104 protein-coding genes (2 of these 104 cut by a window edge) are annotated in these 113,505 nt (G+C 69.9%); 45 read left to right on the forward strand and 59 right to left on the reverse strand.

Going from position 1 to position 113,505, the window contains the following annotated elements; translation table 11 throughout:
* The 3 genes in view from ACIBG8_RS40980 to ACIBG8_RS40990 are tightly spaced (each overlapping or abutting the next) and all read left to right on the forward strand, a layout consistent with a single transcriptional unit that may run on beyond the window.
* A protein-coding gene (locus ACIBG8_RS40980; RefSeq protein ID WP_397348612.1) for a Bug family tripartite tricarboxylate transporter substrate binding protein crosses the window boundary here: on the forward strand, positions 1–182 show its end. The gene continues 784 nt to the left of window position 1, outside the view; the window shows 182 of its 966 coding nt (coding positions 785–966); its start codon lies off the left edge, out of view; its stop codon occupies positions 180–182.
* Positions 182–652, forward strand: a complete 471-nt coding sequence (locus tag ACIBG8_RS40985; RefSeq protein WP_397348613.1) for a tripartite tricarboxylate transporter TctB family protein — start codon at positions 182–184, stop codon at positions 650–652. Before ACIBG8_RS40980 ends, ACIBG8_RS40985 begins: the two co-directional genes overlap by 1 nt.
* Positions 649–2,136 (forward strand): tripartite tricarboxylate transporter permease, encoded by a 1,488-nt coding sequence (locus ACIBG8_RS40990; protein WP_397348614.1) that lies wholly within the window; start codon positions 649–651, stop codon positions 2,134–2,136. The genes ACIBG8_RS40985 and ACIBG8_RS40990 overlap by 4 nt, the downstream gene beginning before the upstream one ends.
* Before the next feature lie 108 nt (positions 2,137–2,244).
* Here ACIBG8_RS40990 and gatB read toward each other — a convergent pair whose 3' ends face one another.
* Genes gatB through gatC form a run of 3 tightly spaced genes read right to left on the reverse strand, consistent with a single transcriptional unit; the run spans position 2,245 to position 5,524 of the window.
* On the reverse strand, positions 2,245–3,732 hold the full coding sequence (gene gatB / locus ACIBG8_RS40995) for an Asp-tRNA(Asn)/Glu-tRNA(Gln) amidotransferase subunit GatB (RefSeq protein ID WP_397348877.1): 1,488 nt from the start codon (positions 3,730–3,732) through the stop codon (positions 2,245–2,247).
* A gap of 5 nt (positions 3,733–3,737) precedes the next feature.
* Entirely contained in the window at positions 3,738–5,228 is a 1,491-nt protein-coding gene (gatA, locus tag ACIBG8_RS41000; RefSeq protein WP_397348615.1) for an Asp-tRNA(Asn)/Glu-tRNA(Gln) amidotransferase subunit GatA, read from the reverse strand.
* On the reverse strand, positions 5,225–5,524 hold the full coding sequence (gatC, locus tag ACIBG8_RS41005; protein ID WP_397348616.1) for an Asp-tRNA(Asn)/Glu-tRNA(Gln) amidotransferase subunit GatC: 300 nt from the start codon (positions 5,522–5,524) through the stop codon (positions 5,225–5,227). The genes gatA and gatC overlap by 4 nt, the downstream gene beginning before the upstream one ends.
* Before the next feature lie 81 nt (positions 5,525–5,605).
* Here gatC and ACIBG8_RS41010 point away from each other — a divergent pair, with 81 nt between their 5' ends.
* The gene (locus ACIBG8_RS41010) at positions 5,606–6,079 is read left to right on the forward strand and encodes a GNAT family N-acetyltransferase (protein ID WP_397348617.1); all 474 of its coding nucleotides are present in this window, start codon (positions 5,606–5,608) and stop codon (positions 6,077–6,079) included.
* Between the two features lie 250 nt (positions 6,080–6,329).
* Here ACIBG8_RS41010 and ACIBG8_RS41015 read toward each other — a convergent pair whose 3' ends face one another.
* Positions 6,330–9,155 (reverse strand): BTAD domain-containing putative transcriptional regulator, encoded by a 2,826-nt coding sequence (locus ACIBG8_RS41015; RefSeq protein ID WP_397348618.1) that lies wholly within the window; start codon positions 9,153–9,155, stop codon positions 6,330–6,332.
* A gap of 74 nt (positions 9,156–9,229) precedes the next feature.
* Here ACIBG8_RS41015 and ACIBG8_RS41020 point away from each other — a divergent pair, with 74 nt between their 5' ends.
* Together ACIBG8_RS41020 and ACIBG8_RS41025 are read left to right on the forward strand one after the other, a co-directional pair.
* Positions 9,230–9,772, forward strand: a complete 543-nt coding sequence (locus tag ACIBG8_RS41020; protein WP_397348619.1) for a carboxymuconolactone decarboxylase family protein — start codon at positions 9,230–9,232, stop codon at positions 9,770–9,772.
* A complete protein-coding gene (locus tag ACIBG8_RS41025) occupies positions 9,769–10,530 on the forward strand; it encodes a helix-turn-helix domain-containing protein (RefSeq protein ID WP_397348620.1) in 762 nt (253 codons plus the stop codon). The genes ACIBG8_RS41020 and ACIBG8_RS41025 overlap by 4 nt, the downstream gene beginning before the upstream one ends.
* On the opposite strand, the gene ACIBG8_RS41030 is transcribed toward ACIBG8_RS41025, so the two are convergent.
* From ACIBG8_RS41030 to ACIBG8_RS41040, 3 genes are all read right to left on the reverse strand, one after another.
* Entirely contained in the window at positions 10,514–11,434 is a 921-nt protein-coding gene (locus ACIBG8_RS41030) for a carbohydrate binding domain-containing protein (RefSeq protein ID WP_397348621.1), read from the reverse strand. The two genes, ACIBG8_RS41025 and ACIBG8_RS41030, sit on opposite strands and share 17 nt — an antisense overlap.
* 66 nt (positions 11,435–11,500) lie before the next feature.
* Entirely contained in the window at positions 11,501–12,769 is a 1,269-nt protein-coding gene (locus ACIBG8_RS41035) for a S8 family peptidase (RefSeq protein ID WP_397348622.1), read from the reverse strand.
* 244 nt (positions 12,770–13,013) lie between these two features.
* The gene (locus tag ACIBG8_RS41040; protein ID WP_397348623.1) at positions 13,014–13,415 is read right to left on the reverse strand and encodes a hypothetical protein; all 402 of its coding nucleotides are present in this window, start codon (positions 13,413–13,415) and stop codon (positions 13,014–13,016) included.
* Positions 13,416–13,513: 98 nt separating this feature from the next.
* On the opposite strand from ACIBG8_RS41040, the gene ACIBG8_RS41045 reads away from it, so the two are divergent.
* Positions 13,514–14,500: a GlxA family transcriptional regulator gene (locus ACIBG8_RS41045; protein WP_397348624.1), complete on the forward strand. Its 987-nt coding sequence runs from the start codon at positions 13,514–13,516 to the stop codon at positions 14,498–14,500.
* Between the two features lie 203 nt (positions 14,501–14,703).
* Here the strand turns inward: ACIBG8_RS41045 and ACIBG8_RS41050 are convergent, their stop codons facing one another.
* Together ACIBG8_RS41050 and ACIBG8_RS41055 are read right to left on the reverse strand one after the other, a co-directional pair.
* On the reverse strand, positions 14,704–15,345 hold the full coding sequence (locus ACIBG8_RS41050) for a response regulator (protein WP_397348625.1): 642 nt from the start codon (positions 15,343–15,345) through the stop codon (positions 14,704–14,706).
* A complete protein-coding gene (locus tag ACIBG8_RS41055) occupies positions 15,345–16,640 on the reverse strand; it encodes a sensor histidine kinase (RefSeq protein ID WP_397348626.1) in 1,296 nt (431 codons plus the stop codon). Before ACIBG8_RS41055 ends, ACIBG8_RS41050 begins: the two co-directional genes overlap by 1 nt.
* A gap of 155 nt (positions 16,641–16,795) precedes the next feature.
* Between ACIBG8_RS41055 and ACIBG8_RS41060 the strand changes: the two genes are divergently transcribed.
* Positions 16,796–17,203: a DUF6326 family protein gene (locus tag ACIBG8_RS41060; RefSeq protein WP_397348627.1), complete on the forward strand. Its 408-nt coding sequence runs from the start codon at positions 16,796–16,798 to the stop codon at positions 17,201–17,203.
* A gap of 346 nt (positions 17,204–17,549) precedes the next feature.
* Here the strand turns inward: ACIBG8_RS41060 and ACIBG8_RS41065 are convergent, their stop codons facing one another.
* From ACIBG8_RS41065 to ACIBG8_RS41085, 5 genes are all read right to left on the reverse strand, one after another.
* On the reverse strand, positions 17,550–19,622 hold the full coding sequence (locus ACIBG8_RS41065; protein WP_397348878.1) for a putative bifunctional diguanylate cyclase/phosphodiesterase: 2,073 nt from the start codon (positions 19,620–19,622) through the stop codon (positions 17,550–17,552).
* A 244-nt stretch (positions 19,623–19,866) separates the two neighbouring features.
* Positions 19,867–22,029: an NAD-dependent DNA ligase LigA gene (gene ligA / locus ACIBG8_RS41070; RefSeq protein ID WP_397348628.1), complete on the reverse strand. Its 2,163-nt coding sequence runs from the start codon at positions 22,027–22,029 to the stop codon at positions 19,867–19,869.
* A 60-nt stretch (positions 22,030–22,089) separates the two neighbouring features.
* Positions 22,090–22,497 carry a hypothetical protein gene (locus ACIBG8_RS41075; protein WP_397348629.1) on the reverse strand — a complete coding sequence of 136 codons (408 nt, stop codon included), beginning with the start codon at positions 22,495–22,497 and terminating at the stop codon, positions 22,090–22,092.
* 14 nt (positions 22,498–22,511) lie between these two features.
* Entirely contained in the window at positions 22,512–23,522 is a 1,011-nt protein-coding gene (locus ACIBG8_RS41080) for a methionine synthase (protein ID WP_397348630.1), read from the reverse strand.
* 9 nt (positions 23,523–23,531) lie between these two features.
* Positions 23,532–26,273, reverse strand: a complete 2,742-nt coding sequence (locus ACIBG8_RS41085) for a histidine kinase (RefSeq protein ID WP_397348631.1) — start codon at positions 26,271–26,273, stop codon at positions 23,532–23,534.
* Positions 26,274–26,311: 38 nt separating this feature from the next.
* Here ACIBG8_RS41085 and ACIBG8_RS41090 point away from each other — a divergent pair, with 38 nt between their 5' ends.
* The 4 genes from ACIBG8_RS41090 (at position 26,312) to ACIBG8_RS41105 (ending at position 29,233) form a co-directional block, all read left to right on the forward strand.
* The gene (locus ACIBG8_RS41090) at positions 26,312–26,941 is read left to right on the forward strand and encodes an MBL fold metallo-hydrolase (RefSeq protein ID WP_397348632.1); all 630 of its coding nucleotides are present in this window, start codon (positions 26,312–26,314) and stop codon (positions 26,939–26,941) included.
* A gap of 69 nt (positions 26,942–27,010) precedes the next feature.
* Entirely contained in the window at positions 27,011–27,412 is a 402-nt protein-coding gene (locus ACIBG8_RS41095; protein WP_397348633.1) for a PadR family transcriptional regulator, read from the forward strand.
* Between the two features lie 28 nt (positions 27,413–27,440).
* Positions 27,441–28,058 (forward strand): alpha/beta fold hydrolase, encoded by a 618-nt coding sequence (locus ACIBG8_RS41100; protein ID WP_397348634.1) that lies wholly within the window; start codon positions 27,441–27,443, stop codon positions 28,056–28,058.
* Positions 28,059–28,099: 41 nt separating this feature from the next.
* A complete protein-coding gene (locus tag ACIBG8_RS41105) occupies positions 28,100–29,233 on the forward strand; it encodes a serine hydrolase domain-containing protein (RefSeq protein WP_397348635.1) in 1,134 nt (377 codons plus the stop codon).
* On the opposite strand, the gene ACIBG8_RS41110 is transcribed toward ACIBG8_RS41105, so the two are convergent.
* Both ACIBG8_RS41110 and mnmA read right to left on the reverse strand, forming a co-directional pair.
* Positions 29,212–30,363 (reverse strand): hypothetical protein, encoded by a 1,152-nt coding sequence (locus tag ACIBG8_RS41110; RefSeq protein WP_397348636.1) that lies wholly within the window; start codon positions 30,361–30,363, stop codon positions 29,212–29,214. The genes ACIBG8_RS41105 and ACIBG8_RS41110 overlap by 22 nt on opposite strands.
* Positions 30,364–30,437: 74 nt before the next feature.
* Positions 30,438–31,490 carry a tRNA 2-thiouridine(34) synthase MnmA gene (mnmA, locus tag ACIBG8_RS41115; RefSeq protein ID WP_397348879.1) on the reverse strand — a complete coding sequence of 351 codons (1,053 nt, stop codon included), beginning with the start codon at positions 31,488–31,490 and terminating at the stop codon, positions 30,438–30,440.
* 550 nt (positions 31,491–32,040) lie between these two features.
* Here mnmA and ACIBG8_RS41120 point away from each other — a divergent pair.
* Positions 32,041–33,093, forward strand: coding sequence for a DUF695 domain-containing protein (locus ACIBG8_RS41120; protein WP_397348637.1), 1,053 nt, complete (start codon positions 32,041–32,043; stop codon positions 33,091–33,093).
* Here the strand turns inward: ACIBG8_RS41120 and ACIBG8_RS41125 are convergent.
* On the reverse strand, positions 33,086–34,240 hold the full coding sequence (locus ACIBG8_RS41125; RefSeq protein WP_397348638.1) for a cysteine desulfurase family protein: 1,155 nt from the start codon (positions 34,238–34,240) through the stop codon (positions 33,086–33,088). The genes ACIBG8_RS41120 and ACIBG8_RS41125 overlap by 8 nt on opposite strands.
* A gap of 54 nt (positions 34,241–34,294) precedes the next feature.
* Between ACIBG8_RS41125 and ACIBG8_RS41130 the strand changes: the two genes are divergently transcribed.
* Positions 34,295–34,795: a TetR/AcrR family transcriptional regulator gene (locus ACIBG8_RS41130; protein ID WP_397348639.1), complete on the forward strand. Its 501-nt coding sequence runs from the start codon at positions 34,295–34,297 to the stop codon at positions 34,793–34,795.
* A gap of 98 nt (positions 34,796–34,893) precedes the next feature.
* The gene (locus tag ACIBG8_RS41135) at positions 34,894–35,994 is read left to right on the forward strand and encodes an MFS transporter (protein ID WP_397348640.1); all 1,101 of its coding nucleotides are present in this window, start codon (positions 34,894–34,896) and stop codon (positions 35,992–35,994) included.
* Here ACIBG8_RS41135 and ACIBG8_RS41140 read toward each other — a convergent pair.
* Entirely contained in the window at positions 35,991–36,479 is a 489-nt protein-coding gene (locus ACIBG8_RS41140) for a hypothetical protein (protein ID WP_397348641.1), read from the reverse strand. The two genes, ACIBG8_RS41135 and ACIBG8_RS41140, sit on opposite strands and share 4 nt — an antisense overlap.
* A gap of 79 nt (positions 36,480–36,558) precedes the next feature.
* Between ACIBG8_RS41140 and ACIBG8_RS41145 the strand changes: the two genes are divergently transcribed.
* The gene (locus tag ACIBG8_RS41145; RefSeq protein WP_397348642.1) at positions 36,559–37,206 is read left to right on the forward strand and encodes a response regulator transcription factor; all 648 of its coding nucleotides are present in this window, start codon (positions 36,559–36,561) and stop codon (positions 37,204–37,206) included.
* Positions 37,196–38,884: a sensor histidine kinase gene (locus tag ACIBG8_RS41150; RefSeq protein WP_397348643.1), complete on the forward strand. Its 1,689-nt coding sequence runs from the start codon at positions 37,196–37,198 to the stop codon at positions 38,882–38,884. The genes ACIBG8_RS41145 and ACIBG8_RS41150 overlap by 11 nt, the downstream gene beginning before the upstream one ends.
* On the opposite strand, the gene ACIBG8_RS41155 is transcribed toward ACIBG8_RS41150, so the two are convergent.
* Entirely contained in the window at positions 38,865–39,215 is a 351-nt protein-coding gene (locus ACIBG8_RS41155; RefSeq protein ID WP_397348644.1) for a MerR family transcriptional regulator, read from the reverse strand. The genes ACIBG8_RS41150 and ACIBG8_RS41155 overlap by 20 nt on opposite strands.
* Positions 39,216–39,244: 29 nt before the next feature.
* Here ACIBG8_RS41155 and ACIBG8_RS41160 point away from each other — a divergent pair, with 29 nt between their 5' ends.
* From ACIBG8_RS41160 to ACIBG8_RS41175, 4 genes are all read left to right on the forward strand, one after another.
* Positions 39,245–40,126, forward strand: coding sequence for an NAD(P)-dependent oxidoreductase (locus ACIBG8_RS41160; protein WP_397348645.1), 882 nt, complete (start codon positions 39,245–39,247; stop codon positions 40,124–40,126).
* 70 nt (positions 40,127–40,196) lie between these two features.
* Positions 40,197–40,835: a rhomboid family intramembrane serine protease gene (locus tag ACIBG8_RS41165; RefSeq protein WP_397348646.1), complete on the forward strand. Its 639-nt coding sequence runs from the start codon at positions 40,197–40,199 to the stop codon at positions 40,833–40,835.
* A gap of 34 nt (positions 40,836–40,869) precedes the next feature.
* Positions 40,870–41,826: an ATP-binding protein gene (locus ACIBG8_RS41170; protein ID WP_397348647.1), complete on the forward strand. Its 957-nt coding sequence runs from the start codon at positions 40,870–40,872 to the stop codon at positions 41,824–41,826.
* On the forward strand, positions 41,799–42,125 hold the full coding sequence (locus tag ACIBG8_RS41175; RefSeq protein ID WP_397348648.1) for a DUF4143 domain-containing protein: 327 nt from the start codon (positions 41,799–41,801) through the stop codon (positions 42,123–42,125). Before ACIBG8_RS41170 ends, ACIBG8_RS41175 begins: the two co-directional genes overlap by 28 nt.
* A 198-nt stretch (positions 42,126–42,323) precedes the next feature.
* Here the strand turns inward: ACIBG8_RS41175 and ACIBG8_RS41180 are convergent, their stop codons facing one another.
* The 10 genes from ACIBG8_RS41180 to ACIBG8_RS41225 all read right to left on the reverse strand — a co-directional run bounded on the left by ACIBG8_RS41180 (position 42,324) and on the right by ACIBG8_RS41225 (position 53,606).
* Positions 42,324–43,277 carry an electron transfer flavoprotein subunit alpha/FixB family protein gene (locus ACIBG8_RS41180; protein ID WP_397348649.1) on the reverse strand — a complete coding sequence of 318 codons (954 nt, stop codon included), beginning with the start codon at positions 43,275–43,277 and terminating at the stop codon, positions 42,324–42,326.
* Between the two features lie 19 nt (positions 43,278–43,296).
* Positions 43,297–44,076, reverse strand: a complete 780-nt coding sequence (locus ACIBG8_RS41185; protein WP_397348650.1) for an electron transfer flavoprotein subunit beta/FixA family protein — start codon at positions 44,074–44,076, stop codon at positions 43,297–43,299.
* 184 nt (positions 44,077–44,260) lie between these two features.
* Positions 44,261–45,439 carry a serine/threonine-protein kinase gene (locus tag ACIBG8_RS41190; protein WP_397348651.1) on the reverse strand — a complete coding sequence of 393 codons (1,179 nt, stop codon included), beginning with the start codon at positions 45,437–45,439 and terminating at the stop codon, positions 44,261–44,263.
* Positions 45,440–45,474: 35 nt separating this feature from the next.
* Entirely contained in the window at positions 45,475–47,190 is a 1,716-nt protein-coding gene (locus ACIBG8_RS41195; RefSeq protein WP_397348652.1) for a serine/threonine-protein kinase, read from the reverse strand.
* A gap of 21 nt (positions 47,191–47,211) precedes the next feature.
* Complete coding sequence (locus ACIBG8_RS41200; RefSeq protein ID WP_397348653.1) at positions 47,212–49,077, reverse strand: serine/threonine-protein kinase; 1,866 nt, start codon at positions 49,075–49,077, stop codon at positions 47,212–47,214.
* 131 nt (positions 49,078–49,208) lie between these two features.
* Entirely contained in the window at positions 49,209–49,724 is a 516-nt protein-coding gene (locus tag ACIBG8_RS41205; protein WP_397348654.1) for a YbaK/EbsC family protein, read from the reverse strand.
* Between the two features lie 15 nt (positions 49,725–49,739).
* Entirely contained in the window at positions 49,740–51,284 is a 1,545-nt protein-coding gene (locus ACIBG8_RS41210; RefSeq protein WP_397348655.1) for a flavin monoamine oxidase family protein, read from the reverse strand.
* Positions 51,281–52,123: a M55 family metallopeptidase gene (locus ACIBG8_RS41215; protein ID WP_397348656.1), complete on the reverse strand. Its 843-nt coding sequence runs from the start codon at positions 52,121–52,123 to the stop codon at positions 51,281–51,283. Before ACIBG8_RS41215 ends, ACIBG8_RS41210 begins: the two co-directional genes overlap by 4 nt.
* Positions 52,120–53,322: a DUF6395 domain-containing protein gene (locus tag ACIBG8_RS41220; protein WP_397348657.1), complete on the reverse strand. Its 1,203-nt coding sequence runs from the start codon at positions 53,320–53,322 to the stop codon at positions 52,120–52,122. The genes ACIBG8_RS41215 and ACIBG8_RS41220 overlap by 4 nt, the downstream gene beginning before the upstream one ends.
* Positions 53,319–53,606 carry a hypothetical protein gene (locus ACIBG8_RS41225; RefSeq protein WP_397348658.1) on the reverse strand — a complete coding sequence of 96 codons (288 nt, stop codon included), beginning with the start codon at positions 53,604–53,606 and terminating at the stop codon, positions 53,319–53,321. The genes ACIBG8_RS41220 and ACIBG8_RS41225 overlap by 4 nt, the downstream gene beginning before the upstream one ends.
* A gap of 105 nt (positions 53,607–53,711) precedes the next feature.
* Between ACIBG8_RS41225 and ACIBG8_RS41230 the strand changes: the two genes are divergently transcribed.
* Positions 53,712–54,437 (forward strand): SIMPL domain-containing protein, encoded by a 726-nt coding sequence (locus ACIBG8_RS41230; RefSeq protein ID WP_397348659.1) that lies wholly within the window; start codon positions 53,712–53,714, stop codon positions 54,435–54,437.
* 34 nt (positions 54,438–54,471) lie between these two features.
* On the opposite strand, the gene ACIBG8_RS41235 is transcribed toward ACIBG8_RS41230, so the two are convergent.
* From ACIBG8_RS41235 to ACIBG8_RS41250, 4 genes are all read right to left on the reverse strand, one after another.
* Positions 54,472–55,245 (reverse strand): enoyl-CoA hydratase/isomerase family protein, encoded by a 774-nt coding sequence (locus ACIBG8_RS41235; RefSeq protein ID WP_397348660.1) that lies wholly within the window; start codon positions 55,243–55,245, stop codon positions 54,472–54,474.
* Positions 55,246–55,578: 333 nt separating this feature from the next.
* Positions 55,579–56,037 carry a hypothetical protein gene (locus ACIBG8_RS41240; RefSeq protein ID WP_397348661.1) on the reverse strand — a complete coding sequence of 153 codons (459 nt, stop codon included), beginning with the start codon at positions 56,035–56,037 and terminating at the stop codon, positions 55,579–55,581.
* A 137-nt stretch (positions 56,038–56,174) separates the two neighbouring features.
* Positions 56,175–56,945 carry an alpha/beta fold hydrolase gene (locus ACIBG8_RS41245; RefSeq protein ID WP_397348662.1) on the reverse strand — a complete coding sequence of 257 codons (771 nt, stop codon included), beginning with the start codon at positions 56,943–56,945 and terminating at the stop codon, positions 56,175–56,177.
* Between the two features lie 64 nt (positions 56,946–57,009).
* Positions 57,010–57,933 (reverse strand): class I SAM-dependent methyltransferase, encoded by a 924-nt coding sequence (locus tag ACIBG8_RS41250; protein WP_397348663.1) that lies wholly within the window; start codon positions 57,931–57,933, stop codon positions 57,010–57,012.
* A 214-nt stretch (positions 57,934–58,147) separates the two neighbouring features.
* On the opposite strand from ACIBG8_RS41250, the gene ACIBG8_RS41255 reads away from it, so the two are divergent.
* The 3 genes from ACIBG8_RS41255 to ACIBG8_RS41265 all read left to right on the forward strand — a co-directional run bounded on the left by ACIBG8_RS41255 (position 58,148) and on the right by ACIBG8_RS41265 (position 61,194).
* Entirely contained in the window at positions 58,148–60,004 is a 1,857-nt protein-coding gene (locus tag ACIBG8_RS41255) for an N-acetylmuramoyl-L-alanine amidase (RefSeq protein WP_397348664.1), read from the forward strand.
* 58 nt (positions 60,005–60,062) lie between these two features.
* Entirely contained in the window at positions 60,063–60,296 is a 234-nt protein-coding gene (locus tag ACIBG8_RS41260) for a hypothetical protein (protein WP_397348665.1), read from the forward strand.
* 70 nt (positions 60,297–60,366) lie between these two features.
* The gene (locus ACIBG8_RS41265; protein ID WP_397348666.1) at positions 60,367–61,194 is read left to right on the forward strand and encodes a MerR family transcriptional regulator; all 828 of its coding nucleotides are present in this window, start codon (positions 60,367–60,369) and stop codon (positions 61,192–61,194) included.
* On the opposite strand, the gene ACIBG8_RS41270 is transcribed toward ACIBG8_RS41265, so the two are convergent.
* On the reverse strand, positions 61,178–62,053 hold the full coding sequence (locus ACIBG8_RS41270; RefSeq protein ID WP_397348667.1) for a MurR/RpiR family transcriptional regulator: 876 nt from the start codon (positions 62,051–62,053) through the stop codon (positions 61,178–61,180). The genes ACIBG8_RS41265 and ACIBG8_RS41270 overlap by 17 nt on opposite strands.
* 33 nt (positions 62,054–62,086) lie before the next feature.
* Entirely contained in the window at positions 62,087–64,669 is a 2,583-nt protein-coding gene (gene glgP / locus ACIBG8_RS41275; protein ID WP_397348668.1) for an alpha-glucan family phosphorylase, read from the reverse strand.
* Positions 64,670–64,859: 190 nt separating this feature from the next.
* On the opposite strand from glgP, the gene ACIBG8_RS41280 reads away from it, so the two are divergent.
* From ACIBG8_RS41280 to ACIBG8_RS41290, 3 genes are all read left to right on the forward strand, one after another.
* Positions 64,860–66,905, forward strand: coding sequence for an alpha-1,4-glucan--maltose-1-phosphate maltosyltransferase (locus tag ACIBG8_RS41280; protein WP_397348669.1), 2,046 nt, complete (start codon positions 64,860–64,862; stop codon positions 66,903–66,905).
* Between the two features lie 78 nt (positions 66,906–66,983).
* Complete coding sequence (gene treS / locus ACIBG8_RS41285; RefSeq protein ID WP_397348670.1) at positions 66,984–68,684, forward strand: maltose alpha-D-glucosyltransferase; 1,701 nt, start codon at positions 66,984–66,986, stop codon at positions 68,682–68,684.
* Positions 68,685–68,687: 3 nt separating this feature from the next.
* Entirely contained in the window at positions 68,688–70,007 is a 1,320-nt protein-coding gene (locus tag ACIBG8_RS41290; protein ID WP_397348671.1) for a phosphotransferase, read from the forward strand.
* Here the strand turns inward: ACIBG8_RS41290 and ACIBG8_RS41295 are convergent.
* Both ACIBG8_RS41295 and ACIBG8_RS41300 read right to left on the reverse strand, forming a co-directional pair.
* The gene (locus tag ACIBG8_RS41295) at positions 69,991–70,449 is read right to left on the reverse strand and encodes a hypothetical protein (RefSeq protein ID WP_397348672.1); all 459 of its coding nucleotides are present in this window, start codon (positions 70,447–70,449) and stop codon (positions 69,991–69,993) included. The genes ACIBG8_RS41290 and ACIBG8_RS41295 overlap by 17 nt on opposite strands.
* Positions 70,446–70,901 (reverse strand): hypothetical protein, encoded by a 456-nt coding sequence (locus tag ACIBG8_RS41300; protein WP_397348673.1) that lies wholly within the window; start codon positions 70,899–70,901, stop codon positions 70,446–70,448. The genes ACIBG8_RS41295 and ACIBG8_RS41300 overlap by 4 nt, the downstream gene beginning before the upstream one ends.
* Before the next feature lie 149 nt (positions 70,902–71,050).
* Between ACIBG8_RS41300 and ACIBG8_RS41305 the strand changes: the two genes are divergently transcribed.
* Positions 71,051–71,707 (forward strand): hypothetical protein, encoded by a 657-nt coding sequence (locus tag ACIBG8_RS41305; protein WP_397348674.1) that lies wholly within the window; start codon positions 71,051–71,053, stop codon positions 71,705–71,707.
* 1 nt (position 71,708) lies between these two features.
* Complete coding sequence (locus ACIBG8_RS41310; protein WP_397348675.1) at positions 71,709–72,857, forward strand: copper amine oxidase; 1,149 nt, start codon at positions 71,709–71,711, stop codon at positions 72,855–72,857.
* A gap of 108 nt (positions 72,858–72,965) precedes the next feature.
* Here the strand turns inward: ACIBG8_RS41310 and ACIBG8_RS41315 are convergent, their stop codons facing one another.
* Together ACIBG8_RS41315 and ACIBG8_RS41320 are read right to left on the reverse strand one after the other, a co-directional pair.
* Positions 72,966–74,465, reverse strand: coding sequence for an alpha/beta hydrolase (locus ACIBG8_RS41315; protein WP_397348676.1), 1,500 nt, complete (start codon positions 74,463–74,465; stop codon positions 72,966–72,968).
* Between the two features lie 80 nt (positions 74,466–74,545).
* Positions 74,546–75,223 (reverse strand): DUF4328 domain-containing protein, encoded by a 678-nt coding sequence (locus tag ACIBG8_RS41320; RefSeq protein WP_397348677.1) that lies wholly within the window; start codon positions 75,221–75,223, stop codon positions 74,546–74,548.
* 129 nt (positions 75,224–75,352) lie between these two features.
* On the opposite strand from ACIBG8_RS41320, the gene glgB reads away from it, so the two are divergent.
* The 4 genes from glgB (at position 75,353) to ACIBG8_RS41340 (ending at position 81,660) form a co-directional block, all read left to right on the forward strand.
* Positions 75,353–77,497 carry a 1,4-alpha-glucan branching protein GlgB gene (glgB, locus tag ACIBG8_RS41325; RefSeq protein WP_397348678.1) on the forward strand — a complete coding sequence of 715 codons (2,145 nt, stop codon included), beginning with the start codon at positions 75,353–75,355 and terminating at the stop codon, positions 77,495–77,497.
* Between the two features lie 71 nt (positions 77,498–77,568).
* Positions 77,569–78,888 (forward strand): hypothetical protein, encoded by a 1,320-nt coding sequence (locus tag ACIBG8_RS41330; protein WP_397348679.1) that lies wholly within the window; start codon positions 77,569–77,571, stop codon positions 78,886–78,888.
* Between the two features lie 63 nt (positions 78,889–78,951).
* Positions 78,952–79,845 carry an FKBP-type peptidyl-prolyl cis-trans isomerase gene (locus ACIBG8_RS41335; RefSeq protein WP_397348680.1) on the forward strand — a complete coding sequence of 298 codons (894 nt, stop codon included), beginning with the start codon at positions 78,952–78,954 and terminating at the stop codon, positions 79,843–79,845.
* A gap of 54 nt (positions 79,846–79,899) precedes the next feature.
* Positions 79,900–81,660 (forward strand): S8 family peptidase, encoded by a 1,761-nt coding sequence (locus tag ACIBG8_RS41340; RefSeq protein ID WP_397348681.1) that lies wholly within the window; start codon positions 79,900–79,902, stop codon positions 81,658–81,660.
* On the opposite strand, the gene ACIBG8_RS41345 is transcribed toward ACIBG8_RS41340, so the two are convergent.
* On the reverse strand, positions 81,650–82,246 hold the full coding sequence (locus tag ACIBG8_RS41345; protein WP_397348682.1) for a hypothetical protein: 597 nt from the start codon (positions 82,244–82,246) through the stop codon (positions 81,650–81,652). The genes ACIBG8_RS41340 and ACIBG8_RS41345 overlap by 11 nt on opposite strands.
* Before the next feature lie 279 nt (positions 82,247–82,525).
* Between ACIBG8_RS41345 and ACIBG8_RS41350 the strand changes: the two genes are divergently transcribed.
* From ACIBG8_RS41350 to ACIBG8_RS41365, 4 genes are all read left to right on the forward strand, one after another.
* Positions 82,526–84,445 carry a S8 family peptidase gene (locus tag ACIBG8_RS41350; RefSeq protein WP_397348683.1) on the forward strand — a complete coding sequence of 640 codons (1,920 nt, stop codon included), beginning with the start codon at positions 82,526–82,528 and terminating at the stop codon, positions 84,443–84,445.
* Positions 84,446–84,657: 212 nt separating this feature from the next.
* Positions 84,658–86,589, forward strand: coding sequence for a S8 family peptidase (locus tag ACIBG8_RS41355; protein WP_397348684.1), 1,932 nt, complete (start codon positions 84,658–84,660; stop codon positions 86,587–86,589).
* Positions 86,590–86,651: 62 nt separating this feature from the next.
* A complete protein-coding gene (gene sppA, locus ACIBG8_RS41360; RefSeq protein ID WP_397348685.1) occupies positions 86,652–88,337 on the forward strand; it encodes a signal peptide peptidase SppA in 1,686 nt (561 codons plus the stop codon).
* A 50-nt stretch (positions 88,338–88,387) separates the two neighbouring features.
* A complete protein-coding gene (locus ACIBG8_RS41365; RefSeq protein WP_397348686.1) occupies positions 88,388–89,266 on the forward strand; it encodes a sigma-70 family RNA polymerase sigma factor in 879 nt (292 codons plus the stop codon).
* A gap of 102 nt (positions 89,267–89,368) precedes the next feature.
* Here the strand turns inward: ACIBG8_RS41365 and ACIBG8_RS41370 are convergent, their stop codons facing one another.
* Genes ACIBG8_RS41370 through ACIBG8_RS41395 form a run of 6 tightly spaced genes read right to left on the reverse strand, consistent with a single transcriptional unit; the run spans position 89,369 to position 93,754 of the window.
* Complete coding sequence (locus ACIBG8_RS41370) at positions 89,369–89,923, reverse strand: flavodoxin family protein (protein WP_397348687.1); 555 nt, start codon at positions 89,921–89,923, stop codon at positions 89,369–89,371.
* A 7-nt stretch (positions 89,924–89,930) separates the two neighbouring features.
* Positions 89,931–90,386: a flavin reductase family protein gene (locus ACIBG8_RS41375; RefSeq protein ID WP_397348688.1), complete on the reverse strand. Its 456-nt coding sequence runs from the start codon at positions 90,384–90,386 to the stop codon at positions 89,931–89,933.
* 17 nt (positions 90,387–90,403) lie between these two features.
* Positions 90,404–91,315 (reverse strand): ABC transporter substrate-binding protein, encoded by a 912-nt coding sequence (locus ACIBG8_RS41380; protein ID WP_397348689.1) that lies wholly within the window; start codon positions 91,313–91,315, stop codon positions 90,404–90,406.
* A 45-nt stretch (positions 91,316–91,360) separates the two neighbouring features.
* On the reverse strand, positions 91,361–92,032 hold the full coding sequence (locus ACIBG8_RS41385; protein ID WP_397348690.1) for an ABC transporter permease: 672 nt from the start codon (positions 92,030–92,032) through the stop codon (positions 91,361–91,363).
* Entirely contained in the window at positions 92,029–92,706 is a 678-nt protein-coding gene (locus ACIBG8_RS41390; RefSeq protein WP_397348691.1) for an ABC transporter permease, read from the reverse strand. Before ACIBG8_RS41390 ends, ACIBG8_RS41385 begins: the two co-directional genes overlap by 4 nt.
* On the reverse strand, positions 92,699–93,754 hold the full coding sequence (locus tag ACIBG8_RS41395) for an ABC transporter ATP-binding protein (RefSeq protein WP_397348692.1): 1,056 nt from the start codon (positions 93,752–93,754) through the stop codon (positions 92,699–92,701). Before ACIBG8_RS41395 ends, ACIBG8_RS41390 begins: the two co-directional genes overlap by 8 nt.
* A 216-nt stretch (positions 93,755–93,970) precedes the next feature.
* Here ACIBG8_RS41395 and ACIBG8_RS41400 point away from each other — a divergent pair, with 216 nt between their 5' ends.
* Positions 93,971–95,302: a sigma factor-like helix-turn-helix DNA-binding protein gene (locus ACIBG8_RS41400; protein WP_397348693.1), complete on the forward strand. Its 1,332-nt coding sequence runs from the start codon at positions 93,971–93,973 to the stop codon at positions 95,300–95,302.
* Here ACIBG8_RS41400 and ACIBG8_RS41405 read toward each other — a convergent pair.
* The 12 genes from ACIBG8_RS41405 to ACIBG8_RS41460 all read right to left on the reverse strand — a co-directional run bounded on the left by ACIBG8_RS41405 (position 95,241) and on the right by ACIBG8_RS41460 (position 107,405).
* Positions 95,241–96,530, reverse strand: a complete 1,290-nt coding sequence (locus ACIBG8_RS41405; protein WP_397348694.1) for an RNA polymerase sigma factor — start codon at positions 96,528–96,530, stop codon at positions 95,241–95,243. The genes ACIBG8_RS41400 and ACIBG8_RS41405 overlap by 62 nt on opposite strands.
* Positions 96,531–96,535: 5 nt before the next feature.
* On the reverse strand, positions 96,536–96,886 hold the full coding sequence (locus tag ACIBG8_RS41410) for a YciI family protein (RefSeq protein ID WP_397348695.1): 351 nt from the start codon (positions 96,884–96,886) through the stop codon (positions 96,536–96,538).
* Positions 96,887–96,968: 82 nt separating this feature from the next.
* Positions 96,969–97,886, reverse strand: a complete 918-nt coding sequence (locus tag ACIBG8_RS41415) for a hypothetical protein (RefSeq protein WP_397348696.1) — start codon at positions 97,884–97,886, stop codon at positions 96,969–96,971.
* Positions 97,871–98,917: a hypothetical protein gene (locus ACIBG8_RS41420; RefSeq protein ID WP_397348697.1), complete on the reverse strand. Its 1,047-nt coding sequence runs from the start codon at positions 98,915–98,917 to the stop codon at positions 97,871–97,873. The genes ACIBG8_RS41415 and ACIBG8_RS41420 overlap by 16 nt, the downstream gene beginning before the upstream one ends.
* Positions 98,917–99,816 (reverse strand): hypothetical protein, encoded by a 900-nt coding sequence (locus tag ACIBG8_RS41425; RefSeq protein ID WP_397348698.1) that lies wholly within the window; start codon positions 99,814–99,816, stop codon positions 98,917–98,919. The genes ACIBG8_RS41420 and ACIBG8_RS41425 overlap by 1 nt, the downstream gene beginning before the upstream one ends.
* 11 nt (positions 99,817–99,827) lie before the next feature.
* Positions 99,828–101,147 (reverse strand): hypothetical protein, encoded by a 1,320-nt coding sequence (locus ACIBG8_RS41430; protein ID WP_397348699.1) that lies wholly within the window; start codon positions 101,145–101,147, stop codon positions 99,828–99,830.
* Between the two features lie 180 nt (positions 101,148–101,327).
* Positions 101,328–102,482 carry a lipid-transfer protein gene (locus tag ACIBG8_RS41435; protein ID WP_397348700.1) on the reverse strand — a complete coding sequence of 385 codons (1,155 nt, stop codon included), beginning with the start codon at positions 102,480–102,482 and terminating at the stop codon, positions 101,328–101,330.
* A 37-nt stretch (positions 102,483–102,519) separates the two neighbouring features.
* Positions 102,520–102,909 (reverse strand): MaoC/PaaZ C-terminal domain-containing protein, encoded by a 390-nt coding sequence (locus ACIBG8_RS41440; protein WP_397348880.1) that lies wholly within the window; start codon positions 102,907–102,909, stop codon positions 102,520–102,522.
* Entirely contained in the window at positions 102,909–103,787 is an 879-nt protein-coding gene (locus tag ACIBG8_RS41445) for a bifunctional MaoC family dehydratase N-terminal/OB-fold nucleic acid binding domain-containing protein (protein WP_397348701.1), read from the reverse strand. The genes ACIBG8_RS41440 and ACIBG8_RS41445 overlap by 1 nt, the downstream gene beginning before the upstream one ends.
* Complete coding sequence (locus ACIBG8_RS41450) at positions 103,784–104,938, reverse strand: acyl-CoA dehydrogenase family protein (protein WP_397348702.1); 1,155 nt, start codon at positions 104,936–104,938, stop codon at positions 103,784–103,786. The genes ACIBG8_RS41445 and ACIBG8_RS41450 overlap by 4 nt, the downstream gene beginning before the upstream one ends.
* The gene (locus ACIBG8_RS41455) at positions 104,932–105,822 is read right to left on the reverse strand and encodes an acyl-CoA dehydrogenase family protein (RefSeq protein ID WP_397348703.1); all 891 of its coding nucleotides are present in this window, start codon (positions 105,820–105,822) and stop codon (positions 104,932–104,934) included. Before ACIBG8_RS41455 ends, ACIBG8_RS41450 begins: the two co-directional genes overlap by 7 nt.
* Positions 105,822–107,405 carry an AMP-binding protein gene (locus tag ACIBG8_RS41460; protein ID WP_397348704.1) on the reverse strand — a complete coding sequence of 528 codons (1,584 nt, stop codon included), beginning with the start codon at positions 107,403–107,405 and terminating at the stop codon, positions 105,822–105,824. The genes ACIBG8_RS41455 and ACIBG8_RS41460 overlap by 1 nt, the downstream gene beginning before the upstream one ends.
* 259 nt (positions 107,406–107,664) lie before the next feature.
* Here ACIBG8_RS41460 and ACIBG8_RS41465 point away from each other — a divergent pair, with 259 nt between their 5' ends.
* Positions 107,665–108,249 (forward strand): TetR family transcriptional regulator, encoded by a 585-nt coding sequence (locus ACIBG8_RS41465; protein ID WP_397348881.1) that lies wholly within the window; start codon positions 107,665–107,667, stop codon positions 108,247–108,249.
* Here the strand turns inward: ACIBG8_RS41465 and ACIBG8_RS41470 are convergent.
* Entirely contained in the window at positions 108,238–109,191 is a 954-nt protein-coding gene (locus ACIBG8_RS41470) for a GlxA family transcriptional regulator (protein ID WP_397348705.1), read from the reverse strand. The two genes, ACIBG8_RS41465 and ACIBG8_RS41470, sit on opposite strands and share 12 nt — an antisense overlap.
* Positions 109,192–109,268: 77 nt before the next feature.
* Here ACIBG8_RS41470 and ACIBG8_RS41475 point away from each other — a divergent pair, with 77 nt between their 5' ends.
* The 5 genes from ACIBG8_RS41475 to ACIBG8_RS41495 form a co-directional block, all read left to right on the forward strand.
* Positions 109,269–110,210, forward strand: coding sequence for an NADP-dependent oxidoreductase (locus ACIBG8_RS41475; RefSeq protein ID WP_397348882.1), 942 nt, complete (start codon positions 109,269–109,271; stop codon positions 110,208–110,210).
* A 114-nt stretch (positions 110,211–110,324) separates the two neighbouring features.
* The gene (locus ACIBG8_RS41480; RefSeq protein ID WP_397348883.1) at positions 110,325–111,443 is read left to right on the forward strand and encodes a steroid 3-ketoacyl-CoA thiolase; all 1,119 of its coding nucleotides are present in this window, start codon (positions 110,325–110,327) and stop codon (positions 111,441–111,443) included.
* Positions 111,440–112,435 (forward strand): MBL fold metallo-hydrolase, encoded by a 996-nt coding sequence (locus ACIBG8_RS41485; protein ID WP_397348706.1) that lies wholly within the window; start codon positions 111,440–111,442, stop codon positions 112,433–112,435. The genes ACIBG8_RS41480 and ACIBG8_RS41485 overlap by 4 nt, the downstream gene beginning before the upstream one ends.
* Positions 112,436–112,460: 25 nt before the next feature.
* On the forward strand, positions 112,461–113,135 hold the full coding sequence (locus ACIBG8_RS41490) for a FadR/GntR family transcriptional regulator (protein ID WP_397348707.1): 675 nt from the start codon (positions 112,461–112,463) through the stop codon (positions 113,133–113,135).
* A gap of 17 nt (positions 113,136–113,152) precedes the next feature.
* Positions 113,153–113,505, forward strand: partial view of a DNA polymerase ligase N-terminal domain-containing protein gene (locus tag ACIBG8_RS41495; RefSeq protein ID WP_397348708.1) — the 5' end (the start) only. It continues 586 nt past the right edge of the window; only the first 353 of its 939 coding nucleotides appear in the window; its start codon is at positions 113,153–113,155; the stop codon falls past the right edge of the window.

The following is a 113,505-nucleotide window of genomic DNA, read 5'->3' on the forward strand; positions in this document are numbered from 1 at the left end:
CAGACAAGAAGGCCCTGACCGACACCGTGACCAGGATGCACGACTCGCAGGCCTGGAAGGACGCGCTGGCCAAGAACGGCTGGATCGACTCCTTCAAGTCCGGCCAGGAGTTCGCCGACTACCTCAACGCCGAGCAGACCCGGGTCAAGGGGATCATCTCCGAGATGGGGCTCGTCTCCTGATGTCCTCGCGTTCCGAACTGGGGCTCGCCCTGGTCGTCCTGGCGGTGGGGGTGTTCGTCATCGTCGGCACGCTCGGCGTGACGGCCGCCACCTCCGCCCTCGGGGTGGGACCCCGCTTCTTCCCCATGCTGGTGGGCGGCGCCGCCGTCGTCGTCGGCGCCCTCTACGTGGTCGACGTGCTGCGCGGCGGGCACGGCGACCCTGAGGAGAGCGAGGACATCGACGTCGCCGCCGCCACCGACTGGCGCAGCGTGCTCAAGGTCGCCGGGATCTTCCTCGCCTTCGTCGGGGTGGTCGACTTCCTGGGCTGGATCATCGCCTCAAGCCTGCTGTTCTTCGGCATCGCCTGGGCCTTCGGGGCCTCCTCCACGATCAGGGCGGCGGTCATCGGGATCGTCGTGGGGGTGGGCACCTACCTGGCGTTCGTCAAGGGGCTCGGCGTCACGCTGCCGGGAGGGCTGCTCGGATGAGCTCCTTCCAGCTCCTCATGGACGGCTTCGCCTCGGCGCTGACCCCGGTCAACCTCATGTACGCCCTGATCGGCGTCACGCTCGGCACCCTCGTCGGCGTCCTGCCCGGCATCGGCCCGGCCATGACGGTCGCGCTGCTGCTGCCGATCACGTTCTCGGTGGAACCGGCGAGCGCCTTCATCATGTTCGCCGGGATCTACTACGGCGGCATGTACGGCGGGTCGACCACGTCGATCCTGCTCAACACGCCGGGCGAGTCCTCCTCGATGATCACCGCGCTCGAGGGCAACAAGATGGCCAGGCGCGGCAGGGCGGCCCAGGCGCTGGCCACGGCGGCGATCGGCTCGTTCGTCGCCGGCACGCTGGCCACCGGCGCGCTGGTGCTCGCCGCCCCGGCGATCGTCAGCTTCGCCATCGCGTTCGGGCCCGAGGACTACTTCGCGCTGGCGATCCTGGCGTTCACCGCCGTGTCGTCCGTACTGTCCCGCTCGATCGTGCGCGGCCTGGCCTCGCTCGTGCTCGGTCTCGCGATCGGGCTGGTCGGCATCGACCAGCAGACCGGTCAGGCCAGGCTCACGCTGGGCATCCCGCAGCTGCAGAGCGGCATCGGCGTGGTGATCGTCGCCGTGGGGCTGTTCGCCCTCGGCGAGGCGCTCTACGTCGCCTCCCGGCTGCGGCACACCGCCCCCGAGGTGGTCCCGGTCGGCCGCGCCTGGATGGGCAGGAACGACTGGGCGCGGTCGTGGAAACCCTGGCTGCGCGGCACCGCGCTCGGCTTCCCGTTCGGCGCGCTGCCCGGCGGCGGCGCCGAGATCCCCACGTTCCTGTCGTACGCCGTGGAGAAGAAGCTCGCCAGGAGCGAGGAGTTCGGCAAGGGCGCCATCGAGGGCGTCGCCGGGCCCGAGGCGGCCAACAACGCGTCGGCCGCCGGGACGCTGGTGCCGCTGCTGACGCTCGGCCTGCCCACCTCGGCGACCGCCGCGATCCTCCTGGCCGCCTTCCAGCAGTACGGCCTGCAGCCGGGACCCCAGCTCTTCGACCACAATCCGGCGCTGGTGTGGGGCATGATCGCGTCGCTGTTCATCGGGAACACGATGCTGCTGGTGCTGAACCTGCCGCTGGCCCCGCTGTGGGCGCGCATCCTCCACATCCCCCGGGCCTACCTGTACGCGGGGATCGTGGTGTTCGCCGCCCTGGGCGTGTACTCGCTGCACGGGTCCGTGGTGGACCTCGTGGTGCTGTTCCTGCTCGGGGTGCTCGGCTACGCGATGCGCCGCTTCGGCCTGCCGGTGGCGCCGGCGGTGATCGGTCTCATCCTGGGCCCGATGGCCGAGGTCCAGCTCCGCAGGGCCCTGGCGCTGGGCGCGGGCGACGTGACCGTCCTGGTCAGGAGCCCGGTGGCGGCGGTCCTGCTCGTGGTGGCCGCGCTGGCCCTGCTCATGCCGGTGTTCAGGAAGCTCTGGACACGAAGGGATCACACCTGAGTCTCGGGCGGCGTAAACGACCCGCCCCCGGGCATCACCTAGGTGGTTCTTGGGATACGACCTTCGCGAAGGCCCCGCCGGCCTTGTCCAGCCGGCGGGGCTTCTCGTTTATTCGGACACGCCGAGCTTCTCCAGGAGGAGCTCGCGGGCGCGACCGGCGTCCGCCTTGCCGCGCGACGCCTTCATGACGCCGCCGACCAGCGCGCCCACCGCGGCGATCTTGCCGGAGCGCACCTTCTCCGCCGCGTCGGCGTTGTCGGCGAGCACCTGGTCGATGATCGCCGAGAGCTCGCCCTCGTCGTTCACGATCTGCAGGCCGCGCGCCGCGACGACCTCGTCGGGCGTACCCTCGCCGGCGAGCACGCCCTCCAGGACCTGCCTGGCCAGCTTGTCGTTCAGCGATCCGCTCGCCACCAGCACCGTCACGCGGGCGATGTCGGCGGGCGTGATGGCCAGGTCGGCGAGAGCCGTACCCGACTCGTTGGCCCGCCTGGCCAGCTCGCCCATCCACCACTTGCGCGCGTCGGCCGCCGGAGCGCCGGCCGCGACGGTGGCCTCCACCAGGTCGATGGCGTCGGCGTTGTGCATGGCCTGCATGTCGAGGTCGGACACGCCCCACTCGTCCTGCAGCCGCTTGCGCTTGACCGACGGCAGCTCGGGCAGCGCCGCCTTCAGCTCGGCCACCCACGCCACGTCCGGCGCGATGGGCACCAGGTCGGGCTCGGGGAAGTAGCGGTAGTCCTGCGCCTCCTCCTTGGACCTTCCGCCGGTGGTGACGCCGGTGTCCTCGTGAAAGTGGCGGGTCTCCTGCACGATCCTGCCGCCGTCGGCCAGGATCCGCGCCTGCCGCTCGATCTCGCTGCGCACCGAGCGCTCGACCGACCTCAGCGAGTTGACGTTCTTGGTCTCGGTGCGGGTGCCCCACTCGGTGGCGCCGCGCGGCATGAGCGAGACGTTCACGTCGCAGCGCATGGAGCCCTCCTCCATGCGCACGTCGGAGACGCCCAGCGACCGCATGACCTCACGCAGCTCGGTCGCGTACGCCCTGGCCACCTCGGGCGCCATCCGGTCGGTGCCGGGGATCGGCTTGGTGACGATCTCCACCAGCGGGATGCCCGCGCGGTTGTAGTCGACGATCGAGTAGTCGGCGCCCTGGATGCGGCCGGTCGCGCCGCCCACGTGGGTGGACTTGCCGGTGTCCTCCTCCAGGTGCACGCGCTCGATCTCGATGCGCACGGTCTCGCCGTCCACCAGCACGTCGAGGTAGCCGTCGAAGCACAGCGGCTCGTCGTACTGCGAGATCTGGTAGTTCTTCGGCATGTCCGGATAGAAGTAGTTCTTCCGGGCCATGCGGCACCACTCGGCGATCGAGCAGTTCAGCGCGAGGCCGATGCGGATCGTCGACTCGATGGCCGCCACGTTGGCCACCGGCAGCGCGCCGGGGAAGGCCAGGCAGGTCGGGCACACCTGGGTGTTGGGTGGCGCGCCGAACGTGGTCGAGCAGCCGCAGAACATCTTCGACTGGGTGCCGAGCTCGACGTGGGTCTCCAGGCCGAGCACCGGCTCGAAGCGCTCCAGCGCCTCGTCATAGGGCATGACGGTCATAGTGCCGGTGCCTCCTTCAGCAGCGGGCCGCCCCAGCGGCTCTCGAGGGCCTTCTCCACGGCGGCGCCGACCCGGTAGCAGCGGTCGTCGCCGAGCACCGGGGCCATGATCTGCAGGCCGACCGGCAGGCCGTCCTCGTCGGCCAGGCCGCACGGCACCGACAGCGCCGCGTTGCCCGACAGGTTGGACGGGATCGTGCACAGGTCGGCGAGGTACATCGCCATCGGGTCGCCGGTGCGCTCGCCGAGTTTGAACGCCGTGGTCGGCGTGGTGGGCGAGATGAGCACGTCGACGTGGCCGAAGGCGTTCTCGAAGTCGCGCGAGATGAGCGTGCGCACCTTCTGGGCCTGGCCGTAGTAGGCGTCGTAGTAGCCGGACGACAGCGCGTAGGTGCCGAGCATGATGCGCCGCTTGACCTCGGGGCCGAACCCGGCCGCCCTGGTCAGCGCCATGACCTCTTCGGCGCTGCGGGTGCCGTCGTCGCCGACGCGCAGGCCGTACCGCATGGCGTCGAAGCGGGCCAGGTTGGAGCTGGCCTCGGACGGCGCGATCAGGTAGTAGGCCGGGAGCGCGGTCGTGAACGACGGGCAGGAGACCTCGACGACCTTGGCGCCGAGCGACTCGAGCAGCTCGACGGTGTCGTGGAACCGGTTGAGCACGCCCTGCTGGTAGCCGTCGCCGGCGAACTCCTTGACGACGCCGATCCGCATGCCCTCGATGTTGCCGTTGCGCGCGGCCTCGACCACAGCGGGCACCGGGGCGTCGATGGAGGTGGAGTCCATCGGGTCGTGGCCGGAGAACACCTCGTGCAGCAGCGCCGTGTCGAGCACGTTGCGCGCGAACGGGCCTGGCGTGTCCAGCGAGCTGGCGAACGCGATCACGCCGTAACGGGAGGATCCTCCGTACGTCGGCTTCATGCCCACGATGCCGGTCACGGCGGCCGGCTGGCGGATCGAGCCGCCCGTGTCCGTGCCGGTCGACAGCGGCGCCTCGTAGGCGGCCACGGCGGCGGACGAGCCGCCGGACGAGCCGCCGGGGGTGCGGGTCAGGTCCCACGGGTTGTGCGAGTCGCCGTAGGCGGAGTTCTCCGTGGAGGAGCCCATCGCGAACTCGTCGAGGTTGGTCTTGCCGAGGATGACCAGCCCGGCGGCGCGCAGCCGCGCGGTGACCGTGGCGTCGAACGGCGGGCGCCAGCCTTCGAGGATCTTGGAGGCGGCCGTGGTCGGCATGTCGTGGGTGGAGAAGATGTCCTTGTGCGCGATCGGCACACCGGCCAGCGGGCCGAGCTTCTCCCCCGCCCTCAGCCGCTCGTCGACGGCGCGGGCCTGCTCCAGGGTGACCTCGCGGTCGACGTGGAGGAACGCCTTGACCTTGCCGTCGACCTCGCCGATCCGGTCGAGGTGGGCGGTGGCGACCTCGACGGCCGACGTCTCGCCCGCGGCGATCAGTTGCCCGAGCTCGGCGGCGGTCTTGTGGATCAGACTCATGCTTCCTCCCCCAGGATGCGCGGGACGCGGAAGCGGTCGTCCTCGACGGCCGGGGCGCCGGCGAGCGCCTGCTGCGGCGTCAGGGACTGTCGCACCTCGTCGGCACGGAAGACATTGGTCAGCGGAAGCGCGTGCGACGAAGGCGGCACGTCGTCGGCGGCTACCTCGGCCACCTTCGCGACAGCCCCGATGATCACATCGAGCTGCGTGGCGAAGTGGTCGAGTTCGTCGTCGGACAGCGCCAGCCTGGACAACCTGGCCAGGTGTGCGACCTCGTCGCGGGTTATGGCGGACATGAGTCGTTGAACCCGTTTCGTGGATGGAATTTGGTCAGTGTCATCCTAGAGGCCATGACGGAGAGTGGCCGAACCATTAACGTGCCCGTAATCAGGGACGAGCGCCCGACCGACCGCGCGGGAGTCTACGAGGTCGAGGCCGCCGCCTTCGGCCGCCCGGACGAAGCGGACCTGGTCGACGCGCTGCGCGACCACGACGCCTTCGCGTACTCCCTCGTCGCCGAGGAGGACGGGGAGATCGTCGGGCACATCATGTTCACCTGGCTGCCGGTGGGTTCGGTCCGCGCGCTCGCGCTGGCACCGCTGGCCGTACGGCCGGGCAACCAGGGCGCGGGGCTCGGACGGGCGCTGATCGCGGCGGGCATGAAGCGCGCCGAGGAGATGGGGGTGCCCGGCGTCGTGGTCGTCGGCGACCCTGCCTACTACAGCGGGTCGGGCTTCACCACGGAACACAAGATCACCCAGACGTACGGCTGGCCCGACGAGGTCTTCCAGGCCATCGTCTTCACGGAACTGGAGGGCGAGGCCGTCTACCCGACCCCGTTCGGCAGCTGAAGCCGCAGCGCAGAACCCACCTCGGTGAGTCCACGGCGCCCACGCGCTCCAGCGCCTCGTCGGGCACCTTCTCCGACCGCTCGTACTCCTGACCTGCCCAGGTCGGACAGGGGTGACGGCCTCGCCGAGGCGATCGCCGACCGAGCGGAAGGCACGCAACGCCTCCGGGTATTCGGGGTGGACCGGCGCTGCGTCGCCGCGCAACCTGTCGATGAGCGCCGAGGGGAAGAGCGCGGGTGCTCGTTGCTGATTAGAGGGCCGCGAGGAGGAGGCGCACGCCGTTCGCCTCCGGGCTGCGCAGCTCGGTGAGCAGGTGCAGGGCCTGGGCGGCGTGCGCCCTGGCCAGGTCGGAGCGGCCGAGGTCGCGGTGCGCGTGGGCCAGCCCCGCGTGCGCCTGCGCCTGCGCCCACCGGTCGTACATGCTGGAGGCCAGGTCGAGCGCGAGCGTGTGGTCCTCCACGGCCCGCGCCGGGTCGTGGGCCGAGCGGAAGGCCTCTCCGAGCGAGTTGAGCACCTCCATCTCCCCCGCCTTCATCCTCAGCTCGCGGTAGATGGCCAGCGCCTGGAGATGGTGGTCGATCGCCTCGGCGTTGTGGCCCTGCCGGTGGTTCACGAGCCCGATCGAGTGCAGCACGTGGGCCTCGCCCGAGGTGTGCCCGTGGGAACGGAACACCGCACGCGCCCGGTCGAGCACGGCGAGCGCCTCCTCGTAGCGTCCCTGCTCCCGGTAGGCGGCCGCGTAACCGCACTCCGCCGCCGCCCGGTTGATCGGCTCGCCCACCTCGTCGAACGCCTCGGCCGCCCGGCGGCTGAACGTGTACGCCTCGTCGTAGGCGCCCTGTTCCAGGCGGAACCGGCCGAGCGCCAGCAACGAGCGCGCCTCGCCGAACCGGTCGCCCAGCTCCTCGTGCCGGGACACGGCCAGCCTGGCGTACTCGACGGCCGGCCCGGTCAGGCCCAGCCTCTTCTGGGTGACGGCGAGGTCGATCAGCGCGCGTGCCTCCCCCGCGAGGTCGCCGTCGTTCTCGGCGGCCCGCAGCGCCGCCTTGGCCAGCGCGGAGGCGTCGAGGAAATGGGCGTGGTTGTTCAGGTACCTGAACAACGTGATGGACATGGCGCTGGAGTAGCCGGGCCGTCCCAGGTCAGCGGCGTGTACGGCGACCTTCACGAGGTTGACCCGCTCGGCGTCGAGCCAGGCGGCGGCCCCGTCCCGGTCGGCGAGCTCCAGGCGCGGCGTGCCCGGTCGCAGGACGCGCGGCCTGCGTGCCGTGCCGTCGGGGAAGAGCAGGTCGATGGCCTGGCTGGCGGTGTAGAGGTAGTGGTCGAACATCCGGGCCAGCGCGTCCTCCTCCGGCCCGTGCTCCAGCGCCGTGGCTCCCGCGTGCTCGCGCAGCAGGTCGTGGAAGGTGAACCGGCCTGGTTCGTGCTGCATCAGCAGGTGGGCGTCGAGCAGGTCGCCCAGGACCTCGTCGGCCCGCCACAGCGGCAGGTCGGCCAGCGAGGCGGCCGCGTAGGCGTCCACGTCCGCGCCGGGATGCAGGCCGAGCAGGCGGAACATGCGTTGCTGGTCCTCGTCGAGCTGCCGGTAGGACAGGGTGAACGCGGCGGCCACCCCACGCTCTGCCGTCGACAGCTCGGGCAGCCTGCGCCCCTGCTCCCCCAGCCGTTCGGCCAGGTAGGCCACGCTCCACGTGCTCCTGTGCCGCAGCCTCGCCGCCGCTATGCGTACGGCCAGCGGCAGGAACCCGCACAGCCGCAGCACCGTCATGACGGCGTCCTGATCCGCCACGGCCCGGTCGCCGACGATCGTGGTGAACAGCTCGACCGCCTCGTCCGCCGGGAGCACGTCCAGCGACAGGGTGAACGCCCCGTCGAGGTCCACGAGGCGGCGCCGGCTGGTGATGAGCACGAAGCTGTTGGACGCGCCCGGCATCAGCGAGCGCACCTGGTCGGCGTCCAGCGCGTTGTCCAGCACCACCAGGACGCGCCGGTTGACCAGCTCGGACCGCCACAGCGCCGCCCGGTCTGCCAGGGTGACCGGCAGCCGGTCCGGCGTCACGCCGAGCTGGAGCAGCAGCATCTCCAGCGCGGTGCTGGCCTGGCACACCACCTGGCCAGGGGTGTGGCCGTGCAGGTCCACGAAGAGATGGCCGTCGGGGAAGTGCTCGGCCAGCCGGTGCGCCACGTGCACCGCCAGCGCGGTCTTGCCGATCCCTGCCATGCCGTCGATCGCGGAGATCGTCACCACCCTGCGGTTGCGCGTCGGCGACTCGACCAGCCGCGCCAGCTCGGGGGCCCGTCCGGTGAAGTCGGGCAGGTCGTAGGGCAGGTGGGACTGGCGCGTGGTGGGCTGCGCCGGAGCCGGCTCGTCGTCGTGCAGGACGGAACGCTCCAGGGCGAGGAAGGTCTTGCTGGGGTCGAGCCCCTGGTCCTCGGCCAGCGCGGCGCGGAAGGCGCGGGCGACGGCCAGCGCGTCCGCCTGCCGTCCCGCGCGGTGCAGGGCGAGCATGAGGTGGCCGCTCAGCCGTTCGCGCAGCGGGTGGGCGGCGACCTGGGCGGCCAGCTCGTCGATGAGGCTCGCGTGGTTGCCCGCCTCCAGCTCCAGCTCGGCCAGGCGCTCGACGGCGCCCAACCGGCGGTCCTCCAGCCGGGTCCTGGCCTCCTCGACGAAGTCGGCGTGCACGTCGGCCAGCGCCTGCCCCTGCCACAGGCCGAGCGCCGCGCGGACCTCACCGGCCGTCCGCGCCCCGGCGAGCGCGCCGGTGAACTCCTCCAGGTCGAGCTGTCCCGGCTCGGTCTGGAGGACGTAGCCCGCGCTCCTGGTGACCAGCAGCTCGGGCGCTCCTGCCTCGCGCAGCACCCGCCTGATCACCGCGACGGACGCCTGGACCTGCGCGCGGGCCGTGTCCGGCGGGGTGAGCCCCCACATCGCGCCGACCAGCCGGTCGGCGCTGATCGCCGTCCTGGCGTGCAGCAGCAGGTACGCCAGCACCGCCCGGTGGCGCGGCGCCACCGGAGGGACCTCGCGGCCGTCGAACGACGCACCGACCGGGCCGAGCACCGTGAACCGCAGCACACCCCACCCCCCGATGGTCCATCCATGGCGAACGCATAAGGAATGTAGCAAGACCCTCACTGATGATTGGCGACATGTTCGGGCTTCCACCCATCCAGCCGGAAACCGCGACGGACCAGGCGGCCGAGCTGCTCGCCGACGTCCACCGGTTTCTGGGCGTCACACCCAACCTGGCCCTGGCGATGGCCAACAGCCCAGCCGTGCTCAAGGCGTACCTCGACAGCGCCGGAGCACTCAGGGGCGGCGAGCTGCCCGAGTCGATCAGGGCGCGGATCGCCGTGCTCGTCGCGCAGGAGAACCGGTGCGACTACGGCCTGTCCGCCCACATCCACATCGGCACCAAGGTGACCGGACTGACGCGGGAGGAGATGGCCGACGCGCGCGAAGGGCGAGCCTCCGACGCCAGGGCGTCGGCGGCGCTCGCGCTGGCCACGGCCCTCCTGCGCGGCAGGGGCGCGGTCACCGACGCCGACCTCGCCGTCGCGGGAGCGCACCTGACGCACGGCGAGATCGCGGAAGTGGTCGCCAACGTCGCGCTCAACATCTTCACCACCTACCTCGGCAAGGCCGGCCGCGTCGCCGTCGACTGGCCCCTGGTCCGCCACGACGCGCCATGAGCGGGGAGACGTTCGGCGCGGAGCTGCGCCGCTGGCGGCTGCGGCGCGACCTGAGCCAGATGGAGCTGGCCGACCGCACGGGCACCACGCAGCGCCACGTGAGCTACCTGGAGCGCGGGCTGGCCCAACCGCGGCGCGCGCTGGTCCTGCGGCTTGCCGCGACGCTCGCGCTGACCGAGAGCGAGCGCGACGACCTGCTCCTCACGGTCGGGCTGGCGCCCGAGCAGCCGGACCTGGCCGGTCCGCTGGGCGAACCTGTGCGCCGGATGCTGGAGATGGTCGTCAGGGGTCACCTGCCGGCGCCCGCACTGATCGCCGGGCCGCACGGGCAGGTCGTGGCGGCCAACGACGCCGTCGCGGTGCTCACCGAGGGGGCGGCGCCCGACCTGCTGCGCGAGCCCGCCTCGCTGCGCCGCCTCATGCTGCATCCGCGCGGCATGGCGCCGCGGGTGATCAACCTGGACAGCTGGGGGCACCACGTGCTGGAGGGGCTGCGCGACCTGGCCAGGTGCGGTGGGCGCAGCCCGCAGTTGCACGAGCTCATCACGGAGCTGGCCAGGTACGTGCCCGCCGCCCGGCCGGACGCCGGGCAGCCGGGCTTCGCCGTACCGCTGAGGTTGCGCAGCGCGCGCGGCGAGCTGAGGTTGATCTCGACGGTCACCTCGCTCGCCACGCCGGCGCTGGCGGGCTACCGGCTGGAGGTCTTCCTGCCCGCCGACGCCGAGACCTCGCGGCTGCTGGCTACTCGCCGCCGGTGAAGGAGACATCGTCCAGGCACAGCGTGTACGGCTCGGCCGCGCCGCCCACCTGGAAGAGCACCTGGCCCTCGGCGTCCGTCGCCTTGGCTACGCCGTTGTAGACGTAGGTGCGCTGGCCGGCGCCCAGCTCCGGCCAGCCGTCCACCATGCCCGTGTGCGGCTCGGCGCCGAGCTGGGCCACCGACCTGATCTTGACGTTCTTGCTCGCCGACGCCTTGAAGCTCAGCCGGTACGGCTGGCCCGCCTTGAACGGGATCCGGCTCTGCCCCACGATCGAGGTCCACGGCTTGTCGCCACCGGCGGGCACCTCGGCGCACAGCCGTCCGCCGTCCACCTTGATCGGCGTGTTCTTCGAACTCCACCACCCCTTCGTCCCAGCGTCGAACGACCCGTTGACCACGTGCTCGACCACCGGGACGACCGACACGTTGTCCAGGCACAGCGTGTACGCCTCAGCCGCGCCGCCCACCTGGAACAGCAGCTGCCCCTCAGGGTCGCCCGCCTTCGGCCTGCCCACGAAGCTGAACTTCTTCGACGCGGGTCCGACCTCGGGCCAGCCGTCCACGACAGCGGTGTACGGCTCGCTGCCGCGCTGGATCACCGACCTGATCCTGGCGGTCTTCGTGGCGGTCGCCTCGAAGCTCACCTTGTACGACTGGCCCGCCTCGAACGCGACGCGGCTCTGGCCGAGCTGCGCCGACCACGACTTCTCGCCACCGGCGGGCACCTCGGCGCACAGCCGTCCGCCGTCAACCTTGATCGGCGTGTTCTTCGAACTCCACCACCCCTTGGTACCGCTGTCGAACGAGCCGTTGACCACCAGGTCGCCGGCGGACGGGGCGGCGGCGTGGGCCGGCGTCGCCACGACCATCGCCGCGAACGTGCCTGCGGCAAGCATGCGCATGGGATTCACGATTGGCGATCTTGGATCACCCCGCTCACGCGGGCAATACCGTCCTGGGAATGACGATCACGAGCACTGCTGCGCCGTGGTGGTCGCCAGGGCGTTGCAGAGGTTGACGCGGCCGAAGCCGAAGTTGTTGTCCCGGCCGGGCAGCCCCAGGTCGTCCGCCGTGGCCCCCAGGCGGGTGCGGGTCCCGGACGCCGACAGCGCCGGGAAGCGGGCGCGGATCGCGGCGGCGACACCGGCCGCGATGGGCGCGGCCATGGAGGTGCCGTCGAAGCTCGCGTACTGGTTGCCGGGGATCGTGCTCAGCACCTCGTCCCCCGCCGCCGCGACCTCCACGAACGGCCCGGTGTTGGAGACCGCGCCGCTGTCGAAGGTGGCGAGCTGGTCCAGCGCGTTGGTCGCGGACACCGCGGCCACCTCGTCGTAGGCGGCGGGGAAGAACTCGGTCCCGCGCTGGGCCTGGGTGACGTTGCCCGCCGAGGCGATCAGGGTGGCGCCCTGGACCAGCCCGAGCTGCCAGGCGTTGCGTATCGCCTGGTGCAGGGTGGCGGAGTCGGCGGCGAAGCCGAAGCTCATGTTGATCACCTTGGCGCCCTGCTGCCACGTCCAGACGATGCAGTCGGAGACGTCGGCCACGTTGCTGTCGCCGTTGTTGTCGAACGCCTTGCACATGATGATCCGGGCGTTGAACGCCACTCCTGCCCCGCCCTTGCCGTTCCCCGCCCTGGCGGCGATGAGCCCGGCGACGTGGGTGCCGTGGCCCAGGCCGTCCTTGCAGCTGCCCTCGACGATTCCGTCGTTGAACAGGCCGGTGGAGCGGGCGCAGCCGATCACGTTCGCGGCCAGGTCCTCGTGCTCCTTGTCGATGCCGGAGTCCACGATGCCGACCTTGACCGGCGCGCCGGGGACGCCCGCCTGGGCGAGGGTGAAGTAGCCCTCGGGGGCGTCGATGTCGGCGTCGTTGCTCTGGTGCAGGTGGTACTGGTCGTCGAAGCGCGGGTCGCCGGGGAAGAGCGGCGGCGGGGAGTCGAGCGTGACCAGGTAGTTCGGCTCCGCGTACTCCACGGACGGGTCCTTGGCGAGCTTGGCCACGACCCGCGCCGGGTCCTCGGCGGTCTCCACCAGGTCGGCGCCCACGCGCAGGGTGCGCAGCAGCCGGACGCCGCCGGAGCGGCGCTCGAGGTCGCGGCGCGCCTGGGGCGCGGTGTCGGTGCGGTATTTGACGATGACCGACCTGCTCTCGTACGGCGGAGCCGCCGCTGCCTGCGCCGGTGGGATGCTGACGAGTAACGCCGCGCCCATCGTGACCAGGGCAAAGGTGACGCGCATGTGCTTTCCCTTCTCGAAAGCGTGGGAGATGGCGAGGCGGCTGCCCGTACTCTGCGGGCAACCGCCTCACTCCGCCATGCACAAATGCACATTCACGCTTCCTCAGGCGGACCTCCCACCCGATCTCCAGGCGCTCCAAGGGCCACCAACAGAAAGACCCCCCATGACCTCTTCTCTCGCGAAGAGAGGCCGTGTGGGGGAAAGCCCTTTCTGGGGGTTTTGGGCGATCCTAAGGTGAGGCGCTCTAGGCCGCTTCGGTCGCTTTGGTGGCGCAGCCCGTGTACTCCGAGCGGCGCAGGAGCATCGCGCCGAGCATCAGCGGGAACATCGCCACGTGCGCGAGGACCATCAGCCCGCCGCCGTCGATGACCCCCAGCCAGAACAGCGGGAAGAGCGGAACGATCGGGACGAACATCGCCAGGCACATCTCCAGCGTCGGCCGCCAGCCGTGCCCGCGGAACCGCATCCACGCGGCCATCCCGACCGACATGTTGAACGCCATGACCAGGTAGCCCAGCTCGGGCTGCGCGTGGTGGGAGAAGCTCAGCCCGACGGCCTCCTGCAGGAACCCGAGGGCGAACATCCCGACGAACATCGCGATGACCATCTCGATGTAGTGGAGGGCGAACCTTCGTGTCTGTGTCATGTCTCGACCATCCGGCACCCCTCCGGCGTACCCAAGAAAGCTGAGAAGGCCGGTCCGTAATCTTGGGTGTCGGGTCTTTCCTGCCTAGAGTCGGACCCATGAGCGAGCGGCATTTCGTGGTGGTCGGTTACGACGCCGCCGAGCTACTGGACATCGCCTGCGTGGTCTCGGCGCTGGAATGCGCCAACTGGTACGGCGCCGAGCCGTACTACAAGGTCCGCCTGGCCACGCCGGGCGGCCGTTCCATCGAGTGCAACCCCACCGTGGCGCTCCAGCCAGGCGAGACGCTCGAACGGATCACCGGGCCGATCGACACCCTGCTCGTGTCCGGCGGCATCGGCAGCCAGGACGCGGCGGCCAACCGGTTCGTCCTCGCCCACGTGCGGCGGCTGGCGCGGGAGAGCCGGCGGGTGGCCTCGGTGTGCACCGGGGCGTGGATCCTGGCCGCCGCCGGGCTCCTGGACGGCCGGCGCGTCACCACCCACTGGCGGTGGGCGGACGAGCTCGCCGCCAGGCACCCCAAGGTGCGCGTCGACGCCGACCCCATCTTCGTCAGGGACGGCAACGTCTACACCTCGGCGGGCGTGACCAGCGCCCTCGACCTGACGCTGGCGCTCGTCGAGGAGGACAACGGCGCGGAACTGGCGAGGGTGGTGGCGAGGCAGCTGGTGACCTATTTGCAGCGGCCGGGTAACCAGTCGCAGATGAGCATGTTCACCGCCGCGCCCCCGGCGTCCAGCAGCCTGGTCAAGCGGGTGGTGGACTACGTGGTCGGCCACCCGGACGCCGACCTGACCGCGGCCACGCTGGCGGCCGAGGCGGGGGTGAGCGAGCGCCACCTGACCCGCCTGTTCCTCAAGCACCTGGGCCAGACCCCGGGCAAGTTCGTACGGCAGGCCAGAACGGAGGCGGCGGCGCAGTTATTGGTCTCCACCTCGTTGCCGATGGCCGCCGTGGCGTCGAGATGCGGTTTCGGCTCCGCCGAGACGCTCCGCCAGGCGTTCGTCGACTGCTACGGCATCCCACCGTCCCACTACCGCCTCACCCAGTCGCGCACCCCCCAGCGATCTCGCCGCTCCTCATGACCCCACCCACGTCCAGGTATTTGGTCCGGAACGGATGGCTGGGTACAGCGCCATCACCCGCCTGCTCCCCGTAGAGCTGATCCGGCGAGTCCTTGACGACCTGCAGCGACAGCGTCCGAAAGGTCTCCGCGAGCGCCAGCCCCAGCGGCCGATGGCCTTCTAGATGGTCAGCGGAGCAGCGTGATCGGGCGGGCCCGTGGGGGTCAGGGTGAGCCGGGGATGACGAATCCCGTTTCGTAGGCGGCGATCACGGCCTGGGTGCGGTCGCGGACGCCGAGCTTCATGAGGACCGCCGCCACGTGGGACTTGACGGTCTGCATGGCCACGGAAAGCTCGTCGGCGATCTCGGAGTTCGACAGTCCGCGCGCGAGAAGCCGCAGAACGTCCTGCTCGCGCTGGGACAGCTCGGGCAGCACCCTGCTGGACCGCGCGGCGAACCGTTCGATCAGCCTGCGCGTGGACGCGGGGAACAGCAGCGACTCACCCGACGCCACCAGCCGCACGGCCTCGATGAGCTCCTTGGGCGGTATGCGCTTGAGCACGAACCCGCTGGCCCCCGCCCGCATGGCCTCGAAGACGTACTCGTCCACCTCGAAGGTGGTGAGCACCAGGACCCGGGGAGCCCCCTCACGCGCCGTGATGCGCCGGGTGGCCTCCAGACCGTCCATCCCCGGCATCCGGATGTCCATCAGGATCAGGTCCGGCGCATCGAAGCCACGCGCCGTCACCACCGCGCCGTGACCGTCACCGGCCTCGCCGACCACCTCCCAGCCGTCCTCTGAGGACAGGATCGCGCGCAACCCCACCCGCACGAGCGGGTCGTCGTCGACGATGGCGATCCTCATCACAGCGCCCCGCGCCGGGTCGCGCACCCCAGGCACGCACACCCCCGGCTCAGGTCACACCGGGTCGTCGTCCCCTCGGGAAGGTGCGTGGACAGAGGCAGTACGGCACGCACCGCGAACTCGTCCTCCTCCGTGATGCCCACGGTGGCCTCACCGCCCAGCAGTGCCGCCCGGTCCTTGATGGACGCCAGCCCCCGGCCCGTGCCGGGCAACGCGTTCGTGACGGACACGGTCACCGCCTCGCCCTCCGCGGCGATGTCGACCCTGACGGCCCCTCCAGGCGCGTGCTTGGCGGCGTTCGTCAACGACTCCTGAACGATGCGATAGACGCCACGGCCGAGCGCGGCGGACAGCTCGCCGACCGCGATCCGCGACTCGATCTCCATGCCCGCCTCCCGCGCGTCGGCGATCAGGGCGGGCACGCGCTCGCCGCCGGGCGGCGGCGTGTATCCCCCGTCGGCCGCGTGGTCGCCGCGCAGGTCTGCGAGGATGCGGTCGAGCTCGCCGAGGGCGGCGCGCCCGCGCTGCTCGATGACGCCGAGCGCGCGTCGGGCGAAGTCGGGGTCCTTGTCGAACACGTGCGTGCCGGCACCCGCCTGCACGACGATCATCGACAGCATGTGCCCGATGCTGTCATGCAGCTCCTGGTCGATGCGAACCTGCTCCTCCGCCCTCGCGGCGCGGGCGAGCGCCGCCGCCACGATCTCGTCGCGTCCTGGACCGAGCGCCCACACCGCGAGCCTCCCGTGCCAGGCGGCTAATGCCCACGTCGCCCTGCGGAGGGCGGGGAACAGGGCGAGACCGACCGGGCACAACAGCAGCAGCCAGCGCTCACCGGCGAAGTCGATCGGCACCCCGTCGACCATCGCGGCCAGCGGCACCAGCACGAGCAGCGCGGGAAGCGCCACGAGGAGGAAACCGAGCGGCCCGGTGACGGAACGGACCATGATCCAGGCCAGCACCCGCCAGCTGGGCCCGTCCTGGAAGACCGCGAAGCATCGCCGTACCACGTTGACCACGACCGACGCCGAGCGCTTGTAGCGGACCGGCTCCGGGGCCGTCACGTCCTGGCCCAGGAGCGAGGCCAGCAGGTGCCGCTCCCAGCGCCCGATCGGCCGCAGCAGGAGCTGGGCCCACAACACGTTGGGGACGCTGATCAGCACCATCTGCCCGGCGAGCCCGGCGACGTACATCCCGCCGACGACCGTGAACCACAGGGCGCCGAAAACGAGCCCGAGCAGGAGGTAGGCGGCCGGGAGGTCGCGACGGGAGGTCGAATCCCGGAGGAGAGCCACACCTCGCATTGTGTCCCGGGGGCGACGGCGGCGTCATCGCCCCAACGGGGGAGCACTCCCCCGGGAGAGCTACCGACGAACCACTCCTGGGCGGGTGCCGTCTCCCTCACGTCCACGCCTACCTTCGAGGCACGCCGACGACCACAGGAGGAACCATGGGGGCAAGGCTCTCGACGTTATGGGTTTTCGCGCTCTTCAACTATCTGTACTGCGACATCGTGGGCCTGATGGACTCGGGGCTGCTGAAGCAGTACCTGACCGGACATGTCGGGGGGTTGGACATCAGTTCCGGGTTCCTGCTGGGCGCGGCGGTCCTCATGGAGATCCCCATCGCCATGATCGTCGTCTCCAGGCTGGCCGGGCCGCGCACCGCCCGGCTGCTCAACCTGGCCGCGGGAGTCCTCATGACCGTCGTGCAGTCGGCGACCCTCTTCATGGGGACCCCGACGACGTATTACGTGTTCTTCAGCGTGATCGAGATCGCCTGCACGGCGTACATCACGTGGTGCGCATGGAAGTGGCACATCACCGAAGCCCAGAACGCCCCGCTGGTGGCGCACTAGAGGCCACCGCCAGGAGAGCGACGGGTGGGGAAGCCTGGGGTCCACCCTCGGTGGGGAGTCGCCCGCGCTAGGGGGCACCCCGCCTGAGGGGCCATGCCCGATGGGGAGTCGCCCCGCTGGGAGCTAACCCCGAATAGGGGCCACCCCCGGATGAGGGCCACCCCCCGCAGGCGCGGGCCACCCCCGCAGAGGCGGGGGCACCCCCGCAGGCGCGGGCCACCGCCGCAAGGCGGGGCACCCCCCGGATGGGGGTCACCCCCGCTTGTGGTGAGTCCCCGCTTGTGGGGAGTCCTGGAGGGGAGTCCCGGAGGGCCTGGCCAACCGATGAAGGGAGTCCGAAGCGTGGTCAGGCGGTGGAGGCTTCGGCTGGGCGGTAGCCCCGCTCTATCTCCGGAGTGCCCTCGAGCCGCTCGCGCAACCACACCGTCGCATCAGCCGGTGACATGGGCAGGCAGAAGAGCCACCCCTGCCCCATGTCGCACCCCATCTCCGCCAACCGGATCGCGACCTCGTCCGACTCCACCCCCTCCGCCACAGACCGCATCCCCAACGACCTGACCAGCTCCACGATCGACCGGACAATACGGTCGTCGTCCGGCGACGAGGCGATCCGCGACACGAACGAGGCGTCGATCTTCACCTCGGAGACGGCCAGCCGCTGCAGGCGGATGAGCGAGGAGTACCCCGTGCCGAAGTCGTCCAGCGCCAACGGCACCCCCAGCGCCGCCAGCGCCTTGATGGTCTCGTGGGTGTAAGCCTGGTCGCCGGTCAGGATGCGCTCCGTGACCTCCAGCTGGATCGCCTCAGGAGGCAGCCTGAACCGGGCCAGCCCCGCCTCCAGCTGGTCGGGCAGCGCCGTGTCCAGCAGGTCGCGCGCCGACACGTTGACCGAGATCTGCACCCGCAACCCCGTGTGCCACCACCGGGCCGCCTGTTCGAGCGCGCTGTCGATGACGTACTCGGTCAGCTGCCGCATCAGATAGGACTGCTCCGCCAGCGGGATGAAGTCGTCCGGCGGGATCGGCCCGTGCACCGGGTGCCGCCACCGCAGCAGCGCCTCCATGCCGTGCACGTGCCCGTCGGCCAGCCCCACCTTCGGCTGGTAGTGCAGCCGCAGCTCGCGGTTGTCCAGCGCCCTGCGCAGGTCGCCGAAGAGGCCGAGGCGCTCTGGCGAGTTGCGGTCCTTGTCGGCCTGGTAGAGCTCGACGCCGGTGCGTTGCTGCTTGGCGAGGTACATGGCGACGTCGGCCCGCTGCAGGAGCAGCTCGAAGTCGGGCGCGTGGTCGGGGTAGAGCGCGATGCCGACGGCCCCGTCGAGGTCGAACGACATGCCTTCGAGGCGCACGGACTCGGTCAGGGCGACGCGGAGGCGCGCGGCGACCTCGCGGGCCGCGGCGGTGTCCCTGATCTTGGGGAGGAGCACGGCGAACTCGTCGCCGCCGAGCCGTGCGACGACGTCGCCCGGCCGTACGGAATGAGTGAGTCTGTGGGCCATCAGCTGCAGCAGGCGGTCGCCGACGGGGTGTCCCAGGGTGTCGTTGACCTGCTTGAGCCCGTGCAGGTCGAGCAGGAAGAAGCCGACCCGCTCGCCGTCGCGCGCCTCGGCGAGCGCCTCCTCGGTGCTGACCGCGAGGAGCTTGCGGTTGGGCAGGCCGGTGAGCTCGTCGTGCATGGCCTGGTGGTCGTGGCGCATGGACAGAGTCGCGGTGAAGTAGACGGCGGCCAGCGGCGCGACGAACAGCGGCACGAGGCCGGGCGAGTCGTCCATGACGACCACGACGAGCGGCGCCAGGCCCAGCAGCCCGGCGTAGACGAGGCCCTGCGGCCCGACGGTGGAGCGCAGGACACGCAGGATGGACCGGCGCTCGTGCAGGGCGACGGCGCTGCACACCAGCGTGGCCCTGACCAGGAAGTAGGCCACCCCGGACAGCGCGATCGCGACGAGGTCGGCGCCGCCGGGCGTCCAGGGCGCGGTCGGGCTGGGCACGATGCCGAAGACGCCGAGGACGACGGCGGCCGCGGTCAGCGCCAGCGTCGACTGGCCGACGTTGAACGTCACCCGGTGCCAGGACTTGCGGGTCACCACCCCGTTGATCGCCACGCCGACGGCCTGCATGAGGATCGCGATCGGCAGGCCGTAGTGGAGCAGGACGGCGAAGGTGAACATGGTCGACGGGTAGGTGCCGCCGACGGGGGCGGCCGAGGAGACCATGACGGGGCGCAGCTCGCCGAGCACCACGAGCACGCAAAGCGCCCAGAACAGGGGCGTGCGGGCCAGGCCGGCCAGCCCGGTCACGTCCAGTCTGAGCAGGGACACGAGGAGCGCGGTCGCGCCGATCGCGGTGATCAGGGCAAGAAAGCCCCACAACGGCGTGCCGACGCGTGGTCCAGTGTCACGGGTGTCATTCGGGTCGGTCATCGGTAACAGCGCCCCCATCAGGTCACTATGGGAGGGTACGACCTTTACCCCACTTCGCGAAACCATCCGCGCACGTTCCGTCACCCCGAGTCGCCTTTATGACGAAATAACTGATCTTGTACGGCTGCCGCCCAAAGGAGGGCTGGGACGGACGCCCGCCCGCCGCAGCAGGCGAGCGGAACCACTACGTCGCAGATCAACGCCCCGAGACGATCAGCCGCACCAGCGAGCGCGCGCGCCGTACTCACGCCTCCGGAGTCACCGCCGCACCCGCGGCCGCCTCCGGCCCCTGCTCCAGAAGAACCTGGAACCCCGCCTCGTCCAGGATCGGCACGCCGAGCGAAACCGCCTTGTCGTACTTCGACCCGGCGTTCTCCCCCACCACCACGAAGGCCGTCTTCTTCGACACCGAGCTGGCCACCTTGCCGCCGCGGCTCGTGAGCGCCTCGGCGGCCGAGTCGCGGGTGAAGTGCTCCAGCGTGCCGGTGACCACGAAGGTCAGGCCGTCGAGGATCTGCGGGCCCTTCTCTGGCGCCGGTTCGTCCTCCATGCGCACCCCGGCGGCCCGCCACCGCTCGACGATCTCCCGGTGCCAGTCGACGGCGAACCACTCCTTGATCGTGATCGCCGTCTGCCCGCCGATGCCCTCCACGGCGGCCAACTCCTCCTCCGAGGCGTTCATGACCGCGTCGATCGAGCGCAGCGCGGCGGCCAGCGTGCGGGCGGTGGGTGGGCCGATGTGCCTGATGGACAGCGCCACCAGCACCCGCCACAGCTCCTTGTCCTTGGCCTTCTCCAGCTCGTCGAGGAGCAGCAGCGCCGCCTGGGACGGCTCGCCGTTGGCGTTGGAGTAGAGGGAGACGACCTTGGGCTCGCCTGTCTTCTCGTCGAGCTTGGGCACCCCGGTCTCCTGGTCGCGGACGACGGACCTGATCGGGGTGAGCTTGTCGAGCGTGAGGTCGAACAGGTCGGCCTCGGTCTTCAGCACGGGCTCCTGGCCTTCCACCGGCTGGGTGAGCGCGGTGGCCGCCACGTAGCCCAGACCGGCGATGTCGAGCGCGTTGCGCCTGGCGGCGAAGTAGACGCGCTCGCGCAGCTGCGCCGGGCAGGTCTTGGCGTTGGGGCAACGCAGGTCGGCGTCGCCCTCCCGCTCGAAGGCCAGCTCGGTGCCGCAGGCGGGGCAGTGGGTCGGCATCACGAACTCGCGCTCGGAGCCGTCGCGCAGCGCGACCACAGGGCCGACGATCTCGGGGATGACGTCGCCCGCCTTGCGCAGCACGACCGTGTCGCCGATGAGCACGCCCTTGCGCTTGACGGTGTCGCCGTTGTGCAGCGTGGCACGCTCGACCTCGGACCCGGCCACGATGATCGGGGCCATCACGGCGAACGGGGTGACCCGCCCGGTGCGGCCCACGCCGACCTGGATGTCGACGAGCTTGGTGTTGACCTCTTCCGGCGGGTACTTGAACGCGATCGCCCAGCGCGGGGCGCGCGAGGTGGAGCCCAGCTCGCGCTGCGTGCGGATGTCGTCGACCTTGACCACGACGCCGTCGATCTCGTAGGCGGGGTCGTGCCTGTGCACCTCGTAGTGGGCGATGAAGGAGTTGATGCCGTCGAGGTCGGGCACCACCTGGTAGAGGTCGCTGACCGGCAGCCCGAACTCGCGCAGGCGGTCGTAGACCTGCGACTGCGCCTTGGGCTCCGGCGCGCCCTCCCACACGCCCACACCGTGCACGAGCATGCGCAGCGGCCGCTGGGCGGTGATCCGCGGATCCTTCTGCCGCAGCGTGCCCGCCGCAGCGTTGCGCGGGTTGGCGAAGGGCGGCTTGCCCTCCTCGACGAGCTGCTCGTTGAGCTTCTTGAAGTCCTCGACCGGGATGTAGACCTCGCCGCGCACCTCGACGAGCGAGGGGATGTCGTCGCCGGACAGCCGGTGCGGGATGCCCTTGATCGTGCGCACGTTGGGCGTCACGTCGTCGCCCGTGCGCCCGTCGCCGCGGGTGGCGCCGCGCTCCAGCTTGCCGTCGCGGTAGACCAGGGCGATCGCCAGCCCGTCGATCTTCAGCTCGCACAGGTAGGGGCCCGGGTTGCCCTCGGCCAGCCGCTCTGCCCTGGCCTGCCAGCTCGCCATGTCCTCCGCGTTGAAGGCGTTGTCGAGGCTCTCCAGCTTCTGCAGGTGCTGCACCTTGGCGAAGTCACCCGAGACGGGCGCCCCGACCTTCTGCGTCGGCGAGTCCGGCGTGCGCAGCTCGGGGAAGGACTCCTCCAGCGCCAGCAGTTCGTTGAACCACTTGTCGAACTCCCCGTCGCTGACGGTCGGCTCGTCGAGCACGTAGTAGCGCCAGCGCGCCTCCTCGACCCGCTCGCTCAGCTCGGCGTGCCGCCCCCGGGCAACGTCAGCGTCCATCCTGGTCTCCTCCCACGACAACAGCCTGGGAGAACGTTATCGCCGGAGACCGACAGAAGGTCAGCCTCCTTGCGCCCAGACACCTTCCCAGATCGAGCACTTCCCGGTGATCTTGACGGACGTACCGCGGCAGACCATCGCTTCGATGGACAGCATGCGCCCCGGATCGAAGGAGAACGCCAGGGGCTTGGTGCCCGAGCAGTTCCTGTAGGTCTTCTTGCCGTGCCCGCCGCCGTCCTTCACCCAGCGGAACTTCAGCCACGAGCACCCCGCCTTGCCCGGGAAGTCGTAGAGCTTGCCCGAGACCACGAATCCGGGCCGGTCGAGCACGACCTTGCCCTTGGCCTTGCCCGCCCGGTCGGCCGAGTAGACCGACCCCCAGCTCCACGTCTCCGGGTTGGACGCCAAGGCGGGCGCGGCCATCAGCGCGAGGGCCACTCCAGCGGCCCCTAACGTACGAATTATCATGAGAAAAAGCGTAGTCAGCCGGTTTGCAGCCCACTTGCAGGATCGTCCCTGAGCACCTCAGCCGCCTTGGCACACGCACGAAGAGCCGCGCGAGCGTACGAAGGAGAGGCCCCGGCCAGACCGCACGCGGGCGTCATCACCACCTGCGACGCCAGCCGGTCGGGCGCGAACCCCAGCCGCCGCCACAGGTCGATCACCGGCTGAGCGATCACCCCGATATCAGGCAATGTCGCGGAAACGCCGGGCACGACGCCCATGAAGAACGCGACCCCCGCATCAATGGCCTCCCCGATGGCGTCGTCGTCGCGCCTGCGCAGCAGCGAGGCGTCCATCGAGATCCCCCGGATCCCCGAACGGCGCAGCAAAGCGATGGGCAGCGCGGGCGCGCAGCAGTGCACGATCGGGTAGACCCCGTCGAGGAACAGCTTCAGCGACTCCTCCACCCGCCACGGCTCGACGGCGGCCAGCCGCCCGAACCCCGAGGCGGTCGGCACGGTGCCGGTCAGCACCCCGGGCAGCCCTGGCTCGTCGAGCTGCAGCACTACCTCGGTGATCCCCGGCACGCGCCTGCGCACCTCGGCGACGTGGTCGGCCACCCCCTGGGCCAGCGAGGCCGTCAGGTCACGCACGGCACCCTGGTCAGCCAGGATCTTGTCCCCGTAGTGGAGCTCGATCGCCCCCGCCAGCGTCCACGGCCCGCACACCTGGAGCTTGAGCGGCCCCGCGTAGTCGTGCCCGACCTCTTCCAGCCCGTCCAGGTCGCGGGCGAGATGGTCGGCCGCGCGCCGGTGGTCGCGTCCGGGACGCCCGGCCAGCCGCCAGCCGGACGGCTGCACCTCCACCGGCAGGTCCACGAGCAGGGCTGCCGTCCTGCCGATCATGTCGGCCCCGACCCCTCTGGCCGGCAGCTCTGGCAGGTACGGCAGAGCCGCGGCCTCGCCGAAGACGACGCGGAGCGCCTCGAGATGGTCCTCACCGGGATGCGAACCGACACCGGTGGACGAAGCCTCTTGCCACGGGAACATACGCCCAGCCTAGAGCGGCAGCCGAGCCAGAACCTCCGTCCCCCCGCCCGCCCCCCTGCGCACCTCGAACCGGCCCCCGACCTCGGCCGCGCGCTCGCGCATGGACGTCAGCCCCACCCCGTGATCCGGTACGGCAGGCAGCCCGACCCCGTCGTCCGACACGGTGACCAGCAGCTCGCCCTGCGACAGCGCCAGCCTGACGAGAGCCGAGCGCGCTCCCGCGTGCTTGCGCACGTTCGTCAGCGCCTCCTGAACGATCCGGTAGGCGGCCAGCTCGACGTCCGCCGGGATCTCGCCGAGCCCGGAGGCCATGACCTCGACCGCCGGTCCAGGCGCCTGGGCGAAGACCTTGAGCGAACCGGCCAGCCCCAGGTCGTCGAGCGACGGCGGGCGCAACCCGTCGACCAGCTCGCGCACGGAGACGATGGTCGAACTCATGCCCTCGCGCACCTGCCCCAGAAGTTCCGCGGTGACCTGCGGGTCCGTCGATCGGCGTGCCGCGTCGAGCGTCATGGTGACGCTGGTCAGCGCGGGTCCGAGCCCGTCGTGCAGCTCCCTGCCCAGCCGCCTGCGCTCCTCCTCGCGCGCCGCCCCGATCCGCTCGCGGGAACGGCGCAGGTCGGCTGCCAGCCGTACGGCGTGGGCCAGTTCCGCCAGGTGTTTCGCCATGACGGCGAGCGGCTCGCGCCTGGATCCCGCGAGCAGGAGGCGGCCGACGGGTTCACCGTGCCAGGCCAGCTCGACGGACCTGGGGCGGTGCCCGAGCTCGCCCTCGGCGAACAGCTCGCCCTCGACCTCCACGCCCGCGCCCTTGGCGCCGATCGCCCAGCGCAGCATCGAGGTGGCGGTGCCCAGCGCCTCCGCCGGGTCCTCCGCCTCCTGGACGCTGCGGCTGAGCCGGTCGGCCGCCTTGTACGGGTCGCGCTCGACGCCGAACAGCCGGTCGACGGAGCTCTGCAGGCGCAGCCGTACGGGATGGAAGATCGCGCCGACCGACAGCGCGGCCACGAGCCCGGCCGTCGGTCCCAGGTCGCCCGCGACGAGGTCGCCGGCCCAGATGAGCGGCGCGTAGACGAGGGCGAGCAGCCCGGCGAGCGTGCCGTACACCAGGGTGCGGTTCAGGATGACCCGGATGCCGTAGATGCGGTGGCGCAGCACGGCCGCGATCACCGCGATCGGCACCCCTGCCGAGATCAGCAGGTGGATGGCGACGAGCACGTCGGCCGTGCCCGTGACCCCCTGCTGGATCACCTGCCTGCCCAGCCAGAACCCCATGTAGACGACCATCGTCGCGGTGTACCAGGCGATCTGCTGCTTGGTGACCCGGTCGGCGCCCCAGTAGCGCACGGTCAGCGCGACCACGGAGGCGAAGCAGAGCGGGATCATCGCGAAGCCGATGTTCGTCTCCAGGAACCACGGCAGCCCGCCGAGCGCCTCGACGCCGAACGGGTTCTGGATGTCGAGGTAGATCTCCTTCTCCGGGTTCGGCATGAGCGACATCAGCACGGAGTGCGTGACGGTGAGGATCAGCACGCCGTACAGGACCGGACGCCACCACTTGGACGGCAGCCGCCCGTCGGGGAAGACCAGCGGCAGCACCCCGCCGAAGGCCATGACGGGCCACACCCACGTCCAGATCGCCGCCCACGCGATGTACGGCAGCAGCGGATGGCCCGGGTCGACCATGTGCAGATAGTGCGCGAGGCAGAAGACCAGCTCGTAGAACGCCCACGCCACGCCGATGCTCCACAGCAGCCACGGCACCAGCAGCCTGGGCCGGTAGGTGATGAGGAACGCTCCAGCGGCGGGGAACAGCGTGCCCAGCGGGTCGATCGGCTGCAGGCCGCCGGACCAGTCGGTCCTCCAGGCCATCCAGGTGGCGGCGAGGACGGCGAGCGGCGACAGCACGCCACCCGCCCAGGCGATCACGGTGACGGGGCTCAGCCGCGCCGCGGGCGGCTGGGGCGGGGGCGCAGGCTTGGGCGGGCGGGCGCGCGTGGGCTCGTCGAGCACCGGGTGCAGGCCGTACACGAGGTCGCGGACGCTGGTGATCGCCTCGGTGAGCTGCTCGCGCACCCGCGACAGCACCGGGTCAGGGTCCTTCGCCCGCCCCGCGCCCTCGACCTCGCCGACCAGAACGGCCAGCGTGGAGCCCAGCCCGTCGTCCAGGACGCGCAGCAGCCTGGCGCGCTCCTCCTCGCGCGCGGCCAGCAACCGCTCGCGCGACGCCTTCAGGTCCTCTGTCAGGCGTACGGAGTGCGCGACCTCGGCCACGTGCCTGGCCAGCATGTCGAGCAGCGCCGGGTCCGGCCGCCTGCCCGCGACCAGCAGCCGGCCTACCGGGCGTCCGTGCCAGACGAGCGGCGTCTCGTGCACCTCGCCGTCCAGCGCGCCGTCGGCGATCGGATCGACGCCGTCCACCTCTACGGCGACGCCGTCGGCGCGCAGAGCCTGCCTGATCGCCACGGCGCCGGAGGCCAGGGCCTGCGCCGAGCCGCCCGCCGCCTGGACGGTCTCGCCGACGCGGTCGGCCAGCTTGTACGGGTCGCGCTCGACCTTGAACAGGCGGTCGACCAGGTGCTGGAGGCGCAGCCGTACGGGATGGAAGAGCGCGCCGGCGACGAGCGCGGCCACCAGGCCCCTCGCCGAGCCCAGCGGGCCGCCGACGGCGATCAGTCCGAAGTAGACGGCCCCGATGACCACCACGAGCACCGTGTGCGCCGCGACACCGGGCAGGTATTTTCGCCCCATATGAGGCTGGATCCTAGAGCTTCTCTAAGGTGATGGATATGGAGCTCACCAAATACGGACATGCCTGCGTACGCCTGGAGAAAGACGGCAAGGTTCTGGTCATCGACCCGGGCGTCTTCAGCGAGCCCGAGGCCGTGAACGGCGCGGACGCCGTGCTCATCACGCACGCCCACTTCGACCACGTCGAGGCGGACCGGCTGCGCGCCCTCGGCCCCGACCTGGAGATCTACACCTGCGAGGGCGTCCTGGAGGAGCTGGAGGGCGTCCCCGCCAAGATCCAGGCGGTACGGCACGGCGACACGTTCACGGCGGCGGGCTTCGGCGTCAAGGCGTTCGGCGAGTGGCACGCGGCCAACCACCCGGACATGCCGGTCGTCGAGAACGTCGGCTTCCTGGTCGAGGACGAGGTGTTCTACCCGGGCGACTCCTTCACCGTGCCGGACGCGCGGGTCGGGACGCTGCTGGTGCCGACGGGCGCGCCGTGGCTGAGGCTGGCCGAGACGATCGCCTACCTGCGCGAGATCAAGCCCGCCAGGGCCTTCTCCACCCACGACGGCCTGTACAACGAGTCCGGGCTGGGGCTGATCGACAACTGGCTGAGGATGGAGTCGGAGAAGCAGGGCACCGACATCAGGCGCCTCAAGTCCGGCGAATCCTACGCCTGGTAGAGCTCGGCGCCCTTCCTGAGCACGGAAGGTAACCCTTGCCGGCTGATCGAGCAGTACGGCAAGGCCCGTGTGGTCAACGTCCGTTCGCGGTTCAGCCTCTACCAGGCGGTCGAGCGCCTGGAACGCCTCGGCCTCGTCGAGGCGCGCGAGACGGAGAGCTCGCCGAGCCACCCCGACCGGGTCGTCTACGCCATCACCGGGAAAGGGCGCGAGACGGCCACCCAGTGGCTGGGCGAGATGCTCAGGAGCACCGGCGACGACTACCCCGAGTTCGTCGCCGCGATCTCCGTGCTGGTCGCCCTCTCCCCCTCGGACGCCCTCGCGCACCTTTCCGCGCGGGCCGCCGTCCTGGCCGCCGAGCTCGCCTGGGTCGAAGGCGTGGTCGAGGACCTGCGCACCGGCAACCTGACCTGGAACGAGCAGTGGCGGCGCGCGGTCGCCGCCGCCTACGACGAGGAGAGCGGGACATGAGCGAGCTGGGAGTGGACGGCGCAGCCGGGTGGACGATCCGTCGCTCGACTTGCCGATCGAGACGCACGCGGACGACGCGCACCGGCTGCTCCAGGCCGTCGGCGGCACCCCGGCAGCGGTGTTCGGCAGCAGCAGCGGCGGCCAGATCGCGCTCGCCCTGGCCGCCGCGCATCCCGACGCCGTGACCACCGTGGTCGCGCACGAGCCGCCGGCCGTCCTGCTCCTGCCCGAGTCCGACCCGCGCCGCGCGCTGCCCGACCAGGTGGACGAGGCCTACCGGCAGGGCGGCGTGGGCGCGGCGATGGGCGTCTTCGCGCAGGGGGCGGGCATGGCGGGCGGCCCTGCTCCGGAGAGCCCCGAGGCGAACGCGCGGATGGCGGAAAAGTTCGCGCGCATGGGCGCCAACGTGGAGTTCTTCTTCACCCACATCGCCAGACCCGCCGCCACCTATGTGCCCGACCTCGACATGTCCGCACGGATCGTGGTGGCGGTCGGGGACGGCTCCGCCGGGCAACTGGCCCACGACACCGGGCTGGAGCTGGCCGCCCGCCTCGGCGTCAAAGCCGAACTCGTCCCCGGTGGACATTCCGGCCATGTCACCCACCCAACGGCTTTCGCCGCGAAACTTCGCGAACTCCTGCGATGACTTTTCGCCCGCCGTACGGTCTTGAGTTCATGAGCCTACGGATGCGCGAAGTTCTGGAACGGCACGTGACCAGTGGCGAGGTGCCCGGCCTCGTCGCCCTCGTGTCGCGGCACGGCGAGACGGACGTCGAGGTGCTCGGCACGCACGAGGCGGGCGGCGGCAGGCCGATGCGGCGCGACTCGATCTTCCGCATCGCCTCGATCACCAAGCAGCTCGCGGCCGCCGTCGCGATGACGCTCGTCGAGGAGTGCCGACTCCGGCTGGACGACCCGGTCGACGACCTGCTGCCCGAGCTGGCCGACCGCAAGGTGCTGCGGCATCCGGACGCAGACCTCGACGACACCGTCCCGGCCGAGCGGCCGATCTCGGTGCGCGACCTGCTCACCTTCCGCCTGGGGATCGGCGCGGTCATGACGCCGTCGCCGCTGCGGGAGGCCATGGCGGAGGCGCGGCTGTCCGAGGGGCCCAGCGGGACGCCGTGGGGGCCGGACGAGTGGATGAAGCGGCTCGGCGCCCTGCCCCTGGCCCACCAGCCGGGCGCTGGCTGGCGCTACCACACCGGCTCCGACGTGCTGGGCGTGCTGATGTCCCGGCTGACCGGGCAGTCGCTGGACGACCTGATGCGCGAGCGGCTGTTCGACCCGCTCGGGATGCGCGACACCGGCTTCCAGGTGCCCGCCGACCAGCTCCACCGGCTGCCCACGGCGTACTCGGGAGACGGCGTGGTCGACGACGCGCGCGACTCGCTCTGGGCGCGGCCGCGGCCCATGCAGTCGGCCGGGGGCGGGCTCGTGTCCACGGCCGACGACCTGCTGGCGTTCTGCACGATGATGCTCGACAAGGGCCGGTACGGCGGAGCCCGCATCCTGTCGCGGCCCACCGTGGAGCTGATGACCACCGACCTGCTCACCGAGGAGCAGAAGGCGGGCAACGAGGTGTTCTTCGGCGAGGGCAGCGGGTGGGGCCTCGGGTTCAACGTCGTCACCAGGCGCACGGAGATCTACGACACGCCCGGCCGGTTCGGGTGGACGGGCGGCACGGGCACCACCGCCTACACCGACCCGGCCGAGGGGCTCATCGGCATCCTGCTGACCCAGCGCTACATGGACTCGCCGATGCCGCCCAAGGTGTTCCAGGACTTCTGGACCGTCGCCTACCAGGAGATCGACGGCTGATCCACGCAGCCGCGGCAGGCGTTGCCCGGCGGGCGGTGGTGGTGGTGCTTGTGCTTGTGACGCTTGGGCTTCTCTACGGTTACCGCCACGGCGCACCCCTCGCCCTTGCCGTCCTGGCAGGTCATGCGCGGGCCGTTGCCGATGATCGCGTTGAGGATGCTCCTGTTGCCCTTGGGCGGGTCGTTGACGGTCGCCGAGTAGGTGACGGTGACCGTCTCCCCCGCCTTCACCGGGCCCTCCCAGGTGAGCATGGGCTTGGAGTAGGTGCCGCCCGCGCTGACGTCGTTGTTGTAGCGGGCGTCGTCGATCACGTCGCTGAGGTCGTCGGAGAACTCGGCGTGATCCTCGTCGGCGTCCCCCTGGTTGGCGACCTTGACGGTGTAGGTGACCGTACCGCCGGGCTTCACGTCGTGGGGTGAGGCGGACTTGGTGATGACGATGTCCGGCTTCTTCTCCGACCACTTCGCCGCGATCCAGAGCTGGCCGACCGGGATGCCGGACTGGACGGTGAAGACGAGCTCCAGCGACTTGACCGGGACGGTGGGCTTGAACCAGCCTGACGCGCCGCTCGTGTCGACCACGTTGCCGCGCAGGGTGCTGGTCGCCGCGTCCCAGGTCGGCATGTCGGTGCCGGGGGTGCGGCCGCAGCTGCTCGGCTTCGGGCTGCCGGTGCAGTAGTTGAACGCGCCCTGCCAGCCGAGCTGTTCGGCCGTGAGCACCTTGCCGTCGGCGCCCCTGGCAACGATCTTCACGCTGTCGGCGTCGATGTCGCCCAGCGCGAAACCCCAGTCGCCCGGGGTGGTGGGGGCGTCGAAGGTGACCGTCGTGGTGGACGGCTTGCCGCCGGACGCGGTGCCGAACTTGAGGTACCCGTGATCCTTGGAGCTGCCGAACTCGGCGCCGAAGGGGGTCTCGGCGTTGAGGAACGTCGACGCCCCGCTCGGAACCTGGAGGCCGCCCGCGTCGGTCACGAAGGTGGCTGCCGGGAATCCGACCGCAGGCACCTCGACCGTGCCGGACTTACCCGACAGCTCCCACTCGGCGTATTCCGCCGCTGCAGCGGCGGCCACGCCAACACTGCTCATCACGCAGGCCAGCGCCGTCAAGGCGACCGCCATGTCCCTGATCATGCGATTCAGCCTGCATGAGGTGCCTTGTGAGGTCGGGTAGGCCTCAGGGCTTATTGCGGAGACTTCGCTCGTTGTTAACGCGCGCTGGAGATAGTCGCCGAGCCGACGACCGTCTCGCCCGAGTAGAGGACCGCGGCCTGACCCGCGGCTACGCCCGTGGCGGCGCGGTCGAGGGCGAGCTGGAGGCCGTCGGGGGTCTCCTCGACGCGGCAGCCGTACACCTCGCCGTGCGCGCGCAGCTGCACCGTGAGCGGGCCCCGCACCTCGGGGCCGTTCCAGAGCGGTCGCACGCAGTCGATCGCGGTGACCTCCAGCGACGAGCGGGGGCCGACCGTGACGGTGTTGGCGACCGGCTCGATCGACAGCACGTAGCGGGGGCGGCCGTCGGCGGACGGGCGGTCGATGTGCAGGCCCTTGCGCTGGCCGACGGTGAAGGCGTAGGCGCCGTCGTGGCTGCCGAGCACCGTGCCGTCCTCGTCGCGGATCTCGCCGGGGGTGGTGCCCAGGCGCTTGGCGAGGAAGCCGCGGGTGTCGCCGTCGGCGATGAAGCAGATGTCGTGGCTGTCGGGCTTGTTGGCGACGGTCAGGCCGCGCCTGGCGGCCTCCTCGCGCACCTCGGTCTTGGTGGAGTCGCCGAGGGGGAAGATCGCGTGGCTGAGCTGGTCGCGGGTGAGGACGCCGAGGACGTAGGACTGGTCCTTGGCGACGTCGGCGCTCCTGGAGAGCACGCCGTCGGTCAGCCTGGCGTGGTGTCCGGTCGCGACCGCGTCGAACCCGAGCGCCAGCGCCCGGTCGAGGACGGCCTCGAACTTGATCTTCTCGTTGCAGCGGAGGCAGGGGTTGGGGGTACGGCCGGCGGCGTACTCGGCCACGAAGTCGTCGACGACGTCGCGCTGGAAGCGCTCGGCCATGTCCCAGATGTAGAAGGGGATCCCGATCACGTCGGCGGCTCGTCTGGCGTCGCGCGAGTCCTCGACGGTGCAGCAGCCCCTTGCGCCGGTGCGGTGGGATTGGGGGTTGGCCGACAGGGCCAGATGCACCCCGGTGACATCATGGCCCGCCTCGGCCACCCTCGCTGCGGCGACAGCCGAGTCGACGCCGCCCGACATGGCGGCAAGCACGCGCATTCCCACCCATCGAGACTACCCTCCTCCCCCATCCCCTCCGCCCACTCGCTTCCCCAACCCACGAACCCCCGCGCCCACCACCCCGCACACACGGGTCCACCACCCCACGACCCACCCCGCACACACGGGTCCACCACCCCACGACCCACCCCGCACACACGGGTCCACCACCCCACGACCCACCCCGCACACACGGGTCCACCGCCTCACTGCCCACCCCGCACACACGCCGCGAGCCCTCACCACCACACCTCTCACCCCATAGGAGGGAGATCCGCAGGCGCACGAGGGGGCGGCGCCCGGGGTGTTAGGGCCCCCAGGGGCTCCGGCATCTCCGGGGGGCGGATCCCGGGGGTCCGAGGATGTGGGGTCCCGCGAGGCCGGGGTGTGGGGGCCGGGGGCCGGGGTGTGGGGGCCCAGGGGTTGTGGGGTCGGGGGTTGCGGGGGTCGTGGGAGTGCGGGGGTCGTGGGAGTGCGGGGCGGAGGGTCTGGGGGGTTGTGGGAAGTGTCGGGGGCGCGGGTGGGGGTGGAGTCTGGGAGGATTTGGCCTATGCGACTGTTCGGACGCAAAGACGACGAGAACCTGCCCGACCAGCCCAGCGACGGCATCGCCGAGTTCTGGGCGTGGTGGGACCAAACCCGCCCCCAGATCGACGCCGCCGTAGCAGCCGGTGAGCCGGAAAAGCTGTCCGACCTGATCGCCCCCGCCGTCGAAGCCGTGGACGAGGACCTGGTCTGGGAGGTCGCCCCCGGCAAGAACGCCATGCAGGCCCTCGTCCTCACCGCCGCAGGCGACCCCGAGCTCCGCTCACTGGCCCACCGCCTGGTGAAGGCGGCCCCGGAACCAGACCTGCTCTGGGAGTTCTACCCCTCGCGCCAGGTGAACGCCCAGGCCCTGGAGCTCACCGTGGACGTCGGCGGCCACGAGTTCGCCCTCGACCAGCTCATGTTCGGCCTCCGCGTCCCCAGGGGCACCTCCCGCATGGACGTCTCAGCGTTCCACCCCATCTTCGAGGAGCTCGACGAGGACAGCAGGATGGAGGCGACCCTGCTCGCCCTCGACTGGCTGCTCGGCGAGGACGACGTGGCCAGGTGGGTCGGCGAGATCACCCCCGCCACCTTCCCCCCGATCGACGCGGTCGCCGCCGTCCATCTGCCCGCCGTACTCGCCGACCTTGCCGGTGAGTTCGCCGAGGAGCAGTGGGCGCTCCTGGAGGGCCAGACCGCGAGCGGCGCCCCGCTGGTCGCCACCACCAGGTACCCGCTGCGCCCGGTCGACTACCCCCTGCTCGACCAGCACATCCAGATCACCCTCCCTTACGCGCACCGCGACGAGAACGGCCTGCCGGTGGGCGACTCGCTGGCCTCGTTGCGCGACTTCGAGGAGCGCCTCGCCGCCAGGATCGCCAAGCTCCAGGGCGACGCCGTACTCGCCGCGCACGTCAGCGCCGAGAGCCACCGGGTGATCCACGTCTACGCCGACCCGACCAGCGACGCCGCGCTCACCGCCAAGGAGCTGATCGTGAGCTGGGAAGAGGGCGAGCCGACCGTGGACGTCATCACCGATCCCGGCTGGATCGCGGTGGCGCACTTCCTCAGCTGATGCCGGCCCTGCGGGCACGTTCCACCACGGCGGGCAGGACGGCGACGAGCCGGTCGACGTCCTCGCTGGTCGAGGTGTGCCCGAGGGAGAACCGCAGCGACCCGCGGGCGCGCAGCGGGTCGGCGCCCATGGCGAGCAGCACGTGGGACGGCTGCGCCACCCCCGCGGAGCACGCGGACCCGGTGGAGCACTCGACGCCCTTGGCGTCGAGGAGCATGAGCAGCGCGTCGCCCTCGCAGCCGGGGAAGGAGAAGTGCGCGTTGCCCGGCAACCGGTTGTCCGGGTCACCGTTCAGCACGACGTCGGGTACGGCCAGCCGTACCCGGGAGATCAGGTCGTCGCGCAGAGCCGTCAGCCGCGCGGCCTCGGAGGCCTGGTCCGCCACGGCGGCCGAGACGGCGGCGGCGAGCCCCGCGATGGCCGGGGCGTCGAGCGTGCCGGAGCGCACGTCGCGCTCCTGACCGCCGCCGTGCAGCACGGAGACCGGCGTCAGCCCCCTGGCCAGCAGCAGCGCGCCCACCCCCATGGGCCCGCCGACCTTGTGCCCGGTCAGCGTCAGCGCGTCGGCGCCCGAGCCGGAGAACGACACGGGGAGCTGCCCGATCGCCTGCACGGCGTCGGTGTGGAACGGTATGCCGTGGTCGTGGGCGATCGCGGCGAGCACGCGGACGGGCTGGACGGTGCCGACCTCGTTGTTGGCCCACATGACGCTGACCATCGCCACGCTGTCGGGGTCGCGCTCGATCGCGGCGCGCAGCGTGTCCGGGTGCAGCCTGCCGTACTCGTCGACGTCGAGCAGCTCGACCTCGGCGCCCTGCCGGTCGGACAGCCAGCGGGCAGGATCGAGGGCGGCGTGGTGCTCGACCGAGCTGACGAGGATGCGCCTGCGCGGCTCGCGCGCCCAGTAGAGGCCCTTGATGGCGAGGTTGTCCGCCTCGGTGCCGCCCGAGGTGAAGACGACCTCGCTGGGCCTAGCCCCCAGGGCGTCGGCGATGCTCTCGCGTGACTCCTCGACCACCCTGCGTACCCGCCTGCCCGCGGCGTGCAGGGACGAGGCGTTGCCGACGTGGCCGAGCTGCGCCGTCATGGCCTCGATCGCCTGGGGCAGCATGGGTGTCGTCGCCGCGTGATCAAGATAGGCGCTCACAGGGCAAGGGTATCTCGTTTGCCACTGTACCGTCCGGACGGTACAGTAAACGGTATGAGACGGGACGAGTTGCTGGATGCGGCAGAGAGCGTGCTCTGCGACCAGGGCTCGGACTCCCTGACCCTGGCCGCGGTGGCCGACCGCGCCGGCGTGAGCAAGGGCGGCTTGCTGTATCACTTCAACAGCAAGGAAGCCCTGATCAAAGGCATGGTCGAGCGCCTGATCCATGACTTCGACGACCTGATGGCCGCGCAGCCGTACGACACCTACACCAAACGCTACGTGGCGGCCACGATGGCCGCCATCCGCTCCGGCCGCCTGCGACGGTGGGCCGTGGTGACGGGCGCTTCAGGCAACATGTTCCTGCTCGGGCCGCTTCGCGAGGCGATGACCCGATGGCACAAGGACGGCCTGGCCGACGAGCTCGACCCGGTGGCCGCCCAGATCGTACGGCTGGCCTGCGAGGGCCTGTGGGATGTGGCGAGCCACGACCCCGGCCTCTACACCGAGGCGGATCTGACCGCCATCGAGGAACGACTTCTCATCCAGCTCTGAAATACCCCTTGAAAGGTTGTGCGATGACGCGCGCCCTGAGGACTGCCCGTTTCGGGGCAATCCTCACTTTTGTCCTGTCCGGTTTGATGGTTGGCACGATGACCGTCCGCATCCCCGCGTTGACCGACAAGCTCGGCCTGGCCGAGTCCACGGTCGGCGTGGTCCTGCTCGCGTGGGGTCTGGGCGCGCTCGTCACGATGCAGTCCATGCGTGGCGTGATGGCCCGCGTGGGCAGCAGGACCGTGTTGCGGATCGGCGGCCCCCTTGTCGCGATCACGCTGCTCGGCATCGCCTACGCCCCCAACCTGCCGCTGCTGATCGCCGCCGCCGCGCTGTTCGGCATGGCGTTCGGCGTGGTCGACATCGCCATGAACGCCCAGGGCTCGACGGTCGAGCAGGCAGCGGGCCGTCCGCTGATGAACGGCATGCACGCCGGCTGGTGCGTCGGCGCGATCTCGGCCGGCCTGATCGGCACCGCGTCGATCGCCCTGGGCCTGTCGCTGGCCGCCAACCTGACGATCGTGGCGCTGATCTCGCTGCCGGCGATGATCTACCTCGGCCGCACGTACCTGCCCGAGAAGGTCTCGGGCGAAATTTCGGCAAAAAGCCGGACGAAGCTTCCGCCGGTCGTCTACCTGCTCGGCGCCATCATGTTCTTCGCCTTCATGGTCGAGGGTACGGTCGCCGACTGGAACGGCCTCTACATGCGCGACGGCCTCGGCGCCACCGAGGCGATCGCCGCGCTCGGCTACCCCGTCTTCGAGGCCGGCATGCTGCTGGCCAGGCTCACCGGCGACCGGCTGCGCTCGCGCTTCGGCGTGAAGGGCATGATGACCGTGTCCGGGCTGGCCACGGCCGCCTTCTTCACCGTCGTGCTGACCGCGGCCACGCCCCTGATGGCCGTATCCGCGATGTTCTTCGTCGGACTGGGCGTGGCCACGATCGCTCCCATGACGGTGTCCCTGGCGGGTGCCGCCACGGACACGCCGGGGCCGGCGATCGCCCAGGCGGGTGCCATGGGTTACGCCGGGCTCCTGCTCGGCCCCGTCGTCATCGGCTTCCTGTCGGACGTCACCTCGCTGCGTACAGCGCTCGGGATCGCGGTGCTGCTCGGCGTCGCGATCGCGGTGGCCGCCCGGTTCCTGCCGCAGGCCCGCTCGGTGGCTCCCTCCCCCAGGGAGCTCGCCAAGGCCGCCTAGTTCGAGAAGGCCTTGATGCGGGTCTCGCGCTCGATGACCCGCTGCTTGGCCTCGGGGAGCGGGTGCTTGGCGTAGGCCTCGGTGTAGGTCCAGCCCCAGGAGACCTGCTCGACGCCGACGCCGGCCTCGTTCAGCAGCTTGACCCACTGCTTGAAGTTGGCCTTGTAGCCGGGCGCGGTTTCCTCCATCTCCGCGGGCATGAGGACCTTCTTGTCCGCGCACAGCTTGATCTTGGCTTCCTGGCCGGGCGCGGGCTCCTTGGTCCCGAGGACGGCGGGCCCGGTCGGGTCGACGAACTTCACGCCCTTCTCGACCAGGCACTTCTTGTAGTCGGCCGCCAGCTTCGCCTCCTGCGCGTCGGTGTAGTCGATCGGGAGCCTGACGCCCTGCTCCTGCGGCGCCGCTGCTGCCATGGCGGCGGTGCCGCCCCCGAGGGACACGGCGGCGAGGATCGTCAGAGCGCTCAGGCGCTTGGTGAATGTCATGCCCCTCACCGTGCCGCGCACTTTTAAGGAACCTGTCAGGACGCGATAGGGATCCGGTTTTGTCACATAACGTGTGGCCATGGCAGCACATGTACTGGTCGCGGAGGACGACGAAGGGCAGGCAGAGCTGGTCCGCCGCTACCTGGAGCGCGAGGGCCACGCGGTCACCGTGGTCCACGACGGGCGGGCGGCGATCGACGAGGCGCGTGCCGTACAGCCCGACGTCGTGGTCCTGGACCTGATGATGCCGCGCGTCGACGGCCTGGACGTGTGCCGGATCCTGCGCGGCGAGTCCGACGTGCCCGTGCTGATGCTCACCGCCCGATCGACGGAGGACGACCTGCTGCTCGGCCTCGACCTGGGCGCGGACGACTACATGACCAAGCCGTTCTCCCCGCGCGAACTGGTGGCGCGGGTGCGCACGCTGCTGCGCCGCGTGCGCGCGGCCGACCAGGCCTTCGTGGTCGGCGACCTCACGGTCGACCCGATCCGTCACGAGGTACGGCGGGGCGGCGCGCTCATCGAGTGCACGCCGGGCGAGTTCCAGCTGCTCGCCACGATGGCGGCAGAGCCGGGCCGGGTCTTCTCCCGCAGCCAGCTCCTCGGGTTCGACCGCTACATCACCGAGCGCACGGTCGACATGCACGTCATGAACCTGCGCAAGAAGATCGGTCCGGGCCTCCTGGCCACCGTCTACGGCGTGGGTTACAAGCTTCATGCGGCGTAGCAGCCTGCTGGTCAAGCTGCTGGCCGGCTCCGTCCTCGTCGCGATCTGCTCCATCACCGCCACCGCCTGGCTGGCCGCCCAGACCACCTCGGGCGCGCTGCGCCAGGAGCGCGGCCGGGCGCTGTCCGACGACGCGCTCATCTACGCCGACCTCGTCGGCTACGCCGCGCGCCACCCCCGCTGGGACGGCATTGAGCCGATCCTGGCCAAGCTGTCGAAGCAGACCGGCCGCGCGATCACGCTGACCACGCAGGACGGCAGACGCATCGCGGGCGGGCAGGCGGCGGGCAAGCCGTCGGCGCTGATCGATCCGCTGGCCGTGGACCCCGCGCTGACGCCGTCGGCCAGGCCTGACCGCATCGACCCCCGAGCCACCGGCCCCTTCACCCTCCCCGCCGCAGAACGCTCCACGCTCACCGCGGCCGCCGAGCGCGCCGTGAGCTGCCTGGCCCGCTACAGCTTCGCCGCCAAGATCGTCACCTCGCCCAGCGGCCGCCCCCGCGTCGACCTGGAGCGCGCCGACCCCGAGCGGGTGGCCACCCGCATGTGCGGCATCGCCGCGCTCAACCGGCCGACCGCCACGGAACGCAAGGCGCTCGCCCGGCTGCAGACGCTGCTCGACAGCTGCCTCGACCGCCGCGACGTCCAGCGCGTCACGCTGAAGCAGAACCTGACGTGGTCCTGGTCCGCCCCGGCCATCATGAGCGGCACCCTCACCAAGGCCGTCAACTCCTGCCTCGACACCAGCAGGCGCGAGCAGCTCGCCGCCACCGTCGCTCCCGCAGCGCTCCTCTACGTCGAGGCGTCAGGGGCGGGCATCGCGCTCCTCCCCCTCGCCGGGGTCGCCGCGCTCGTGCTCGTGCTCACCGTCGCGGTCAGCGTGGTGCTCGCCAGGCGGCTCGTCGGCCCGGTGCGCGCCCTGACCGCCGCGGCGCACCGGATGCGCGACGGCGCGGCCCCCACCCCCGTGGACGTCGCGGCGGGCGGCGAGATCGGCGAGCTGGCCACCGCGTTCAACGCGATGTCCGAGCACAGCAGGCAGGTGAGCGAGCAGCGCAAGGCCATGGTCAGCGACATCGCGCACGAGCTCAGGACGCCGCTCACCAACATCAGGGGCTGGCTGGAGGCGGCAGAGGACGGCGTCGCGCCCATGGACGCCGCGCTGACCTCGCGCCTGCACAAGGAGTCGCTGCTGCTCCAGCACATCGTCGACGACCTTCAGGACCTGGCCGTCGCCGACGCGGGCGGGCTGCGGCTGCACCGCTCGCTCGTGGCCCTCGACGAGCTGCTCGACCAGGCGGTCACCGCGCACCAGGCGCCCGCCGTGGTCGTGTGCCCGCCCATCGTGCTCGACGCTGATCCGGTACGGCTGCGCCAGGCGGTCGGCAACCTCGTGGGCAACGCCGTACGTTTCGGTGGGACCATCACGGTCACCGGCAAGGTCGCGGGCGACCACGTGGAGATCGCGGTCAGGGACACCGGGCCCGGCATCGCGCCCGAGGACCTGCCGCACGTCTTCGACCGGTTCTGGCGCGCCGACAAGTCACGCAGCCGTCAGGGCGGGGGCAGCGGGCTCGGGCTGGCGATCGTGCGGAGCATCGTCACGGCGCACGGCGGCACGGTCACGGCGTCCAGCCCCGGCGGGGCGTGCTTCACGATCAGCCTGCCGTACTGCTGATATATCCCTGCAACGCCTCGCGTGAGCGGGTGAGCGTGCCGATGCGCTCGTCCATGCCGTGCAGGCGGTCGCGCAGGACGTCCAGGAGCTCATCGCAGGACTCGAACGTGGGCTCTGGGCCCATGGCGCAGGGCAGCATGTAGGCGATCACGTCCGTCGGCAGCCCGGCTTCGAGCAGGCGTCTGATCTGCGTCACCTTCAGGACGGCGTCGTCGCCGTAGTCCCGGTAGCCGTTGGCGCCCCTGCGCGGCTCCAGCAGGCCCTGGGCCTCGTAGTAGCGCAGTTGGTGCGGGTTGACTCCGGTCCGCCTGCTCAGCTCGCCGATCAGCATGCACGCTCCCCCTTGACCTTCATACCGGTATGAACGTTGAAGATGCCTTCATGGCTCCCAACACCACCATGAACGAGAAGAATCCTGTGACCGTGATCGGCCTGGGCCTGATGGGCCAGGCGCTGGCCGCCGCCCTCCTGCGCGCCGGGCACCCGACGACCGTGTGGAACCGTACTGCCTCCAAAGCCGACGACCTGGTCGCGGCCGGCGCGACGCTCGCGGCCTCGGTCGCCGAGGCGGTCGCGGCCAGCCCGCTGGTGATCCTCTGCGTGACCGACTACGCCGCCGTGCGCTCGCTGGGCCCTCTCGGTCTTGACGGGCGGGTCGTGGTGAACCTGACCTCGGGCACCTCCGCCGACGCCAGGGCCTTGGGCGCGTCGACCACCTCCTACCTCGACGGCGCGATCATGGCGATCCCCCAGGGCATCGGAACGGCAGAGGCCGTCATCCTCTACAGCGGCCCGCGCGCGGCCTTCGACGCGCATGAGGCGACCCTGGGCGTCCTGGCGGGCGTGACGACGTATCTGGGCGAGGACCACGGGTTGTCGGCCTTGCACGACGTGGCCGTGCTGAGCCTGATGTGGAACGTTCTGAATGGTTTCCTCCAGGGAGCCGCGCTGCTGCGGGCGGCCGGGGTCGACGCGTCCGCCTTCGCCCCGCTCGCCCAGGCGAGCATCGGTACGGTCGCCGGATGGGTGGAGGGTTACGCCAAGCAGATCGACGCGGGCGCCTATCCCGCGCTGGACGCCACGATCGACACCCACGCGGCCACCATGGACCACCTCATCCACGAGAGCGAGGCTTTGGGCGTATCCACCGAGCTCCCCCGCTTCGTGAAGACCCTGGCCGACCGCGCCGTGGCCGCCGGACGCGGTGGAGACGGGTATGCGGCGATGATCGAGCAGTTCTGACGTTTGTCACATCCGTCTCACGACGGATGCCACTGCCGGGGCTCACCCGGGCCGTGGAACGCTGGGTCGCATGCGCCGCTTCCCCATCGTCACCCTGGTGGTCTTCTTGGTCACCGCGGTGCCGAGCACCCTGCAGTTCTTCCTGCCCGGCCTCGAACCCGCCCTGATGCGGGTCCCGGGGTCGGGCGACTGGTGGCGCACGTTCACCTCCCTGGTGGTGCAGGACGGCGGTGTAGGCGGCACCGTCTTCAACCTGGCGTGCCTCGCCGTGATCGGATATTTCACGGAACAGACCTTCGGCCCGTGGCGGTGGCTCCTCCTGTACGCCGGAGGCGCCGCAGCCGGCCAGGCGGCGGGCTACTTGTTCGGAGATCCAGGCGCAGGCAACTCCATAGCCGTCTGCGGCCTGGCGGCAGGCCTCGCGTACGCCTCGGGCAGCCTGGAACGCTCGATCGCCGGTTTCTACGCGGCCGCGATGCTGACGACGGCGCTGTCTTCGGTGGTCATCATGGTGGTGGCGTGCGCGGCGGCGTTCCAGCTGATCGTCCAGCGCAACCGCCTGCCGTACTGGACCGGTGCCGCTTTGGCCGCAGCCTCCGGCATCTTCCTGACCGTGATCGGCAACCTCCACGGCCCCGCCTTGCTGGGCGGCCTGGCAGTGGGCGCAGCCATCAGGCGAAATGGCAGGTTGAGGCGAGGCGAAATGTAAGGTTAGCCCTGGACGAAGTGACAGGAGCTGAGTTGTGAACGCCTTCATTCCGCGCCTTTCCGAGCGGCGGCTCGTCGAACTCATGGAGTCGTTCAGAGTTGTTGTGATCAACGGGCCTCGACAGGCCGGCAAGACCACCCTGATGGAGATCTACCGCGATCACCATGGCGGCGAGCTGATCTCGCTGGACGACCCGATCCAGCTCACCGCGGCGATCGAGGACCCCAGGACGCTGGTGAACGAGTCGGCTCGGCCACTCCTCATCGACGAGGTGCAGCGTGCGGGCGACCCTCTCGTGCTGAGCGTCAAACTCGCGGTCGACAGGAATCGCGACAGGGGACAGTTCGTCCTCTCCGGATCTGCGCAGTTCCTTACAGTGCCGAAGCTGTCCGAGTCTCTGGCGGGGCGCGCGGCGTTCCTGGACCTGTGGCCCTTCTCCATGGTGGAGCGCACGTCAGGTCCAGCCGACTTCTGCGACCTCCTCTTCACCGCGCCCGAGCGGCTACGGCACGGCCGCCCCTCCCCTTGGAGTCGATCGGGCTATCTCGAGCTCGTGACCGGCGGCAGCTACCCAGAGGCGATCGAGATGCCGGTCCACAGCAGGCGGGTGTGGTTCGACTCCTACCTCCGCACCGTGATCTCACGGGACATCCGAGAGTTCGCGCACATCCAGCATGGCGAGTCGATACCTCGGCTCCTGTCCCTCCTGGCTGCCAGGGCCGGGAGCACAGCCGAGGTCGCCGACCTCGCACGCAACACCGAGTTGACCCGCGAAACGATCCGAAACTACCTCGCCTACCTCAACGGCGTCTTCCTCACCGCCACCGCGCAGGCGTGGTCCACCAACCTGTCCACCAAGGCGGCAAAGACAGCAAAGACCTACCTCACGGACTCGGGGCTCGCGGCCCACGTTCTCCAAACCGACCACTGCGGACACCGGGGAACGCTGCGCTCGGAGGGCTGGTGGAGACGTTTGCCTTCACGGAGCTGACCAAGCTCCGCTCGACCGCGTCGGAGCCTTTCAAGATCTACTACTTCCGCGACCGTAACGGGCGGGAGATCGACTTCATCCTTGAGCGCTACGACGGCCGGATCGCCGGTATCGAGGTTAAGGCCACCGCATCCCCTACGTCGAAGGACGCCAGCCATCTCCGCTGGCTCCGGGACGCTCTGGGTGACCGGTTTGTCGCGGGTGTGGTGCTTCATTTGGGTGACCAGAGCGTCTCTTTGGGGGATCGCATCCAGCTTCTCCCCATGTCCGCCCTGTGGGGCCACGCCACGATGCGGTAAACGCCACAGACTTTCGCGCTCACTTACGTTCACGCTGGCCCCACCCCGACGCCGTCAGCAGCGTCAACCCCGCACGGACGGGAACTGCCCGATGTGGCCAGCCACTGCAGGACCAGGGGCGGGTGGGCGGAGGGCGGGCAGGCGGGGATGCGAAAAGGGGCCGGTCCGTTGTGGACCGGCCCCTTTTCTCGTGCCCTGCTACTTGCGCTTCTTGACCTCGTCGGCCAGTTGCGGGACGACCTGGTGGAGGTCGCCGACGACGCCGAAGTCGGCGAGTTCGAAGATCGGCGCCTCCGGGTCCTTGTTGATCGCCACGATGGTCTTCGCGGTCTGCATCCCGGCCCGGTGCTGGATCGCGCCAGAAATACCGGCGGCGATGTACAGCTGCGGGGACACCGTCTTACCCGTCTGACCCACCTGGAACTGGTGCGGGTACCAACCGGCGTCCGTCGCAGCGCGCGAAGCGCCCACGGCGGCGCCCAGCGCGTCGGCGAGGCCCTCGATGACGGAGAAGTTCTCCGCCGACCCCACCCCGCGCCCACCCGAGACCACGATCGCGGCCTCGGTGAGCTCCGGCCTGGCGCCCTTCTCCTGCTTCACCCGCTCCACGACCCGGGCGGCGCGCCCGAGGTCCGAGACGGTGATGGAGACGGACTCCTCCGTACCGGCCCCGGCAGCGGCCACGGGGGCCGTCGAGTTGGGGCGGACGGCGATGATGGGCGTGCCCTTGGTGACCCTGGAGTGCACGTTGACGCCGCCACCGAAGATGGACTGGTCGGCCACGAAGCCCTCGCCCAGCCCGACGGCGTCGGTGATGACGCCGGAGTCGGTCTTGACGGCGAGCCGTCCCGCGATCTCCTTGCCCTCGGCCGTGGCCGCGACGAGCACGGCGGCGGGCGAGGTGGAGGAGACGAGCGAGGCGAGCAGTTCGGCCTTCGGCGCCACGACGTAGTCGACGACGTCGGAGGACGCGTCCACGTAGATCTTCTCGGCGCCGTACTCGGCCAGCTTGGCCTTGGCGTCCGGACCGAACGAAGGACCGGCCCAGACGGCGGACGGGGTGCCGAGGGAGCGGGCCAGCGTCAGCAGTTCGAGCGTGACCTTCTTGACCTCGCCGTCGACGTGCTCAACGAGTACGAGAATTTCCGACATATCAGCAAAACCCCCGTTCTCAGATGAACTTCTTGGACGCGAGGAAGTCGGCGGCCTTGGCGCCACCGTCGCCCTCGTCCTTGACGACGGTGCCCGCCGCGCGCGGCGGAGCGGCGGCGAAGTCGACGACCTCGGACCAGGCGGCGCCGAGGCCCACCTGGGACGCGTCGATGTCGGCGTCGGCGACCGTCAAGGAGGAGACCGGCTTCTTCTTGGCCGCCATGATGCCCTTGAAGGACGGGTACCGCGGGTCGTTGATCTTCTCGACGACGGAGACGACGGCGGGCAGGGACGCCTCGACCTTGTCGTACCCGTAGTCGGTGATCCGCTGGATCGTGATCGAGGAGCCGTCGATGTCGACCTTGTTGGCCAGCGTGAGCTGGGCCACGCCGAGGCGCTCGGCCAGCATCGCGGCCAGCACGCCGGTGCGCGCGTCGGTCGACTCCGACCCGAGGATCACCAGGTCGAACCCGATCTTGCGCAGCGTCTGTGCCATCGCGTAGGAGGTCGACAGCGCGTCGGACCCGTGCAGAGCGTCGTCAGAGACGTGGACCGCCTTGTCGGCGCCCATGGCCAGGGCCTTGCGGATGGTCTCGGTGGCCTTGGCAGGGCCCAGGGTGAGTACGGTGACCTCACCGCCGTGGGCTTCCTTGAGCTTCAGGGCCTCTTCGACCGCGTACTCGTCAAGCTCGTTCACCACGCCGTCGGCGGCGTCGCGGTCGAGCGTCTTGTCATCCGACCGGAGCTTGCGCTCGGTCGCCGTGTCGGGGACCTGCTTCACGCAGACGACGATGTTCATGGCCGGTGGCCGACCTCCCGTTATCGCATGCTCGAAATCGTGCTGTCCAGATTGCCAGGCTCCCCGAGGGGTTGTGACAGCGGGTCGCCTACGGCCATGTTACCCATGAGTAGCTTCCAGACAAACCCGCAGGAAGACACCCTACCGAACTTTATTCGGTTATGACCTCCATCGGAAATCGCGATCACGCGTTGAGCAGGAAGACCACCGCGACCACCAGCGCCGTCCCCGCGAACAGCGCCAGCACCAGCGGGCTGAACGCCGCGCTGAGCCCGAACGCCAGCGCCACCACCCCGCCCGCTCCCGCCAGGTTCGTGATGATGCGCGAGCGGCGGAAAGGACTCCGCGAGAACAGCGCCGCCCCAGAGTCGATGAGCACGACGAGCACGTAGGACGACAGCAGCAACAACGCCGCCTCAGGCATCGGGAACCGCGCGGCGGCCGCCAGCAGCCCCACGAACAGCCCGGAACCGATCACCCACCAGCGCCGCACCTTCTGCCGGTGCCGAGCCCGCGACTCCTCCACGGACTCCCGGTGCGACGAGGGCCGGTCGGGCCGCCACTCCTGGGTCGGCATGTGGTGCACCTCAGCAGGCGGGGCGGGGACGACGACCGCCCCCAGACGCGCGCAGATCTGCTCGGCGGTCGGCCGGGCGGCAGGGTCGGTGCGCAGGCAGTCGCGCAGCAACGGCTCCAGCCACGACGGCACGCCCGTCAGGTCCGGCTCGTGATGGACCACCCGGTAGGCGACCGCCGAGGCAGGACCTTTCCCGTACGGTCCCCGCCCGGTCGCCGCGTACGCCAGCGTCGCGCCGAAGGAGAAAACATCGGCCGCCATACCGGAGGCGACCCCTTCGAGCACCTCGGGCGCGAGATACCCCGGCGTACCGATCACCGCCCCCGAAGCGGTCACCGACAGCGAGTCCAGCGCGCACGCGATCCCGAAGTCGATCACCACCGGCTCGCCCTCGGCCATCATCACGTTCGCCGGTTTCAGGTCGCGGTGCACCACACCGGCCGCGTGCATCGCCGCGAGCGCCTCGGCCAGCCCGACCGCCAACCGGCGCAGGTCGGGCGCCGCCACCTCGCTGAGCGGCCGCCCCTGGACGTAACGCGTCACGAGGTACGGCCTGGCCACGTCGAGCGAGGCGTCGAGCACCTCGGCCACCCGCGGCCCGCGCACCCGCCGCATCGTCTCGACCTCGCGCTCCAGCCGGGCCAGCGCGGTCGAGTCGGCGGCCACGTGCGGGTGCAGGATCTTGACGGCGACCGTACGCCCGTCGGCGTCGAGCGCGAGGTGCACCTCGCCGAACCCGCCGGAGCCGAGTTTGGAGAGCAGACGGTAGGGGCCGAGCTCGCTCATAACCCTCCTTTGCCCCAGCGAGGCCGGGAGGACACTCAGGACCAGGGCGACAGCCAGCCGAGCCCCACGGAGTTCAGCAGGCTGTCGGCCAGCCCGGTGATCTGTCCCATGACGGTGGCCTTCGCGCTCCTGCCGAGCTCCTCCAGCACGTCCTGCGGAGCCCGCCAGGGCGACCAGATCGTGGCCTGGTCGATGGCGAACAGCACCGCGAGCAGCGCAGCCGTACCGACGACGAGAGCCACGACCAAGGCGGCGCCCGGGGTCCTGATGACGCCGTTCAGCGCCCTGGTGACCGCCTTGCGCGGCGCCCCGGCCCCTGGGAGCAGGAACAGGCCCACCACGAACGCGCCTGCGGCGTACGCCGTGGCCTTGTTGGTGGTGATCCCCGCCCCGAAGTTCGCTATGCCGTACGTGCATAGGCCGAACAGGATACTGAGCGGCACATGAACCAGCGTCACCAGCGAAGCCTTGACCAGCGCCCAAGGCGTGCCGACCACGGCCAGCCACGGATCCGCCGAGCTCGCGCCACGCAGCTGGCGCCGCTGTGCCAGGTCGCCCACGAGGTATTCGCCCACCCGGAGTACCAGCACCAGCGCGACAGCGACCACGCTGACCACGACGGGCACCATCACCGCGAGCCCGGCCAGCAGCGCGAGCAGCCCCACTCCGATGAGCTTGTGCCCCGAGCGATAACGCGGGCGCGGCGCTGCGGGAGCGGGCGGCGGCACGTAGGGCGGCGGTGGCGTGTAGGGGCGCACCTGGGAGGGCGGCGGACCGGCGACCCGCTGGTCGGCGACCGGCGGCCGGACCGGCGCGGGCGGCGGGACGTAGGGCGGGGGCTGCCTGCCGTACTCGACAGGGGGCAGCAGGTCCGAGTAGGAGCCGGTCTGGTTGGGCAGCACCTTCGTCCCGTTGCGCGGCGTCTCGTGGAACGCCGTCACCCGGGGGTCGAGCGCCCGCGCCATGCGCAGCAGCTCCTGCGCCGACGGCCGCGAGCGCGCGTCCACCGCGAGCGCCCTGCTCAGCCACCCGCGCAGCCACGGGGGCGCCTTCTCGAGCTGGGCGCGCCCCTCCATGATGTTGAAGCAGACGACCTCGAACGTGCCCGTGCCGAACGGCGGAGCGCCCACCGCGGCGAAGAACACCGTCGAGGCCAGCGCGTGCACGTCGGCCGCCTGGGTGATCTCGGAGTCGCGGATGATCTCGGGGGCGAGGTAGCCGGGGGTGCCGACGAACATGCCCGTCTGGGTCAGCCTGGTCGCGTTGACCAGGTGCGCGATGCCGAAGTCGATGACGAGCGGCTCGCCGTCCACCAGCATGACGTTGGACGGCTTGAAGTCGCGGTGGATCACGTCGGCCGCGTGGATCGCGACCAGCGCCTGGCACAGGCCGACGGCCAGCCTGATGAGCTGGCGCGCCTCGAGTGGGCCTTCGGAGAGTACGGTCTCCTCCAGCGTGCGGCCGGGCGCGAACCTGGTCACGACGTACGGCTGGCCGCCCACGAGTTCGGCGTCGACCACGGCCGCGACGTGCGGGCTGCGCACCCGGCGCATCGTCTCGACCTCGCGCGTCAGGCGGTCGCGCGCCTTCAGGTCGGCTGCGACGTGCGGGTGCAGCACCTTGATGGCGACCTCGCGGCCGGCCTCGTCGAGCCCAAGGTGGACAACCCCCATGCCACCTTCGCCGATCTTCCTGACCACCCGGTAGGGACCGAGCCGTTCAGGTGGTGCCTGGGTATTGCCCTGGCTCATCGCTTTGCCGCCCCCCTGGCGTCACTTCGGTTGGAGATCGTGGAGCTTCGTTGTCACCAGGTCGACGTTGACCGGTGTCCATGTGGCGTCCCGAGCGCCGTTGACGGTTCCGTACGCGAGCAGGAGCGACAGTGCGGCAGCCGCTCCGAAGACCCCGGCCATCACGATGGCCGCTGTTCTAGAGGGTACGAGCGAAGCAAGCGTTCTGCGCATCTGTCGCCCAGGTCCCTCCACACCGGGCCCGGCGCAGATGGTCCACAGGGCCACGGCCGCGCCCCACGCCAGGGCGTTCGACGGGTCCATCTTGACCAGCACGGTGAGCAGCAACGTCACCGGCAGGCCCAGGATGAGCGCGTAGAGCACCAGGGCGAGCGTGATGCCTATCGACTTGGCCAGCGCCTTCGGATAGGCGAAGACCCTGATCACGTCGAACGCGGCGGAGCCGGTCGACCTGCGGCCGCTGAGCTGGTTCTGGGCCAGGTCGGCCGCGCGCAGCAGCACCGCGAACGGGATCACGACGGCGGCCACGACCAGCGGCGCGAGCGCGGCCAGCACGACCATGACGATGAGCAGCATCGCCCCGGCAACGCCGTACGCCTTGGAGCGCTGGAGCACCGCCCCGGGGACGGACGCGGGCACGTACGGCTCGCGCTTGGTCGACGGGTCTGGCGGATACTGGACCGGCGGCGGTACGTAGGGCGGCGGCGTCCTGAGGTACTCCGGGTTGTCCGGCCTGACCCGCCTGGTCGGCACGTCGAGCTCGGGGTGCGAAGGGTGCGAGGCGTGGTTGCCCTGCACGGGCACCTGGTTGCCCTGCGCGGACACCTGCTGCTGCCACGGCCTGCTGGCGGCCTGCGGCTCCTCACGCATGCGAGCCAGCTCCTCCGGGCTCACCCGGCGGGTCGGCCACGGGTCCCCGCCCTGCGGCAGTTGCTCGGGGACGGAAGGAACCGAAGGGCTCGAAGGTTGTCCAGGAAGCAGGGACACGTAAGGGCCTGACGGCGGCGGCGTCGGCAGTTCGGCCGGGGGTGTCGTGTGGCGGTCGCGGTCGCCGCGCGGCACGGTCGAGATCTCCTCGGGCACGCTGCCCGGCGCCTGCGGCAGCAGCCGCGCGGTCTGCTCGGCCAGCTCCGCCGCCTTGGGCCGCTTGGCAGGGCTGCGCTGGAAGGCCGCCTTGAGCAGCGGCTGCAGCGGCGCCGGCATGGCGCTGATGTCGGCCTTGCCAGCGGTGATGTTGTAGAAGATCATCTCCAGCGTGCCCTTGCCGAAGGGCGGCAGGCCGGTGCCGGCGAACAGCAGCGTTCCCGCCCAGGCGTGCACGTCGACCTCGGGCCCGGCCTCCTGCCCCTCGATGATCTCGGGGGCGAGGTAGCCGGGGGTGCCGATGAACATGCCCGTCTGGGTCAGCCTGGTCGCGTCGACCGCCTGCGCGATGCCGAAGTCGATCAGCACCGGGTGACCGTCCATGATGATCACGTTGCCCGGCTTGAGGTCGCGGTGGATCACGCCGACCGCGTGCACGGCGGCCAGCGCGGCGGCCACGCCGTGCGCGAGCCTGGTCAGCGCGGGCAGGTCGAGCGGCCCGTCGTCCTTGACGATCTCGTCGAGGGGACGTCCAGGGACGTATCGGGTGACGATGTAGGGACGATGACCCGTCACGTCGGCGTCGACGACCTCGGCGATGTAGCGGCTGCGCACCCGGCGCATCGTCTCGACCTCGCGCGAAAGCCGCCGCCTGGCGACGTCGTCGCCGGCGACCTCGCTGCGCAGGACCTTGACCGCCACCTGTCGCCCCTGAGGGTCGACAGCGAGGTGGACCACGCCCATTCCGCCCTCGCCAAGCTTCCTGAGCAGCTTGTAAGGACCTAGTCGGTCATCCTGATTCATGGCATGAAGCACCATACCGGCTTAAACCCCGCCCACGAGATGAACCATGAGGCCACATTCCCACTCGTACAACGTCCAGGTTGACCCCATCGGTTTCCCAATCAACGGAATCGATCAATCTCAAATTGGCCTCAGTTCGCTAGGTCGATGACCTCCGCGCCCTTCAGCCCGGTGAGCGCGGCCCCGGAGAGGGCCAGCTTGGAGCGCCGAACCCCGCTTCCGACGACCACTCTCGGGTGTGCGGCCACCGCCGCGTCGACCAGGATCGGCCAGCCGTCGGGAAGGCCGATCGGCGTGATGCCGCCGTACTCCATCCCGGTCAGCTCGACCGCCTCGGCCATCGGCGCGAAGCTCGCCCGGCGCGCGTCCAGATGCCTGCGGACGACTCCGTTGACGTCCACGCGCATCGTGGCGAGCACCATGCAGGCCGCGTAGCGCACCTCGCCGCCGCGCTTGGCGGCGACGACGACACAGTTGGCCGACTCGTCCAGGCTCACGCCGTACATCTCGCAGAAGGCGGCCGTGTCGGCGAGATCGGCGTCGATCTCCGCGACCTCCATGTCAGGCAGGCCGGGTACGGCTCGCGCCACCGGCTCGGTCAGCAGGTCGAGTCGCTCACCCACGGGCACCCAGTTCAACGTCTCCACCTCCAGGACCCTACGTCACGGAGACTGCAACACCCTCTGATGCAGCTGGGTCACCGCACTCCTGGCGGACTCCATCGCGCCCGCCTGCCAGGCGATCAGATGCGTCAGCCAGTCGCCTGTGAAGTACACCCTTCCCGCGGGGCGTTGCAGAAGAGTGAACGAGGAATCAAAGTCCGGCCACCGAACCCAGCCGCCGCCGATGTGGGCCTGGCGTTCCCAGGCGATCGAGACGCTGGACAGGACGTCCTGGCGGTACTTCTCGCCGTGGATCTTCTTGCCCTGGGTGAGGGCTCGGCGCTTGCGGTCCTCCGGGGTGAGTGCTCCGTACAGCTCGGCGTTCTTCTCGCTGGCGTAGTAGCCGACGATCAGGCCGGTCCTGGCGTGGTAGCCGTGGCTGGGGTACCAGATGTGGGTGATGTCGAGGTCGGTCTCGGTGACGCCGCCGTAGATGCGGTCCTCCAGCTCCCACCAGCGCCTGCCGTACTCCAGGCCGATCTTGCCTGCGGCGACGGGCTGCGGGGTCCTGAGCGCGGTGGTGATCTCGGCGCCGAGGTTGTGCGGGATCCTGGCGAGGACGTGGGGCGGGAGGGCGGCGATGCAGTAGTCGGCCTTGAGCGAGCCGCCGTTCCAGGTGACCTCAACGCCGTCCTGGAGGTTGGTGATCCTGTTGATCTGGACGCCGGTCCTGATGCGGTCGGCGCCGACCTTCTCCACGAGGGCGTTGACGATGGCGTCCATGCCACCGACGGGCTGGAACATGGGGGTGGCCTGGTCGTAGCCGAAGTCGTTGGTGATCGACCGGCCGACTCCCGCGGCGAGGACGTCTCTGAGCGTTTGCGGTCCGTCGAGCGGAGTGCCCGTCCCGATATCCGGAAATTTCGTGAAACCGCGCCTGGTCGAGCCCTCGTAGTCGAGTTTGGGTCCCAGGTCGCCGAACCTTCTCAGGAACTCCAGGAGGCGCTCCTGGTCGTCCTTGGTCAGCTTCCTGTCCAGGGCTCCGGCGTGCGTGACCTTGGCGAGGAGCTCGGCGACGTAGCCGTACATGTCGGCGCGGGCCGTACGGGCTCTGACGGTCTGGCCGTTGGTGTGCACGTAGGCGGCCGCGTTGTTGTTGACGAAGGTCTCGATGGGGATGCCCAGCTCGCGGCAGTAGTCCATGGTGACCATCCACGGCGCGATCCGCCCTGGACCGGCGTTGAAGTAGACGCCCTCGCCGAACTTCACGTCCTGTGACGGGCCGTTGGCCTCCTCCAGGCGGTCGCCGCCGCGCAACGTGAGGTTCCTGCCGCCCGCCCTGGCCCGCGCTTCGAGGAGCGTGCAGTCGTAGCCCGCCTTGCCCAGCTCGTACGCCGCGACCAGCCCGCTGACCCCTGCGCCCAGGATGACGACCTTGGCGGACGCCTTGCCCTTGAGGGAGAAGTCCGAGGCCTGCGGCGGGGTGAACGCCTTCTCCTGGCTGTCCGGGGCGAGGCCGAGGGCGCCCATGGCCGCGTACATCGCCCCTGCGCCGCCGGCCGCCCCGATCCCGACCAGCAGTCCGCGCCTGGTGACACCGTTCATCCGTACGGGCCGCTGCCGCAGGAGATCTGGCCGCCGATGGTGGCGAAGAGGCCGAACAGGGCCATGATCTGGCGGAAGTCGTCGGTGGTGAACTCGGTCTCGCGCGCTCCGGTCGCCTTCACGCCGGGAATGAGCGACACGGCGGCGGCGATCGCCGTCGAGTTCCACTCGACGCCCAGCGTGTACGGCGCAGCCAGGCTGTAGGGCGTGAAGTCGGTCAACCGGCCCAGCGCTCGGCACGTCGCTTCAAGGATGCGACCCTGGGCGACGGACGGTGGCAGCAGTTCGGCGGAGAACTTGTCGATCCCCTTCTTCACCGCCACGGTCTCCACGTCGCCGAGCAGTTCACGCGCCTCCTCGCCGACCGCCTCGTCGCCGGTGACCAGCACGACGGGCACGCCGTGGAACCCGGCGCACGCCGCCACCAGCCGCGTCTCGCCGCAGACCTCGCCGTTGAGGTAGACGTTCTGGATCTCCTTGCCCATCCAGGTGTGGTTGAGCACGCCGTGCGGCACCCCGGCGCGGGCGTGGTAGCCGACGAAGCAGGCGGCGCCGAAGGTGCCGTCGAGGCCCTGGGCCATGCGCTGCGACTTGCCCGGGCCGCGGATCAGGGTGGCGCGCGGGTCGAGCAGGTCGATCCTGAGGTTCTTGGTCGACCCGTGCGCGTCGTTGACCAGCACGCTCGTCGCCCCCGCCGCGAACGCGCCCGCGATGGCCGCGTTGGCGTCGGCGGTCATGAGCTCGCAGCCGCGTTCGTAGCCGCGCTTGCCCGCGTGCATCTCCTCCGGGTCGGTGAGGCCGGTGACGCCCTCCATGTCGACGGACAGGTAGACCTTCACGAACCCCACTCCTCGACCTTGCGCGCCTGCTCGTCGCTCATGAACCCGACGTTCTTCTCTATGTATGCATATATGGGCTGACGCCATGGTTCGGGGATCTCGTCGATCGCGGGCCGGTAGCAGCGGTCCAGCCAGGCGGTCGACTCCTCGGTGGCGTCGGGGAAATACTCCTTCGCCCTCCCGAGCGGGCCCAGGTCGGGAATGCGGGCTATGCCGTACTCGATCATCTCCATGCCGCCGAACGGCGGCTTCCTCAGCCACTTCTGGACGACCGGGCGCTTCTCCGTGAGCGGGGTGTCCAGCGGTCTGCGTTCGACCGCGGCCTGGATGATCTCCTTGTAGAGGCACTTCCCGCAGGTACGGCACGGCCCGCCGTCCCCGCGCAGGCACCACCTGAGCTGGTCCCTGAGCGGCGACTCCAGCGCCAGGCGCATCGTGACAGCCTCGCTGACCCCGCCGACGGGGAGCACGATGTGCAGGCCGGCCGCCGCGAACAGGCGGCCCCACGCGCCGTGCGGCGCCCACATCGGGTTGTCCGGGGTGAACCGCAGCAGGTAGCGGTCACCGCCGAGCCAGCGCGAGCCCAGCTCGTAGCCGAACGCCAGCCCGCCCAGGTCCATCCGGTCGGCCAGCAGCAGCGCGCCCACCGCGACCGCGTGGTGCTCGGGGTAGCCGGGGCGCGGCTCGGCCAGCGTGAACTCCAGGTCGCTGGTGACCGTGGTCAGCTCGCGGCCGGTCTGCTCGGCGAGCCTGGCGAGCACGTCGGAGCGGTAGTGCGTCCACCGGTTGGGGACGCGCGGGTGGCTCACCCTCCTGAAGTGGATGAACGGCGCGTCAGGGACCATCGACGCGGCAGCGACCGAGTCCGCGCCGCCGCTGTAGGAGAGCGCGAGCGTCCTCCCTGCCCGGCGTGCGGTTTCTCCGGTCGGTCCTGCCTCGACCCCCCAGCCGTCGTGCAGCGCCTGGGCCAGCTCGCTGGAGATCGCCCGGTCGAAGGTGACCCTTTCGCGCGTCCACGGCGCGATGACCGTCCAGGCGGCGACGGCGAACAGGTCGTTGTGCGCGTCGTCCGGCACGCCGCCGACCCGGCAGGAGTTGGTACGCAGCTTGACCGGGTGGCCGTCGGCCGCCTCACCGGCGATCTCGTCCTCGGGATCGAGCAGGAAGGTCAGCTCCGCGCCCTGCCAGCGCACCCTCATTTCCGCACCCGCAGCTCGTCGATCGCCTGCCAGACGAGGACCTCGTTCTGCAGCAGCCGGTCGAGGGACTCGGCCGTCTCCTGGGCCAGGCGGTCCTGCGGGGGTTTGGCGGTGCGCAGCCGTTCCACCTCGGCCGTGAGGGTCACCACCTCGCGGCGCAACGTCTGGACCTCCCACAAGGCGTCTTTGATGTCCTGCCGGTGGTCAGCCGCGGAGATGTACCGGGAGTCGAACCACGTGCGGACGGCCTTACGCAGCCGCGCCGGGACCAGGACGCGCATCATGAAACGCCACGATAGTGGCATCTATCCGCTTCTCCGACGAAATCCTGGGACGACCTTTAGCGGCACTCGCGGGGAGATGCGGTTCGCGCTTGATGAGATCGGCTCATGTTCAACCGCATCCTCGCCGCTGCCGCCGCGGCCGCCGTCCTCATGACCTCGTCGCCCGCTCTCGCCGACGGGTTCGACGGCAACCAGATCAGCGTCTCGGCCGAGGGCGAGGTGCAGGTGAAACCCGACCGCATGCGGCTGCGCGCCGGGGTCGAGGTGATCAGCGACAACGCCGCCGACGCCTACAGCTCGCTGCGGTCGGCCTCCGCTGCGCTCGTCGAGGCGCTGTCGGCTGCGGGCATCGACCCGTCCGACGTGCGGACCAGCGAGCTGTCGCTGAACCCCCAGTACGTGCCCGACCGGCACCCCGAGATCTCCGGGTACCGGGGGGTGCAGAGCGTCGAGGTGCTGGTCCGCTCGCTGGACTCGGCGGGGGACGTGCTCGGGGCACTACAGGGGGCGGGGTCGGCGCTGCGGGTGCAGTCGATCTCGTTCGAGGTGTCCGACCCTGAGGCGGCGCAGCGCGAGGCCCGTGCCGAGGCGCTGGCGAAGGCTCGGGCGAAGGCGCAGGAGTACGCCGAGGTGGCGGGGCGGGAGTTGGGGGCGCTGATCTCGTTCAACGACAGCGCCCCGACGTACCGGCCACACGTGGTGCCCTTCGCGATGGCCATGGCGGACGGCGCGGCGGGGGCGAAGTCGCTGCCGGTGAGCGCGGGCGAGGAGACCTTGAACGCCCGCGTCAACGTCGTCTACGAGGCCAGAATGCCCATCCCCAACCCCTAGCCTGTGCCACCCACCGCGACCGTCGCGGTGGGTGTCACCGACCGGTGAACTTCGGCTTGGCCTTCTCCGCGAACGCCCTCATACCGATCTTGGCGTCGTCAGTGGCGAACAGCCCGGAGAACTGCAGCCGCTCGATCTCCAGCCCGGTGTCGAGATCGACCTCCAGCCCCTGATCGATCGCCTGCTTGGCAGCACGCAACGCGACCCCGGGCCCGCCCACGAACGTCCTGGCCCACTCCAGCGCAGCCGTATAGACATCTGCATCCGGCACGACCCGATCCACCAGCCCGATCGCCAGCGCCTCAGCAGCCCCGACGTGCCGCCCGCTGAAGATCAGATCCTTGGCTCTGGCCGGTCCCACCAGCCGAGGCAACCGCTGAGTCCCACCGGCGCCGGGGATGATCCCGAGCTGGATCTCCGGCTGCCCCAGCCTGGCCCCCTCCCCCGCGACCCGGAAGTCCGCACAGAGCGCGAGCTCGCACCCGCCGCCCAGCGCATAGCCGGTGATGGCCGCGATGACAGGCTTCCCGATCCGCGTGACGGCCGTGAAACAGTCCTGAAGAACCGCGGAGTGCCCGGCCATGTCCGCATACGACATGTCCGCCATCTCCTTGATGTCGGCCCCAGCGGCGAAGACCCGCTCCCCGCCGTACACCACGACCGCCTCGACAGCCGAGTCCGCGTCCACGGCTCGGGCGGCTTCACCGATCTCACGCTGGACTTGGCCGTTGAGCGCGTTCATCTTGGGACGATCGAGCCTGATCGTCGCGACCCCGTCGGCAACCTCGACACGCACAAACTCACCCATCCCCCGACCCTATCCGCCCACCCCCCGAACACCACTCCCCCACCCACACCCGCCCCACCACCCCAAGCTCCCCCACCCCCCGCCTTCCCGCCCTCCGCCCACCCACCCGCCCGCCCCCGCTCCCGCTGTGGCTAGCCACCTCTGGCAGTGCCCGTCCGCACGGGGCTGTCCCGCCGTGGTCGGCCACCTCTGAAGGCGCCCGTCCACACGGACAACGTCCCCGGACACCCGGCCGGAGAGGGTCAACCCCACATAGCCCGAGCCCATATGCCGCGGAGGGAGGTCCAAGCGGTGCTCTCACGAGCCCGCCGGAAGCCCACGGACCCGGTCGGTCTACAGACGCGGCCTGGCCAAGATGTCCTCACGCATCGCCCGGTTCAATGCCCTCGACAGCCCACGACCGTCAATGTGCGCAGTACGCGCCTCGAGTCTGGCCTCCGTCAGCCCTATGTGCTTGATTCCCGCGTCGAGCACCTCTTGGCCGCAGATCAAGAACATGGCGTCCAATGCCTGCCGCCATGCGATCTCCTCAGCGCGTACTTCTACCTCTGGCTGCAGCAATCCATGCATGAGCGCGTTCCAGGCCGCCCAGTAGCCGGCGTACGTCTCGCGGCGCTCCTGCCGGATCTGACGAGCATGCTCCCAGTCGAGTGTTCGGTCGGTGGCGCTCGCCTGCCAGCGGTGGTTCAGGATCGCTGTAACCAGCGCGATCACGCCAGTGATCAGGACACCGCCGAGAGCTCCACCGAGAGCGAACCAGGCGCTCACCGAACTGCCCGCGTCCAATGTCATCGCACCACCTCACATCGAAGCTGACTTCCACGATGCGTGACGGAAGAGCTTCTTGCCGCCGGAACCGATCGATCCGATGCCAGCCATAGCCCGCGATCTCCTCCAGAGAGGCGCCCTCGTGCGCCACCCACTCGCACCTACACGACCCGGGCCAGGAATGTCGTGATGAGGGTGAGCCATTCGTCGGGGCGTTCGGCGAAGGGGAGGTGGCCGCTGGCGAGCTCGACCAGCTCCGCGCCGGGGATGCCGTTGGCCACCTCATGGTGCAGCTCGGGCGTCACCAGCAGGTCCTCGGTGGTCGAGATCACCAGGGTCGGAACGGCGATGTCCGGGAGGTCGGCGCGGATGTCGACTCGGGTGACGAGGTCCACGTGCTCCGCCGAACCGGCGGGGAGGGTTTGGGCTGTTGCCTCGATCACGCTGTCCAGGGTGTCGCTCGGGAGGGTTTCCAGGGTCGAGGAACCGAGTGCCAAAGGGACCAGGAACTGGGCCAGTGAGGCATGCGCGCCAGACCGGTACAGGTCGCGCCAGTGTTCCCCGTTCAACCGTAGCCGCGCGTTGGGGCGGGCGAAGGGGGCGGTCAGGACCAGCGCCTTCACCCGCCCCGGGTGACGCGTGGCGGCGCGGATGGCGACAGCCGTACCCAAGGAGTAACCCACCGCCGCGAAGGTTTCCAAGCCCTCCGCCACCCCGGCGGCCACCAGTTCGTCGGCCAGGTCGTCCAGGTCCAGCGGGGCCGTTGAGCGTGGGGTCTTGCCGGTGCCCGGGAAGTCGACGCCGACGACCTTGTGCCCGGCGCTGAGGCCACCCAGGATCGGTCCGTAGTTGGCCGCGAAGCCGCCACCTGCTCCATGAGCGAGCACCAACCCGGGGCCCTCCCCGTGGACGCTGCGGGCAAATGCGGGCATGAGGATCTCCAAGATTTTGTAGCGATCGATAACAAACCGACCGTACCACGTTTCTTAGTGATCGCTACAAAACGGTGGCAGTGACGAACCCGGCCATCACCGGGTCCTGGTTGAAGGAGCGCTGCTCCTCCATGCGCAACCCGCACGCCTCCAGGAACCCCGCCACGTCCTCCTGGTCGATGCCGAACACGAACGGCTCCTTGATCCGCGCCGCCGCCCACCGCGCATACGTGGAGTAAGGGTCGTTGCTGCGCAGGATCACGGTCGTGAAGTAGTCGAACGCCACCACGCTGCCCGGCGCCGACACCCTGCGCAGCGTCCGCTCGACGGCCTCCCGGTCCAGGTACATCGTCACCGACTCCCACAGGAAGTAGGTCGGCCTGGCCGGATCGAACCCCGCCTCGACCAGGCGCGCGAACCAGTCCTTCTCCTCGAAGTTCGCCGGGACGAAGGTGACATGCTCCGCAGAAACCCCGGCCCTGGACAGCGCCTCGCGCTTGATCCGCTGCGTCCCCGGGGTGTCGACCTCGAAGCACCGTACGGCGGAGCCCGCGGGCAGCCGGTAGGACCTCGTGTCGAACCCGGCGCCCAGCACCACGAGCTGCTCCACCCCAGGCAGGTGCCGCGCGAGTGCCTCGTCGTGGAAGGTCGTGCGCGCCACCGGCTGGTGCATCATGGGCGGCTGTCCCTGGTACGGATAACGGAAGGGCTTGGGCACGTAACCGGTCACCGCGTGCGCGACGATCGTCGGCACCGTGGCGTACCGCAGGCCGAGCCGTACCGGCCCAGGCAGCACCTTCATCAGCCGCACGCACGGCGCGTCCCACCGCTGGCGCAGGTGATGCATGATCCACCGCGGATAGCACGACGCCAGCACCGTCGCCGAGGACCCCGTCCGCCGCGCCTCCCTGACCAGCGACAACCCCCAGAGCCACGTGCCCACGAACCCCAGCGGCGACAGAAGCGCCTGGACCAGCCGGAAGACCATGCCACACCCTTACCCCGGAGCAGGGAGACACACCGCGAAAAGCCGTTGTCGTGTTAAGAGATGAAAAAATCCTTCGCAAGCCTCTCCCTCAGGAAGGAAAATGTTGAGACGCTGGCTCCACTACGACCCCCCAGTCATAGGGAGCACCTACATGCGAAGAGGTTTGGCCGCCGCAGCCATCGTGGCCGTTGGCTTTTTACCGCTATCGATCCCCATGTCCGCCCACGCCGACGACCCCAATGACCGCCAGCAGGCCTTCGCCCAGGCCGCCGAGCAGTACAAGGTCCCAGAAAGCGTCCTCCTGGGCGTCTCCTACCTGGAGTCCCGCTGGGACGCGCACGCGGGCATGCCGAGCAACGACGCCGGTTTCGGCCCCATGCACCTGACCGACGCCGCAGCCTTCACCGGTGGGAACCACCACGCCGAAGGCGAGGAGGACGCGCGCGGCGACGAGAGCAGGCCGCTCGCCGTACCCACGCAGACGGCGCAGACGCAGGAGATCCCCGCGTCCCTCAGGACCATGGAGAAGGCCGCCGAGCTCACCGGCGAGTCGCACGAGACGCTGCGCACCGACCCCGCCGCCAACATCAGGGGCGGCGCGGCGCTGCTGGCCGACTACCAGAAGGCGCTGGGCGCGCCGCTGAGCGACGACCCAGGCCAGTGGTACGGTGCCGTCGCGAAATACTCGGGCGCCACCGAGGAGAGCGCGGCCAAGTTCTTCGCCGACGAGGTCTACGACACCATCAAGCAGGGCGTGACCAGGAAGACCGATGACGGGCAACAGGTCAGCCTGCGGCCCGTTCCCGGCGTCGAGCGGATCATCAGGTGGCTGGAGGACCTCGGCCTGCTGCACCCGCGCACCGACGGCGTGGAGTGCCCGCCGACGATCTCGTGCGAGTGGATCCCGTCGGGCTACGCGCAGCTGCCCGACGACGACTACGGCCACTACGACCTGGGCAACAGGCCGGTCAGCCAGAAGATCGACTACATCGTCATCCACGACATGGAGGGCTACTTCAAGCCGTCCATCGACCTGAACAAGGACCCCAACTACGGCGCGAGCTGGCAGTACTCCGTACGGTCCACGGACGGTCACATCGCCCAGCACATCAAGGCCAAGGACGTGGCCTGGCAGGCGGGCAACTGGTACATCAACTCCAAGTCCATCGGCATCGAGCACGAGGGCTTCCTGGCCGAGGGCAGCACCTGGTACACCGAGGCGATGTACCGCGCCTCGGCCAAGCTGGTGCGCTACCTGGCGTTCAGGAACGCGATCCCGCTGGACAGGGCGCACATCATCGGTCACGACAACGTGCCAGGCACGCTGCCGACCACGGTCAGGGGCATGCACGAGGACCCGGGCCCGTTCTGGGACTGGGCGCACTACTTCGAGCTGATGGGCGCGCCGTTCCACCCGTTCGGCGGCCCGAACTCCGGCTCGGTCATGATCAAGCCGGACTTCGCCACCAACAAGCCGTACTTCTACGGCTGTGACCGCAAGAACCCGTCCAAGGACTGCCCGCCGACCAGCGCGTCGACCGTGTGGCTGCGCACCGAGCCGCGCGCGGACGCTCCGCTGATCAAGGACATCGGCAAGCACCCGACCGGCGGTTCGCTGTACAGCGTGTACGACCACAGCGCCAGGGCCACCACCGGGCAGCGGTTCGCCGTGGCCGGACGGCAGGGCGACTGGACGGCGATCTGGTACCTCGGCCAGAAGTCGTGGTTCTACAACCCGGCGTCCAACCCGACGGCGATCCCGTCGATGGGCCTGGTCGTGACGCCGAAGCCTGGGCTGGCCACCATTCCGGTGTACGGCAGGGCGTATCCGGAGCAGGAGGCATATCCGGCGAACATCCCGTATCAGCCGGTGACGCCGTTGCAGTACACGTTCTCCGCCGGTGAGAAGTACACCTTGGCGGGGGCCGCTCCGGCCGAGTATTTCCGCGCGGTCACCTTCACCCCGGAGGAGCACACCGTGGTGAAGGGTAAGACGAAGTACTACGAGATCCAGTTCGGCCACCGCGTCATGTTCGTGAAGGCCGACGACGTGCAGGTGAGCTGGTCATAACGCCCGGCGGCCCGCCCGCACGAAGCGGGCGGGCCCCGGGTTATGGTTGCGCATGCCTTTGCCCTGGTTAATCGGACACCTCGTCGCCCTCCTGGTGATGGGCCTGGCGGTCCCCGTGGGCCTTGCCAAAGGCATCGGGGAACCCTTTGAAGAGTTCCTCGACTACGCCACGCGGGTGACCGGCACGCTCATGGCCTCCGTCGCCGTCGTCGAAGAAGCCGCGGTGATCACCTCGGGCAAGTGGCTTCTCAGGCATCCATACGGCTGGCCGCTCGCCGTGTGGGGGTCGTGATGGGGGCGGGTCTGGTTGCCGAGCGGCGGCGGTTGACTCTCCGGTAAGGGGAGACGGGAGGGTGTCGGGCATGGACGGGCTTTACTCGATCGGCGAGCTGGCGCAACGCACCGGGCTCACGGTCAAAGCGATCAGGTTCTACGCCGACGAGGGCATCGTGCCGCCCACCACACGGAGCCCGGCGGGCTACCGGCTGTTCGACATCGACGCCCTCGCCCGGCTCGAGCTGGTGCGTACCCTGCGGGAACTCGGGCTGGACCTGGCGACCGTACGCAAGGTTGTCACGCGTGAGGTCTCACTGCCCGACGTCGCCGCGACCCACGCGGCGGCCCTGGAAGCGCAGATCAGGACGCTGCGGTTGCGGCGGGCGGTGTTGACGGCCGTGGCCAGGCGCGGGTCTGGACCCGAGGAGACCGCACTCATGCACAAACTGGCCGCACTCACAGCAGACGAGCGCAACCGCCTGATCGGCGAGTTCCTCGACGCCGCGCTTCCCGAAACCTGGGAGGGGCCCAGGCGGACGATGACCCCGGAACTGCCGGACGACCCCACGCCCGAGCAGGTGGACGCCTGGGTGGAGCTGGCCGAGCTGGCGATGGACCCCGGTTTCCGGGAGAGCATGCGCCGCATGGCCGACCACTTCACCCCCAGCCTGAAAAAGGACCCGGTGGCCGAGGTCCGCGATCTGGTGGCCCCCGCGATGGCAGCGGGACTGTCCCCGTCGGACGTCGAGTACGGCGAGCAGATCCGCCCCCACGTGGAAAGGCTGCGCGCGGCGAACGACCCGCGCCGCGACCGCTACATGCGCCTGCTGGCGATCGTCAACGGCTGGCCGCCCCCGCAGGACCTCGCCCCGGTCCTCGACTGGGCGCTGGAAAGCGTCAGCGCTTCTTCGTGAACTCGGCGACCGCCTTGCGCGTGCTGGCCAGCGCCTCCTGCGAGGAGTCGAAGGTGCGCTGAGCCACCCCGACGAAGACGCAGTCGACCACCAGCAACTGGCTGATCCTGCTGGCCAGCGCCCCAGGCCGGAACTCGGTCTCCCGACCGGCCGAGATCAGCACGTGCTCGGCCACGTCCGCGATGGTCGAGCGCGGGTTGTTGGTGATCGCGACCGTCGTCGCCCCCGCCTCCCCCGCCCGACGCAGCGGTTCCAGGACGTCGGGGGTCTCCCCCGACGTGCTGATCCCGATGGCCACGTCTCCGGTACGCAGCAGCACTGCGCTGGTCAGCGCCAGGTGGGCGTCCTGGAACGCGTGGCTGGACAGCCCGATGCGCAGAAGCTTCTGCGCCATGTCCTGGGCCACCAGCCCCGACGCCCCCACCCCGTAGGCGTCGATCCGGCGCGCGCCGACGATGGCGTCCACGACGAGGCCGAGCCGCTCCGAGGTGAGCTGCGCGACCGTGTCGTTGATCGCCTCGGACTCGGCCCTGGCCACCTTCTGGATGACCAGCGAGAGCGGGTCGTCCGGGGCCAGGTCGCCGGGCACGAGCCGGTCCGGCTGCGCGGCGGCGGCGGCGAGCGCCAGGCGCAGCTGCGGGTACCCGGCGAACCCGAGCAGCCTCGCGGTGCGCACGATGGTCGCCTCGCTGGTGCCTGAGGCGGCCGACAGCTCGGTGATGGTGCTCCGCGCGACCGTCGCTGGATCCTCGAGAATCAGGCGTGCGACGGTCTGCGCGGCGGGCGTCAGTGAAGGAAGCACGCCGCGGACCGTGGCCACCAGAGTGTCAGCCCGCAGGCCGTTCCGGCTGTCGTCCACGAACTGATTATGCGGCCCCAATGATGTGCTGTGTCACCTAAGTGTGCCGTTGGTCATACCAGCGGGTTCCTCCGGGACTGCGATGAGCCCCAGCTCGGCGTGCGCGGCCATGAGCGGATGCGACGGCACCACCCGGACCGTGTAGCCGAACGCGCCGGTGTGTTCGAGCGGCAGAGTGCCGGTGTAGTAGCCCTTCCCGTCGTCGCCGACCTCGGCCGAGGTGAGATCGAGGTAGCGCGGATGGATCAGCTCGTCGTGCTGCCCCACCTTGCCGTAGGCGGCCTGCACGAGCACGTCGCCAGGGTCGAGGTCGCCGAGCGCGACGGTGGCACGCAGCTCCAGCGCGGCGCCCACCTCGGGCGTGTCACCGATGCCCGTCGCCTCCACGTGCTCCACCCGCACGCCCGGCCAGGCGCTGGTGACCTTGAGCCGCCAGGCGGCGAAGGTCTTGGCCGAGCCGTACGCATCAGCGGACAGGGCACGCGCCGAGGCGGCGGCCGGGGTGTAGAGGTCGACCACGTAGTCGCGCAGCATGCGCCCGGCCAGCACCTTCGGCCCGAGGGTGACCAGGGTGTGCCTGACCATCTCCAGCCACCGCCTGGGCAGCCCGTCGGCCGCGCGGTCGTAGAAGCGGTCGGCCACCTCGTGGTCGATGAGGTCGTAGAGCGCCGACGCCTCGAGCTCGTCGCGCCGGTCGGGGTCGGCGACGCCGTCTGCGGTGGGGATGGCCCAGCCGTTGGTGCCGTCGTACCACTCGTCCCACCAGCCGTCGCGGATGGACAGGTTGAGCCCGCCGTTCAGCGCCGACTTCATGCCGGAGGTGCCGCTGGCCTCCAGGGGGCGCAGCGGGTTGTTGAGCCACACGTCGCAACCCTGGACGAGGAGCTGGCCGAGGGCCATGTCGTAGTCGGGCAGGAAGACGATCCGGTGCCGCACATCGTGCGTGTCGGCAAATTTCACGATCTGCTGGATGAGCTTCTTGCCGCCCTCGTCGGCCGGATGCGCCTTGCCCGCGATGACGATCTGCACGGGCTTGTCCGGGTCGAGGAGCAGCTCGCGCAGCCGGTCGGGGTCGCGCAGCATCAGGGTGAGCCGCTTGTACGACGGCACCCGGCGGGCGAACCCGATGGTCAGCACGGACGGGTCGAGCGCCTCGTCCACCCAGCCCAGCTCGGCGTCCGACGCCCCCCTGTCGCGCCACGCCTTGCGCAGCCGCGTACGGGCGCCCTCCACGAGCCGGGTGCGCAGCCTGCCGCGGATCGCCCAGATGTCGGCGTCGGAGATCTTCTGGATGCCCTCCCAGCCGCGCGCCTTCTCCACCAGCGAGGGCAGCTCGCGCCCGGCCAGCTCCATGATCTCGCGCCCCACCCAGGTGGGCGCGTGCACGCCGTTGGTGATCGAGCCGATCGGCACCTCGTCGAGGTCGAACCCCGGCCAGAGGATCTTGAACATCTCGCGGCTGACCTCGCCGTGCAGCTCGGAGACGCCGTTGACGCGCTGCGCGAGCCGCATGCCCATGATCGCCATGTTGAAGCGGCCGGGCTCCTCCTCGGCGCCGAGCGCCAGGATGCGCTCCACGGGGACGGTCGGCCAGGCGTTGTCGCCGCCGAACTGCCGCTCGATCATGTCGGCGGGGAACCTGTCGATGCCCGCGGGCACCGGGGTGTGCGTGGTGAACACCGTGCCCGCGCGCACTGCCTCGATGGCCTCGTCGAAGGAGAGCCTGGCCTCGGTGAGCTCGCGGATGCGCTCCAGGCCGAGGAACCCGGCGTGGCCCTCGTTGGTGTGGAACACCTCGGGCTCGGCGTGCCCGGTGATGCGGCAGTAGGCGCGGATCGCCCTGACGCCGCCCACGCCGAGCAGGAGCTCCTGCATGAGCCTGTGGTCGGTGCCGCCGCCGTACAGCCGGTCGGTGACGTCGCGGGCTGCGGCGTCGTTGTCGGCCACGTCGGAGTCGAGCAGCAGGAGCGGCACCCGGCCGACCTGGGCGACCCAGATCTGCGCGTGCAGCGTGCGCTGCTCTGGCAGGCCGATGCGGATCTTGACCGGCGCGCCGTCCGCCTCCTTGAGGAGGCTCAGGGGCAGGCCGCCCGGGTCGAGCGAGGGGTAGTGCTCCAGCTGCCAGCCCTCGGGCGACAGCGACTGGGTGAAGTAGCCGTGCCGGTAGAGCAGGCCGACGGCCAGGATGGGGACGCCCAGGTCGCTGGCGGTCTTGAGGTGGTCACCCGCGAGGATGCCGAGGCCGCCGGAGTATTGGGGCAGCGCGGCGGCTATGCCGTACTCCGGGGAGAAGTAGGCGATGGCCTCGGCCGCGCCGGGCAGCGTCTGGTACCAGCGCGGGCCGGTCATGTACTCGCGCAGGTCGTCGGCCGCGTCGGCGAGCCGGCGCAGGAAGCGCCGGTCGGCGGCCAGCTCGCGCAGGCGCGTGGAGTCGACGGCGCCCAGCATGGCGACCGGGTCGTGGCCCGACTGCTCCCACAGCACGGGATCGACCTCGGTGAACAGATCCATGCTCTCTGGATGCCACGACCATCGCAGATTGTGCACGAGCTCGCCGAGGGCGGCCAACTCCGCGGGCAGGACAGTGCGGACGGTGAACCTGCGGATTGCTCTCACGTTTCCGACCCTAGGGGAAGAGGTACTCCGTGTGACCTTCACCGTCTCGAATGCCCTTCAAACCACCTTCCGCGTAGAGGCATGAAGAGGGACGATTGGGGCAACTCCCACATTGTGCCCGGACAGCGCCCCCGATGGAGGTGCAAGGATCGTTCATGCCACGAACTCGAACCCACTAGAACGAGAAGCGATGATCGGACGAATTCCCATCACGGACATCCACCCCGTCGTCGACTGCGGGCAGTGGCCCGCCAAGGCGGTCGCCGGAGAGACCTTCGAGATCTCCGCGACCGTGTTCAGGGAGGGCCACGACGCCGTGGCCGCCGGAGTGGTGCTGATCGCGCCGGATGGGCAGCGCAATCGGCTGAAACCCATGCGTGAGCAGGTACAGGGCACCGATCGCTGGAGCGCGACGGTGTGCCTGGCGGCCGAGGGCGACTGGCAGTTCAGGGTCGAGGCGTGGAGCGACCCGATGGGGACCTGGCTGCACGACGCGGGGATCAAGATCCCGCGCGGCATGGACTCCGACCTCATGTGCGAGGAAGGCGCCCGGCTGTTCGAACGAGCGGCCAAGGCCGTACGGCCGGCAGACTGCTCAGAAGCCGTAAAAAACGGGTCAAAAAACGAGTGCGGGCACCGGGCGGCGCTGCAGGCGATCGCGGCTACGCTCCGTGACGAGGATCTGGACCCGCGGGCCCGCCTGTCCATCGCCCAGCTCCCCGAGACCGCCGCGCTCCTGGAGGCCCACCCGCTGCGCGACCTGGTGACCAAGGCCAAGACCTTCAAGCTCAGGGTCGACAGGCGCAGGGCGCTCTACGGTTCGTGGTATGAGTTCTTCCCCAGGTCAGAGGGGGCGATCGTCGACCCGACCGGCCTGTCCAAGTCCGGAGACTTCCAGACCGCAGCCAAGCGCCTGCCCGCCGTGGCCGCGATGGGCTTCGACGTCGTCTACCTCCCCCCGATCCACCCGATCGGCGCGACGTTCCGCAAAGGCCGCAACAACACCCTGACGCCCGACCCCGACGACCCCGGCTCGCCCTGGGCGATCGGCTCGGAGGACGGCGGGCACGACGCCATCCACCCCGACCTGGGGACGATCGAGGACTTCGACGCCTTCGTCGGGCGCAGCCGCGAGCTGGGCATGGAGGTCGCGCTCGACTTCGCCCTGCAGTGCTCCCCCGACCACCCCTGGGTCAAGGAGCACCCGGAGTGGTTCAACGTGCGGGCCGACGGGTCGATCGCCTACGCGGAGAACCCGCCGAAGAAATATCAGGACATTTACCCGCTCAACTTCGACAAGGACCCCGAGGGGATCTACGCCGAGATCAAGCGGGTGCTGCGGCACTGGATGGACCACGGGGTCCGCATCTTCCGCGTGGACAACCCGCACACCAAGCCGGTGAGCTTCTGGGAGCGGCTGCTGGCCGACGTACGGACCACGGACCCGGACGTGATCTTCCTGGCCGAGGCGTTCACCAGGCCGCCGATGCTGCAGGCGCTGGCCAAGATCGGATACCACCAGTCGTACACGTATTTCACGTGGAAGAACTCCAAGTCCGACGTCGAGAGCTACTTCAGCGAGCTGTCACACGAGACCTCGTACTTCCTGCGGCCCAACTTCTTCGTCAACACACCGGACATTCTTCACGAATACCTTCAGCACGGCGGGGTCCCGGCCTTCAGGATCCGGGCGGTTCTGGCCGCCTTGTGCTCGCCGACCTGGGGTGTCTACTCCGGGTATGAATTGGCGGAGAATGTCGCAGTTCGTCCGGGTAGCGAGGAATACCTCGATAGCGAGAAATATCAGTACAGACCTCGTGATTGGGTCGCAGCAGACAGAGAAGGCCGCACACTGGCGCCCTTCATCACTCAGCTGAATTTGTTCCGAAGAGCCCACCCGGCATTGCAGGAATTGCGTAATCTACGATTCCATAGGGTCGACCAACCGGACATGGTCTGCTTCTCCAAGCGGCTCCCCGGCGCCTATGACACGGCCACACGACGGCACGGGCTTGGCGACGTTGTCCTGGCGGTCGTCAACCTTGATCCACACAACACCCACGAGGCGACGGTAGAGCTCGACCTGCCCGCCCTCGGTCTCGACTGGAATGCCGAGTTCGTCGTGGACGACGAACTGTCGGGCGAGTCGTACCGCTGGCGGCAGAACAACTACGTCCGCCTCGACCCCCACATCCACCCTGCCCACGTCTTCACGGTGCGAGCAGGGCATCGGTAGTCAGCGAAACTCAGTACAGCGGGGAGTCCTGACCGTGTGCGCAAGCATCCCCCTCACGAGCTCCACAAAGGAGGGTCCGTGAGTTCCACTCCGATTCCCAACACCTTTGACGACGAGAAGCCGCGCGATCCCCAGTGGTACAAGACCGCGGTCTTCTACGAGGTGCTCATCAGGGGCTTCGCAGATTCCAACGGCGACGGCACCGGAGACATCAAGGGGCTCATCAGCAGGCTCGACTATCTGCAGTGGCTCGGCGTCGACTGCCTGTGGCTGCTGCCGCTCTACGAGTCGCCCCTGCGGGACGGCGGATACGACATCGCCGACTTCATGAAGATCCTGCCCGAGTTCGGCGACCTCGGTGACTTCGTCAAGCTGGTCGACGAGGCGCACAAGCGTGGCATGCGGGTCATCGCCGACCTGGTCATGAACCACACGAGCGACGCGCACCCCTGGTTCCAGGCCTCGCGCCACGACCCTGAGGGCCCGTTCGGCGACTTCTACGTCTGGAACGACAACGACGAGAAGTACGAGGACGCGCGGATCATCTTCATCGACACCGAGACCTCCAACTGGACCTACGACCCGGTGCGCGGGCAGTACTTCTGGCACCGCTTCTTCCACCACCAGCCGGACCTCAACTACGAGAACCCGCAGGTGCAGGACGCGATGCTGGAGGTGCTGCGGTTCTGGCTGGACCTCGGCATCGACGGGTTCCGCATGGACGCCATCCCCTACCTCTTCGAGGAGGACGGCACCAACTGCGAGAACCTGCCGCGCACCCACGAGTACCTCAAGCGGGTCCGCGCCGAGGTCGACCGCCTCTACCCGGACCGGGTGCTGCTCGCCGAGGCCAACCAGTGGCCCTCGGACGTCGTCGAGTACTTCGGCGACCCGGTCGGCGGCGGCGACGAGTGCCACATGGCGTTCCACTTCCCGCTGATGCCGCGCATCTTCATGGCGGTGCGCAGGGAGTCGCGCTACCCGATCTCGGAGATCATGGCCCAGACGCCGAAGATCCCCGAGAACTGCCAGTGGGGCATCTTCCTGCGCAACCACGACGAGCTGACGCTCGAGATGGTCACCGACGAAGAGCGCGACTACATGTGGTCGGAGTACGCCAAGGATCCGCGCATGCGGGCCAACGTCGGCATCCGCCGCAGGCTGGCCCCGCTGCTGGAGAACGACCGCAACCAGATCGAGCTGTTCACCGCGCTGCTGCTCAGCCTGCCGGGAAGCCCGGTGCTCTACTACGGCGACGAGATCGGCATGGGCGACAACATCTGGCTCGGTGACCGGGACGGCGTGCGCACCCCGATGCAGTGGGACCCGGACCGCAACGCCGGGTTCTCCGACTGCGACCCCGGCCGGCTCTACCTGCCGGTGATCATGGACCCGATCTACGGCTACCAGGCGATCAACGTCGAGGCGCAGCAGAAGAACAACGGCTCGCTGCTGCACTGGACCAAGCGCATGATCGAGATCCGCAAGCGCCACCCGGTGTTCGGCCTGGGCGAGTTCAACGAGCTCAACTCCTCCAACCCGAGCGTGCTCGCCTTCGTCCGCGAGCTCGGCGACGACCGGATCCTGTGCGTCAACAACCTGTCGAGATTCCCCCAGCCGGTGGAGCTCGACCTGCGGAGATTCACCGGCGTCTCACCAGTCGAGACGATGGGCGGGGTGCCTTTTCCACCGATTGGTGAACTTCCGTATCTTTTGACTCTGCCTGGGCATGGGTTCTACTGGTTCACCCTCCCGCCAGTCGCGCCCCAGGAGGAGTAGGTCGTGCTTGAGGAGCTCCTTGCCGCATGGATCGGTCACCAACGATGGTTCGGCGGCAAGGGGCGCCCGATCGACTCCGTGTCGATCGACTCCGACGTCGAGCTCGCCCCCGGGCTCAGGCAGTTGATGCTGAGCGTGTGGCAGGCGGGCTCGCGCGAGCGGTACCAGCTCCTGCTCGGCTCCAGGGACGACCTCCCCGACCGCCTCAAGCACGCCCTGATAGGGATTTATCACGATAAATACGTGTACGACGCGGTCCACGACGCCGACCTGACCCGCCACCTCCTGGACGGCATGTCCTCGGGTCACGACCACGGCCCCGTACGCTTCCGCCACCTGCCCGGCGTCACCATCGACACCAGCCTGCGCAGCCTGGTGCTCGGCGCCGAGCAGTCCAACACCTCCCTGGTGTACGGCGACGCCTACATCTGCAAGCTCTTCAGGCGCCTCATCCCCGGCGTCAACCCGGAGCTCGAGGTCGTCACCGCCCTCGCCAGGCGCGGCGCGCCGCACATCGCGCAGCCGTACGGATGGATCGAGACCGACCTCGACGGCTCGGACACCACGCTCGCGATCATGCAGGAGTTCCTCTCCACCTCCAACGACGGCTGGGACCTCGCGCTCACCAGCGTCCGCGACCTGTACGGCTCGCTGCCCGGCATCGCGGCCGCCGACGCCGGGGGCGACTTCGCCGGCGAGGCGCACCGGCTCGGCGCGGCCACCGCCGAGATCCACCGGGAGCTCGCGCTGGCCTTCCCCACGGACGTCGTCTCGCCGCCCGAGGTCAAGCGGATGGCCGAGGGGTTCAGGCGGAGGCTCGGACGGGCGATCGCCGAGGTGCCCGAGCTGCGTGAGCACGCGGAGGCGGCGGAGCGGGTCTTCCACGAGGTGGAGGCGCTGGAGAGCGACGTCGGCGTGCAGCGCATCCACGGCGACTACCACCTGGGGCAGGTCATGCGCACGACGACCGACTGGGTCGTGCTCGACTTCGAGGGCGAGCCAGGGCAGCCGCTGGCCGAACGGCGGGCGTTGCAGTCGCCGTTGAGGGACGTGGCGGGGATGCTCCGCTCGTTCGACTACGCGGCCAGGCACCTGCTGACCGACCACCAGGACGCCGGGGAGCTGGAACCCCGTGCCGGGGAGTGGTCGTCACGCAACCGGGCGGCGTTCCTGGAGGGGTACCGGGCGGAGCTGACGGAGGAGGAGCGGGTGTTGCTGCGGGCGTTCGAGCTGGCGAAGGCGGTGTACGAGGTCGTCTACGAAGCCCGAAACCGCCCGACCTGGCTCTCCATCCCGATGGCCGCCTTCAGCCGGGGCGCCTGAGCAGGTCGGGGCCGCGCCACGCGCCGATCGCGGCGGCCATGAGGAGCACCGGCAGGGCGATGGCGGGGGTGGGCCAGAGCGGGCCGTCCCTGCCCTCGGTGCCGATGGCGCCCGCCGCGACCACGCAGGCCACGGGCAGCAGGCAGGCGGCGACCCCGGCCACCCTCGCCCGCCAGTCCGCCTGCGCCGACCAGCGGGAGGTGGGCAGGAGGATGAGGAGGGCGGGCATCGACAGGAACATCCCGGCGAAGAGTCCTGCCAGCGAGGACAGGAAAAGGATCCGCAGCGTCCCGGCGATCGCCTCCAGCAGGTGGAACTCGCCGCCGCTCGTCCCCAGCGCGGTGGTGAAGAACACGGCGGCGGTCAGCGCGCCGGTGGCCGCGCCGCCGACGAGCGCGGTGAGGATGGTCCTCGTCACGACGTCCCACAGGGGGCGCCTCATGGGAGCAGCTCCTTGATCCGGGTGCGGTGCCGCCACGCCACGAAACCACCCCAGGCCACGGCCGCCAGGAAGCACCCGAGCGCCCCCACCGTGTAGAAGGTCGCCCGGGAGGACGCGCGGGCCAGGTCGTCGGACGCCGAGTAAAGGACCTGCCCGTTGACGGTCGCCCCGACGACCTTGGCACCCACCGTCTCCAGCCGGACGCGGTCGCCCTTCGCGATGCCACCCGAAGGGGCAGCGCGCAGGGCGTAGGGGTGCTCGGCCATCGTGACCTCGTACACGACCCTGGTCGTCCTCCGGCTGCCCTCCCCCGGAGAGTCGATGTACGTGCGATACGCCTCCGCCACACCCTCGACCACCTGCACGTCCTCCCCCGCGAACGGGGCCGCCGGGGCCTGGCCGTACAGGAAGATCGCCATCCCCAGGAGGATCAGCGGCAGGAGCAGCCTCACAGCCCGAATAATCGCATGATTTCGCGGAATGTCGCTCTTCGTAGCCGCCCCCAACACCCTGACCTGCAAATATGCGCGTTTAGCCGCCAACGCCGACGAAGGCGGTTACTCTTCGTGGGCGTTCCTCAACAATGAGTAAAGGAGTCGGCATGCGTCGAGGTCTTGTGCTCGCGGGCGCGGGGCTGGCGATCATGGTGGTCGGCGGCTCGGCCGTCCTGCTGTCAGGCGGCGACGCGCCCCAGGCGGCGCAGGCCGTACAGGCCTCACCAGCGCCCGGAGACCCGCTCACGGCCGACGAGATCAGGCGGGCCGGCGAGATCGCCACCGCCCCCTCGCGCGCCCACATGGCCGCCGGCCGCGTCGAGCTCCTCTACGTCGAGCGCGACGACGACAAGGCGCAGGACGACGAGCGCCGCGCCGAGGCCTACCTGTACGACTACGCGGAGGACGCGGTGATCGTCAGGACCGTCGACCTCTCCGACGCGAAGATCGTCGAGGAGTCGAAGGGCAAGGGCGTGCAGCCCCCGCCGTCCAAGCGTGAAGAGACCCGCGCGGCCGAGCTGCTGCTCGCCGACCCCAAGCTGGGCAAGGGCGTCAGGAGGTCGTACGCCAAGGCGGCGGGGCGCGAGCTGAAGTCGGCCGCCGACCTGAGCCTGCGCGGCCTGATCTTCACCCAGCCCGCCGGGGCCTGCCACGCGCACAGGTGCGTACGGCTGTTCGTCCGGCTGCCCGACGGCAAGTTCCTGGACACCAGCCGCATCGTCATCGACCTGTCCGCCAAGAAGATCCACACCCTGGAGTGGTGACTTGTTCCTGCGACTCGCCCTGGCGATCTTCGTGGCCGTCGCCGGCTCGGCGACCCCCGTCGCCCTCGTGTCCCCCGTGGCGCGCACGTGCAGCTCGCCGTACCTCGTGGACGAGACCCTGCCCAACGGCGCGCGCTGGCAGATGTGCTGGGAGATGCGCACCATCGAGGGGCTGACGCTCGCCAAGGTCGCCTACACCCCCAAGGGCGGCACGGCGGTCAGCGTGCTGCGCAGCGCCGCGCTCGCGCAGATCCACGTGCCTTATGACAGCGGCGAGCCGCGCTACCACGACATCGGCTCGCTGGGCGGCAGCGTCGTCCCGCTGACCGACGCCGACTGCCCCGGCGGCGAGCGGCGTACGCAGAACGTGTGCGTGCTGACCCGGCCGCGCGGGCTCGCCTACCTCAAGGACGGGTACGGTGACCCGGACCAGCGCAAGTCGATGCAGGGCCGCGAGCTGGCCGTGCTGGCCGCCTACCAGGTCGGCTGGTACACCTACGTCTCCGAGTTCGTGTTCGGCGACGACGGCTCGATCACCCCGCGGGTGGGCGCGACCGGCTCGCTGGCGGGCACCACGACCGCGCCCGAGCACGGCTGGCCGATCGGGGTCGGGCGCACGCACTTCGAGGAGTCGCACAGCCACAACATCTTCTGGCGCATGGACTTCGACATCCAGGGCTCGTCGCGTGACGTCGTGGAGCAGTACGACTTCACCGGAAACCGCACGAAGAAGCGGTCGATGGTGCGCACGGCGTTCACCCGCGAGACCAAGGCGGTCAACCAGCGGATGCGGTGGTGGCGCGTGGTCGATCCCCAGGTGCGCAACGCCGACCGCCACCCGGTGTCGTGGGAGATCAACAACTCCGACAGCGCCGAGTACCGCGGGCCGTCCGATGAAGCGTTCACCCACGCCGACCTGTACGTGACGCAGTATCGCGCCTGCGAGCGCCTGGCCACCCAGAACACGGCGCCCAGATGCAAGGAGTCCGTGGACGCCTACACCGGGAACGAGCGGCTGACCGACCCGGTGGTGTGGGTGAACGTCGGCTTCCACCACGTGCCCCGCGACGAGGACGCCGACCCGATGCCGACCCACTGGCAGGGTTTCCGCATCACCCCGCGCGACGTGTCCGCCAAGAACCCCTACTGAACGGTCCAGTGCCCATCCGCGACTTCACGACCGGCGACGGGCTGGAGTCGGGTGCTGTGACCGCGCCGGAGGAACCCCCAGAGAACTCCGGGGGTTCCCCTCAGCGGGTCAGGAGCGCGGGACGGCTGGGAAGTCGTCCGCCAGTTGCTCGGATCGGGCCATGACCGCGTTCGGGTCGGGGACGGCGCGCGGGGTGCACGTGACGTCGCTCGCGGGCAGGGTGCCCGCGCCCAGGTAGGTGCGGTAGATGGCGTTCACGCAGGGGTTGGCCCTGGTGCCGTGGTCACCGAGACCGGGCTCCAGCACCAGCTTCGAGGTCGGGAAGAGCTTGTGGACCTCCACAGCCCCCGGGTACGGCGTGGCGCCGTCGTTGATGTTCTGCAGGAACAGCACGCCGGGCAGCCCGCGCTTGCCGCGGATGTCGACAGGACCCTGCGCGCGCGTCGGCCAGTAGGCGCACGGCGCGTTGAACCAGGCGTTGCCCCAGGTCAGGAACGGCGACTTGGCGTGCGAGCGCCACATGTCCCGGTGCCAGGTCTGCCAGTCGCGCGGCCATCTGGCGTCGGAGCACTCGGTGGCCAGGTAGATGGAGTAGCTGTTGTCGTTGGGCGCCCCGCCGTACGCCTCGACGAGCGGTCCCGTCTCGTTGTTGACGACGTACTTCGACAGCGCGTCCGTCAGGCCGAGCCAGGTGCTGGTGAAGTAGCCGACGCTGAGCATGGTGTCGTCGAACTCGCTCGGGCCGACCATGTTCTCCGCCGGTGTCGCCTTGAGCTTGGCGCGGGTGGCGTAGTAGGTCGCCTGTACGGCGTCCGCCGTGGCGCCGAGCCCGTAGACGTCGTTGTGGCCGGCCGCCCACTCCGCCCAGCCGCGGAAGTTGGCCTCGAAGGCGTGGTTCTGGTCGATGTTGTCGTCGTACCAGACGCCGCTGGGGCGCACGATGCTGTCCAGGACCATGCGACGCACCCGGTTCGGGAAGAGCGTGGCGTAGTTGGCGCCCAGGTAGGTGCCCCAGGAGATGCCGACGTAGGTGAGCTTGTCCTGGCCGAGGGCCTGCCTGATGGCGTCCATGTCCCTGGCGTTGTTGGCCGAGGTCATGTGCGGCAGCAGCTCGCGGTACTTGGCGCCGCACGCGTTGGCGTAGTCGGCGGCCTTCTTCGTCCAGGCGCGTTCCTCGGCCCGGTTGGCCGGGATGTAGTCGGCGCGTACGGGGCCCTGGTACTTGTGGTCAGGGTCGCAGCTCAGTGCGGGCTCGCTGGTGCTGACGCCGCGGGGGTCGAAGCCGATGATGTCGTAGGTGGACGCGATCGCCGCGCCCATGGAGACGGTGCCGAGCGCGAACCCGATGCCGTCGGCGCCCGGGCCGCCGCGGTTGGCCAGGAGGATGCCTTGGTATTGGTCCTCTGGCGAGGTGTGCAGCTTGCGCACCAGGGAGAGCTTGATCTTCTGCTTCCAGGGCTTGCTGTAGTCGAGGGGGACCTCGAGCTTGGCGCACTGGAGCGCTTCGAAGCCGGGGATGGTGCAGGCGGCCCAGTTCACCGCCTGGTTGGCGCTGGCTGGTCGGGTCAGGAGTTGTACTCCGCCGACCAGCAGCGCTACCGATGCCACGACAGAGATGAGTCTTCGCAACGGACGATCCCTTTCACTGGGGGGATCTCAGTATCTGCGGTGGATCGGCGGTGTAAATCTCAACTGTCTACAGAAATTACAGAAGATGTCTCCCACCTCCTGCCGATTTCCTGGGCGGCAGTGATCTTCAGGATGACGGCCGACGCGAGCACGGCAGCCGCGACGGACAGGGCCAGGCCGGAGATCTCGACCCCCAGGGCGTCCACACCGTAGGCCATGAATCTGGGCGTCATAGCGAGGTAGGTGGCGAGCAGCCAGGTGAGCCACCAGGCCCATATCAGGCCGGATCGGGGTTCGGTGCGAAGGCTGCCGGTTCGCAGTCCGCCGGGTTGCGACGCGCTCCAGATGTCGTCGGCGAACCGCTTGGGAATCCAGAGGTTGACAACGGGGGCCCAGCCGAAGATCCCCCAGGCCTCGGCATGCCGGTGCGGCACAGGCACCAGACTCTCCGCGTTGGATCTGGCCCGCATCAGCCAGACGAGGAAGAGCACGGCCGCCAGGATGTAGGAGTACCTCCGCGCCTTCTCCAGGAGGGCGGCCGCGTTGTTGAAGGTGTCGATCTCCATCTGCGCGACCAGTTCGGGGGCCGTCCGCAGGCGATGGACCAGGGCGATCGCGTAGAGCTCACCCACGATCATCGCGACGGCGACCAGTGAGGTGAGGGTGAGGCCCGCGATGGCGAGGTAGGCGACCGTGCGGATCGGGCGCACGGCGGTAACCGGATACGGGGGGTGCATGAGGGACGAAGCTCCTAAAGGGAACATAAAGGGATGAGAAGCATATATGCCACTAACTTCGCTCAAGCCGCATGGTGAAAGCGGACGCGGGCATGGGCCGTAGGGCCGTTGTAGGGCAGGGTTAGGGGCATGCCGGTGAACACAGAGATGGACCGCCTAGCTGGCGGCGCACACCACGATCCGCACTCGGTGCTGGGAGCGCATCTCGGTGCCGGCGAGGTGACCTTCCGGGTCCTGCGTCCGCTGGCCGAGCGGGTGCGGCTGATGCTCGGGGACGGCGCTGCGCACGACATGAAACACGTCGCGCACGGCGTGTTCGAGGTGACCGTTCCCGGCCTGGACAAGGTCCCCGACTACACCTACGAGATCCGCTACGCCGGCGCCGAGCCGTACACGATGAAGGACCCCTACCGGCACTGGCCGACCCTGGGCGAGGTGGACCTGCACCTCATCGGCGAGGGCCGGCACGAGCGCCTGTGGGAGGTGCTCGGCGCGCGGGTCGTCAGGCACGAGGACGTGGACGGCACGGCCTTCGCCGTCTGGGCGCCCAACGCCCGCGGCGTGCGGGTGATCGGCGGCTTCAACCACTGGGACGGCGCCGGGCACCCCATGCGCTCGCTCGGGCGCTCTGGCGTCTGGGAGCTGTTCGTGCCCGACGTGCGCGAGGGCGAGAAGTACAAGTTCCAGATCCTGGGCGCGGACGGGGTCTGGCGCGACAAGGCCGACCCGATGGCGAGACGTACGGAGATCCCGCCCCTCACGGCGTCGGTCGTCGACAGGTCGGAGTACGTCTGGCGCGACGCGGACTGGCCCACCGAGCGGGTCGCGCAGAAGGAGCCGATGTCCACCTACGAGGTGCATCTGGGCTCATGGCGCCCCGGCCTGTCCTACACGCAGCTCGCCGACGAGCTCGTCGCCTACGTCGCCGACATGGGGTTCACCCACGTGGAGTTCCTGCCCGTGGCCGAGCACCCGTTCGGCGGCTCGTGGGGTTACCAGGTGACCTCCTACTACGCGCCGACCGCCAGGTTCGGCTCCCCGGACGAGTTCCGCCACCTGGTCGACCGGCTGCACCAGGCGGGCATCGGGGTGCTGCTCGACTGGGTGCCCGCCCACTTCCCGATGGACGAGTGGGCGCTTGCCCGCTTCGACGGCACGCCGCTCTACGAGCACGCGGACCCGGCGCGCGGCGAGCACCCTGACTGGGGCACCTACGTCTTCGACTTCGGTCGTAAAGAGGTGCGCAACTTCCTCGTCGCCAACGCCGTCTACTGGCTGAAGGAGTTCCACATCGACGGCCTGCGCGTGGACGCGGTCGCCTCGATGCTCTACCTCGACTACTCGCGCCGCGAGGGCGAGTGGACGCCCAACGAGTACGGCGGCAGGGAGAACCTCGACGCGGTCGAGTTCCTCAAGGAGATGAACGCGGTCGCCTACCGCGAGGCGCCGGGCATCTCCACGATCGCCGAGGAGTCGACGGCCTGGCCGGGCGTCTCGCGCCCGGTATATCTGGGCGGGCTCGGCTTCGGCTTCAAGTGGAACATGGGCTGGATGCACGACACCCTGGCCTACCTGCGCCACGAGCCGGTCTTCCGGCAGTACCACCATCACCAGATGACCTTCTCGCTGATGTACGCCTACAGCGAGAACTTCGTGCTGCCGATCTCCCACGACGAGGTCGTGCACGGCAAGGGCTCGCTGCTGGGCAAGATGCCCGGCGACGAGTGGCAGCGGTTCGCGCAGCTCAGGGCGCTGTTCGCGTTCATGTGGGCGCACCCGGGCAAGCAGCTGATCTTCATGGGCTGCGAGTTCGGCCAGGGCTCCGAATGGTCGGAGGAGCGCGGGCTGGACTGGTGGGTGCTGGAGTTCGACGGGCACAAGGGGGTCCAGCGGCTGGTCCGCGACCTGAACCGCCTCTACCGCGACACCCCGGCGCTCTGGGAGCAGGACTGCGTGCCGGAGGGGTTCCGCTGGATCGACGCGGACGACGCCTCGGGCAACACCTTCTCGTTCGTCCGCTACGCGGCCGACGGGTCCGCCGTGGCGTGCGTGGTCAACTTCAGCGGGGCGCCGCACGAGGAGTACAGACTCGGCCTGCCGTACGGCGGGCAGTGGCGCGAAGCGCTCAACACCGACGCGTTCGACTACGCGGGGAGCGGCGTGGGAAACCTGGGCGGGGTCGAGGCGGTCGAGGAGTCCTGGCACGGCCTGCCGTACTCGACGGTCATGAGAATTCCCCCACTTGGGGCGGTATGGCTACTTAAGGATTCTTAGCCCTACCTAGAGATCTTCGCGGACATAGACGACACGTCCGTCTCGTCTATTCCAAGAGGAGAAACACCTCAATGCGAGGTCTTACATATTTCCGGCGTCCGGTCGTCCTGACCGTCGCCGCGACCGCCGGGCTGCTCTTCGCGGTCGTCCCGTCGGCCAACGCCGAGCAGTCCCGCCGCGTCGACCCCGACCCCGTGCACTGGGGCACGATCATGGACGACCCGAGCTGCGTCCAGGCGCACGCCTGGGTCGCCAGCGTCAAGGGCCTGGCAGGCTCGGTCGACACCACCCTGTTCGAGTCGCACTTCCCTGGGGAGGGCAGCGCGCAGTCGACCGGCGGCCCGGACAAGTTCATCGACCTGGGCTCGTTCGGCCAGGGCTCGGCGCTTTACAGCCGCACGATCGGCAACGCGCTCCCCGGCTCGGACAAGACCAAGCCGGACATCCCGACCGAGTGCGCGACGTACGCGGAGGCGGGCGGCGCCAACGTCGACCTCGGCCTGCCGGGGCTCGACGCGCTGGGCAACATCCCGGGCATCAGCGACCTGGCCAAGGGCTTCGGCGACCTCGGCGGGACCCTGTCCGACGCGGGCAGCACCATCAAGGACGGCCTGTCGAGCGCGGGCAGCACGATCACGGACGGGCTGTCGAGCCTCAACCCGTTCGGGCGGGTGGACAGCTCGCGGATCGACCTGTCGCCGTTCCGCGTGCACGCCGAGGGCATCACGGTCACCGCCAAGTCGATCCCCGGCAAGCCGGTGGAGATGCACGGCATGTTCGGCAAGCTCGAGGTGAGCCTGTTCGGCGTGCCGATCAAGATCCCGGCTGAGTGGCCGAGCAACTTCGGCGCCGACATCCCCAGCCCGATCGGGGGCAACCTGGGGCTGGCCTACACGAACGAGCAGCGCACGGTGAACGCTGACGGTTCCGGCACGGTCGACGCCAAGATGAACTACAAGTTCGACCCGACGGCTGAGAGCGGCTACATCAACGCCGCCCACGCCAGCGTCCTGTCGCCGATCGGCGCCGACGCGACCGTGGGCCACGCGGCCGTCCTCCAGGCCAAGCCGACCGACCCGGGCACGGGCACCGGGACTGGTACCGGAACAGGAACGGGCACGGGCACGGGCACGGGCACGGGCACGGGCACGGGCACCGGCACCGGCACCGGCACCGGCACCGGCACCGGCACCGGCACCGGCACCGGCACCGGCACCGGCACCGGCACGGGTACCGGCACCAGTGGTGGGAAGACCTGGACGTTCACCATCACCGGTCCGGAGGACTGGAACCCCTCCAGCCTCTTCGGCGGCGGCTGCTGCTGCAACGGCGGCGGCGACGACAAGACGCCTCCGTGCGTCGTCGAGCCCGCCCCAGAAGAGACCCCCTGACCCACCCCGGCGGAGGGGCGTGACGACCTCGCGCCCCTCCCCCACTTCTTCCAAGGACTGAACGTGCGAGCCCTTCTCCTGCTCCCGCTCCTCGCCGCCGCAGCGTGCGGCGCGCCGTACGCCATGCCCTCGGTCACGGGCGCGCTCGGCAGCAAGCCCCTCGTGACCGTCCCGACCGCGGCGCCCGACCCGGAGCCGCACGTCGAGGTGCTGCACGAGGGCGACGGGCCGGTGGTCGAGCCCGGCCAGGTCGTCGTCACCCACGTGGAGAGCCGCCTGTGGAAGAGCGGCAAACCCTGGCTCAACACCTGGGACATCCACCACCCCACCACCGCGATCCTCGGCGGCAAGCAGCTCGCCAAGACCTGGGACGACGCGCTCGTCGGCAAGCACGCGGGCAGCCGGGTGATGCTGGTGGCTCCGGCCGCGAAGGCGTTCAGCCCGTCGGGCCTGGCGCCGGTCGGGGCCGAGCCGTCGGACACGATGGTGCTCGTGTTCGACATCATCGGCGGGTACGACCCGAAGGCCATGGTCAAGGTGGCGCCGGGGACCACGGCCGGGCCGGGGATGCCGAAGCTCAACGGGGTGGCGTCGCTGCTGAGCGACTTCCCGGCCAAGCCGCCGTCCTCGCTGACCGTGCGGGTGCTGCGGCGCGGCACCGGGCCGGTGGTGCGGCCCGGGTCGACGATCGTAACGCAGTACGTGACCAGCCAGTGGGGGGTCGTGCGGCCGTTCGACGCCTCCTACATGCGGGGCGGGCCGACCGGGTTCATCATGCGCAAGGACAGCGCGCTGCCGGGATGGCTGGAGGGGCTGAACGGGATCCCGGCGGGGAGCAGGGTGCTGCTGGTGGTGCCGCCCGCTTACGCCAAGGGCTTCAAGGGGACGTCCGGCGGGCTGTTCGCGCCACGCACGGGCACGGCGGCACATGTGATCGACATCCTTGATGTTTCATGAGAATAGGGATCAGCCTCTGGGCGCGCCCGACATATCTCTCTAAACTCCGTGATCGTGCGACTTCGACGCTTGATCGCGTGCGTGGCTCTGCTGGTGATCCTCCCCGCCGCCCCTGCCTTCGCCGACGATCCTCCTCCTTCCGGGGAGAAGCTCGAAGCGGGCTTAGCCGTGACCCCCGGTGTCGTGCGCGCGATCGTCGAGGTCACCGACCCGGCCCAGAACGCCCCTGTGGCCGCGGAGTCCGAGGCAGACGTGGTGCTCCAGCCCGTCGCCCAGCCGTTCATCGTCGTCGAGGGCACCGCTGACGAGCTCGCCGAGCTCGCCGACGACCCCCGCGTGGCCAACGTCCACCGCGACCGCACCTTCCCCCCGGCCGCCGCCAACAACCTCAAGGTCATCGGCGCCGACCGCGCCCACGCCGAGGGCGCCACAGGCACCGGCCAGGTCGTCGCGATCCTCGACACCGGCATCGACCGCGACCACCCCGCCTTCGCCGGGAAGATCGTCGGCGAGGCCTGCTTCTCCGCCGTCGAGCAGGGCGTCGAGTCCCTCTGCCCCAACGGCGCCACCTCCATGACCGGCGCCGGAGCGGCCGACGCCGAGACGGCCAGGTGCCTGCTCGACACCGTCAACCTGTGCGAGCACGGCTCCCACGTCGCGGGCATCGCCTCGGCCGTCGCGCCGGGCGCCGGGATCGTCGCGGTGCAGGTGTTCAGCCGGGTCAACGACGAGGAGACCTGCGGCGAGCCGTCCTGCCTGCTGGCCTACGAGTCGTCGCTGCGCCTGGCGATGGACCACGTCGCGTCGCTGGCCGGGTCCCAGCCGATCGCGGCGCTGAACCTCAGCCTGGGCGGCATGCCGTACGAGACGAGTTGTGACGACGACGTCTTCAAGCCGAAGATCGACGATCTGCTCTCCAAGGGCGTGGCCACCGTGGTCGCGGCGGGCAACGAGTACTTCGAGGGCGCCTCCTTCCCCGGCTGCATCTCCAGCGCCGTGACGGTCGGCGCTTCTGACGACGCGGACGCGATCGCGGACTTCTCCAACCGGGGCCCGCTCGTGGACGTGTTCGCGCCAGGCGTCGACATCGAGTCGGCCGTGCCCGACGATGCGACCGCCGTCCACAGCGGCACCTCCATGGCGACGCCGCACGTGACGGGGGCGCTGGCCGTGCTGAAGTCCCGCTTCCCCGGCACGCCGATCGGTGAGCTGGTGGAGAAGCTCAGGACCACGGGGCGCCCGCTGGTGTACGGCTCGGCGACCACGCCGCGCATCGACCTCTACGCCGCGATCACCGGCGCCGCGGCCTCCCCGCCCATCACCCAGTCCCCTTCCCCGTCGGACGAGCCTCAGCCTTCCAGCGGCCCGTCGCCCTCACCCACGGTCAACACCCCTGCGCCCACCCCGATCCCCCTGCCGACGATCACCGTGACGGTGACCGTCACAGCCACCCCCGCCGCCGCGGTCTGCACGAGGGGTACGGCCGGCGCCGCCCTCACCGCCAGGCAGTGGGCCGTGGAGATCCACCGCAGCTCGGGCACGATGCCGGACACCACGTTGAGCTGCTACCTCCGCCTGGTGCAGAAGGCCAGCAAGGTCTTCCCCGAGCTGACCAAGGCCTCGACGCTGGGCACCGCCTACCGCGTGCTCCGCGCGTCGAAGACCGGCAGGGAGAAGGCCGACAGCGTCCTGCTGACCGGTTGGCTGAACTGGGCGAACGGCGCGGCTCGTACGACGACCACGCTGCGCTCGGCGGAGAGGCTCCGCCTGAGCCCGGCCGCGACGGACGCCCAGTTGCGCAAGCTCAAGCTGTGAGACGGCGCCCCTCGGCGAAGAACGCGTCGAGATCCAAGCCTTCCTCCAGCGGCCGCGCCGCCCCGAACGGCGCGTTCCAGAACGCCCCTTCACGGGCCTTCCACGGCCCGACGTAGGCATAGGGCACACCGCGATACCCGTCTCCCGGCGAAACCCCGTAGTTGACCTCGTCGAGGGTGACTCCGAGGTCGAAGTGCTCCGGCCAGAGCACCGGCGTCCCCCCGAGCGCCCGCAGCGCGGCGTCTCCCTTGGCGTACGCATCCATCAGAGCCGCGACAACCTCATCATCAACAACAAGCGCCTCACCCGGCGTCACACCGGACCCGTCGCCGTAGACCCCCTCAGCAACCCCCACATCCACCCCGACCGCCCGAGCAAGCCCAGAACAGCTATTTTCGGACAGCGGCACCCGCACTTCCCCGCACACCAGATGCCCACCGACCACCCGCAGTTCAGGGTCGGCGACCGTACCGAAACCGCCTGGGACGACCTGTAGCCGAATGGTCCCTGACCTGCGATATTGCGGCCCCGCAAGGACCAGCTCGGCGACCCCGTGCAACGCCCGTCGCGTCGACTCCATTGTCATGATCCGAAGGTAGCCGAATTCCGGAATCCGGCATATCCCGATAACAGAGCCATTTCGTTTCTCCAGCCCCAGGCGATCCCTCACTACACTCAAGCCTCACGCTCAACTACGTGGGGATTTGTCCTGCTTTATAAGCGGACTAAACAGACGGGCTAACGGGGGCTCTCTGCACGCCAAAGACGGCGTCCCACAACTTCCTCATGCCCTTCGGCCTGTCCGGAGGGCTGCAACCCCTCGGAGGAACCAGTGAGACTACGGTCTCTTTTGGCGAGCACAGCCGTGCTCGCGGCAACAGCTGCGATGCTCGCCGTCGCACCTGCTGCTCAGGCGGCGGTGACGTCGGCCGACAGTCCGCCCATCGTGGACCCCAAGGTGTCGAGCAAGGTCGCGGCCGGCAAGACGGTTCGCGTCATCGTCGAGACCGACAAGGCGAGTGCGGCGCCCGCGGTCGCGCGCGAGACGGACGCGGCGTCCAAGAAGACCACGATCGTCGCCCCTCCGGGGAAGACGAACGAGTTCATCGCCAACATCGACGCCAAGGGCCTCGAGTCGCTCAAGAAGGACAACGACGTCAAGCTGGTCCTCGAGGACGGCACCTTCAAGCCGTCCCTGGCCTCCAGCATCAAGGTCATCGGGGCCGACAAGGCGCACGCCGCCGGTTACACCGGCAAGGACCAGGTCGTCGCCATCCTCGACACCGGTGTGGATCTCACCCACCCGTTCATCTCGTCGAAGATCGTCGGTGGCGCCTGCTTCTCCGCCAACGACGCCCAGCAGGACGCCCATTCGGTGTGCCCGAACGGCCAGGAGATCCAGTACGGCACCGCGGCCGCGGACGCCAAGACGGCGCTCTGCCAGAACGGCGACGAGAACATCTGCCAGCACGGCACCCACGTCGCCGGTATCGCCACCGGCAAGAAGACGGGCAACGCCCCCTCTGACGGTGTCGCTCCCGACGCCAAGATCTTCGCCGTGCAGGTCTTCAGCCGGGTGAACAGCGCCGAGGCATGTGGTGGCGCCCAGTACGCCCCGTGTGTCCGCGCGTACTACTCCTCGCTGAAGGCCGCCATGGAGTACATCGCGACCCAGCCCGGCATCGTCGCGGCCAACGCGAGCCTCGGTGGCGGCAGCTACTCGACCCACTGCGACGCCACGGAGCTCGGCCAGTTCCTCAAGCCGACCCTCGACCTCCTGGTGAGCAAGCGCATCGCCCCGATCTTCTCCGCGGGCAACGACCACCTCCAGAACGGTGTCGGCGCTCCGGCCTGCATCTCCTCCGCCGTCGCGATCGGCGCCACGGACGACAACGACGCCCTGGCGACGTTCACCGACCGCGGCCCGCTGCTCGACCTCTTCGCTCCCGGCGTGGACATCACCTCCTCGGTTCCCGGTGGCGGCTACGAGGCCTGGGGCGGCACCTCCATGGCGGCTCCGCACGTCACCGGCGCCTGGGCGCTGCTGAGGCAGGCGAACAAGGACGCGACCGTCGCAGAACTGCTGAAGAAGCTCCAGGACACGGGCAAGCCGATCACCTACGGCGAGGTGACCACCAAGCGGATCGACGTCTTCAAGGCGCTTCCCCCGGTCACCACCCCGACGCCGACCCCCACGCCGACCGTCACCCCCACGGTGACGCCGACGCCGACCCCGACCGTCACCCCCACGGCGACGCCGACCGTCACCCCGACCCCGTCGCACACCCCCACGCCGACGCACTCGCCGACGCACAGCCCGACCTACACGCCGGGCCCCGACCCCATCTACAACGACCCGGAGCCGGAGCCCGTACCCGACACGTGCGAGCGTGGCCACGCCACCAGGCCGCTGAGCGCCAAGGCCTGGGCGACCGAGATGCTGAAGAACAAGGGCAGCCTCGCGGACAAGGACCTGCTCTGCTACCTGTCCATCGCGCAGAACGGCAGCAGCGTCTTCCCCGAGCTCAACAACGCCGGCACGCTGGCCAAGGCCTACAAGGTGCTCGCGCCGAAGGCCAGGTCCGCCAAGGCGCTGCTCGACCGTGAGCTGCTGGCCTCCTGGCTGAACTACGCCAACGGCGTCTACAACGCCTCGGCCAAGGTTCACGGCGACACGACGCTGAAGCAGGCCATCGGCACCGCGGAGAAGTACCGCACCAAGCCGGGCACCGCGGCTCAGCAGAAGAAGGCCGCGACGTTCCTCTACAGGTACGTCAACAAGTAGGACAGCACGTCACCGGGCCGGTCGCGCACCATGCGCGACCGGCCCTTCTGCGTCCTTCAGAAGGCATAAAGACTGGATAACGGTCACATTTCGCCCCTCTGATCTCACAAGCCTCATCACTACACTCGACCCTCGCGAGTCACTCGCAAAGGGAACATTACGGCGGCAAAGCGACCGTCCTCCCTCACCTCTCACACCCCTCGGAGGAACCCGTGAGACTTCGGTCTCTCGCGGCCGGCGCCATCGCGCTCGCCGCCACGACGGTCGCGCTGGCGGGAGTCCCCGCCTCCGCCGCCGCCGACCCAGCCGCCAAGATCGGCCCCGGCCTGAACACGCCAGGTCAGCACCGGGTGGTCATCGAGCTGAACACCTCGTCCGCCAGCGCCGACGCCGCGAAGACCGAGGTCAAGGCAGAGGCCCTCAGCGGCGGCGAGGACATCGTCAAGCCTCCGACTCAGGTCGCGGACAGGACCAACTTCCTGGTCGCCACCGAGACGTACGACAACCTTGTCAAGATCGCCGAGAGCGCCAACGTGGTCGGCATCCGCAAGGACAAGCTCAACAGCCCCAGCCTGGTCCGCAGCATCCCGATCATCGGCGCGGACAAGGCGCACGCGGCGGGCGTGGACGGTACCGGCTCCTCCGTGGCCATCCTGGACACCGGCATCGACGAGGACCACCCGTTCCTCGCCGGTCGCATCGCGGATGAGGCCTGCTTCTCCGCCATCGACGACGAGGGCACCGAGTCCCTCTGCCCGTCGGGCGCGCCGTTCCAGATCGGCCTGGGCTCGGCCAACGCCGAGACCGACAAGTGCATGAAGAACGTGCAGCCTGCTGACAAGTTCGGCATCTGCGACCACGGCACCCACGTGGCCGGCATCGCGGCGGGCAAGAAGGCCGACGACAAGCTTCCGGCGAACGGCGTCGCCCCCGGCGCGAAGATCGTCGCCGTGCAGGTCTTCACCCGCTTCAACCGCACCGACTACTGCGGTGGCGCCGCGAGCACCCCGTGTGTCCTGGCCTACGACTCCTCCATCCTGACGGGCATGGCCTACGTCAGCGCGGTGGCCGAGAAGTACAGGGTCGCGGCGGTGAACCTGAGCCTCGGTGGCGGCAAGTACGACACCTACTGCGACGAGGGCGACGGCGCCGACTTCAAGAAGGCCGTCGACAAGCTGCTCGGCCAGAACGTCGCGACCGTCGTCGCCGCGGGCAACGAGGGCTTCGACGCGTCGGTCTCCTGGCCCGCCTGCGTCTCCGGCGTCGTGACCGTCGGCTCGACCGACGTCGCCTACAAGGCCCCCACCTGGGAGACCTTCACCGACGACGTGTCGTCGTTCAGCAACCGCGGCGTCATGCTCGACCTGTTCGCCCCGGGCTGGCCGATCTTCTCCTCGGTTCCCACCAACGCCTACGCGGGCTTCGGCGGCACCTCGATGGCCGCCCCGCACGTCACCGGCGCCTTCGCCGTCATGGCGCAGAAGACCAACGGCGGCAAGGTGCCCACGGTTCTCGCCGCCCTGAAGCGCACCGGCAAGCCGATCACCTACGCCAGCGCCGGCAAGCAGGTCACCACCCCGCGTCTGGACCTGGCGTCGTTCTTCGCCGCCCAGCCGACTCCGACCGCCACCCCCACCTCGAGCGCGTCCCCGACCCCGTCGGCGGCGCCGAACGACCCCACCAAGAGCCTGCCGATCGCCGAGGTCGAGTCCGGTGACACGGTGAAGTCGACCGGTGGTCCGTCCGGCGACGACAACCCCGCCCCCGCCACGTGCAAGCGCGGCAGCGGCAAGAACTCGCTGAACGCCGCGAAGTGGGCGGCTCAGGTCAAGAGCGGCAAGGCCGCGACGATCAAGTGCTACCTGTCCATCGTGGACAAGGGCAGCAAGGTCTTCTCCGAGGTGACCGGCGCCAACACGGCCGCCAAGGCGTACAAGGTGCTCAAGGGCAAGAACGCCCTCGACCGTGAGCTCCTCGCCGCCTGGCTGAACTACGCGCACGGCGTCTACAACACCAGCTCCAAGGTGCACGGCTCGACGACCTTCGCCAAGGCCGTCGCGACCGCCGAGAAGTACCGCTCCGGCGGTACGGCGGCGCAGGTCAAGAAGGCCACCGCCTTCCTGGCGGCGTACGTCAACAAGTAGAAGACCCTCGGGTGGGGGGCGGGCCTGCCCCTCACCCGAGATGCGTCGTTTAGGGTGCATCTATGGACGCAGGCAAGGCGATCTTCGAAACCGTCGACAGGATCCGCCAGCGGCGCACCGCCCCGCTGGTCCTTGAGCTCGACCTCACCGAAGGGCTCACCGAGGGGCCGCCGACGGACCCGCTTTCCGCGATCCTCACGATGCGCAAGACGCGCATGGCCGACGTGCTGTCCGGCCTCAAGCGGGCCAGGAGCGACTCGCGGGTCAAGGCGCTGATCGTCAAGATCGGGAGCAACCCGCTGGGTCTGGCGATGGCGCAGGAGCTCCGCCAGGCGATCGCGCAGTTCCGCGCGTCGGGCAAGCTGACCGTGGCCTTCTCCGAGACGTTCGGCGAGTTCGGCAACGGCACGATCCCCTACTACCTCGCCTCCGCGTTCGAGCGCGTCTACCTGCAGCCGAGCGGTGACGTCGGGCTCACCGGCGTGGCGATCGAACAGCGGTTCCTCAAGGGCGCGCTGGGCAAGCTGGGCGTCGACTACGAGATGGGCCAGCGGTACGAGTACAAGACCGCGGCCAACACCTTCACCCAGGACCACATGACCGAGCCGCACCGCGAGTCGATCGGCAGGATCGCCGAGTCGGTGACCGAGCAGGTCGTGGCGGGCGTGGCCGAGGGGCGCAGGCTCGACCAGGCCAAGGTGCGCGAGCTGATCGACCGCGGCCCGTTCATCGGCGCCGAGGCGGTGGAGGCCGGACTCGTCGACAGGCTCGCCTACCGCGACGAGGTGTACGACGAGGTCAAGCAGGCCGCCGGCGCGGACTCGCACCTGCTCTTCATCAGCCGGTACGCCAAGGGCGCAGCCGTACGGAAACTCCCGCACCCGGGCGCTGACGGCATCGCGCTCGTACACGGGACCGGCATGATCAGGATGGGCCGCAGCGGCCGCAGCCCCCTCGGCGGCGGTGGCGCCATGGGCTCGGACACGATCAGCGCGGCGATCAGGAGCGCCAGGCGCGACGAGCACGTCAAGGCGGTCGTGTTCCGCGTCGACAGCCCCGGCGGCTCCTACGTGGCTTCTGACACGGTCTGGCGGGAGATCGTGCTCACCCGCAAGGTCAAGCCCGTGATCGTCTCCATGGGCGATCTGGCGGCTTCCGGGGGCTATTTCGTGTCGATGGCCGCAGACGTCATCGTCGCGCAGCCGGGAACGCTGACCGGGTCGATCGGGGTCTTCGCCGGCAAGCCGGTGCTCTCCGAGCTGATGGCCAAGATCGGGGTGAACACCGAGATGGTCGCCGAGGGCGCCAACGCCGGGATGTTCTCCACGAACAACGCGTTCTCCCCCGAGCAGTGGGAGCGGATCAACGCCTGGCTGGACCGGATCTACGACGACTTCGTGGGCAAGGTCGCCGAGGGGCGCAAGCTGACCCGCGAGCGCGCGCACGACCTGGCCCGCGGGCGCGTCTGGACCGGCGCGGACGCCCGAGAGGGCGGGCTGGTGGACGAGCTCGGCGGCCTGGAGGACGCGCTGGCGATCGCGCGCAAGCGCGCCGGGCTGGCCGAGGACGCGGTGGTCCGTACCTATCCCCGCCTGAACCCGCTGGAACGGCTGCGCGGGCCGGACTCCAGCGAGGACAAGGCTGCCACCAGGCTCGAGTTCTGGGGGCCGCTCTCGCCGATCGCGGCCCAGCTCGGCCTGCCCGTCTACGGACCGCTCGTGCTGCCGGGGTGGCCGACGATCCGGTAGGAGGGTGTGTCACATTTGTGGGGAAATGTGATGCATAGGAGAGGTAAGCGTTGATTGACCACGACTGGCTGGCCGAGCAGTTCGAGGGGCAGCGGGGGCATCTGCGGGCCGTGGCGTACCGCATGCTGGGCTCGCTCAGCGAGGCCGAGGACGCCGTGCAGGAAGCCTGGTTCCGGCTCAGCCGCTCCTACACCGACGAGATCGAGAACCTCGGCGGCTGGCTGACCACGGTGGTGGGGCGGGTGTCCCTCGACATGCTGCGCGCGCGCAAGTCGCGGCACGAGGAGGACATCCACGTCCCCGACCCCATCGTGAGCGCGGAGAGCGGCGCGGACCCCGAGCACGAGGCCATGCTGACGGACTCGGTCGGGCTGGCGATGCTGGTGGTGCTCGACACGCTGGCGCCGGCGGAACGGCTGGCGTTCGTGCTGCACGACATGTTCGCGGTGCCGTTCGAGGACATCGCGCCCATCGTGGACCGGTCGGCTCCGGCTACCAGGCAGCTGGCCAGCCGGGCGCGGCGGCGGGTCCAGGACGCGGCGCCCCAGCCGGATCCGGACGTGACGCGGCAGCGGCAGGTGGTCAACGCCTTCCTGGCTGCCTCTCGGGACGGCGACTTCGAGGCGCTGGTGGCGGTGCTCGACCCCGACGTGCTGCTGCGCGCCGACGGGGGCGAGGCGCGGCCTTCGTGGTCGAAGCTGCTGCGCGGGGCGCAGGTCGTGGCGAGCAACGCGCTCATGTTCTCGAAGATCGCGGCGGCTTCGGTCCCCGTGCTGGTGAACGGCGAAGCCGCCGTGCTCGGCGTGGCCAAGGACACGGTGTTCTCGGTCATGGTCTTCCACGTGGTGGACGGCAGGATCGTGGAGATCAACGTCGTCACCGACCCCGACCGCCTCACCGACATCGACGTCGCCGCCTTGCGCGCCTGAAAGACCCCAAAAACCCCAACCACCGGCTCCGGCTGACCTCCCATTGGAGGTCAAGGTCTCCAATGGCTGAGGTCTTCAGAGGCTGGGGCCTTCAAAGGGGTTTCAGGGGTTGGTTGTGAAGAAGGTCTTGGCGCGGTCGAGGGCTTCGGTGTCCTCGACGATCTGCCCTGGTCGGTTCGCGTAGCCGATCAGGGCGCCCGCCCAGCGGCCGCCGAAGTACTCGCCGGAGCGCTTAAGGGTGCCGATCAGCGGGTCGGCGACGGCGACGTCCTCTTCGCTGATGACCGTGACGGCCCAGACGGTCTTGTCGGCCATCCGCTCCCTGAACGAATAACCCGGCACGCGCATCCAGCCCGACCAGTAGTCCAGGTAGAGCTTCGTCGAGGCGGTCACGCTGTACCAGTACAGCGGCGAGACGAAGACGATGTCCGTGGCCCACAACGTCGCCTCGAGCAACGTCAGCTCGTTGCCCGAAGGCGAAGGATAGACACCGTCACCCTCGTGACGAATGTCCACGAACGGCTCAAGCGGCAACTCAGCCAGGTTCAGCCAGCGCTGCTCGGCGGAAGGCGGCAGCTGTAAGGCCGCCTGCCTGGCCAGATACTCGGTGTTGCCGTCTGCCCGGGCGCTGCCCAGCAGGAAAAGGAATCTATGCACGTGCATATTATGCCATCGGCCGGTACCGCCCGCGCAGCCGTACGAGAGGTTGCCCCCCGGAAACGTACGGAACGCCCAGCACCCGCGCGATGAACAACGTGTGGTCCCCAGCCGGAACCACCTGCACGGTCTCCGCCTCCAGCGCAGCCACCCCGCCCTCGACGATCAGCGCGTCGCTCTCCGCCCCCCGATGGTGCGGCAGCGAGGCGACGAGGAGCCGCGCACTGGGCCGCCCCGCCATCGCGAACCGGCTCGCGATCGCCGCCTGCCCCGAGGACAGCAGCGACGCCGCCCACCGGTCCTGCCGCAGCAGCACCTCGGCCAGGTAGCCCCGGCTGGCGAGGCTGACCAGGACCATCGGCGGGTCGAGCGACACCGACATGATGGCGGACACGGTGACGCCGAGGTCGTCGCGGTCATCACGTACGGTGACCACGGCGACCCCGGCGGCGAGCTGCGCCATCGCCTCCTTGAACAAGGTCAGGCGAGACCGTTGGCGGTCAGCCACTCCTTGGCGACGACAGCCGGGTCGTCCTTGTCCACGGAGATCTTCTGCATCATCTGCGTCAGGCCCTCGGTGGTGAGCTTGGCGGAGATCGCGTCAAGGACGCCCTTGACGTTGTCGTCCACCCCGGCCTTGTTGACCAGCGGCGTGACGTTCTGGGCGCTGAAGACGTTCTTCGGGTCCTGCAGCGACACCATCTTGTTGATGATGATCTTCGGGTCGGTCGTGAAGACGTTGCCCGCGGCGACCGTGCCGTCCTTGATGGCGTCGGCGGTGGTGTCGCCGGTGGGCTTCCACTCCTTGAACTCGAGGCCGTAGACGTCCTTGAACTGCTGCTCGCGACGCTTCTTGAACTCCGGCGGGCCGCCGACGGCCATGTCCTTGGAGACCTTGGCCAGGTCCTCGATCGTGGTGAGGCTGAACTTCGTGGCGGTCTCCTGGGTGACCGTCAGGGAGTCCTTGTCCTCGGCGGCGGAGGACTTGAGGATCTCCAGCTCCGCCGGGAGCTTCTCCTTGAGCGCGGCGTCGACGTCAGCGGTCGAGGTCGCGGTGGCCTTCGGGTCGACGAAGTAGAGCAGGCCGCCGTTGTACTCGGGCAGCACGGTGAGCGCGCCGCTCTTGACCTGGTCGTAGATGACCTCGCGGCTGCCGATGTTGGGCTTCTCCTCGACCGTCACGCCCTTGGCCTTGAGCGCCTGGGCGTAGATCGAGCCGAGCAGGACGTTCTCCGGGAAGTTGGCCGTGCCGACCACGACGGTCTTCCCCCCGCCCGACGTGGTGGTGCCGGCCGGGCTCGCGCTCGTCGTGCTTCCGGCGAGCGGGTCGCTGCTGCTGCACGCCGTCAAGGCCAGAGCTGCGGAGAGCAGCACCGTAGCGGTGCCGAACATGCGCCTCATTATGTGTTTCCCTTCTTAAACGGGGGGTATTGCAGACTAGCGGACCTTCAGTCGCTGGCTCACCCCCGGTGAGACCACTGCCCTCTGGGTCAGGGCGAAAAGTGCCTGTACAGCCAGCGCGAACAGCACAATCAGTACTGAACCACCGACGACCTGCGAATAATCCTTCGTGGCCAGACCATCGATGATGTAACGGCCCAACCCCCCCAGACCTACGTAAGCGGCGACCGCGGCGGTGGCCACGACCTGCACGGCCGCCAGCCGCAGGCCGAGCAGGATCAGCGGCAACGCGACCGGCACGAGCACCTTGAACAGCACCTGCGGCCCGCGCAACCCCATGCCGTAGGCGGCGTCGCGCAGCTCCGGATCGACGCCCCTGATGCCCTCGAACGTGTTGACCAGGATCGGCGGTACGGACAACGCCACCAGCGGGATCAGCACCGGCCAGATCGAGGCGGTGCCGAGCAGCAGTACCAGCAGCACGAGCAGGCCCAGCGTGGGCAGCGCCCTGGCCACGTTGGCCGCCACGACCACCAGCAGCCCGCCCTTGCCCGTGTGCCCGATGAGCAGCCCCAGCGCGATGCCGATCACCGCGGCCAGCGCCAGCGCCACGACCGAGAAGCCGAGGTGCTGCAGCAGCCTGGCGGGGATGCCGTCGGGGCCCGACCAGTTCGCCGGGTCGGTGAGGAAGTCGAAGAGGTAGTTCACGACGACCTCCTCGCCCGCACCCACGGCGTCAGGAACCGCTGGGCCGCGATGATGATGCCGTCGGCGACCAGCGCCATCAGCACGATCAGCACGATCCCGACGATGGCCGGGGTGTAGAAGTCACGCTGGTAGGCGTCGGTGAAGTAGTTGCCGAGCCCGCCCTGGCCGATCAGCGCGCCCACGCTGACCAGGCTGATGCTGGAGACCGCGACCACCCGCAGCCCGGCGAGCACGACGGGCGTGGCGATCGGCAGCTCGACCCTGACCAGGCGGCGCTGCGGAGTGAACCCCATGGCCACGGCCGACTGCCGCACGTGGTCGGGCACCGAGCCGAGCCCGTCCACGACGGCGGGCATGAGCACGGCGATCGCGTAGAAGGTCAGCGGGATGATGACGGTGATCCGTTCCGGCCCGGTGACCGAGAGCAGGATCATGAACAGGGCCAGCGACGGCAGCGCGTAGATGGCGTTCATCAGGCCGGCCGTCGGCTGGTAGAGGAAGCGGTAGCGGACGCAGAGCAGGCCGAGCGGCACCGCGATGACCAGCCCGAGGATGATCGGCACCACCGACATCACGATGTGCGCCTCCAGCAGGTTCACGATGCTGTTCGGCTGGCCCGAGTCCCAGTTCCTGACCACCCAGTCCCAGCGGAACAGCGGCTGGCCGTCATCCATCGGCCACCACCGCGAGCGCCTCGTCCATCGCCTCCCTGGTGACGACGCCGACCACCTTGCCGTCGTCGTCCACGGCCACGGCGCAGCCCGACGGGGACAGCAGGGCCGCGTCCAGCGCGCTGCGCATGGAGTCCCTGTTCCAGACGAAGCTTCCGTACGGCTCGCGCTCCCCGCCTGCGCCGGGAATCCAGGCGATCGGCCGGTTGTCGCCGGAGACGATCAGCAGCCACGGCTCGGCCGTACTGCCGGAGTAGTCCTCGGGGACCGTCAGGTCGGTGCGCAGCCGCAGGCCGTCCGTCCTGATGAACTGTAGGCGCCTGATGCCCCTGTCATGGCCGAGGAACTCGCGCACGAAGTCGTCAGCGGGCTCGGACAGCAGCGTCTTGGGGTCGGCGAGCTGGGCCAGCTTGCCGCCGACGCGCAGCACGGCCACCCGGTCGCCGAGCTTGATCGCCTCGTCGATGTCGTGCGTGACGAAGACGATCGTCTTGTTCAGCTCCGACTGCAGGCGAAGCAGCTCGTCCTGCAGCGACGTGCGCACGATCGGGTCGACGGCGCTGAACGGCTCGTCCATGAGCAGCACCGGCGGGTCGGCGGCCAGCGCCCTGGCCACGCCGACGCGCTGCTGCTGCCCGCCGGAGAGCTGGAAGGGGTAGCGCTGGGCCATCTTCGGGTCGAGCCCGACGCGCTCCAGCAACTCCATGGCCCTGTCGCGGGCCTTCTTCTTGTCCCACCCGAGCAGGTAAGGCACCGTGGCGACGTTGTCCACGATCTTCCTGTGCGGGAAGAGGCCCGCCTGCTGGATGACGTAACCGATGCCGCGGCGCAGCGTCGGCGGGTCGATGCCCTGCACGGGCTCGCCATCCAGGAGGATCTGCCCCTCGGTGGCGTCGATCATCCGGTTGATCATCCGGAGCGACGTCGTCTTGCCGCAGCCGGATGGACCGACGAACACCGTGATCTGACCCGTGGGCGCCTCGAGGGAGAGGTTGTCCACGGCGATGGTTCCGTCGGCATAGCGTTTGGTAACAGAGTCGAATGTGATCACGCGCGACCTCGTGCATATTTGCCGGGCCGCAGCCCCCCTGCCACGACCGCCCCATGATCTCTCGGACGACAGACTACGGCGATCCGACCAGGTCTGTCCCGTCGCCCCCACGTGAAGCGGTTCACCGGTTTCTATCAAATGGGCATCCAATAGTGCGCCCGGCATGGGTAGGTTGGCATGATTACAACCCCAGCTTTTCTTTCAGAGGAATCGGCCGTGACCCCTCCGCTCACGGACCAGCCCTCGCGCAGCGCACTCGTCGCAGAGCTCTACGACAGGCACGCAGCCGGGCTGTTCGCGTACTGCGCCGACCAGATCGGTGACCTCGGCTCGGCTGCCGACGCCCTGGCAGCCGTCCTGGCCGGAGTTCCGGCTACCCCGCCCCCGCGCGCCGCGCTCTACGCGCTGGCCCGCCGCGAGATCCACCGGCGCGACGTCAGCTTCGCCCCGCCCGTCGTCGACCCGCTCGTCGACCCGGCCACCGCGCTGGTCGAACGCACCCTGCGCGAGCTGCGCCCGCACCAGCGCGAGGTCGTGCTGCTGTGCGAAGCGTGCGGGCTGACGCATGCCGAGCTGGCATGGGTGCTGGACGTGGCGCAGGACACGGCGGAGGAGCTGGCGATCAGCGCCAGGCACCGCTTCAAGCAGACGCTCAACACGGCGCTGGCCTCGACGAGCGCGCGGCTGTCCAAGCAGGTGGCCGAGGTGTACGGCGCGCTGAGCGTGGCGCCGCTGCGCGACATCCTGGGGCGGCTGCCCTGGCCCGCGCCGCCCTCGTCGCTGACGCAGCAGTTCTCCGTTCCTCGTACGGCTTACGCCGGGTCGTTGTTCCTCAGGCCGCTGTGGCCGCTGCCGCCGTCCTGGCCGCTGCCGCTGGCCGAGACCGACCCGGCGACCAGCACCGGGCTGTTCCCCGCCGAGTTGCTGACGCCGCCCTCGCCGTCGCGCGTGTCGCACCATGAGGCGACGACCGCGCCGATGCCCAAGATCACCTCGTTCTCGTCACCGCCGGTGGCCCGGCCGGTCCCGCTGTCGGCCCCCGTTCCCCAGGACTACATCCTCCCGGTGTCCGGCCCGCCGGAGCCCGGCGACGTGCTCGTCCACAAGGCGCCCGACCCCACGCCCGTCGCCTTCGAGAACCTGCTGGCGACGACGGGCGGCGAGCCGGGCAGCCTGTTCCGCCCCCGAGCCAGGACGCCCCAGCCCGAGCCGCCCGCCTACCACCTCCCGCTGCCCGCCGAGGAGCCCGCGACGGCCATCGAGATGCCCGCCGCGTTCCTTGAGCCGCCCGCCGCTGCGCCTACCGCTGCGGTCGAGGTCGAGGCGACCCCGTCCACCGACCTCTTCCGGCCCGCAGAGCCCGTGCCCGCCGAGCCCGAGCCCGGTGCGGACGACGAGGCGGAGGACTGGATGCCCGCACGCGAGCACAGCAGGATCAACCTCACCGACCGCCACCACGACTGGGCCTGGGAACTGGCAGGTTTCCTCATCTGCCTGGCCATCGCCATGATCGTCTTCTTCTCCGTACCGATGATGATCGCCCCATAGCGGCGAGCCGCCCGCTCAGGTGCCGCCGCTCCACGTCGTTGCGCGAAGCGGCCACCGCCTCCCTCATGAGCGTCCGAGCCCGATCCAGGCGCCCGAGCTCGACGTTGAGCTCAGCGCCGAGCACCAGCGCCCGGTGGTCGCCGGGAGCCGCCACCACGCCGTCGAGCGCCGCGAGCCCGGCGGCCGGGCCGTACGCGAGCGCGACGGCAGCCGCCCTGTTGACCAGCACGGCCGCCGACGGCGTCACCTCGGCCAGCCGGTCGTAGAGGGCGACGATCGCACCGGCGTCCGGCGACGGGTGCACCTGCAGGGCGGCGATCGACGCCTGCAGCACCCAGGGGCCGCCAGGCCCGCGCCGCACCGCCTCGGTGGCCAGGCTCAGGCCGCGCTCGATGTCGGCCCAGCGCCACCTGCTCCTGTCCTGGTCGGCGAGGAGCACCAGCGTGCCGCCCGCCGTACGGGCATCGCGCCTGGCGTCGGTGATCAGCAGCAGCGCGGACAGCCCCAGCACCTCTGGCTCGTCCGGCAGGAGCCGCCTCAGCAGGGCGGCCAGCCGCAGGGCCTCGTCGCACAACGCCGGCCGGACGAGCTCCGGTCCCTGGGTGGCGGTGTGGCCCTCGGTGAACAGCAGGCCCACGACCGCCAGCACCGACCCCAGCCGGTCAGGCCACGCCGAGCGGGGCGGGATCTCCAGCGCGATGCCCGCGTCACGGATCTTGCGCTTGGCCCTGACCAGGCGCTGGGCGACGGTCGGCTCGGTGGTCTGGAGCAGTCTGGCCGTTTCCGCCGCGTTCAGCCCGCACAGCAGCCGGAGCGCGAGCGGCACCTGCGCCGAGACGGCCAGCGCCGGGTGGCAGCAGGTGAACACCAACCTGAGCAGGTCTTCCGCCGCCTCGTCCGACCAGCTCACAGCGGCGAACGGGTCGTCGTCCACCTCCACGGGAGGTTCGTCGCGCAGCTCGTGGGCCAGGGCAGCGAGCTTGGCCACGCTCGTCCTGTCGCGGCGCACCCGGTCGAGCACCTTGCGCTGGGCGGCGGTCTGCAGCCACGCGCCGGGCCGCTGGGGAACACCGTCCCTCGGCCACGACTCCAGCGCGGCGGCCACGGCCTCGGCCGCGGCGTCCTCCGCCCGGTCGAGGTCGCCCGTCCACCTCGCCAGCCCGGCCACCAGCGTGGGCCACTCGGCGCGGTAAAGGCGCTCGACGGCGTCCTCGACCGGGTCGCCCACCGCCCTCAGCCCCTTTCGAGAACCGGACGCACCTCGACGGAGCCGTAGTCGGCCGCGGGGCAGTCGGCGGCGTACTTGAGCACGGTGTCGAGGTCGGGCGCCTCGACGATCCAGAACCCGCCGAACCGCTCGGCCACGTCGGCGAACGGCCCGTCGGTGAGCAGCGTACGGCCGTCGCGGTTGCGGACGGTCGTGGCGGTGTCGGGCATCGCGAGCTGCTCGACGGCGAGAAGGACACCGGACTCGGTCAGCGCCCGGGTGAAGTCCACGAACCTGGCCATGGCCGCTTCGAACGCCTCGGCCGGCATGGCCTCCATGGCGGTGATCTCCACGTTGGACATCAGGATGTAGCGCACGGTGGTGCTCCCCTCCGGTCACGGGCGACTGCGCCGCCCCTCACCTTGCCGACGCGCGAGGGAGCGCTGTTTCGACACCTGGCTAGCGGTCGTCCTCTTCCTTCTTCTCGGGCCTCGCCTGCGGTTCGCGCGGCTCGAACAGCGAGCGGGCCATCCGCTTGATGCGCACCCCGAGCGAGGGTTCCTCCGGGGGCGACGGCTCCTCCTCCGATGGGAGACGGCCCACCAGACTCCACGGATCGGGCCTGTTGCGCGGGCCCGTCTGGTCGTTGTCGCGGGGGATCATCGGGCGCGGATGGGCGGGGCGCGACTGCCGCGGAACGGAGGCGGCGGGCTCCACGGGCATGGGGTGGGACACGTCCGCCGCCGAGAACAGCAGCCCGGGGGCGGGCTCCGCGTCGCGCAGGTTGCGCCACCCGGTGATCACCGTGACGGGCTCCCTGCTCGATCTGCCGAGGTCCCAGGCCAGGGCGCGCTGCTCCTCGGGAAAGGCGTAACACCCGTCGCCGGGGCGCTGCCGTACATGGTCGAAGGGTTGTTCGTCGGCCGTGCTCCATGGCGGGTCACCGGGCGGGGCCTCGTGGACGTTCTGCAGGCGGCTGGGGTGCTCGTCCCAGTCGAGGCCGACCCAGTGGTCGTAGACGGGGGCAGCCCATCCGGCGAAGTTGCCGCTCAGCGCCTCGATCGACGGGCTGGGCGCGTCGGCCGGGCCGGCCCAGCCGACGAAGCAGTAGAGCTGGCGCTGGCCGTCCGAGTTCATCGTCTCGCTCAGCGCCGACGCGGCGCAGGCCACCCCGACCAGGCGGAAGCGGCCGTCATGGGCGAGCAGGAACCGGGGGCCGTCGACGAGGCCGCGCCCGCCCCTGATGACGGCGGACACCCTGGACTGCGACCACTCCTGGTCGATCATGGAGGGGGCCACCCGCCACCAGCGGTCGACCCTGTGCGTACGGCCGTACACGATCGGCATCCACTGGACTGGCATCAGTCTCCCATCCATCGCCCGTCAATATACATCGACGTGTCCAGCAGCTCTCCTTGCAGAATGTCCGCCCGGACCTGGCATTCCTGGGCCAGTCCCGTCATCGAGGAGAAGATCCCGCCCAGCTCGCTGAGCTCGCCGTTGAGCTCGCGCAGGCGCTTCCTGCCGAGCACCCTGCTCATGGCGCGGGAGTTGATCGACTCGTACTGGCCGGCGCGCTCGGCGCCCTGCCGTTTGGCCAGCTCGGCCTGGTAGGCGAAGACCCTGCTCGCGTGCCGGTAATAGGAGAACAACGAGAAGAGCATCGGCTTGTGAAGCCCGGCGGGGTTGAGGCTGTTGGGGTCGACCCTGGAGTCGCTGGGACGGCCGATGGCGCCGATGGTGGCGATGCAGACGGCGGTGTCCCAGTCCTCCCTGAAGTACTGGGTGAACAGCTCGTCCCTGATCCAGGCGGTCAGCTGCCTGCGCCTGGCCAGGCCGTCGCCGGCCAGCAGCGGACGCAGCAGGTCGCCCTTGGTGACCAGGATGACGATCGAGGGCGGGATGAGCTGCTGCTCGCGCCGCTTGTCGGCGATGTCGGAGATCATCCTGGAGTAGCGGCCGACGACGTCGCGCAGGCGGATGGAGGCGTTGCCCTGACCGCCGAGGTGGTCGGCCAGGAGCGCGCCGTCGAGGGTGACGTAGACGCTGTCCGACTCCACCAGCCTGGCCAGCACGGCGTCGGTGTCGCCCTTGCCTGAGCGGTCGCGGATGGCGCCGCCGCGGTAGTCGATCCAGTCGAGGGTCAGCAGCGGGTCCATGCCGTACCTGAAGGTGAAGGGGTAGACGCGCAGCTCACCCTCGTTCGTCGGGGCGGGGAGCAGGCCGTCCTCGATCATGGCGCTCCACGCGTCCGACAGGTCGAGGTCGGTGTCGTGGTCGTCGGCGTGCAGGAAGAACCGCTGCAGGCCTGCGGAAAGGTGGGCGTACATGCCGATCAGGTAGGTCGTCTTGCCGCTGCCCGTGCCGCCGAGCATGGTCACCTGGATCTGCGGAATTCCCTCTGCCATCAGCCCAACCCTCCACCGAAGACTTCCAGATCGCCGAGCATGTCCCCGAGCAGCTGCGCGGGGCCGAGCACCGTCTGCAGCGCCTGGTACTCCTGATAGGCCTTCATGTAGGCCATCGACGCCAGGTCCCTGTTGGCCACCTGGCCGGTGAAACGGCTCTTGACCCGGTTGCGCCAGGTGTCACCCGCCGCGAACGAGTCGCCCACCGCGTTGCTCTGCTCGACGAGCGCCGACAGGTAATAGGCCTGTGACTCCAGCCCGAAGTAGAGGCAGAAGAGCACGGGCGCGATCACGTTCTGCGGGTACGGCCCGCAGGCCACCTCGATCCAGGTCCCGATGACCGCGGGGTTGCCGTCGACCGCCTGGATGAAGGAGTCGAAGGCCTCCAACCCGGTGTCCTGCACGTTCGGGTTCACCAGGTCGGCCTTGGTCAGCACGATGACGAGCGGCGTGAGCCGGTCGCGGCCGGTCAGCGCTCTGAAGAGCACCGTGGTCAGGCCGCGGATCTTCTGCCTGGCGATGTGGCTGCGCTGCAGGTCGAGCAGGTCCATGAACAGCACGATCGCGTCGGCCGTCCGCAGGTCGGCCAGCAGCCGCTGGGTGTCCTGGGTGGTGCTGCGGTCCAGCAGAGCGCCGCCCCGGTAGTCGCGCCAGAGGAACTCGAACAGCGCGCTCGATCCGTGCCTGAAGGTCAGCGGGTACTCCGCGTGCTGGTCCGACGGGGCGGGGTAGAGCCCCCTGCCGATGCGGTCGGCGTTGGACATCAGCTGGTAGTGGTGGGCATCCGACCTGGCACGGACCCTGAAGCCCGCGATGCCCTCGGTGGACATCACCTTGTACATGGCGGACATGTAGGTGGTCTTGCCGGCGTTCGGATGGCCGAGCATGACGATGTTCATCGCACTCCGTGTCAGTCGTCGTCCAGGGGGTTCCTGGAGGCGTCCTTGCTCCACAACCCGCGTCCCGTCAGAGGCGGGACCGGTACGGCGCGCGGCACGTGGACGGGCAACGTCGGCGCCTTGGCTTCAGGTGCGGCCTGGGGCTCGCCCTGGTCGGTGAGCAGCTCCTCTTCCAGCAGCTCGATGCCGGTCCTGCGGAACTGGTCGTTCTCGGGGAAGAGCTCGAAGACCTCGCGGAGCTTGGCCCGGTGGTGGTCCTGGGTTTCCGGTTTGCGCAGCACGTCCGGCATCAGCCGCAGGGCCGTACGCTGCGCCGGGGTCTGGACGCCCGCCAGCAGCCGCAGCGCCGCGTTGAGGTCCTCGATCGCCCCGTCCTTGTCCCCCCGCCTGGCCTTGCGCTTGGCGCAGTGCAGCAGGTGGAAGGCGGGATCGGCGACCAGGTCCAGCTCGATGCCCAGGTCGGCCTTCCAGTCCTCGCCGAAGATCCCCGCAGCCTCCACGGCCTCGTCGAACTGCTCGTGGTAGGCCACGCGCCGCTGCAGGTAGTAGGCGTCGAGGGCGGCGACCACGCAGACGGTGATCAGGCGGCTGGCCAGGGTGTGGTTGAGCTCGAGCAGGTCGGCCTCGTCGGCGGGCAGCTGCCTGGCCTGGTCGAACAGCCCGACGGTCTCCTCCGTCCACGCCGACATGCCGGGGAAGGTCAGCCGGTGCACCCCCTGGAGCTGCTGCACGCCGTCGCCGGTGATGTGGCAGCCGCCCAGCTGAATGTCGAGCACCTTGTGGTCGACGGTGAACTGGACGATGAGCGTGGGGATTCCGTGCAGGTCGATCTCGTACAGGTCGGAGTGGACCCAGTGGAACTTGCGGTCCACCTTGCGCAGGATGGCCAGGCTGCGGTTCTGGTAGGTCATGAGGTTGCCGTAGACGCGCCCGCGCAGGCCCGACCAGGTCGGGCTGGAGGGGTCCTCGTTGTCCGGCGGGCAGAGCAGGACGGTGAGGATATCGGGATTGTTCTTGCGGCTCAGCATCAGCGCCTTGCGCAACTGCCCGGGGCCGTCGGCAATGGGATATTGGTCGCGCTGATGTTGCTCGAGTGCTTTCAGCCGCTCGGCAGCCGCCATCTCGCGCTGGAAGTCCTGTTTCTGCCTTTCCAGTTCCAGCGCGTTCGCCTGGCTGGTGGCCAGCTTTTCCCGCTCGAAGTCGAACGTTTCCTGGCGCACCTTGGTGTTGGCGGCCAGCTTCGCCTTCTCCCCGGCGTAATTGGAGACCACGCCGATGGTCGCGTCGATCATCTTTCCGAGCAAGAGCGCGCCGGACAGCGGATCCACCATGACCGGCCCTCCCCAGATCCCCCAGCGGACGTAGAGGAAGAATGAGGCTTGGTCGCCTTTGTTAGCAATAGGCCGAATTGATTTTTCCGGCTAATTACGTGTTTGTCCGTAGTGGCAAGATCCTGACACGCCGGTTACCGAGCTGGGGCTTCTTGGCTTTTGGCAGAAACAGGCCATCTGCTAAACGGCGGAGAGGATGAGGCCGCTGGTGGGAACGCCGGTTCCTGCGGTCACCAGAACGTTGGCGACGTCGGCGACCTGGTTGACGGACTCGCCGCGGATCTGGCGCACCGCCTCGGCTATGCCGTTCATGCCGTGGATGTACGCCTCACCCAGCTGCCCCCCATGTGGGTTCAGCGGCAGCCGTCCGCCCAGCTCGATGGCGCCGTCCCTGATGAAGTCCGCCGCCTCCCCCCGCCCGCAGAAACCCAGCTCCTCCAGCTGGCTCAGCACGAACGGGGTGAAGTGGTCGTACAGGATCGCGGTCTGGATGTCGTCCGGCGTCAGCCCCGACTTCTCCCAGAGCTGACGCCCCACGACGGAGATCTCCGGCAGCCCGCTCATGTCGTCGCGGTAGTAACTGGTCATCATCGCCTGACCCGCCCCCGACCCCTGCGCGGCGGCGGAGATGACCGCGGGCCGCTGCCGCAGGTCCCTGGCGCGCGCGGCGGAGGTGACCACCAGGGCCACGCCCCCGTCGGACTCCTGGCAGCAGTCCAGCAGGTGCAGCGGCTCCACGATCCACTTCGACGCCTGATGCTCCTCCAGCGTGATCGGCCGCTCGTAGAACCAGGCGGCCGGGTTCGTCGACGCGTGCCGCCGCATGGCCACCGCGACCCGCCCGAAGTCCTCGGACGTCGCCCCGTAGACGTGCATGTACCTGCGCGCGAACATCGCCACCCACGCCGCAGGGGTCATCAGCCCGTACGGCACGTGCCAGCTCATCTCCAGCCCCTGCGAGGAGGGCTCACCCCCGAGCCGCGCGTCCGGCTGCCCGAAACGCCGCCCCGACCGCTCGTTGAACGCCCGGTAACACACCACCACGGAAGCGGCCCCGGTCGCGACGGCCATCGCGGCGTGCGCGACGGTCCCGCAGGCCGCGCCGCCCCCGTAGTGCACGCGGGAGAAGAACGACAGGTCGCCGATGCCCACCTCCCGGGCGACCGAGATCTCCTGGTTGGTGTCCTGGGTGAAGGTGACCATCCCGTCGACGTCGGACGGCGCGAGCCCCGCGTCGTCGAGCGCGGCGAGCACCGCTTCGGACGCCAGCTGAAGCTCCGAGCGCCCGGACTCCTTGCTGAACTCGGTCGCGCCAATGCCAACAATGGCCGTCATTGAGTAACTCCTCGCCAGAAGCAGCAGAACAGGCGGGTCAGAGGGAGAAGACGATGGTCGCGGTCGCGTGGTCGCCGAGGCTGACCTTGCCGCGGACCTCAACGGTGTGCTCGCCGTCCGCGAAGGAGACGACCGTGCCGTTGAACGTCAGCCGGTCCCCCGCGTAGGCGGGCACGCCGAGCTTGACGTTCATCCGTCTGATCACGGCCTCAGGCCCGGCCCAGTCGGTGACGTAGCGCTCGACGAGCCCCATCGTGGTGAGGATGTTGAGGAAGATGTCCTTCGACCCCTGCGCGCGGGCGAGCTCGACGTCGTGGTGTACCGGCGTGAAGTCCATCGTGGCCAGCGCGGACGAGATGATCATCGTCGGGGTGAGGTCGATGGACAGTTCGGGGAGCACGGAACCGATGTCGGTCAGCGTTCGCATCACGTCACGTCTCCCCGTGGTGCCCACATAGGAAGGATCAGTTCATCGTCCATCGCCCTGTATGTCACACGCAACGACATACCGATACCCACCGCGTCCACCGGGCAGTCCACTATGTTGCCCACAATCCTCACTCCTTCCGGCAGTTCCACCACTGCCACCACAAACGGCGTCTCGCGCCCCGGAACGGGTGGATTGTGGTGGACCACGTAGCTGTAGACCTCGCCGAACCCGCTCGCCACGACGTGGTCGCGGTCCGTGGAGTGGCAGGCCAGGCACATCGGGCCCGGCGGGTGCCGCAGCGCGCCGCAGGAGGCGCAGCGCTGGATGCGCAGCTCGCCTTCGCGCACGCCGTCCCAGAAGAAGGCGGTGTCCCTGTTGATCGCGGGCTTCAGCGGGTACGGCTGGCGCGGTTCCTTCTTCGCCGGCGGGCGAAATTTCAGGACCCGGAACAGCATCTCGACCACCGGCTCGTCCCCGGCGTACCAGGTGACGTTCCAGGTCGCGAAATATCCCTCCCCCAGCGCCGTCCGCTTGGGACCGGCCAGCGAGCTGAAGCGGGTCGAGGGCGTCAGCACCTCGCCCACCCGCACGTCCCGGTGGTAGGTGTGCTCGCAGTTGGTGGCGACGACGCCGGTGTAGCCGTCAGCGTCCAGGGCGCGCAGCACCTCGTCCACAGGCGAGGCGCCCCGGTGGCCCATCGTCCACACCTGAGCCATGGCGGGCGGGGCGACGCCCTCCTTGAGGTAGCGGGGGTTCTCGTCGCCCATGGCGGCCAGCCAGTGCCTGATCATGGGCACGTTGACCGGGTCGGCGGCCGGAGCGCCGCGCATCTCCCCGAGCGCGATCTGCTTCTCCGCGATCTCGTGCAGGGTCATCGCGGCGGCCTCGGCAGGCTCAGCCCCAGCATGGCGATCAGCTCGCGCTGCACCTCGTTGACGCCGCCGCCGAACGTCAGCACGATCGCGCCCTTGACGCCGTGGTCCATCCGGTCCATGAGCTCGGCGGTCTCGGGGTCGGCCGGGTCACCGTACCTGGACAGGATGTCGACGACGATCCTGCCGACCTCCTGCATGCGCTCCGAACCGTAGATCTTGGTGGCTGACGCGTCGGGCGCGCCGAGCCAGCCGAGGTCCATGTTGGCGGCGACCTGCCAGTTGAGCAGCTCGTTGGTCCTGAAGTAGCTCCAGACGCGGGCCACGGCCCGCCGCACGTCCGGCTCGTCCATCAGGCCCTTGTCGCGCGCCCACGCCGAGAACCTGTCGTAGGTCTGGCCCAGGTTCCCTGCCGGGCCGAGGGTGACGCGTTCGTGGTTGAGCTGGTTGACGATGAGGTCCCAGCCCTTGTCCACCTCGCCGACCACCATGTCGACCGGCACCCGGACGTCCTGGTAGTAGGTGGAGTTGGTGTGGTGGCGGCCGTCCATGGTGACGATCGGCGTCCAGGAGAAGCCAGGGTCGTCGCACGAGGCGATCATCATCGTGATGCCCTTGTGCTTCTTGGCCTCGGGGTTGGTGCGCGCGGCGAGCCAGATGTACTGCGAGTAGTGCGCACCCGAGGTGAAGATCTTCTGCCCGTTGACGACGTAGTGGTCGCCGTCGAGCACGGCTGTGGTGCGCAGCGAGGCCAGGTCGGTGCCCGCCTCCGGCTCGCTGTAGCCGATCGCGAAGTGGCACTCCCCGGCCAGGATGCGCGGCAGGAAGAACTCCTTCTGGGCCTGCGTGCCGTACTCCATGAGAGTCGGTCCGACCGTCTGGACGGTGATGATGGGGTACGGCACGCCGGCGCGGGCGATCTCGTTGGCGAAGATCTGCTGCTCCAGCGGCCCGAATCCGCCGCCGCCGTACTCCTTCGGCCAGCCGAGCCCGAGCTTGCCGTCCCTGCCGAGCCTGCGGCAGTGGTCCATGTACGCCGTGCCGAACGGGTCCTCGGCGATCTTCCTGCGGTCCTCCGCGCTTAGGCAGTTCTGGAAATACTCCCTGAGCTCGTCGCGCAGCCGCTTCTGGTCCGGGGTGAGGTCGATCAGCATGTGGCTCCGATCAGGTCGAGCTGGGCGTCGGCGCCGCCGGTCACCTGGGCGAGGTGCTTGGCCTGCGCGAAGTAGCGGTGGAGCGGGTAGGTCACGTCGAGCCCGAGGCCGCCGTGCAGGTGCTGGCAGATGTAGAGGGCGCGGAACGCCTCGGAGACGTGAAAACCGGCCAGGGCGAGGTCGCGCGGGTCGAGGCTCCAGGCGCCCGACCACATGGCGACGTCGAGGGCGCGCCCGGCGATGTAGACGTCGGCGATCTGCATGGTCACGGCCTGGAACTCGGCCAGCGCGCGGCCGAACTGCCTGCGCGTCCTGATGTACTCGGTGGTCAGCTTGAGCGCCCCGGCCAGGACGCCGCTGGCCTGGGCGGCGACGGCGGCCGCGCAGATGGTGCGCAGCGCGTCGGCCGAGCCGGCGATCCGCTCGGCCGGGGTGGCGTCGAACACGAGGGTGGCCGCCGGCTCGCCGGTCGAGGTGAACTCGGCGATCTCCGTCACGGGCTCGGTGACCAGGTAGAGCCCGTCGTCGGCCGCGACCACGTACGTCTCCGCCGGGGTCACCGTACGCATCCGTCCGGTCAGGCCGCTATGGGCCCGAACCTTTCCTCGCACGGCCACGCCCACCCGGCCGTCCACGGCCCTGCCGTGCTCGGCCAGCGCGAGCGTGCCCGCCAGGTGCGCCAGCAGCGGCACGTTCGCCGCGGCCGCGCCCACCTCGCGCAGGACGACGGCCATCTCCACCGCGCCGGACTCCCCCGGCTGGCAGAGGTCCACCAGCCCGGCCTGCTGGAGCGCCGGCCACAGCCGCTCCTCTTCCTCCTTGGCCAGCACCTCGGCGGCCAGCTTGCGTAGCTCCTGTTGCGTCTCGTCCAGGTTGAAATCCATCAACTCTCCAATAGATGGTGCCTGCCGTGCTCGCTGAACTGCTCCTCGATGCGTGCGAAGTCGTCGGCGGTCAGCGGCCGGTAGCCGCCGTCCCGCACCCACACGGGGTCGGTGGTGTGCCACGCTTCCTTGGCCAGGAGGCGCTTGATGACCTTGTGGGAGGGCGTCTGCGGCAGCTCCCCCGAGATCCGGATATATCGCGGTACGGCTTTCGCCCCCAGATCCGTACGGACCGCCACGAACGCCGCGAACCCCTCGGGATCGAAGGGACCTTGCAGGACCAGCGCCGCCATCACCTGGTCACCGGCCGCCGCGTCGGGCACCGGGTAGACGGCCGCCTCGACCACCCCGGGGAACTCGCGCAGCGCTGACTCGATCGGCGCCACCGCGAGGTTCTCCCCGTCGACCCGGAGCCGCTCGGTGCCCCTGCCGGCGAAGAAGACGTATCCGTCCGCGTCCGCGTAGGCCAGGTCGCCCGACCAGAACGCGCCGTCCCTGACCCGCTCGTCGTCGGCGGCCCGGTTGGCGTAGTAGCCCTCGAACAGGCCGAGGTCCTTGACGTTGACGAGCTCGCCGATGGCCTCGTCGGGGTTGAGCAGGCGGCCCTGCTCGATGATCGCGGGGGCCTGACGCAGGCCGGTGGCCGGGTCGCGGATCTCGATGCCGTCGGGCAGCCGTCCCAGGCATCCCGCCGGCCCCGACGGGTCCGGGGTGATCGCGATCGCGGTCTCCGTCGAGCCGAACGCGTCGATCACGTAGCAGCCGAACCGCTCGCCGAACCGCTTGGTGGCCGTCGGGCCGCCCTCGTTGCCGAAGGCGATCTTCAGCGGGTTGTCGGCGTCGTCCGGCTGCCTTTCCGTGGCCAGGACGTAGGACAGGGCCTTGCCGACGTAGTTCAGGTACGTGACGCCGTAGCGCCTGATGTCGGGTAACAGCCCGGAGGCGGAGAACTTGCGTCTGAGCACCAGCCCGGCGCCCGACGCGACCGCCGGGGCGTACGCGGCCATGATCGCGGCGGAGTGGAAGAGCGGCATCGCGCAGTAGACGACGTCGGCGGGGGTGAGCAGCGCGCCCAGGCTGGTGCCTGGCACGGCGATCTTCCGCTGGGTGACCCGTACGGCACGCGGCCGTCCCGAGGTGCCCGAGGTGAAGATCAGCATCACGAGCTCGCCTGGATCCTGTTCCTGCTGCTCGGCGGAGCCCACCTCGCCGTAGGCGGGCACCCCGCAGCCTGCGGCGACCCGCTCGGCGACCTCCGCGTGCGGCTCGCCGTACACGATCGCGTCGACGTCGGTCGCGCGGGCGTCGGCCACCAGGTCGTCGGCGCCGCGGGTCGGGTTGAGCGCGACGATCACGTGGCCGGACAGCGCGGCGGCGCCGATGAGGAAGGTGATCTCGGGCACATTGTCCATGATCACGCCCACGTGCAGGGGCCTGCCCCGCAGCGAGGAGAGCCAGGCGGCGCGGCCGCGGCACTCCTCGACGTAGGCGCGCCAGCTCCACACCCGATCCTCGAAGTGCAGGCCAGGACGGTCGTCCTCGGCCCGCGCCGCGAGCAGGGCGGCGAGCGTATCCCCGGTCATCGCGCCTCCAGCAAGCGCTCGGTCAGCCGATCCGCAAACTAGAACAGATTCTAATATCTGTCTAGTGCGCCGCCTAAGCGACAAATCTGGATATGTCCTCGTAACCCGCAAGACATGCATCTATGCGGTTCCTTTGTGACTCGTGAGTAACAAGCCGAGTTATGCATTAATCAGATAACGTGTTCTTATGCGCACCCCGCATGCGACGATCGCAGCGCCCCCTCACGGCCCCTCCACCCCCGCCGACCGCGAGGAGACCATGGAGAGTCCAGCTCCAGGCGCCCGTTCGCGCAGCCAGACCCAGCGCCGCAAGCGCATCGTCCAGGCCGCCGCCGCCCTCGCCTCGCGCGGCGGCGTCGAAGCCATGCAGATGCGTACGGTCGCCGAACGCGCGGGCGTCGCCCTAGGAACGCTCTACCGCTACTTCCCGTCCAAGATGGACCTCGTCGTGGCCGTCGTGGGCGAGGAGATCGACCTGCTCGAGAGCAGCATCGAGCGGCGCCCGCCGCACGCGACCAACGCGTCGGGCCGCGGCGTCGACGTGCTGATGCGCGCCACCCGCGGGCTCATGCGCGAGCCCGAGCTGGCCGACGCGCTCATCCGGTCGCTGATCATGGCCGAGGTCGACACGCCCTTCGGCGACCGCATGGCCGGGCTGCTGCTGCGGGTCGCGGGCAACGGGCTGAGCCCGGCCGACGCCAACGAGGAACAGCTCGCGCTGGCCGGATCGCTGTCCAGCATCTGGGTGCACGAGCTGCTCGAGATGCTCCGCGGCAGGCGCACCTACGAGCAGATCCAGCGGCGCATCGAGATCGCCGCCGACCGGCTGCTGTCAGACTTCTGAGACGCGGAACGTGCGGCGGTAGGCCTGCGGCGACACTCCGCAGGCCGTGTGCAGGTGCTGCCTGAGCGAGGCGCCCGTACCGAACCCGGCGCGCTCGGCCACCTGGTCGACGGTCAGGTCCGTGCTCTCCAGCAGGTGCCTGGCCAGCTCCACCCGCTGCACGGTCAGCCACTGGCCGGGGCTCAGCCCGACCTCCTCGCGGAACCGCCTGGTGAAGGTGCGCCTGCTCATCCGCGCGTGCCCGGCCAGGTCGTCGAGCTGCAGCGGCTCGCTCAGCTTCGCCAGCGCCCACGCCCTGGTGGCCGCCGTGCCCTCGGCGTCGCAGGGCGGGATCGAGCGTTCGATGTACTGCGCCTGGCCGCCGTCGCGCCACGGCGGCACCACGCAGCGCCTGGCCACGTAGTTGGCCACCTCGCTGCCGTGGTCGCTCCTGACGATGTGCAGGCACAGGTCCACGCCCGCCGCGGCGCCGGCCGAGGTGAGGACGTCGCCGTCGTCGACGAACAGCACCTCGGGCGCCAGCCGTACCTTCGGGAAGTGTTCGCGGAAGCTGTCGGCGTCGCGCCAGTGGGTGGTGGCGGCGCGGCCGTCCAGGAGCCCGGCGGCGGCCAGGAGGTAGCTCGCGACGCAGATCGACACCACGCGGGTGCCCGGCCGTACGCGGGCCAGGGCGTCCAGGATCGCGGGCGGCACCAGCTCGGGCGCGGTGATCTCGATGTGCGAGTGGGCGGCGGGGATGACCAGCGTGTCGGCCGTCTCGATGATGCTCGCGTCGTGCTCGACGGCGATGGAGAAGTCCGCCGCCGTCTGGACGGGGCGGCCGTCGAGCGTGCAGGTGAGGACCTCGTAGAGGGGGCGCGGCGTCGCGCGGAAGATGCGCGAGGCGAGGCTGAGCTCGAAGGGGATGACGCCGTCCAGGGCAAGGACCACCACACGATGCATGGCCCAATCCTTACACATCATGGCCAGCGGGCCGCTAGCTCGGTTTTGTCCGGTGGCGACATCCTTGGCTCATGAAGATGACTGCGGTGAGCCAGGACGCGCTGGGCGGGCCAGAGGTGCTCAAGCTGGTGGAGGTGGAGCGGCCTGAGCCTGGGCCGACCGAGGTCCTCGTCCGCGTGCACGCGGCCGGGGTCAACCCGACCGACTGGAAGCACCGCGCGAGCGGCGGTTTCCTGGGCGCTCCGCCGTTCGTCCTGGGGTGGGACGTGTCGGGGGTGGTGGAGGCCGTGGGCATCGGCGCCGCGCTGCACAAGCCGGGCGACGAGGTGTACGGCATGCTGCGCTACCCGTTCGGGCACGGCGCCTTCGCCGAGTACGTGACCGCGCCCGCCAGGACCTTCGTACGCAAGCCCAGAGGCCTCGACCACGTGCAGGCGGCGGCCCTGCCGTTGGCCGCGCTGACCGCGTGGCAGGCCTTGGTGGACACGGCGGGCCTGCGCAGCGGCCAGCGCGTCCTCATCCACGCGGCGGCGGGCGGCGTCGGCCACCTGGCCGTCCAGATCGCCAAAGCCAGGGGCGCCTACGTCATCGGTACGGCCAGCGAGGCCAAGCACGCCTTGCTCCGCACCCTGGGCGCCGACGAACTGATCGACTACCGCACCACCGATTTCACCGAGGTGGTGCGCGACGTGGACGTGGTGCTCGACACCATGGGCGGCGACCACGGCGAACGCTCCCTGACCACGATGCGCCCAGGCGGAGTGATCGTCTCCATCGTGTTGTCCGTGTTGGACGCGGGCCTGGTGGACAAGGCGGCGGCGAGGGGCATGCGCGCCGAAGACATCCTGGTCGAACCCGACCACAGCGCCCTGAAGGCCATCACCGCCCTGGTGGAGGCAGGCAAACTCCACGCGGAACTCGACACCGTCCTCCCGCTGGCCGAAGCCGCCAAGGCCCACGAACGCGGCCAGTCCAACCGCGTCACCGGCAAAATCGTCCTGGAAGTAGCGGGCCGCTAGACCGCCCGTCCGCGAACGCCCGGAAGGAGTTCTGGCGTCACGGGGAGAACGGTACTGGTGTGTGAAAGTAGAACGCGTTACAGTCTCGACCAGAGCATCGTTCTGGAGGTGGCTGTGGGCGCGCCGGTGATCGTCGAGGCTGTCAGGACTCCTATCGGGAAGCGCGGCGGGTGGCTCGCGCATCTCAAACCGCAGCAAGTGCTGGCCGCCGCGCTCAACGGGCTGGTCGAGCGGTCCGGGGTGGATCCTGCGGCCGTGGAGCAGGTGTTCGCGGGGTGTGTGACGCAGGCGGGTGAGCAAGGGGGGCATGTCGGGCGTTATGCGTGGCTTTATGCGGGCCTGCCGTACCAAGCCGGGGTGACCACGATCGACGCGCAGTGCGGGTCGTCGCAGCAGGCGGTGCATCTGGTCGCGGCGCTCATCCAGGCGGGTGTGATCGAGGTCGGGGTCGCCTGTGGGGTTGAGGTGATGAGTCGGGCGCCGCTGGGGAGCAATGTGATCCCCGCCAAGCCGCGGCCCGATGACTGGAGCATCGACATGCCCGACCAGTTCACCGCCGCGGAGCGGATCGCCCAGCGGCGCGGGCTCACCAGGGAGCGGCTCGACTGGTTCGGCGCCAGGTCCCAGCAGCTCGCGGCCAAGGCGTGGGCGGACGGCAGGTTCGACCGCGAGATCGTCCCCGTCGGTGACGTCACCAGGGACCAGGGGTTACGCGAGACCACCGCCGAGGGGCTGGCCAAGCTCAAGCCGGTGCTCGGCGAGAACGGGTTCCACACCGCGGGCACCTCGTCGCAGATCTCGGACGGCGCAGCCGCCGTCCTCCTGATGTCGGAGGAAGCCGCACAACGGCACGGCTTACGGCCCCGCGCCAGGATCGTGGCCCAGGCGCTCGTCGGCGCGGAGCCGTACTACCACCTCGACGGCCCGGTGGACGCGACGGCCAAGGTCCTCAGGACCTCCGGGCTGGCCATGAGCGACATCGACAGGTTCGAGGTGAACGAGGCGTTCGCCGCCGTGGTCCTGTCCTGGGCCCAGGTGCACGAGCCGGACTTCGACCGCGTCAACGTCAGCGGCGGCGCGATCGCGCTGGGCCACCCGGTCGGCGCGACGGGCTCGCGGCTCATCACGACGGCCCTGCACGAGCTGGAGCGCTCTGACTCCACCAGAGCCCTGGTCACCATGTGCGCGGGCGGCGCGCTGGCCACCGCGACCATCCTCGAACGCCCAGCGTGAGGCCCGCTTACCGCGACCAGCACGTCACCGACGTCGGCGGAGGCGTGTGGAGCATCCCGGTGCCCATCCCGGGCAACCCGCTGGGATACACGCTCGTCTACGCCCTCGAATCCCCCAAGGGCCCCGTCCTGGTCGACGCCGGGTGGAACCACCCGGACGCCTGGGAGGCGTTGACCGGCGGGCTCGACAGCATCGGCATGGCCGCGAACACCGTCAGAGGCGTCGTCGTCACGCACTTCCACCCCGACCACGCGGGCCTCGCCGGGCAGGTCAGGGAGACGTCCGGGGCGTGGGTGGCGATGCACGAGGCGGACGCCCGGCTGGTCAGGATGATCCACGGCTTCGCCGACACGCAGGGCTTCCAGCGCGACATGCTGCGCCGCGCCGGGGCCGCGAACGACGACATCGTCGTCGAGAACACCGTGAAGCCTCCCGCTCTCCCCGACCGCGAGCTGCACGACGGCGACCTGGTCGACCTGCCCGGCAGGAAGCTGCGCGCGATCTGGACGCCGGGCCACACCCCCGGACACATCTGCCTGCGCCTGGACGACCGCCTCTTCACCGGCGACCACGTCCTGCCCGGGATCACGCCACATATCGGGATTTATCCGTACGACCGGGACGACGTCGATCCGCTCGGCGACTTCCTCGATTCTCTCGACCGGATCCAGGAACTGGGCCCGCTCGACGCCCTACCCGCCCATGAGTGGATATTTCCGGATGTGGGGGCGCGCGCCGCCGCGATCAGGCAGCATCACGAGCATAAGCTCGTACGGCTCGCCGTCCTGTTGCGCGAGCAGCAGGACCCCCTGACCATCTGGGAGATCGCCGCGATGATGACCTGGAACCGCCCTTGGGATGATCTGTCCCCGATGCTCCGAGGTATGGCAGCCGGAGAAGCAGCGGCCCATTTGCGCACTCTCGAGGTACGCGGCGCGATTGGCAGGGTCGCGGGGATCGATCCCGTGCGCTTCCAGGCCCTAGACTCCTAGACATCCGATGTCTAGGGAGAAAAGCGTGGCGGTAACAGACGCAGCCATCGACAAGATCAAACAGATGATCCTCTCCGGCGAGCTCACGCCGGGCGACAGGCTGCCCAAGGAGGCTGACCTGGCCGAACGGCTGGGCCTGTCTCGCAACTCGCTGCGCGAAGCCGTACGCGCGCTGGCCCTGATCAACGTCCTCGACGTACGGCAGGGCGACGGCACCTACGTCACCAGCCTCGAGCCCAGGCTGCTGCTCGACACCCTGTCGTTCGTGCTCGACCTGCACCGCGACGACACGGTGATCCAGTTCTTCGAGGTGCGCCGCATCCTGGAGCCCGCCGCGACGGCCATGGCCTGCGAGCTGATGACCGACGCCGAGATCGAGGAGCTGCGCGTGGTGCTCGAGTCGCTCCCCGCCGAGCCCACGATCGAGGAGCTGGTCGCCAACGACCTGCAGTTCCACCAGCGCATCGCGCAGGGCTCGGGCAACAACGTGCTGTGCTCGTTCATCGAGTCGCTGTCCGGCCCGACCACCAGGGCGCGGATCTGGCGCGGCCTGACCCAGGAGAACGCGCTGGAGAAGACGATCGAGCAGCACACCGCCATCTACGAGGCGATCTCCGCGCGCCAGCCCGAGGTGGCGCGAAGCTGGGCGACCGTCCACATAGCGGGAGTGGAGGCCTGGTTGAGAAAGGCGCTCGACTGAGCGGGTAGAACCCGGGTGTGGCCGACAAACTCAAGAAATATCGCAGCAAACGAGACCCGGCACGCACCCCCGAGCCCTTCGACGGCTCCCCCACGGGCAAAGACGTCTTCGTGATCCAGGAGCACCACGCCAGGTCCCTCCACTGGGACCTGCGCCTGGAGCGCGACGGCGTCCTCGCCTCCTGGGCGATCCCGAAGGGCCTGCCGGAGGACCCCGCCACCAACCACCTCGCCGTGCACACCGAGGACCACCCGATGGAGTACGCCACCTTCTCGGGCGAGATCCCGCGCGGCGAGTACGGCGGCGGCACGATGACCATCTGGGACCACGGCACCTACGAGACGGAGAAGTGGTCGGACCGCGAGGTCAA

Source organism: Nonomuraea sp. NPDC050556, from assembly GCF_044457355.1.
Lineage (GTDB): Bacteria > Actinomycetota > Actinomycetes > Streptosporangiales > Streptosporangiaceae > Nonomuraea.

Bases quoted from the DNA above. Each gene is read 5' to 3' on its own strand.
- ACIBG8_RS40985 (WP_397348613.1), top strand. From the start codon at position 182: ATGTCCTCGCGTTCCGAACTGGGGCTCGCCCTGGTCGTCCTGGCGGTG.
- ACIBG8_RS40990 (WP_397348614.1), top strand. From the start codon at position 649: ATGAGCTCCTTCCAGCTCCTCATGGACGGCTTCGCCTCGGCGCTGACC.
- gatB (WP_397348877.1), bottom strand. From the start codon at position 3,732: ATGCCCTATGACGAGGCGCTGGAGCGCTTCGAGCCGGTGCTCGGCCTG.
- gatA (WP_397348615.1), bottom strand. From the start codon at position 5,228: ATGAGTCTGATCCACAAGACCGCCGCCGAGCTCGGGCAACTGATCGCC.
- gatC (WP_397348616.1), bottom strand. From the start codon at position 5,524: ATGTCCGCCATAACCCGCGACGAGGTCGCACACCTGGCCAGGTTGTCC.
- ACIBG8_RS41020 (WP_397348619.1), top strand. From the start codon at position 9,230: ATGTTCGGGCTTCCACCCATCCAGCCGGAAACCGCGACGGACCAGGCG.
- ACIBG8_RS41025 (WP_397348620.1), top strand. From the start codon at position 9,769: ATGAGCGGGGAGACGTTCGGCGCGGAGCTGCGCCGCTGGCGGCTGCGG.
- ACIBG8_RS41030 (WP_397348621.1), bottom strand. From the start codon at position 11,434: ATGCGCATGCTTGCCGCAGGCACGTTCGCGGCGATGGTCGTGGCGACG.
- ACIBG8_RS41035 (WP_397348622.1), bottom strand. From the start codon at position 12,769: ATGCGCGTCACCTTTGCCCTGGTCACGATGGGCGCGGCGTTACTCGTC.
- ACIBG8_RS41040 (WP_397348623.1), bottom strand. From the start codon at position 13,415: ATGACACAGACACGAAGGTTCGCCCTCCACTACATCGAGATGGTCATC.
- ACIBG8_RS41045 (WP_397348624.1), top strand. From the start codon at position 13,514: ATGAGCGAGCGGCATTTCGTGGTGGTCGGTTACGACGCCGCCGAGCTA.
- ACIBG8_RS41050 (WP_397348625.1), bottom strand. From the start codon at position 15,345: ATGAGGATCGCCATCGTCGACGACGACCCGCTCGTGCGGGTGGGGTTG.
- ACIBG8_RS41060 (WP_397348627.1), top strand. From the start codon at position 16,796: ATGGGGGCAAGGCTCTCGACGTTATGGGTTTTCGCGCTCTTCAACTAT.
- ACIBG8_RS41065 (WP_397348878.1), bottom strand. From the start codon at position 19,622: ATGACCGACCCGAATGACACCCGTGACACTGGACCACGCGTCGGCACG.
- ligA (WP_397348628.1), bottom strand. From the start codon at position 22,029: ATGGACGCTGACGTTGCCCGGGGGCGGCACGCCGAGCTGAGCGAGCGG.
- ACIBG8_RS41075 (WP_397348629.1), bottom strand. From the start codon at position 22,497: ATGATAATTCGTACGTTAGGGGCCGCTGGAGTGGCCCTCGCGCTGATG.
- ACIBG8_RS41080 (WP_397348630.1), bottom strand. From the start codon at position 23,522: ATGTTCCCGTGGCAAGAGGCTTCGTCCACCGGTGTCGGTTCGCATCCC.
- ACIBG8_RS41085 (WP_397348631.1), bottom strand. From the start codon at position 26,273: ATGGGGCGAAAATACCTGCCCGGTGTCGCGGCGCACACGGTGCTCGTG.
- ACIBG8_RS41090 (WP_397348632.1), top strand. From the start codon at position 26,312: ATGGAGCTCACCAAATACGGACATGCCTGCGTACGCCTGGAGAAAGAC.
- ACIBG8_RS41105 (WP_397348635.1), top strand. From the start codon at position 28,100: ATGCGCGAAGTTCTGGAACGGCACGTGACCAGTGGCGAGGTGCCCGGC.
- ACIBG8_RS41110 (WP_397348636.1), bottom strand. From the start codon at position 30,363: ATGATCAGGGACATGGCGGTCGCCTTGACGGCGCTGGCCTGCGTGATG.
- mnmA (WP_397348879.1), bottom strand. From the start codon at position 31,490: ATGCGCGTGCTTGCCGCCATGTCGGGCGGCGTCGACTCGGCTGTCGCC.
- ACIBG8_RS41120 (WP_397348637.1), top strand. From the start codon at position 32,041: ATGCGACTGTTCGGACGCAAAGACGACGAGAACCTGCCCGACCAGCCC.
- ACIBG8_RS41130 (WP_397348639.1), top strand. From the start codon at position 34,295: ATGAGACGGGACGAGTTGCTGGATGCGGCAGAGAGCGTGCTCTGCGAC.
- ACIBG8_RS41135 (WP_397348640.1), top strand. From the start codon at position 34,894: ATGACCGTCCGCATCCCCGCGTTGACCGACAAGCTCGGCCTGGCCGAG.
- ACIBG8_RS41140 (WP_397348641.1), bottom strand. From the start codon at position 36,479: ATGACATTCACCAAGCGCCTGAGCGCTCTGACGATCCTCGCCGCCGTG.
- ACIBG8_RS41145 (WP_397348642.1), top strand. From the start codon at position 36,559: ATGGCAGCACATGTACTGGTCGCGGAGGACGACGAAGGGCAGGCAGAG.
- ACIBG8_RS41150 (WP_397348643.1), top strand. From the start codon at position 37,196: ATGCGGCGTAGCAGCCTGCTGGTCAAGCTGCTGGCCGGCTCCGTCCTC.
- ACIBG8_RS41155 (WP_397348644.1), bottom strand. From the start codon at position 39,215: ATGCTGATCGGCGAGCTGAGCAGGCGGACCGGAGTCAACCCGCACCAA.
- ACIBG8_RS41160 (WP_397348645.1), top strand. From the start codon at position 39,245: ATGAACGTTGAAGATGCCTTCATGGCTCCCAACACCACCATGAACGAG.
- ACIBG8_RS41165 (WP_397348646.1), top strand. From the start codon at position 40,197: ATGCGCCGCTTCCCCATCGTCACCCTGGTGGTCTTCTTGGTCACCGCG.
- ACIBG8_RS41180 (WP_397348649.1), bottom strand. From the start codon at position 43,277: ATGTCGGAAATTCTCGTACTCGTTGAGCACGTCGACGGCGAGGTCAAG.
- ACIBG8_RS41185 (WP_397348650.1), bottom strand. From the start codon at position 44,076: ATGAACATCGTCGTCTGCGTGAAGCAGGTCCCCGACACGGCGACCGAG.
- ACIBG8_RS41190 (WP_397348651.1), bottom strand. From the start codon at position 45,439: ATGAGCGAGCTCGGCCCCTACCGTCTGCTCTCCAAACTCGGCTCCGGC.
- ACIBG8_RS41195 (WP_397348652.1), bottom strand. From the start codon at position 47,190: ATGAGCCAGGGCAATACCCAGGCACCACCTGAACGGCTCGGTCCCTAC.
- ACIBG8_RS41200 (WP_397348653.1), bottom strand. From the start codon at position 49,077: ATGAATCAGGATGACCGACTAGGTCCTTACAAGCTGCTCAGGAAGCTT.
- ACIBG8_RS41210 (WP_397348655.1), bottom strand. From the start codon at position 51,284: ATGAACGGTGTCACCAGGCGCGGACTGCTGGTCGGGATCGGGGCGGCC.
- ACIBG8_RS41220 (WP_397348657.1), bottom strand. From the start codon at position 53,322: ATGAGGGTGCGCTGGCAGGGCGCGGAGCTGACCTTCCTGCTCGATCCC.
- ACIBG8_RS41225 (WP_397348658.1), bottom strand. From the start codon at position 53,606: ATGATGCGCGTCCTGGTCCCGGCGCGGCTGCGTAAGGCCGTCCGCACG.
- ACIBG8_RS41230 (WP_397348659.1), top strand. From the start codon at position 53,712: ATGTTCAACCGCATCCTCGCCGCTGCCGCCGCGGCCGCCGTCCTCATG.
- ACIBG8_RS41235 (WP_397348660.1), bottom strand. From the start codon at position 55,245: ATGGGTGAGTTTGTGCGTGTCGAGGTTGCCGACGGGGTCGCGACGATC.
- ACIBG8_RS41240 (WP_397348661.1), bottom strand. From the start codon at position 56,037: ATGACATTGGACGCGGGCAGTTCGGTGAGCGCCTGGTTCGCTCTCGGT.
- ACIBG8_RS41245 (WP_397348662.1), bottom strand. From the start codon at position 56,945: ATGCCCGCATTTGCCCGCAGCGTCCACGGGGAGGGCCCCGGGTTGGTG.
- ACIBG8_RS41250 (WP_397348663.1), bottom strand. From the start codon at position 57,933: ATGGTCTTCCGGCTGGTCCAGGCGCTTCTGTCGCCGCTGGGGTTCGTG.
- ACIBG8_RS41255 (WP_397348664.1), top strand. From the start codon at position 58,148: ATGTCCGCCCACGCCGACGACCCCAATGACCGCCAGCAGGCCTTCGCC.
- ACIBG8_RS41265 (WP_397348666.1), top strand. From the start codon at position 60,367: ATGGACGGGCTTTACTCGATCGGCGAGCTGGCGCAACGCACCGGGCTC.
- ACIBG8_RS41280 (WP_397348669.1), top strand. From the start codon at position 64,860: ATGATCGGACGAATTCCCATCACGGACATCCACCCCGTCGTCGACTGC.
- ACIBG8_RS41295 (WP_397348672.1), bottom strand. From the start codon at position 70,449: ATGAGGCGCCCCCTGTGGGACGTCGTGACGAGGACCATCCTCACCGCG.
- ACIBG8_RS41305 (WP_397348674.1), top strand. From the start codon at position 71,051: ATGCGTCGAGGTCTTGTGCTCGCGGGCGCGGGGCTGGCGATCATGGTG.
- ACIBG8_RS41320 (WP_397348677.1), bottom strand. From the start codon at position 75,223: ATGCACCCCCCGTATCCGGTTACCGCCGTGCGCCCGATCCGCACGGTC.
- glgB (WP_397348678.1), top strand. From the start codon at position 75,353: ATGCCGGTGAACACAGAGATGGACCGCCTAGCTGGCGGCGCACACCAC.
- ACIBG8_RS41330 (WP_397348679.1), top strand. From the start codon at position 77,569: ATGCGAGGTCTTACATATTTCCGGCGTCCGGTCGTCCTGACCGTCGCC.
- ACIBG8_RS41345 (WP_397348682.1), bottom strand. From the start codon at position 82,246: ATGACAATGGAGTCGACGCGACGGGCGTTGCACGGGGTCGCCGAGCTG.
- sppA (WP_397348685.1), top strand. From the start codon at position 86,652: ATGGACGCAGGCAAGGCGATCTTCGAAACCGTCGACAGGATCCGCCAG.
- ACIBG8_RS41375 (WP_397348688.1), bottom strand. From the start codon at position 90,386: ATGGCGCAGCTCGCCGCCGGGGTCGCCGTGGTCACCGTACGTGATGAC.
- ACIBG8_RS41380 (WP_397348689.1), bottom strand. From the start codon at position 91,315: ATGTTCGGCACCGCTACGGTGCTGCTCTCCGCAGCTCTGGCCTTGACG.
- ACIBG8_RS41390 (WP_397348691.1), bottom strand. From the start codon at position 92,706: ATGGATGACGGCCAGCCGCTGTTCCGCTGGGACTGGGTGGTCAGGAAC.
- ACIBG8_RS41415 (WP_397348696.1), bottom strand. From the start codon at position 97,886: ATGGATGGGAGACTGATGCCAGTCCAGTGGATGCCGATCGTGTACGGC.
- ACIBG8_RS41420 (WP_397348697.1), bottom strand. From the start codon at position 98,917: ATGGCAGAGGGAATTCCGCAGATCCAGGTGACCATGCTCGGCGGCACG.
- ACIBG8_RS41425 (WP_397348698.1), bottom strand. From the start codon at position 99,816: ATGAACATCGTCATGCTCGGCCATCCGAACGCCGGCAAGACCACCTAC.
- ACIBG8_RS41430 (WP_397348699.1), bottom strand. From the start codon at position 101,147: ATGGTGGATCCGCTGTCCGGCGCGCTCTTGCTCGGAAAGATGATCGAC.
- ACIBG8_RS41435 (WP_397348700.1), bottom strand. From the start codon at position 102,482: ATGACGGCCATTGTTGGCATTGGCGCGACCGAGTTCAGCAAGGAGTCC.
- ACIBG8_RS41440 (WP_397348880.1), bottom strand. From the start codon at position 102,909: ATGCGAACGCTGACCGACATCGGTTCCGTGCTCCCCGAACTGTCCATC.
- ACIBG8_RS41445 (WP_397348701.1), bottom strand. From the start codon at position 103,787: ATGACCCTGCACGAGATCGCGGAGAAGCAGATCGCGCTCGGGGAGATG.
- ACIBG8_RS41450 (WP_397348702.1), bottom strand. From the start codon at position 104,938: ATGCTGATCGACCTCACCCCGGACCAGAAGCGGCTGCGCGACGAGCTC.
- ACIBG8_RS41455 (WP_397348703.1), bottom strand. From the start codon at position 105,822: ATGGATTTCAACCTGGACGAGACGCAACAGGAGCTACGCAAGCTGGCC.
- ACIBG8_RS41460 (WP_397348704.1), bottom strand. From the start codon at position 107,405: ATGACCGGGGATACGCTCGCCGCCCTGCTCGCGGCGCGGGCCGAGGAC.
- ACIBG8_RS41465 (WP_397348881.1), top strand. From the start codon at position 107,665: ATGGAGAGTCCAGCTCCAGGCGCCCGTTCGCGCAGCCAGACCCAGCGC.
- ACIBG8_RS41470 (WP_397348705.1), bottom strand. From the start codon at position 109,191: ATGCATCGTGTGGTGGTCCTTGCCCTGGACGGCGTCATCCCCTTCGAG.
- ACIBG8_RS41475 (WP_397348882.1), top strand. From the start codon at position 109,269: ATGACTGCGGTGAGCCAGGACGCGCTGGGCGGGCCAGAGGTGCTCAAG.